Source organism: Pseudomonas nitroreducens (assembly GCF_010994165.1).
Lineage (GTDB): Bacteria > Pseudomonadota > Gammaproteobacteria > Pseudomonadales > Pseudomonadaceae > Pseudomonas > Pseudomonas nitroreducens.
Genome location: NZ_WMBX01000001.1, coordinates 166,555 through 280,186, shown reverse-complemented (window position 1 = coordinate 280,186; position 113,632 = coordinate 166,555). Strand labels below are relative to the sequence as shown.

The window sequence follows — 113,632 nt, the reverse complement described above, 5'->3', positions numbered from 1 at the left end:
TCCCGCCACCGGCGCGGATATCGACGCCACCTTCGCCGCCAATCAGCCACTGCTTGCCTGGCTGCGTCACGCCCCTGCCAGCGTGCAACTTGGCAGCCTGTGCAGCAGCGCTTTCCTGCTGGCCGAATCCGGCGCGCTGGATGGTCGTCGCGCTACCACGCATTGGGCGCTGGAGGCGGCTTTCCGGGAGCGTTATCCACAGGTGCGGCTGGACATCGACGCCCTGTGTACCGAGGACAACGGTCGGTTCTGTTCCGGCGGCGCCCAGGCCGGGCTGGACCTGTGTCTGTACCTGATCGAGTGCCATGCCGGCGCCGCCCTGGCGCGGCGCGCGGCGGCGACCCTGGTGTTCGAGCACGGGCGAGGCCGCCAACGACGCTTCACGCCGCTACTGCCCGATCCCTTGCCGGCCGGCTCACCGCTGGAGCCGCTGCTGGCCTGGCTGGAGGACAACTACGCACAACCCTTCGACCTCTCCGGCCTGGCGCAGCGCGTGCACTGCTCCACGCGCACGCTGTTGCGGCGCTTTCGCGAGCAGGTAGGGATGTCGCCGAACGACTATGTGCAGCGCCTGCGTATCGCTTCGGCACAGGAAGCGCTGGGCGATCCGGGGCGCTCGCTGGAACGCATCGCCAGTGATGTCGGCTACGCCGACCGAGCGAGCTTCGCGCGTCTGTTCAAGCAGGTGTGCGGGGAAACGCCGGGAGCTTTCCGGCAGAGGCTGCTGGGGAGGCAGGCATAAGCGGCGTTTGCCGTGGAAGTCAATTGTGATTCCGCGATCAGTGGAACCACTCCACCGCCGTACGCCAGACGCAGACACCAACGAAGTAAGCCGAAGCCGCGAACCAAAGGCCCAGCAACCAGGGTTGGTCGACCGGCTGCTGGAGGATCAGCAATGCGCTGCTGAGCATCCAGACGAAGGTCACGGCGATGTTCAACGGCATGAACTGGCGCACGCGGAAGGGGTGCAGGAACTTCATGCGGGTCAGGGTCAGCGCAGCCAGCACCAGCACGGTGACGAAGCTTACCCAGGGGTGCAGGTCGAGCACGAAGAAGTACACCGCCACCACGTTCCACGCGGCCGGGAAGCCGACGAAGTAGTTGTCCTTGCTCTTCATGTTGACGTTGCAGAAGCAGAACAGCGAGGACACCAGGATCACCCCCACCGCCAGCAGCTCGGTATGCACCGGCAGCGGCACGTAGCGGTAGATGAAGATCGCGGGGATGAAGACGTAGGTGAGGTAGTCGATCACCAGGTCCAGGGTCGAGCCATCGAAGTGTGGCAGCACCGCCTTGACGTCGAACTTGCGCGCCAGGGTGCCGTCCAGGCCATCCACCAGCAGCGCCACGCCCAGCCACAGCAGGCAGGCTTGCGGCCTGTTGTCGACCAGCGCCAGAAGCGCGAGCAGCGCTAGGATGACACCGCTGGAGGTCACCGCGTGGGCGCTCCAGGCCTTGGCTTTGCTGAGGTTCATTGGCGATAGGATCAGGTTCACGTCGGCTCTCTTCCTTTGGACGGCGGATGCAGGGGAGCTACCTCAAACGGTAGCCCATCCCTGACAAACCACTGCACATGGGAACACCGATGGGGAGCCGAGTTCAGCCGGCTTTTCGCGATGCCGCCGGTTTGCGCGGTGGAGTGGGCAGCATACGCCGTTGCGGCGTGCGCTTGCCATCGTGGGAGACGAGCGTGACGGGGTCGGTCCGGTAACACAGAGAAAGACGTCAAATCTTTGTAGGAGCGAGATTGCTCGCGAACCGCCCAGCACTGTCGCGGCCGGGAAACTCGTTCGCGAGCAAGCTCGCTCCTACAGAAAACGCTGTATCAGTGCAGGATCTGACTGAGGAACAGCTTGGTCCGATCCGACTGCGGGTTGTCGAAGAACTGATCCGGCGGCGCCTGCTCGACGATCTCGCCCTTGTCCATGAAGATCACCCGGTTCGCCACGGTGCGGGCAAAGCCCATCTCGTGGGTCACGCAGAGCATGGTCATGCCGCTCTGCGCCAGGCCGATCATGGTATCGAGCACTTCCTTGACCATTTCCGGGTCAAGCGCCGAGGTCGGTTCGTCGAACAGCATGATCTTCGGCTTCATGCACAGCGCGCGGGCGATCGCCACTCGCTGCTGCTGGCCGCCGGAGAGCTGGCCGGGGAACTTGTTCGCCTGCTCCGGGATGCGCACGCGCTCCAGGTAATGCATGGCGACTTCCTCGGCCTGGCGCTTGGGCATCTTGCGCACCCACATGGGTGCCAGGATGCAGTTCTGCAGCACGGTCAGATGCGGGAACAGGTTGAAGTGCTGGAACACCATGCCGACTTCGCTGCGGATCGCCTCGATCTGCTTGAGGTCGTTGGTCAGCTCGGTGCCGTCGACCACGATGCTGCCCTGCTGGTGTTCCTCCAGGCGGTTGATGCAGCGGATGGTGGTGGACTTGCCCGAACCGGACGGCCCGCAGAGCACGATGCGCTCGCCCTGCTTGACCTCCAGGTTGATGTCCTTGAGCACGTGGAACTGGCCGTACCACTTGTTCACGCCCTTCATGGTGATCATCACGTGATCGCCGATGGCCGGCTGTGCGGTCTTGTTGGTGGCTTCAGACATGATGAACTCCTAACGCTTGTGGCCGGTGTCCAGCTTGTGCTCCAGGTGCATGGAGTAGCGGGACATGCCGAAACAGAAAATCCAGTAGACGACTGCCGCGAAGACATAGCCTTCGGTGGCCATGCCCAGCCAGGCCGGGTCCGCGGTGGCGCGCTTGATGCTATTGAGGAAGTCGAACAGGCCGATGATGATCACCAGGCTGGTGTCCTTGAACAGCGCGATGAAGGTGTTGACGATGCCGGGGATCACCAGCTTCAGCGCCTGCGGCAGGATCACCAGGCCCATGGTCCGCCAGTAGCCCAGGCCCATGGCGGCCGCGGCTTCGTACTGCCCCTTGGGGATGGCCTGCATGCCGCCGCGCACCACCTCGGCGATGTAGGCAGCCTCGAACAGCACCACCATCACCATGGCGCGCAGCAACTTGTCGAGGTTCATGCCTTCGGGCAGGAACAGCGGCAGCATCACCGAGGACATGAACAGCACGGTGATCAGCGGCACACCACGCCAGAACTCGATGGTGGTGACGCAGATGACCTTGATCGCCGGCATCTTCGAACGCCGCCCCAGCGCCAGCAGGATGCCCAGCGGCATCGCCCCGCAGATACCGACCGCGGCGATCACCACGGTGAGCATCAGCCCGCCCCAGGCGCTGGTCGGCACGGTTTCCAGCCCCAGGAAGCCGCCGTGCAGTAGCCAGTAGGCCACGATCGGCAGCGCCACCAGGAAACACAGGCCGTACTTCACCTTGTACGCGAAGCGCTTGAGGAACAGCGGCGCCGCGCCGAACACCACGAACAGCACGGTGAGGTCCACGCGCCAGCGCAGTTCCTCGGGGTAGAAGCCGTACATGAACTGGCCGAAGCGCGAACCGATGAACACCCAGCAGGCGCCCTCGCGGGAGCAGTCGGCGCGGGTGCTGCCGGTCCAGTCGGCCTTGATGATCGCCCACTCCAGCAGCGGCGGCAGGATCAGGTAGACCAAGTAAATGCCGACCAGCGTCAGCAGGGTGTTGAACCAGCTGGAGAACAGGTTGGCGCGCAGCCAGGCGAGCACGCCCACGCTCATCGCTGGTGGCGGCAGGTCGGGCTTGAAGGTATGAGTTGTCATGGTCTGCTCCCTCTACCGCTCGACCAGCGCGATGCGCTTGTTGTACCAGTTCATCAGCAGCGAAATGCTGATGCTGATGGCCAGGTATACGCTCATGGTGATGGCCATGGTTTCGATGGCCTGGCCGGTCTGGTTGAGCACCGTGCCGGCGAACAGCGAAACCATGTCCGGATAGCCGATGGCGGCGGCCAGCGAGGAGTTCTTCGCCAGGTTCAGGTACTGGCTGGTCAGCGGCGGGATGATCACCCGCAGCGCCTGCGGGATGATCACCAGGCGCAGGGTCTGCCCCGGACGCAGGCCCAGGGAGCCGGCAGCTTCGGTCTGCCCATGGCTGACCGCCTGGATGCCGGCGCGCACCGTCTCGCCGATGAAGGCGGCGGTGTAGACCGACAGCGCGAGGACAATGGACACCAGCTCCGGGATCACCACCCAGCCGCCGCGGAAGTTGAAGCCCTGCAGCACTGGCACGTCCCAGTGGAACGGCGCTCCGGCGACCAGCGACACCAGGCCCGGCAGCACCACCAGCAGCGCCAGGCCGCTGAGGAACACCGGGAAGGCCTTGCCGGTGGCATGGCGACGGGCCTTGGCCCACTTCCAGATCACCACCCAGCCAACCAGCGCCAGGATCACCGCGACGATGAACGGGCCGAGGCCGTCGGCAGCGATCGGCGCGGGCATCTGCAGGCCGCGGTTGTTGACGAAGAACAGGTCGCCGAAGCTGATGCTCTGCCGCGGGCCAGGCAGCGGGCCGAGCACGGCGAAGTACCAGAAGAAGATCTGCAGCAACGGCGGGATATTGCGGAACGTCTCGATGTACAGGGTCGCCAGCTTGCGGATCAGCCAGTTCGGCGACAGCCGCGCCACACCGAGGATGAAGCCCAGGACGGTGGCAAAGAAGATGCCCACCACCGTGACCAGCAGGGTGTTCAGCAGGCCGACCATGAACACCCGTCCGTAGGTGTCACTTTCGCTGTAGTCGATCAGGTGCTGGGAGATGCCGAAGCCGGCGCTGTGGTCGAGGAAGCCGAAACCGGACTGAATGCCGCGATGGGCCAGGTTGGTCTGGGTGTTGTCGAAGAGAAACCAGCCGACCGCCACGACGAAGATGACGGCGATGATCTGAAATGCGCAGCCGCGCACGACGGGATCGTTGATCGATACCCCCCGCGGGCGCTGGGCCTTGACGGAATTCTGCATGTAAGCCCTCTCGGAAGGCCGCCGGGCGACCACGGGGCTACGCCCGTGGCCGCCCGGAAGGCTTCACGTCGTTCGAAACAGTCCGGCGCCCACACTCCGGGCGCCGGAACGGGTCAGGTCAGCGCACCGGCGGTGCGTACTGCAGACCACCCTTGTTCCACTGGGCGTTGAGGCCACGCTTGATCTTCAGCTCGCTGCCGTCGCCGACGTTGCGGTCGAAGATCTCGCCGTAGTTACCCACTTGCTTGACGATCTGCACCGCCCAGTCCTTGGGCAGCTTGAGGTCCTTGCCATAGTCACCCTCGCCGCCGAGCAGGCGCGCGACGTCCGGGTTCTTGGTGCTCTTGGCCTGCTCCTCGACGTTCTTCGAGTTGATGCCCAGCTCCTCGGCGTTGAGCATCGCGAAGAGCGTCCAGCGGGCGATGTCGAACCACTCCTCGTCACCCTGGCGCACGGCCGGGCCGAGGGGCTCCTTGGAGATCACTTCGGGCAGCACCACATAGTCATCCGGCGCGGCCAGCTTGATGCGCTGGGCATAGAGCTGCGACTGGTCGGAGGTCAGCACGTCGCAACGGCCGGACTCCAGCGACTTGGCGCTCTCGTCGGAAGTGTCGTAGGTGATGGGGGTGTACTTGAGGTTGTTGGAGCGGAAGTAGTCGGACAGGTTCAGCTCGGTGGTGGTACCTGCCTGAATGCACACGGTGGCGCCGTCGAGCTCCTTGGCGCTGGACACGCCCAGCTTCTTGTTCACCAGGAAGCCCTGGCCGTCGTAGTAGGTCACACCGACGAAGTTCAGGCCCATGGCGCTGTCGCGCGAGCTGGTCCAGGTGGTGTTGCGCGAGAGGATGTCGATCTCGCCGGACTGCAGCGCAGTGAAGCGCTCCTTGGCGGTCAGCGGGCTGTACTTGACCTTGGTCGCATCGCCGAACACGGCAGCCGCCACGGCGCGGCAGACGTCGACGTCGATACCCTTGTACTGGCCCTTGGCGTCGGCGTACGAGAAGCCCGGAAGACCGTCACTGATACCGCACTGCACGTAGCCTTTCTTCTTCACAGCATCCAGGGTGGCGCCGGCGTGGGCGAGCCCGCTGACACCGAATACGGCGGCGGTGGTCAGCACTGCCAGGGTGGATTTCACCATCTTCATCGATCTTCTCCGTTGCTTTTTTAGTGTTTTGGAGTCCCGGTTCCACCGCCGTACCCTCGTGAGGCACCAGCAAGACATCTAACGGGATGGAGACCTGAAAGTGAGTCTAGACGGCTCCTAAAAACCTATCGGAAGCCGCGAACACACCTTCGAGCGCGCAGGTGGTGCGCACTGGAACGGGTTATCAAGGGATCATTGCGTGTGAAGGCGAAGGCCCGTCGCACCGGCCGTTGACCGCGGCCGGTGCGACGGGCCCTGAAGCAGCCCAAGGCATTCGCGGCGCCACTTCCGGTACAGCTTTCCGGATGGGGTCGGTAGAGTGTTACCGGAAGTGGGGCCGCACAGCCTGGAAGCAGTGATAGCAAGTGGCGTACCAGCCCAGGAACCTTCCTTCGATTTCGTGCAGTCAAGTCCCACAAGTTATGGCCATGCGACATCTTCTTGCATCGCCTCTCCACCCTATTCCGAACGCGGCGCCCCATCCTAGAGCGCCTGCCCCATCCTGGAGCCTCCATGACCCAGCCACTGATCCTCGAACCCGCCCAAAGCGCCGACTCCTGCGTCATTTGGTTGCACGGCCTGGGCGCCGATCGTTACGACTTCGAACCGGTAGCACGGATGCTGCAGCGCAGCTTCACCTCGACGCGCGTCATCCTGCCCCAGGCGCCGACCCGCCCGGTCACTGTGTTCAACGGCATGCCCGCGCCGAGCTGGTACGACATCCTCGCCATGGCCCCGGCGCGCGCCATCGACGAAGCGCAGCTGGAGGCCTCGGCCGACAGCGTGATCGCGCTGATCCAGGGGCAGATCGAGCAGGGCATCGCGGCCAAGCGCATCATCCTCGCCGGCTTTTCCCAGGGTGGGGCCGTGGTGCTGCACACCGGCTACCTGCGCTGGAACGGCGAACTGGGCGGGGTCATGGCGCTCTCCACCTATGGCCCGACATTCAGCGAAGGCATAAGCCTGCCGGCTACAAAAAGACAACTGTCGGCGCTCTGCCTGCATGGCACTTTCGATGACGTGGTGCTGCCGGCCATGGGCCGCGCCGCCTACGACTTCCTGCAGGCCAACGAGGTGCCCGCCCAGTGGCGCACCTACCCGATGAGCCACGAAGTGAGCAACGAGGAACTCGGCGATATCGGCGCCTGGCTGCGGGAGCGCCTGTGATCCCCTGACCCTGCGGAGAACAAGAAGAAGCATGAACGCCCCGATCAGCAGCCTGCGTGATGTCCAAGCCCTGGAACAGGTCCCGCTGCAGGACCGCGACCTGCCGCCGAACACCTACGAACTGCTGCGCCGCTCGGCGCAGCAGTTCGGCCCATCCACCGCCCTGAGCTTCCTGCTGCAGGGTTCGGCGGCCGAGGAGCCGATCCAGGTCAGCTACGCCGAACTGTTCTCCCGCGTCACCCAGGCGGCCAACGCCTTCCATCGCCTGGGCGTGCGGCCGGGCACCTCGGTGTCGTTCCTGCTGCCCAACCTGCCGCAGACCCATTACGTGATCTGGGGCGGCGAAGCGGCGGGTATCGTCAACGCGATCAACCCGCTGCTCGATCCGGGGCACATCGCCGAGCTCGTGCGTGCCGCCGATTCCCGTGTACTGGTCACCCTGGCCCCCTTCCCCGGCACCGAGCTCTGGGACAAGGTGGCAGCGCTGCGCGACCACCTGCCCGAACTCAGCGCCATCGTCACCGTCGACCTCGCCAACCTGCTGCCGGAGCCGCAGCGCTCGGCGATCAAGGCCCAGCGCGGTAAGCTGCCCGACCGCGTGCTGGACTTCGACGAGCTGCTCGCTCAGTGCCCCGACGACCACCTGGAAAGCGGCCGGGTGATCGGCCCCGACGAGGTCGCCTCCTACTTCCACACCGGTGGCACCACTGGTACCCCCAAGCTCGCGCCGCACAGCCACTTCAACGAAGTGGCGATGGCCGAGATCATGGGCCTGAACTCCGATTACGACGGCAGCGACGTACTGCTCTGCGGCCTGCCGCTGTTCCACGTCAATGGCGTGATGGTCAGCGGTCTCGCGCCCTTCATGCGCGGCGGCCACGTCCTGCTGGCCGGCCCGCAGGGCTATCGCAACCCGACGCTGATTCAGGACTTCTGGAAGCTGGTGGAACGCTACAAGGTCACCAGCTTCAGCGGCGTACCGACCATCTACGCGGCCCTGCTGCAAGTGCCCAGTGAAGGGCACGACCTCTCCAGCCTGCGCTTCGCCCTCTGTGGCGCGGCGCCCATGCCGGTGGAGCTGATCCGTCAGTTCGAGGCGAAGACGGGCCTGGCGATCATCGAAGGCTACGGCATGACCGAGGGCACCTGCGGCACCAGCTGCAACCCGCGCGGCGGCGAGCGACGCCCCGGTTCCATCGGCCTGCGCCTGCCCTACTGCGAACTGAAGTCGGTGATCCTCGATGGCGACGGCCACTATCTGCGCGATGCCGAAGTGGACGAGATCGGCAACATCTGCCTGCGTGGGCCGACCGTCTTCAAGGGCTACCTGCAGGCCAGCAAGAACAAGGACATCTGGGTCGACGGCGACTGGTTCAACACCGGCGACCTGGGCCGCATCGACGCCGACGGCTACATCTGGCTCACCGGCCGCAGCAAGGACCTGATCATCCGCGGCGGGCACAACATCGACCCGCAGATGATCGAGGAAGCCCTGCACCGCCATCCCGCCGTGGCCATGGCCGCCGCCGTCGGCAAACCCTGCCTGAAGGCAGGCGAGCTGCCGGTGGTGTACATCCAGCTCAAGCCCGGTGCGCAGGTGAGCGAGGCGGAACTGCTGGAACACGCCGCCCAGCACGTGCCCGAGCGCGCAGCGGTGCCCAAGGACGTCTGGCTGCTGGACGTCATTCCCGTCACTGCGGTCGGCAAGACCTTCAAGCCCGCCCTGCGCCTGGACGCCATTCGTCGCGTGTTCGAGGACGAAACCCGCCACCTCGCACCGGCACCACGCATCGAGGTGGTCGCCGATGACCGCCTGGGTCATAAGGCTCGCTTGTTCGTCGGCGCCCTCGACCTAGACTCGCGCGCGGCACTGGCCGAGCGACTGGGAGGATACGCAGTGCATGTGGAGTGGCTGGAAAGCTGATGAAACACCCGGCCGACCGCCGGTCGGCCGGGGCTGCCTGCGAATTGCCAGTAGTCGAATCTGACTAATACTGATGGCTCAATGTGCGAAGAGGACTACAGGGAGAGTCAGTCGTGCACATCATCAGTCGCCATCCGACTTCCGCTGCGTCATGAAAGCCGCGCAGTGGAAAGAGGACATTCGCCAACTCCAGCACCTGCGCCTGTTCCAGAACGTGGCGGCGGCCAATCTGGAGCAGTTGCTCAAGGATTTCCGCGCCTGTGAACTGGAGCGCGGGGAAATTCTGCTGTCGCCTTTCAATCGCAACCACTTCCTTTATATGGTCCTCACCGGGCACCTGACGGTGTATCTGGGTTCGCTCGACAACCAGCCGGTCAGCACCCTGCATCCGGGCGACTGCGCCGGCGAAATCAGCTTCATCGACAGCGACCATCCCTCCGCCTACGTCGTCGCCAGCGAACCGACCACCGTGCTGCGCCTGCACCGCGAGGCGCTGATCGGCCTGTTCGAGCACTCCCCGCAGGTGATGCAGAACCTGCTCTCGGTACTCTGCGAACGGGTCCGCGAGGGCAACCGGATCATTCTCGACACCGAGCAGAACGCCAACATCGACACCCTCACCGGGCTGTTCAACCGCCGCTGGCTGGAGCACATCTACGACCGCGAGAGCACGCGCTGCGCGTTCAACGAACAGCCCATGTGCATGCTCATGCTCGATGTCGACCACTTCAAGAACTACAACGACGAGCACGGCCACCTGGCCGGCGACTATGCCCTCTGCCTGGTCGCCCACACCCTGCGCAGCCAGTTGCGACCCAAGGACAGCATGGCCCGCTATGGCGGCGAGGAGTTCGTCATCCTGCTGCCGGAAATCGCCATCGACGAAGCCCGGCGCATTGGCAACCGCCTGCGCCAAAGCCTCGAACAGGTCACTTCCTTCTATTCGCCGGTGGGCGTGCTGCCCGGCGTCACCGTGTCCCTGGGCCTGGCCGAGATGGACATCCAGGAAAACCTGCCGAGCCTGATCCTGCGCGCCGACGGCGCCCTCTACCAGGCCAAGCAGAAGGGCCGCAACTGCCTCTGCGGCTGATCTCCCACCGCACTGGCCCGTCTGTTAGATTCACCCAGCGAAAACACCAATAACAACAAAGCTGGGAAGCTGACATGCGCAAACTGCTGATCGTCCTGCTCATCCTGCTGGCCGTTGGCCTGGGGATCTTCTTCAACCTGCCGGGCTATATGGACCGGAAGATGAACACCGTGGCCAGCCCGCCGCCCTACCCCGCCTCGTCCGAGGCCCAGGCACTGCACCAGACGCTGTTCGTCGCCGACCTGCACGACGATGCCCTGCTCTGGGACCGCAACCTGCTCGACCGCCACGACCACGGCCACACCGACGTACCGCGCCTGCTCGAAGGCCATGTCGGCCTGCAGGTGTTCTCCACCGTCACCAAGACCCCGCGCGGCCTGAACTACGAGAGCAACAGCGCCGACAGCGACAACATCACCCCGCTGGTCATCGCCCAGCGCTGGCCGGCGCGCACCTGGAACAGCCTGCTCGAACGCGCCCTGTATCAGGGCGAACTCCTCGACAAGGCCGCCGCCGACAGCCAGGGCAAGCTCACCCTGATCCGCAGCCGCGACGACCTGACCCGCTACCTCGCTGCCTGGCAGAAGGACCCGAAGCGCCTCGCCGGCGTGCTCGCCACCGAAGGACTGCACCCGCTGGAAGGCAAGCTGGAGAACATCGACCGCATGTACGATGCGGGTTTCCGCATCATGGGCCTGACTCACTTCTTCGATAACGAGGTCGGCGGCTCCGCCCATGGCCTGAAGAAAGGCGGGCTGACCGAGTTCGGCCGCCAGGTCGTCCCGCGCCTGGAAGAAAAGAAAATGCTGATCGACCTGGCCCACGCCTCGCGTCCGCTGATCGACGACGTGCTGGCCATCGCCAAGCGCCCGGTGATCGTCTCCCACACCGGTGTCGCGGGCACCTGCCCCGGCCCGCGCAACCTGACCGACGCGCACCTGCGCGGCATCGCCAACACCGGCGGGGTGATCGGCATCGGCTACTGGGACGGCGCGGTCTGCGAGACATCCGTGGACGCCATCGTCAATGCGATGCGCTACGCGGCCGATAAAGTGGGCGTCGAGCACATCGCGCTGGGCTCCGATTTCGACGGTGCGGTGAACGCGCCCTTCGACACCACCGGCCTGGCACAGCTGACCCAGGGCCTGGCGAAGGCCGGTTTCAGCAACCAGGACATCGCCGCGATCATGGGCGGCAACGTGCGCCGGCTGCTGCTGGAGAGCCTTCCGTAGGCCAAGTCAATAGGCAGGATGCCCGTGGCACTTCGCCCTGCGGGCATCTTGCATTACACTGGCGGCCGTTCATTCCTTAACCAACACGAGACAGCCGTGCTTAAAGCACTCAAGAAAATCTTCAGCAAGGGCGACGGCGAGCAACCCGTGGCCACGCCAGCGGCCCCCGCTCCCGCCGCAGAAAAGCCCGCCCAGAGCGGTGAAAGACGTCCGCGCAAACCGCGCAACCCGCGCCCGGAAGGCGAATCCGCGGAGAAACCGGCCCGCGGCCCGAAGAGCGACAAACCCCGCGCCGAGCGTTCCGACAAAGGTGAACGTGGCGAAAAACGCGACCAGGCAGCCAAGGCCGAGCCCGCAAAGACCGAAGGCGCCGACAAGCCCCGCGAGCCCAGGGCCGACAAGCCGCGCCGCGAACGCAAGCCGCGCCCGCCGGTGGTCGACAACTGGAAGCTGGAAGACTTCGTCGTCGAGCCGGCCGAAGGCAAGACCCGTTTCCACGACTTCAACCTCGACCCGCGTCTGATGCATGCCATCCATGACCTGGGCTTCCCCTACTGCACGCCGATCCAGGCGCAGGTACTGGGCTTCACCCTGCGCGGCCAGGACGCCATCGGCCGTGCCCAGACCGGCACCGGCAAGACCGCCGCGTTCCTCATCTCGATCATCACCCAACTGCTGCAGACCCCGCCGCCCAAAGAGCGCTACATGGGCGAGCCGCGTGCGCTGATCATCGCGCCGACCCGCGAACTGGTGGTGCAGATCGCCAAGGATGCCGTCGGTCTGGCCAAGTACACCGGCCTGAACGTCATGAGTTTCGTCGGCGGCATGGACTTCGACAAACAGCTCAAGACCCTGGAATCGCGCTTCTGCGACATCCTCGTGGCAACCCCAGGCCGCCTGCTGGACTTCAACCAGCGCGGCGAGGTGCACCTGGACATGGTCGAGGTGATGGTACTGGACGAAGCCGACCGCATGCTCGACATGGGCTTCATCCCGCAGGTCCGCCAGATCATCCGCCAGACCCCTTACAAGGGCGAACGCCAGACCCTGCTGTTCTCCGCCACCTTCACCGACGACGTGATGAACCTGGCCAAGCAGTGGACCGTCGACCCGGCCATCGTCGAGATCGAGCCGGAGAACGTCGCCAGCGATACCGTCGAGCAGCACGTCTACGCCGTTGCCGGCAGCGACAAGTACAAGCTGCTGTACAACCTGATCGCGCAGAACGACTGGACCCGCGTAATGGTCTTCGCCAACCGCAAGGACGAAGTGCGGCGCATCGAGGAACGCCTGACCAAGGACGGCATCAGCGCCGCCCAGATGTCCGGCGACGTGCCGCAGCACAAGCGCATCAAGGTCCTGGAAGGCTTCCGCGAGGGCAAGATCCGCGTGCTGGTCGCCACCGACGTCGCCGGCCGCGGCATCCATGTCGACGGCATCAGCCACGTGATCAACTTCACCCTGCCCGAGGATCCGGACGACTACGTGCACCGCATCGGCCGTACCGGCCGCGCCGGCAGCACTGGTACGTCCATCAGCTTCGCCGGCGAGGACGATGCCTTCGCCCTGCCGCCGATCGAGGAACTGCTGGGCCGCAAGATCAACTGCGAGATGCCCCCCACCGAGTTGCTCAAGCCGGTTCCGCGCAAGCACTGATCCGCCGCTGCACCAGCTTTCTGCTCCAAAACAAGGCGAAGCCACCTGGCTTCGCCTTTTTTGTTTCCATCGACGTTACGTCCGGTGACGTCACCCCTCTCCTCCGCTGAAACACATGCCGGTCCCCGCGCCAGAGCCTCGGGTTTTTCCCGCCGGACCCGCTGGGACGACCGTGCGGGATTCCCCGCAAACAATGGCACCGCGCCATCCCTGTCACGAAATCAGCCCCGCCCCGGCCATTTCCGCTCAGTTTTATTTACAGACGTAAAAAAATTCGCACGCTTCTTGCAAAGCACGCGAGAACAATTCCAAGAACTCGTCGGAATCCTCCCATGCCCTTGCGCGCCAAACTTGCTCTGAGTTTCCTCTCGGTCGGCCTGATCCCCGTCCTGGTGATGGCCATCGTGGTCTATCTCCAGGCCAGCCGGGCCCTCGAAGAACAAAGCCTCAACGCCCTGGAGGCGGTCGCCAGCATCAAGCAGCGACAGCTGATGGACGCCTGGAAGGCCCGCAACGACCAGCTCAGCAGCCTCGCCACCAACCTGGGCAGCAACTACGCCGGGCTGGACAGCGAGTCCCTGGTCACCACAGCCAACTACGACCGCCCGGTGTTCGAGAACTTCATCAAGACCTTCGGTTACCGCGAACTGCGCCTGGTGGCCGGTGACGGCAAGGTGGTGTTCAGCCTCGGCCGCGGCGTCGACTACCAGCAGAACATCGGTGATCCGCAATGGCGCGACACCGCTTTCGGCACGTTCATCCGCACCGCGCTGGACAGCGGCAAGGCCAGCATCAGCGACCTGGAGCAGGCGCCCAACGACCAGCAGCCGGTGCAATGGCTGGCCGCGCCGATCAAGGACAACGGCAAGCTGCAACTGCTGCTGGTGCTCGAGCTGCCGCTGGCGGCGATCAACGAGGTGATGCAGAACCGCCAGGGCCTGGGTGAAGCCGGGGAAACCTATCTGGTAGGCGGCGACGGCAGCCTGCGCTCGGACTCGGTGCGCTTTGCCGACCACCACGTACGCCGCGACAAGGAGACACCCACCAGCCTGCCCGGCGAGGCCATCGCCAAAGCCCTGGCCGGCGAACAGGGCCGGCTCGCCGAGGTTGGCCTGAGCAACGAACCGGCACTGAAGTCCTTCGTCCCGCTGAACCTCGACGGTGTGCACTGGGCACTGGTGGCGGAAATGGACCAGGCCCAGGCCTTCGCCCCGGTGCGCAAGCTGATGTGGCAAATCCTCGTGCTCGGCGTCCTGACCCTGCTCGGCGTCGCAGCCGGCACCTGGCTGGTCAGCCGCAGCGTGATGCGCCCGCTGGGCGGCGAACCAGCGAGCATGGCGGCGCTGGCCCAGCGCCTGGCCAACGGCGAGTTGCGCCTGAGCGACGATGCCAGCGCCAGCAGCGGCCTGATGCAGGCCCTGCGCGAAATGACCACGGCCTGGCGCCAGGTGGTCGAGCGCCTGCGCCAGGCCAGCGAGGCCGTGGGCGATGCCAGCGGCGACATCCTCGACGCCGCCGGACGCACCAGCAACCACCTCGACCAGCAGCAGGAAGCGCTGGAAATGGTGGTCAGCGCCGTCGACCAGATGGCCGCCACCGTGCAGGAAATCGCCGGCAGCGCCAGCCGCAGTGCCGACGGCAGCGCCGCCGCGCGCCAGGCCTTCGTCGCCATGCAGGGTACCCTGCAGCACATGATCGGCCGCCAGGACCAGTTGCTGGTCGGCCTGCGCCAGGCCGACGGCGTCGTGCAGACCCTGGCTGGCGAAAGCCAGCAGATCGGCTCGGTGCTCGATGTGATCCGCTCCATCGCCGAGCAGACCAACCTGCTCGCCCTCAACGCCGCCATCGAAGCCGCCCGCGCCGGCGAGGCGGGCCGTGGTTTCGCCGTGGTCGCCGACGAGGTGCGCAGCCTCGCCCAGCGCACCCGCAGCGCCACCGACGAGATCGTCGCCATCGTCGGCAGCCTCGGCGACTCCTCCGTCCAGGCGCAGTCGAGCATGAGCGGCGCCAGCGAGCAGGCCCATACCCTGGAGCAGGACACCCAGGCGGTGATCGAAGCCCTCGGCGCACTGGACGAGTCCCTACAGGGCGTGCACGCCATGGCCTTCCAGATCGCCGCCGCCGCCGAACAGCAGGCCGCGACGACCCAGGAAGTGAACCAGCACATGCACCGGCTGAGCGACATGACCGTGGAAAACCGCAAGACCGCCGCGCATACCCGCGACTGTGGCGAACACCTGCGCCGCGTGGCAGGCAGCCAGGAAGAGCTGGTGGCGCAGTTCAAGCTGTAAACCCGAGCGTCTCACCTTTTAGGAGCGAGCAAGCTCGCTCCTAAAAGGTGCCCATCCGACCAGGCGCGCTTGTCGATAAAGACAATAGAGTCCAGAATGGAAAAATAAATCCACTTCTGGAGTCCCGCCATGTCCGCCGCCACGCCTTTCACCCTCAACCAGGCTGACGCCGAACGCCTGCTGGAACAGGTCGACGTGCTCCAGGCCATGCGCGACATGTTCGTCGAACTGGCCGCCGGCAGCGCCGTGCAACCCGCGCAGCAACTGGTGGAATTCCCCCACGGCGGCGGCGACTTCATCAACTACCTGGGCGTGCTGGCCTCGCAGAAGGTCTACGGCGTGAAGACCTCGCCGTACATCGTGCGCCAGCCCAAGTCGCTGGTGACCGCGTGGAGCCTGCTGATGTCCATGGAGAGCGGCCAGCCGCTGCTGCTGTGCGACGCCGGCAGCCTGACCACCGCGCGCACCGCCGCCACCACCGCCCTGGCGGTGCAGGAACTGGCCCGTCCGGACGCCAAGCGCCTGGCCATCGTCGGCAGCGGCCCGGTAGCCCGCGCACACCTGCGCTACGTCGCCGGCCTGCGGGACTGGCAGAGCATCCGCGTCTACTCGCCGAACCTGAACGCCGGCGTGCTGGCCCAGTTCGGCGCCATCGATTCCCGCGCAGAACCCGCCACCAGTGTCGAAGCCGCCGTGGCCGACGCCGATGTGGTGCTGCTGTGCACCTCGTCCGGCACCCCGGTGCTCGATCCGTCGATCCTGTCCAAGCCGGCGCTGATCACCTCCATCAGCACCAACGTCGCTCGCGCTCACGAAGTCCCGCCGCAGTCGCTGTCGCAGATGGACGTGTACTGCGACTACCGCGCCACCACCCCGGCCTCCGCCGGCGAAATGCGTCTGGCCCGCGAGGAGCACGGCTGGGATGGCAACATCCTCGGCGACCTGCCGGAGCTGGTCAGCGCTCGCGCCGCCAAGCCGGACTACCAGCGCCACGCCTTCTTCCGCTCCATCGGCCTGGGTCTGGAAGACGTCGCCCTGGCCAATGCGCTCTACCATCTGCAACGCAAGAACGCCTGAGCCGGAGACGAACATGATCGAAGTCGACTTCCTCATCATCGGCGGCGGCATTGCCGGCGCCTCCACCGGCTACTTCCTCTCCCGCCACGGCAAGGTCGCCGTGCTGGAGCGCGAGTCCCACGCCGGCTACCACTCCACCGGCCGCTCGGCAGCGCTCTATACCGTCGCCTACGGCACGCCGCAGGTACGTGCGCTGACCGCCGCCAGCCGTGCCTTCTTCGACAATCCGCCGGAAGGTTTCGTCGAACACCCGATCCTCACCCCGCGGGGCGAGATGACCGTGGACTTCGAAGGCAACCCGGAGGAACTCCAGCGCCAATATGAGAGTGCAAAGGCGAGCGTGCCGCAGATGCGCCTGCTCAGTGCCGATGAAGCCTGCGCCATCGTCCCGGTGCTGCGCCGCGAGAAAGTCCACGGCGCGATGCTCGACCCCAGCGCCGCCGACATCGACACCGATGGCCTGCTGCAGGGCTACCTGCGCGGCATCCGGCGCAACGGCGGCAGCGTGCAACTGGACAGCGAAGCCCTGGAAATCAACCGTATTGGCAACGCCTGGGAAGTACGCTGCGCGCAGCAGACCTACCGCGCGCCGGTGCTGGTCAACGCCGCCGGCGGCTGGTGCGACAGGATCGCCGAGTTGGCCGGCGCCGCCCCTCTGGGCCTGACACCCAAGCGCCGCGCCGCCTTCCTGTTCAGCCCGCCGGAAGGCGTGGACAGCCATGCCTGGCCGGTATTGGTCAGCCTGGACGAGTCCTTCTACTTCAAGCCCGACGCCGGCATGCTGCTCGGCTCGCCGGCCAACGCCGACCCGGTGGAACCCCACGACGTGCAGCCCGAAGAGCTGGACATCGCGATGGGCATCTACCAGATCGAGGAACACACCACGCTGAGCATCCGTCGCCCGAGCCACACCTGGGCCGGCCTGCGCTCGTTCTTCGCCGACGGCGACCTGGTGTCCGGCTACGACCTGGCCACGCCCGGCCTGTACTGGGTCGCCGGCCAGGGTGGCTATGGCATCCAGACTTCGGCCGCCATGGGCGAAGCCAGCGCCGCGCTGATCCGCCATGAAGCCCTGCCGGAGCACCTGGCCCGCCACGGCCTGAGCGCCGAGATGCTCTCCCCCGCACGCCTGCTGGCCAAGTGAGCCGTCGCCCGTGACAGCCCGCGGGCGCTTGCGGCACACTCGCCAGCGCCCGCTTCATCGCCTTCGAGAGCCTTGCCCATGACCGCCGCTGATCCGCTGGACAACTACAAGGCCATCGCCGACGCCATCGCCGCGCTGTTCTTCCCCCACGCCGAAGTGGTCATCCACGACCTGCGCAACCAGCGCGTGGCGTACCTGGCGAACAACATCTCCAAGCGCGAGATCGGCGACGATTCGGCGCTGGAAGACATGCTCGAAGGCGGCCACGACGAACGCAACATCGGCCCCTACGAGAAGCTCAACTGGGACGGCCAGAAGATCCGCTCCATCAGCACCGTGCTGCGCGACGCCAGGGGCGAACCGCTGGCAGTGCTGTGCATCAACCTCAACATCACCCTGTTCGAGACCGCCAAGGCGGCGCTCGACCTGTTCCTCTCCTCGAACAAGATTGTCCCGCAGCCGGACGCTCTATTCCGCGATGACTGGCAGGAGCGCATCAACACCTTCCTCCATGCCTGGTTACGGCAGCGCCAGCTGAGCCTCTCCACCCTCAGCCGTGATCACAAGCGCGAGCTGGTCCTGGCCCTTCACGCGGAGGGCGCGTTCAAGGGCAAGAGCGCGGCGAACTATGTGGCCAACGTGCTGAACATGGGCCGGGCGACGGTGTACAAACATCTGAAGGAGTTGAAGGAGGAGGTGTGAGCCGACTCTTTTCCACGCTTTTCGCTCCGGTTCGCGAGCAAGCTCGCTCCTACAAAGGCGCACCGTAAGTTCCGGCTACCTGTAGGAGCGAGCTTGCTCGCGAACCTCACGACACGTTGCGACACCAATCGCGGACGGAGTCCGCCCCCACGAGAGCCTGCTTCCAATCCAACTTTGGCTTTTAAAAGTCTTCCAGAGAAATATCCGCGCACGCCGATCGCCCCTTTCAGGAGGCCTCGTTGAAGCGGAGTTTCGGGGGTTGAGCGACATGGATGTCGCGAGAGCCACGATGGGCCAGGGATGGCCCGTCGTGGCGTGCCCCTGAAACTTCGGTTCAACGAGGGCATTTTTCGCCTAAGCGAAAAACCGGATGGAGGGGCAAGACCTTTGCCTACTTTGGGTCGTTTGCCAAAGGAGGTCGCCCGAGGGGGCGAAACCCAATACATCCGAGCAAACCGAAGCGGCGCAGAAACACGAAAGATTGGCGGATTTCGCCATAGGCGTTATCCGCCCTACCAGACCGGACACAGCTACGCCCAGCACGGACGTCGGGCCCAACGCATGGACAGCATGGGTATCGCTTCGCTCCACCCATCCTACGAAGAGCATTTCGGCGCAACGAAAAAGGCCGCCCGAAGGCGGCCTTAGCTGCAACTCAACGGGCAAATCAGTCCCCGTAGATATCACTCTTGAAATACTTGCCTTCGATTTCCTTGTACTTGCCGCTGGCGCGCAGTGCGTCGATGGCGGCGTTCAGTTGGCCGACCAGTTCGGTATTGCCCTTGCGCACCGCGATGCCGGCGCCTTCGCCGAAGTATTTCGGGTCCTTGAACTCCGGACCGATGAAGGCGAAGCCCTTGCCGCGCGGGGTTTCCAGGAAGCCGATTTCGAGCGGGATGGAGTCGGCGAAGGTGCCATCCAGGCGACCCGCCAGCAGGTCCAGGTAGATCTCGTCCTGGCTGGTGTAGCGCACCACGTTGGCGCCGGCCTTGCCCAGCACTTCAGTGGCGAAGCGGTCGGCGGTGGAGCCGCGCTGCACGCCGATGTTCTTGCCCTTGAGCTGGCTGAACTGCTCGTCCAGCTGCGAGCCTTCCTTCATCACCAGGCGGCCCGGGGTGAAGTAGTACTTGTGGGTGAAGTCCACCGAGTGCTTGCGCTCTTCGGTGATGGTGATGGAGGACAGCGCGGCGTCGATCTTGCGCACCTTCAGCGAGGGGATCAGGCCGTCATATTCCTGCTCGACCCACTGGCATTTGCGCTTCATCTCTTCGCACAGCGCATTGCCGATGTCGTAGTCGAAGCCGGCGATGCCGCCTTCAGGGGTCTTGTAGGCGAAGGGCGGGTACGCCGCCTCGATGCCGATGCGCAGCGGCTTGTCGTCGGCGTGGGAGAAGGTGGCGAAAGCGGCCAGCATCAGGCCGCCCAGCAGGGCTTTGCGATTCATCGATGAACTCCGTGGCATGTTCGGTGACAGGGCCGGGCGGCCGGCCGCTGCGTCTTGGCAGAGAAGTATCGGTGTCTTGTGATTCGTCCAGGGGCGCAACGTGGCGCGTTGCAGCGGCATTGCCTTGCCCTGACCCAGGCGACCAGCTTGTTATCGTTCGTCCACGCGCACTGGCGCGTAAACTTAAAATCCAATCTGGACTAAAAAGTACACAACGTCAATCGCCCTGCGACCGCACGGCACACTCCCTTTTGCGACCGCAGCCCTACTCCTTCGGAGGAATGTCGCGCGCTGGGCTACAGCCTTAGTCTGGGAAGCGTTCCAAGGCGATCCGAGGAGGATTCGAAACGATTCTTTCGCATGATTTACCGTAGCTTCCACGGTTATACCTTTGGCAGATGCCCAGAGCCCCCGCGATACGCTCATGTCGCAGGGGCTTTTCTTTTGTTTGGAGTAAAGCGCTGCGCTTGAAAACCTGGAGCAAGGGCCGCCCTCACCCCAACCCTCTCCCAAGGGGAGAGGGGGCTGATCGGCGTGGAGGCAGAGTTCAGCGTTAGCTGGCGATGGATGCAAGCAAGGCAAAGGGCGGGCGCAAGGCCCGCCAAGGGAGGTCTGTTTCAGCCGCCGCTGAGGTTCATGAAGCGCAGCACCTGCACGTCACCCACGGTGAATTCGTGGCGGGCCGGCTTGCGCTGCAGGGCGCCGCGCAGGGCCTCGAGAACGGGCTCGTCATGCAGCGGATGGCGGCGCAGCAGGCCGCGCAGGTCCAGGGAGTTTTCGTGGCCCAGGCACAGCAGCAGGCGACCTTCGGCGGTCAGTCGCAGGCGATTGCAGGTCGAGCAGAAGTTATGCGAATGCGGCGAGATGAAGCCGATACGCGTGCCCGGATGCTGGGCCAGGCGCACGTAGCGCGCGGGGCCGCCGCTGTGTTCGGCGCTGTCCAGCAGTTCGTGGTGTTCGGCGATCAGCGCGCGGACTTCATCGCTGGAGCAGAAGCTTTCCTCACGCTCGCGGCCCACCTGGCCCAGCGGCATTTCCTCGATGAAGCTGATGTCCAGCCCATGGGCGATGGCGTAGTCCACCAGCGCCGGTACCTCGTCGGCGTTGCGGCCTTTCATCACTACGCAGTTGAGCTTGATGCGCTCGAAGCCGGCCTGCTGGGCGGCGTCGATACCGCGCAATACCCGCTCCAGACGACCCGTGCGGGTGATGGCGGCGAAGCGCTGCGGATCGAGGGTATCGAGGCTGATGTTGAGGCGGGAAAGGCCGGCCGCCTTCAGATCGCCGGCCAAGCGGATGAGCTGCGAGCCGTTGCTGGTCAAGCACAGTTCGCGCAGGCCGGGCAGCGCAGCAAGGCGTTCGCAGAGGTGGACGATGCCGGGGCGCACCAGCGGTTCGCCGCCGGTAAGGCGCAGCTTCTTCACGCCGCGCTCGACGAAGAGCCGAGCTACCCGTTCGATCTCTTCCAGGGTCAGTACCTGCTGGCGCGGCAGGAAGCGCATGTTTTCCGACATGCAGTAGACGCAGCGGAAGTCGCAGCGGTCGGTCACGGACAGGCGCAGGTAGTCGATCTTGCGGCCTTGGCCGTCGATCCATTCGGACATGGTTTTAGCTCCTTGGACACCACTACCCCTCACCCCAGCCCTCTCCCAGAGGGAGAGGGGGCAGATCGAAGCAGCGGCGAGTACGACTCTCGCCTGACGTTGCAACAAAGGAAGTGCCGATGCGCACACCGATACGACCTCTCATAGGGCAGAGGACAGCCCCCTCTCCCTCCGGAGCGGGGCGCGTAGCCAGGGTTGGGGTGAGGGGGCTGCGTAACAGATCATTGCACCAGCGGCGACTCCGCCCCGTCGAAGACGAAACCATCAATCCGCGCCTCGCCGGCCAGCACGCTGATGTACTGGCTGACGGCGCGCTGCAGCACCTGGGCGCGAAGGTAGCCGGCGATACGCGGGCGCGCCTGCTGGAAGTCCAGCGGCTCTCCGCCTTCACGCTCTAGCAACTCGACCACGTGCAGGCCGTAGCGGCTTTCCAGCGGATGGCCGAGCAGGCCGGGTTGCTGTTGCAGCAGGCGCTTCTCGAACTCGGGAACGGTCTGTCCCGGTTCGATCCAGCCCAGCTCACCGCCCTCGTCTTTCGACGGGCAGTCGGAGAAGCGCATGGCTTTTTCGGCGAAGCGTTCGGGATGCTCGCGCAGTTCGGCGAGCAGTTCCTCGGCCTGTTCGCGGGACTTGGCGCGGCCTTCCAGGTCATCCGGCGCGCAGCCGAGCAGCACATGGCGCAGACGCATGCGCCAGGGCGAGGTCAGGCGAGTCGGGTTGGCTTCGTACCATTGCCGGCAGCTGGCTTCGTCGGCCTCGGGTACGCCGACTTCACGGTCGATCAGGGCGCGGATATTCGCCTCTTCGGCGGCCTCGCCCTCCTCGACCTGCCCCATCACGCCAAGCTCTGCGGCGCGTTGCACCAGCAGTTGGCGCACCACCAGGGCACGGCAGGCGGAGTACAGCGCCTCGGCGTGGCTGGCGGCAGGATGGTATTGCAGCTCGCGGGCCAGTTCGTCCTCGGCGATGGCGACGCCGTTGACAGAGATGGCAGGCAGCTCGACGTGTTCGACCTTGGCTTCGTAGTGGGAGCAACTCATTTCGATTACCTCCAGTAACCCTCTCCCCGACCCTCTAACTGGGCGTCCCCCCCATGAAGGGAGAGGGGGAAGAGCATCAGGTAGGGCGAATAACGCGCCAGCGTTATCCGCCGCTTCATCACACGGCGCGACGCTTGGTACGGACGACCTGGTAGCGGCGGCCGAAGTACCACACCGGAGCGCTGACGATGTGCACCAGGCGGGTGAAGGGGAACAGCACGAACAGGGTCAGGCCCAGGGTCACGTGCAGCTTGTAGACCAGCGATACCGGCGCGATGGCCTCGGCCGCGGCCAGCGGCTGGAAGGTGACGATGGACTGCGCCCAGTTGGCGAGCATGACCATCACCGAACCATCAAGGTGATGGGTGGAGGCGACGATGGTCGACAGACCGAGGATCAGCTGGACATAGAGCACCAGCAGGATCATCAGGTCCGACGCATTCCCCGTGGCGCGTACGCGCTCGTTGGTCAGGCGGCGCAGGATCAGGCCGGTCAGGCCGATGAAGCAGAGGATGCCGAAGAATCCGCCGGAAACCATCGCCAGCAGTTGCTTCTGCTCGGTGCTGATCAGGTGCTCGTAGACCGAGTGCGGGGTCAGCAGGCCGACGAAGTGGCCGGCGAGAATGAACAGCACACCCACATGGAACAGGTTGCTGTATACGCGCATGCCCTTCTTGCTCAGCATCTGGCTGGAGCCGGCTTTCCAGGTGTATTGCGAGAGGTCGAAGCGCGCCCAGCTGCCGATCAGGCAAATGGCGAGCGCGACGTAGGGGTAGATCCCGAACGCTAAAAGATCGAGGGACATGTTCAGACTCCTTCTCTGGCCGCCCGGTACTGCATCTGCGGCACCGGCTGGGCGACCCACTGCATGGGTTGTTCGGCGGACGTGGACACGCGGCGGGCGCTGGTGGACGGGCAACCGGCGGCGGGCTCGGTAAAGCTCACCGGGGTTTCCTCCCAGGCCTTGTCGATGGCTTCCAGGCTGTCGTCGCGCACTTCCTGCTCGCGGTCGCGCTTGAGCGCGCCGAGGTCCGGCTGCTCGCCGGACAGCTCCAGCAGGCTGTTGAAGATCGCCGCATAGGCGCTACCGCGCTCTTCCAGGCGCAGGGCGATCAGCGCGAGGATGTGCGCGACTTCGGCCAGGCCGACGCGGGCCGACTCGGCGTCCTGCAGGGCGAGAAACTCCAGGTACAGCGGCAGGTAGTCCGGCAGCTCGTTGACGTCGATAACCAGGCCCGCCTGGGTGTAGCGGTCCATCAGGTCGACCATCGCCTGGCCACGGTCACGACTTTCGCCGTGTACGTGTTCGAAGAGCAGCAGCGAGACCGAGCGACCGCGCTCGAACAGGCCGTCATAGCGGGCCTGGACGTCGAGGATGTCGCCCTTGCACAGCTCGTTGAGCAGCGCGGCGAGGCCGTCGCGCTGCTGTTCCGGCAGGTCGCAGGTTCGGATCAGCGCATGCAGCGCCAGGCTTTCCTCGCGCAGTTCGACGCGCGGGTAGTCGAGCATCAGCGCGCTGAGCTTGAGCAGTTGGCTGTGACTTTCCATTGAGATGGCCATGGTCGTCACTCCTGTATCTGCACGGTCTGGATGACGTTGCGCTGGTCCACGGCCTTGCCGCCGAACAGGTTGACGCCAGAATTGCTGCCAGAGCTGCTAGAGCAACCGTTACCGAAGCTGAAGCCGCAGCCCGAACGCTCGGCGAATGCATCCGACAGCGCCTCTTCGCGATGGGCAGTCGGGATGACGAAGCGGTCTTCGTAGTTGGCGATCGCCAGGTAGCGGTACATCTCTTCCACCTGGTTCACGCTGAGGCCAACCTTCTCCAGTACCGCCAGGTCCTGCTTGCCTTCGACGTGCTCGGAACGCTTGTAGGCGCGCATGGCCAGCAGGCGCTTGAGGGCCAGCAGCACCGGCGCGGTGTCGCCAGCGGTGAGCAGGTTGGCCAGGTATTGCACGGGAATGCGCAGGGACTCGACGTCCGGAATCACCCCGTCGCTGCCGATGTGGCCTTCGGAGGCGGCGTTCTGGATCGGCGACAGCGGCGGCACGTACCACACCATCGGCAGCGTGCGGTATTCCGGGTGCAGCGGCAGGGCCAGCTTCCAGTCCATGGCCAGCTTGTACACCGGCGACTTCTGCGCGGACTCGATGACGCTGTCCGGCACACCGTCCTTGCGCGCCTGCTCGATCACTTTCGGATCGAACGGGTCGAGGAAGATTTCCAGCTGCTTCTGGTAGAGCTCGCGCTCGTTCTCGCAGGTGGCTACTTCGTGGATGCGGTCGGCGTCATACAGCAGCACGCCGAGGTAGCGGATGCGGCCCACGCAGGTTTCCGAGCAGACAGTCGGCTGGCCGGCCTCGATGCGCGGGTAGCAGAAGATGCACTTCTCGGATTTGCCGCTCTTCCAGTTGAAGTAGATCTTCTTGTACGGGCAGCCGCTGATGCACATGCGCCAGCCGCGGCACTTGTCCTGGTCGATCAGGACGATGCCGTCCTCCTCGCGCTTGTAGATCGCACCGCTCGGGCACGACGCCACGCACGCCGGGTTCAGGCAGTGCTCGCACAGGCGCGGCAGGTACATCATGAAGGTGTTTTCGTACTCGCCGTAGATGTCCGCCTGGATCTGGTCGAAGTTCTTGTCCTTGCGGCGCTTGGCGAATTCGGTGCCGAGGATTTCCTCCCAGTTGGGGCCCCACTCGATCTTCTCCATGCGCTTGCCGGAGACCAGCGAGCGCGGGCGGGCCACCGGCTGGTGCTGGGCCTTGGGCGCGGTGTGCAGGTGCTGGTAGTCGAAGTCGAAGGGCTCGTAGTAATCATCGATTTCCGGCAGGTCCGGGTTGGCGAAGATGTTCGCCAGCACGCGGAACTTGCCGCCGATGCGCGGGACGATGGAGCCGTCGGCGTTACGCTTCCAGCCGCCCTTCCACTTCTCCTGGTTCTCCCACTCTTTCGGGTAACCGATGCCAGGCTTGGTTTCGACGTTGTTGAACCAGGCGTACTCGACACCTTCACGGCTGGTCCAGACGTTCTTGCAGGTGATGGAGCAGGTGTGGCAACCGATGCATTTGTCGAGGTTCAGCACCATGCCGACTTGCGAACGAATTTTCATGGCAGTAATCCTCAAATGTCCTGGGGCAGCGGTTGCGGCAGAGCGTCACCGCCCAGTCCGCCCTGCTCCGGCTCGTCGAGCCAGTCGACCTTGTTCATCTTGCGCACCACGACGAACTCATCGCGGTTGCAGCCGACCGTGCCGTAGTAGTTGAAGCCCCACGCCTGCTGGGCGTAGCCGCCGATCATGTGGGTAGGCTTGAGCACCACGCGGGTCACCGAGTTGTGGTGGCCGCCGCGAGTCTTGGTGGTCTCGCTGCCCGGCAGGTTCACGATGCGTTCCTGGGCGTGGTACATCATCACCATGCCGTCCTTCACGCGCTGGCTGACCACCGCGCGGCAGGTCGCGGCGCCGTTGGCGTTGAAGACTTCGACCCAGTCGTTGTCCTCGATGCCGGCGCGTTTCGCGTCGTGCTCGCTCATCCAGATGATCGGGCCACCGCGCGACAGGGTGAGCATCAGCAGGTTGTCGCTGTAGGTGGAGTGGATGCCCCACTTCTGGTGCGGGGTGATCCAGTTCAGGGTGATCTCGGTGTTGCCATTGGGCTTCTTGTTGAACAGCTTGTCGGTGCTGCGGGTGTTGACCGGCGGCCGGTAGCTGACGAAGCCCTCGCCGAAGGCCTGCATCCAGGGGTGATCCTGGTAGAACTGCTGGCGACCGGTGAGGGTGCGCCACGGGATCATCTCGTGGACGTTGGTGTAGCAGGCGTTGTAGCTCACATGTTCATCTTCCAGGCCCGACCAGGTGGGGCTGGAGATGATCTTGCGCGGCTGCGCCTGGACGTCGCGGAAGCGGATCTTCTCGTCTTCCTTGGGCAGCGCCAGGTGAGTGTGGTCGCGGCCGGTGAACTTCGACAGCGCTTCCCAGGCCTTCACGGCCACCTGGCCGTTGGTTTCCGGCGCCAGGGCGAGGATCACCTCGGCGGCGTCGATGGCGCTTTCGATGCGCGGGCGGCCTTGGCTGATACCAATCTCGGTGACCTTGTGGTTCAGCTCGCCGAGCAGCTTGATTTCCTTCTCGGTGTTCCAGCCGATGCCCTTGCCGCCGTTGCCCAGCTTGTCCAGCAGCGGGCCGAGGGAGGTGAACTTCTTGTAGGTGTTCGGGTAGTCACGCTCGACCACATGCAGGGTCGGCATGCTGCGGCCGGGGACGGGCTCGCACTCGCCCTTCTTCCAGTCGCTGCCGCCGAAGGGCTGCGCGAGTTCGTTGGCGGTGTCGTGCAGCAGCGGCACGGTGACCAGGTCTTTCTCCACGCCCAGGTGGCCGACGGAAACCTCGGAGAACTTCTTGGCGATGGCCTTGTAGATTTCCCAGTCGCTTTTCGCTTCCCACGCCGGGTCGGTAGCGGCCGACAGCGGGTGGATGAAGGGGTGCATGTCGGAGGTATTGAGGTCGTCCTTCTCGTACCAGGTGGCGGTCGGCAGCACGATGTCCGAGTACATGCAGGTGGAGGACATGCGGAAGTCCAGGGTGGTGACCAGGTCCAGCTTGCCTTCGGCGCCTTCGTCGACCCATTCCACTTCGCCCGGGCAGGGGCCGCCGGCCTTGCCGAGGTCGTCGTTCATCACGCCGTTCTTCGCGCCCAGCAGGTACTTGAGCATGTACTCGTGGCCCTTGCCCGAGGAGCCGAGCAGGTTGGAGCGCCAGATGAACAGGTTGCGCGGGAAGTTCTGCGGGTCGTCCGGCTGTTCGCTGGCCACGCGCAGATTGCCGGCCTTGAGCTCACGGACCACGTAGTCCTGCACCGGGATACCGGCCTTCTCGGCGTCGGCGAAGAGGTGCAACGGGTTGCGGTTGAGCTGAGGGGCGGACGGCAGCCAGCCCATGCGCTCGGCGCGAATGTTGTAGTCCAGCGCGTGTTCGGGGAACTGTTTGGGATCGGCCAGCGGCGAGAGCACCTCGTGCATCGAGATCTTCTCGTGGCGCCACTGCGAGCTGTGCAGGTAGAAGAAGCTGGTGCCGTTCATCTGCCGCGGCGGGCGGCTCCAGTCGGTGCCGAACGCCAGCGGGACCCAGCCGGTCTGCGGGCGGAGTTTTTCCTGGCCCACGTAGTGCGCCCAGCCACCACCGCTCTGGCCGATGCAGCCGCACATCATCAGCATGTTGATGACCGCGCGGTAGTTCATGTCCATGTGGTACCAGTGGTTCATCGCGGCGCCGATGATGACCATGGCCTTGCCGTGGGTCTTGTCGGCGCTGTCGGCGAACTCGCGGGCCACCTGGATGGCGCGGGCAGCCGGAACGCCGGTGATGCGGGCCTGCCAGGCCGGGGTGTAGGGCACGTCGGCGTCGGTATAGGAGGCGGCGACGTTGCGGCCACCCAGGCCACGGTCGACGCTGTAGTTGGCCATCTGCAGGTCGTACACGGTGGCGACGCGCAGGGTCTGACCCTCGGCGCCAGTGAACTCGCGGAACGGTACGCGGCGCACCAGCACCTCGTCGTTGTCCACGCCCTTGAAGTGCGGGTGTTCCTGCCCGGCAAAGTACGGGAAGCCGACGTCGCAGGCGTTTTCCGGGCCATCGATCAGGCTCAGCGCCAGGCGGGTTTCGCGTTGCGTGCCGCCCTCTTTCTCCTCGATGTTCCACTTGCCCGACTCACCCCAGCGGTAGCCGATGGCGCCGGTGGGCGAGACCAGTTCGCCGCTGATTTCGTCGAGGCCGATGGTCTTCCACTCGGGGTTGTTGTCCTGGCCGAGGTTGCCGGCGAGGTCCGCCGCGCGCAGGTAGCGGGTCGGCTTGAGCACGCCTTCGGTGTGCGGTTCGAGCAGCACCAGCATCGGCATGTCGGTGTACTGGCGGCAGTAGTCGACGAAGTAGGCGCTGGGTTTCTCGAGGTGGAATTCCTTGAGGATGACGTGACCGAAGGCCATGCCCAATGCGGCGTCGGTGCCCTGCTTGGGGTTGAGCCAGAGGTCGGTGAGCTTGGCCACTTCGGAGTAGTCCGGGGTGACGGCCACGGTCTTGGTGCCCTTGTAGCGGACTTCGGTGAAGAAGTGCGCATCGGGGGTACGGGTCTGCGGGACGTTGGAACCCCAGGCGATGATGTAGCTGGAGTTGTACCAGTCGGCCGACTCCGGCACGTCGGTCTGCTCGCCCCAGATCTGCGGCGAGGCGGGAGGAAGGTCGCAGTACCAGTCGTAGAAGCTCAGGCACACGCCGCCGATCAGCGACAGATAACGGGCGCCGGCGGCGTAGCTGACCATCGACATGGCCGGGATCGGCGAGAAGCCGATGACGCGGTCCGGGCCATAGGTCTTGGCGGTGTAGACGTTGGCGGCGGCAATGATCTCGGTGACTTCGCTCCAGCTGGAGCGGATGAAACCGCCCAGGCCGCGCTCGCTCTTGTAGCTCTTGGCCTTGGCGGAGTCTTCGACGATGCTGGCCCAGGCGTCCACCGGGTCGTTGTGGGCGGCGCGGGCTTCACGCCAGAGCTTGAGCAGCGGCTTGCGCACCTTGGGGTATTTCAGCCGGTTGGCGCTGTACATGTACCAGGAGTAGCTGGCGCCACGGGGGCAGCCGCGCGGCTCGTGGTTGGGCAGGTCCGGGCGGGTGCGCGGGTAGTCGGTCTGCTGGGTTTCCCAGGTGATCAGGCCGTTCTTCACGTAGATCTTCCAGGAGCACGAGCCGGTGCAGTTCACCCCGTGGGTAGAGCGAACGATCTTGTCGTGCTGCCAGCGCTGCCGGTAGCTATTTTCCCAGGCACGGCTTTCGTTGGAGACTTCGCCGTGACCATCGGCAAATTCACCCTGCTTCTTCTTGAAGAACTGCAGGCGGTCGAGCAGGTAACTCATCGGTATCTCCTCACCCGGTCTGCGCCGGGCGTTCAAACGCTAATCAAGCTCGCGAAACGGTTCGTGGCGCGGCCAGCGGGCCTGACCGCGCGGGGAAATCAGCAGGGGCTCTCGGCTCCCTTGCGCGCGTACCACCACCAGGTGGCGACGATGCAGGTCAGGTAGTAGGCGACGAAGACGTAGAGGGCGCCCTCGGCGCTGCCGGTCATGGCCAGCGAGGTGCCGAACGCCTTGGGAATGAAGAAGCCGCCGAAGGCGCCGATGGCGGCGGAGAAACCGATCACCGCGGCCGATTCCATGCTCGCGCCCTTGGCCGCCTGGGCTTCGGTGTAACCGCCCTGCTTCAGGCGCGCGGCCCACTCGTTGCGGAAGATCACCGGGATCATGCGGAAGGTGCTGCCGTTGCCGATGCCGGCGAAGAAGAACAGCGCGATGAAGGAGCCGAGGAAGCCGAAGAAGCTGCCTGCACCGTTGGCCCCGGGCAGGAAGCTGATCACCGCGAATACGCCGGCGATCATTGCCGCGTAGTTCCACAGGGTGATCCGTGCGCCGCCGAACTTGTCTGCCAGCCAGCCGCCCAGCGGCCGGCTCAGGGCGCCTACCAGCGGGCCGAGGAAGGCGTACTGCAGCGGGTTGATGTCCGGGAACTGGGTCTTGCTGAGCATGGCGAAGCCGGCGGAGAAGCCGATGAACGAGCCGAAGGTGGCCACGTACAGCCAGCACATCAGCCAGTTGTGCTTGCGCTTGAAGATCACCGACTGGTCGCGGAACGAGGCCTTGGCATCGGCGATGTCGTTCATGCCGAACCAGGCAGCCACGGAGACCACGGCAATGAACGGCACCCAGATCCAGCCAGCGTTCTGCAGCCACAGACGGGTGCCGTCGGAAAGTGTCTCCGGCTCACCACCGAAGGCGCCGAACAGCCCGCCGGCCACGGCCAGCGGCACGGCGAACTGCATCACCGACACACCGAGATTGCCCAGGCCGGCGTTCAGGCCCAGGGCGGTGCCCTGCTGGTTCTTCGGATAGAAGAAGCTGATGTTGGACATGCTGGAGGCGAAGTTGCCGCCGCCGAAGCCGCACAGCAGCGCGATGGTCGCGAACACCCAGTACGGCGTGGTCGGGTCCTGCACGGCGAAGCCCAGCCACAGGCAGGGGATCAGCAGCGAGGCGGTGGATAGCGCGGTCCAGCGGCGGCCGCCGAAGATCGGCACCATGAAGGAGTAGAAGATGCGCAGCGTGGCGCCGGAGATCGACGGCAGCGCGGCGAGCAGGAACAGCTGGTCGTTGCTGAAGCTGAATCCGGCGGCGTTCAGGCGCACGGTGACGGTGCTCCAGATCATCCACACGGCGAAGGCGAGCAGCAGTGCGGGAATCGAGATCCACAGGTTGCGCGCGGCGATGCGCTTGCCGGTACGGGCCCAGAACTCCGGGTCCTCCGGGCGCCAGTCGACCAGCAGCGGGCCTCTGGCGGCTTTGAGTTGGGGGTTGGCGATCATGCCCATGACGGCATTACCTCAGGAGTGGCTGGAAGGAATGGGAGAGGCGTCGACATCGGCCGCGCGGGGCTGGCCGTCGAGGCGCTGTTGCTGCTTGATCGCGTAGTGCATCCAGACCATGCACACCACGGTCAGGCCGAACAGCAACATGAAGCAGGAGGAGCGCACGCCGATGCGGTCGGCGGCGAAGCCGAACAGGATGGGCAGGCAGAAGCCGCCGAGGCCGCCGATGACCCCGACCATGCCGCCGACGGTGCCCATGTTCTGCGGGTAGTAGTCGTGGATGATCCGGTACACGCTGGCCTTGCCGAAGCCCTGGGCGATGCCGACGACGAACACCAGGAAGGTGAACAGCCAGACGTTCAGGCCGATGCCGAGGCTGACGTCACCCTTGATGCCGTGGATGGTCATGGTGGTCGGCGGGTAGGAGAGGAAGAACAGGCAGACCAGGCAGATCCAGAACACACCCCAGTTCACCGCACGGGCGCCGTAGTGGTCGCTGAACCAGCCGCCCAGGGCGCGGATCAGGCCCGACGGCAGGGTGAACAGCATGGTGATGAAGGAGGCGGTGCGCAGGTCCAGGCCGTACTCGGCGATGTAGTACTTGGGCAGCCACAGGGCCAGGGCGACGAAGCCGCCGAAGACGAAGAAGTAGTACAGGCCGAAGCGCCAGACGCGCAGCTCGCCCAGCGGCGCCAGCTGCTTGGCCAGGGTCGGCCGCGGGCGGCTCGGGTCGGCGTCGCCGCCCTTGGTGTGGGCCGGGTCGGTCCAGGTGCAGAACCAGAACAGCAGCGCGGTGACCAGCATGGCCACCGAGTAGATCTGCGGAACCATGCGCCAGCCGAAGGCGACGACGATCATCGGCGCCACCAGGTTGGTGATCGCCGCGCCCGCATTGCCGGCGCCGAAGATGCCCATGGCGGTGCCCTGGCGTTCCTTCTCGAACCACGAGGAGGTGTAGGCGATGCCCACGGCGAAGGAGCCGCCGGCCAGGCCGACGAACAGGCCCAGCACCAGGTAGTGCCAGTAGAGGGTGGCGAAGGCCAGCCCGTAGATCGGGATGGCCACCAGCAGCATGTGGATGAAGAACACGCGGCGCCCGCCGAAGCGGTCGGTGATCAAGCCCAGAGGCAAGCGCACCAGCGAACCGGTAAGGATCGGCAACGCGACCATCAGGCCGAACTGGGCTTCGGACAGCCCCAGCTCTTCCTTGATGCGGATACCGATGATCGAAAACATCGTCCAGACCGCGAAGTTCACGGCGAACGCCAGTGTGCTCATGCCGAGCACGGAGTACTGTTTCTGACGGTGGGACAACATGGCTAAGCTCACTTCCTGACAGCCTTTGCCCGCACGTTAGGTAAGGACTCGCGTCCTTCTCTTGATCGTCATCAATGAGCGAAAGGGCGATTCGTGAGCAGATGCGCGCCGCTACTCCTTAGTGGGTATTTCCGAAAAGAACATATAAGTTGTTGTTTTTAAAGGCATTTCATATGAACACGGCGTCCCGACCCGAGCCCTCCGCCAGCGACCGATTCTTTGTGGGTAGTCCGCCCGCCGGACGCCCTTCCCTGCGCAAATCCATCGTCGTGCGCTTCGGCTGCTACCTCACCCTGCTGGTATCCCTGGCCCTGGCCGGTATGTTCAGCGCACTGCTGTTCGCCGACTATTCGCACCAGGATGCGGCGGTGATCAACCAGGCCGGTTCGCTGCGCATGCTCACCTACCGCCTGGCGCTGGACCCCTCGCCGATCAATCGCCAGGCCCTGCAGGCAACCCTCGCCGCACGCCTGGACAACGACGAGATCACCCGCCTGCTGCGCCGCTCGGATGCCGACGCGCCGATCCGCCAGCAGCACGCGCAACTGCGCAAGGAGCTGCAGAACCTCGACCTTTCCGAAGCGCCGGCGCTGGCGACCCTCGACACCTTCGTCAGCCACATCGACGGCTTCGTCGGCACCCTGCAGAGCAATGCCGAATACCGCTCGCAGATGCTCAGCACGGTGCAGGGGCTGTGCCTGTTCCTCAGCCTGCTGGTGGTGTTCATCAGCCTCTATGACCTGAGCTACCACGTGGTCGGCCCACTGCGCGAACTCACCACGACCGCCCGCCGCCTGGGCGAAGGCGACCTCGATGCACGGGTCAGCAGCAGCGGCGAGGACGAGTTGAGCCAGTTGGGCGAGCGCTTCAACCAGATGGCCGAGGAACTCCAGGCCAGCTACCGCGAGCTGGAAGCACGGGTGGAAGAGAAGACCCGAGCCCTCACCAACAGCCACCAGCGCCTGGAGCTGCTCTACGACAGCGCCCGCCGCCTGGGCCAGGACCCGTATGACGAGCGCTCCCTGCAACCGCTGCTGAACCAGCTGGAGCGTGTGCTGCAGGCCGGCAAGGTGACCCTGTGCCTGAACAAGGACGGCGTCGAGCGCGCCTATTCCTCGCTGACCACCGACGGCATCACCGGCAGCTTCTGCCTGCAGGGCAACTGCGGCGACTGCCGCGCCCAGGCCGACCATTGCGGCGAGCCAAGCCAGGGCATCAATCCGCTGCTGATGCAGCCGCTATCCATCGGCGAACATCGCTTCGGCGAGTTGTTCATCGAAACCGCCAACGGCCAGTTGGAAGACTGGCAGCGGCAGTTCGTCGAAGGCTTCTGCGACAACATCGCGCGCACCTTCGCCCTGACCCTGCAGCAGGAACAGGAGAACCGCCTGGCGCTGTTCGCCGAGCGCGGCACCATCGCCCGCGAGCTGCACGACTCGCTGGCGCAGTCGCTGTCCTACCTGAAGATCCAGGTCAGCCGCCTGGCCACGCTGCTCAAGCGCGACGTGCCGCCACAGAAGATCGAGGAAACCCTCGACGAACTGCGCGAAGGCCTCAACAGCGCCTACCGCCAGCTGCGCGAACTGCTCACCACCTTCCGCCTGAGCCTGGAGCAGTCGAGCCTGGAAGCGGCGCTGGTGAAGACCGTGGAAGAGTTCGCCGAGCGCGGCAACCTGGGCATCGAACTGGACAACCGCCTGGCGCACATCCCGCTCAACCCCAACGAGGAAATCCACATCCTGCAGATCGTCCGCGAGGCGCTGTCAAACGTGGTTCGCCACGCCGGCGCCAGCCACGCGAAGGTGACCCTGGGCGAAGATGCGGATGAGCAGGTATGCATCACCGTGGACGATGACGGCGTCGGCTTTGACCCAGCGCAGAGCCGCAACGGGCACTACGGGCTTAGCATCATGCGTGAGCGCAGCCAGACCCTGGAAGCCAGCTTCAGCATCGCCCCGCGCGAGCCGCAGGGCACCCGCGTCAGCGTGCGCTTCACCCACAAACCCCTGTCGCAGTACCCGGAGACCCACCCATGACGGCCACCCCCACCGATGACCGCGCGCGCATCCTGCTTGTCGACGACCACCCGATGATGCGCAAGGGCGTGATCCAGTTGCTGGAGTTCGAGGACGACCTGCAAGTGGTGGGCGAAGCCGGCAGCGGCGAGGAAGCGTTGCGCATGGCGGCGGAGCTGGAACCGGACATGATCCTGCTCGACCTCAACATGAAGGGCATGACCGGCCTGGATACCCTGCGCGCCCTGCGCGAGAACGGCGAGGACGCGCGCATCGTGGTGTTCACCGTCTCCGATGACCGCAACGACGTGATCAACGTGCTGCGCGCCGGCGCCGACGGCTACCTGCTCAAGGACATGGAACCCGAGCGCCTGCTCGAACACATCCGCCAGGCTGCCACCGGCCAGCTCACCATCAGCCCGCAGTTGACCCAGGTACTGGCCCAGGCCCTGCGCGGCGATGACCGGCCCAAGGGCATCGAGGAGCTGACCGATCGCGAGCGGCAGATCCTGCGCCAACTCGCCCACGGCTACAGCAACAAGATGATCGCGCGCAAACTCGACATCACCGAAGGCACCGTGAAGGTCCACGTCAAGCGCGTGCTGCACAAGCTGGGCATGCGCTCACGGGTGGAAGCGGCGGTGTGGGCGGTGGAGAACCATCTGGTCTGACCTCGACGCCAAACGCAATTTGTAGGGCGCATAACGCCAACGGCGTTATCCGCCATCGGGTCTGACGGCGGATGAAGCGTTCCGCTTTATCCGCCCTACCTAACTGTCCGCTCGCCGACTTGATTCAGATCATGTCGCGCCAGCCCACGGCGGCAGGACACTGCGGGACTCACCCAGGAGGTCCCCATGCCGCCCTCGCCGAACCTGCCCCTCGTGTACTCCTGCTCCGGCTGCTCCAATCTTGCGCAATTGGCCAACGACCTCGCCCTGCGCCTGGACCGTGACGGCCTGGCGGAGATGTCCTGCATCGCCGGCGTGGGCGGCGACGTACCGGCGCTGGTGAAGAAAGCCTGCTCCGGCCGGCCGATCATCGCCGTGGACGGCTGTCACCTGCACTGCGTGCAGAATTGCCTGGCGCGCCATGGTGTGAAGGCCGCGCACGAGGTCACCCTGACCGAGTACGGCCTGAAGAAACGCTACGGCCAGGACGCGCCGGTGCAGGATTTCGAGATGCTCTACGAGGAACTGCAGTTCCTCGTACGCAGCCCGGCCTGAACCACCACTGCACAAGGCGAAAGAACAGACGCCGACGTAGGATGGGTGGAGCGAAGCGATACCCATCGATTGGCGTGTCAGGGCAGCATGGGTATCGCAAGCTCCACCCATCCTACGAAATGCCGGTCAGGCGTTTTCCTGTACGGCCCGGCTGGCGCGGCGCATGGCGCTCCACAGCCAGGACGGCAGGCTGTCCGGGTCGAGGCTGTCGATCAGGTTCTTCACCGCCAGCCCCAGCTCGGTATCGCCCTCGATCACCAGGCGACGGCGGAAGAACAGCGTGTCCGGATCCTCCTGGCGGCCCGCCAGCAGCAGGAAGTCACGCCAACTGCCGCGAATGGTCACGCTGGGCACGCAGGCATCGGCGAAACGCAGGCCCTTGCGGTCGTGGGTGAAACTCCAGGCCAGGCCGAGATCGCTCACTTCCAGCCGCAGCCAGTGACCGTCGAGGATATCGAAGGCACCGTCGGCCAGCGCCTCGGCGAACAGGCGATTGGCGGCACGCTGCAGCGCCGCGCGCTGCAATCCCGACGGGACGCGCGCGGCCAGCGGCAGGAGTCGGTCGGCGGCGCGCAGGGCACCGGTTTCCAGAGTCAGCACAGGTTCACCTCATCACTGCGCAGCATGCCCGGTCGGCCATGCCAGTATCCGTTGCAACCCTCCACCGCCAGCGGCGGCGTGGCGCCCTTGCGCACGCGGTCGAAGGCCTGCACGACGTCCACCATGCCTTCCGCGCGCGGGCTCAGGCGCAGCAGGTCGGCGCCGCAATCACGCAGCGAGGCGTAGTCCGCCAGCAGGTTGCTGGACTCGCCGGACAGGGTCTGGATGCCGTTGAGGGTGAACAAAGGGAAACCCTCCTGGCTGAGCATCGACATCCCTTCCGGGTAGTTCAGGCAACAGAACTGGCAATCGTCCTTGGGCCGGTTCTCCGCTCGCGCGGTGAAGCAGCGCGCCGAGTAGGCCAGCGGCAGATGGCCGTAGGCGAACACCTCGGTCTCCACATCATTGATGCCCAGCTCGCGCGCCTGCTCGATCACCGCGTGGATCTGCTCGCCGGAGCACTCCACCGGCGGCACCCAGCGGCGCAGGCCAGCGGCATGCAGCTCCGCCAGCGTATGGCCGTTGTAGACATTCAACGCCGGCCCGCCGACGAACTCGACACCCAGGCCGGAGAGAATCTGCACCGCGCCCATGTCGTTGGCCTCGACCCGCAGCTCGCCGTTGGCGCACAGACGGCGCAGCGCGGACAGCTCCGAAGCCGCCTCGATCAGCGCCAGCCCCGCGATGAGAATCTGCGCCCCGCTCTGCTGCTGCAGCTCGCGTCCCAGTCCGAGCCAATCGTCCAGCGACAGCGCCCGGCGTTTGGAGCAGACGGTCTCGCCGATAGTGATGGCGTCCAGCGGCTGCTCCGCCATCTGCGCATAGAAATCCAGGAGTGTCCGGCGGTCCCAGTAGAACAGCACCGGTCCCAGGCTGAGTTTCATCTCGATGTCCTCACTGCCAGGAGCGATGGTAGGCGCCCAGGGTCGTCTGGTGGCCTTCGGAAAGCTTGTCCAGGGCATCCTGCCACTGCGTCAGCGCACGGTAGTTCTCCGGTGCGCGTTGCCACGCATCCAGCGCCTGGCGCCAGACGCGGGTGACCTGCTCGACATAGGCCGGGCTGCGCTGCCGGCCCTCGATCTTCACCGCCGCCACACCGATCTCCGCCAACTGCGGGATCAGGTCGATGGTGTTCAGGCTGGTGGGTTCTTCCAGCGCGTGGAAGCGCTCGCCGTTGACCACGAAGCGGCCCTTGCACAACGTCGGGTAGCCGGCCGGCTCATCCGGCGCGTAGCGGTCGATCAGCACGTCGTTGAGGCGCGAGGTCAGGCCTTCGGGCTCCTCGCTCCAGCGCACCGCCTTGGCCGGCGAACAGACGCCGCAGAGATTGGGCGACTCGCCGGTGACATAGGACGACAGGTGGCATCGTCCCTCGGCCATGATGCACAGGCTGCCGAAAGCGAAGACTTCGATGGGCACCGGGCTGTTCGCCGCCACCTGGCGCACCTGCGCCAGCGACAGTACGCGCGGCAGCACGGCGCGGCGGATGCCGTAGCGCTCGTGGTAGAACGCCAGCGCCGCCACATTGGTGGCCGAGCCCTGCACCGAAAGGTGCAGCGCGAGGTTCGGATGGCGCCTGGCGGCATAGCCGAGCACCGCGCAGTCGGCGGCGATCAGCGCATCCACGCCCAGGTCGGCGGCGTGGTCCACGGCGCGTTGCCAGCGGGCCCAGCCCGCCGCGCCGGGATAGGTGTTGACCGCCACGTACATCTGCTTGCCGGCGTCGTGGATCAGGTCCACGCCCTGGCGCAGTTGGCGATCATCGAGGTTGAGGCCGGCGAAGTGCCGGGCGTTGGTGTCATCGCGAAAGCCGACGTAGATGGCGTCGGCGCCTTCGCGCAGGGCCGATTTCAAGGCGGGCAGACTTCCCGCCGGGCAGACCAGTTGCATGTTTCCCCCTGGCACTACGGAGGCCGCCGGCCCCCGCCGGCAGCCGGGAACGGCGTCAGGCGCCGAGTTCGCTGAAAGACAGGAACGGCAGCGGCTCGCCGGCCTGCAGGGTGCGCCCGGCCTCCACCACCGCCAGGCCATCGGCCCAGCTCGCCGCGCGCAGCATGGCCGAGCCTTGCTGCGGGTGCAGGCAGATGCGCGCCACGCCGCCCTCGAGCTCCAAGCGCGCGCGCAGGTACTGGCGGCGCGAGTTGGCGGCGGGCCAGTCGAAGCCTGCCGGCAACGTCACCGGCAGCGTCTGCACGTCACTGCGTCCCTGGGCGCGCCAGAGGAACGGCCGCGCGACGACCAGCGCGGTGACCAGGGCCGCGGCAGGGTTGCCCGGCAGACCGATCCACGGTTTGCCCGAAACACTGCCAAAAGCCAGTGGCTTGCCCGGCTGCATTTTCAACTTCCATAGGTGCAGCTCGCCCAGTTCGCGGATCGCCTGCTTGAGGTAATCGCGGTCCCCCACGGAGACACCGCCGCTGGTGATCAGCACGTCCCATTCGGACGCAGCGAGGCTCAGCGCAGCGCGGCTGGCCGCCAGGGTGTCGGCGAGCACGCCGTAGTCATGCACTTCGATGCCCCAGCCGCGCAGCAGTGCGCCGATGCTGAAGCGGTTGGCGTTGTAGATCTGCCCAGGCGCCAGCGTCTCGCCGGGCTCGCGCAGCTCGTCGCCGCTGCTCAGCAGGCAGACCCGCAACGGCCGGTAAACCGCGACGCGATCCAGCCCGACGCTGGCCAGCAGGCCGATGTCCTGAGCGCGCAGTTTCTGTCCGGCACTGAGCAGGGCCTCACCGCTGCGGAGCTCTTCACCACGCCGGCGCACATGGCTGCCGAGGGCTACCTGGGGAACCAGCAAACGTTCGCCCTCGACCTCGCAGTCCTCCTGGGCGATCACGCTGTCGGCACCCGCTGGAAGCGGCGCGCCGGTGAAGATGCGCATGGCCTGGCCCGGTCGCAGCGCAACGTCGGCGGCATCGCCCGCGGCGATGTAGCCGGCGATCTTCAGCCGCGCGCCGGCCTCTCCCGTGTCGTCGCTGCGCAGGGCGTAGCCGTCCATCGCGCTGTTGTCCCACAGGGGCAGGTCGATGGGCGAGCGGATGTCCTGCGCGAGGACGCGACCCAGGGCGCTTTCCAGGTCGACGTGTACGGTCGGCGGCGCCACGGGAGCGAAATCCATCAGCGCGGCGATGGCCTCGTCCACCGGGCGCAGGCCGGCGCCGGAACAGCTGCAGCCGCTCACGAGCGGGTACCGCAGGCCAGCACCGGGCGCTCGGGCAGGCGCTTGAGATGAGGAACGAAATTGCAGGGCTTGGTGCGGCTGTCCAACTGCTGGACGAGGATCTTTTCCCAGGCCGTCAGGCAGGCGCCGGTGGAGCCGGGCAGGCAGCAGATCAGCGTGCCGTTGGTGATGCCGGCGATGGCGCGGGACTGGATGGTGGAAGTGCCGATCTCTTCGCGGGAAATCTGCCGGAACAGTTCACCGAAGCCGTCCACGGTGCGCTCCAGCAGGGGAGCCACGGCCTGCGGGGTATTGTCACGCAGGGTGAAGCCGGTGCCGCCGGTGATCAGGCCGACCTGGACCTTGGGATCGGCGATCCAGGCCGAGACCACAGCGCGAATCTGGTAGATGTCGTCGATCACCAGCCGACGCTCGGCGAGGGCATGGCCGGCACGCTGCAGGGAGGTGACCAGGGCCTGGCCGGAGGTATCGTTGTGCAGGCTGCGGGTATCGCTGACGGTGAGGACAGCGATCTCCAGCGGCTGGAATTCCGGGGTGCTGAGATGGCTCATGAGGGGCTCTCCGATTCGGAGCAAAAAGGGCTGGCGCCAGCCTGCGCCCCTTCTCCCCTGCCGCCCATTCCTCCTCGGAGGTACTGCCCCGGCGCGTGCGGGGCATCGCCGCTCAGCAGAGACGGCGGATAAAGCGTTCCGCTTTATCCGCCCTACGTTGAGCGCTTTCGTAGCTTCCGGACAAACCCTAGGGCGGATAACGCCTACGGCGTTATCCGCCAACCGTCGCCGCGGGGATAACGGCTCAGCCCTTCCAGCGGTCGGCGGCAGCCTGATCGCTGCAACGGCCTTCGACCCACCGCGGGCCGTCGCTGGTGTCTTCCTTCTTCCAGAACGGCGCGCGGGTCTTGAGGTAGTCCATGACGAAGTTGCAGGCATCGAACGCTGCCTGCCGGTGGGCACTGGCCGCGCCGACGAAGACGATGGGCTCGCCCGGTTCCAGACGGCCGATGCGGTGGAGGATTTCCAGGCGCAACAGCGGCCAGCGCTGGTTGGCTTCCACTTCGATCTTCTCCAGCGCCTTCTCGGTCATGCCGGCGTAGTGTTCGAGGAACATGCCGCCCACTTCGCGCCCTTCGTTGAAATCGCGCACGTAGCCGACGAAGCCGACCACCGCGCCCACGCCGACGTTGGCGGCGTGCATCGCGTTGAGTTCGGCGCCCGGATCGAACGCCGCGGGCTGGACGCGGATCGCCATGGGCTCAGCCTCCGGTAACGGTGGGGAAGAACGCCACCTCGTCGCCATCGGCGAGGGGCTCATCCAGGGAGCACAGCTCCTGGTTGCGTGCGCACATCAGGTTCTGCTCGCCGAGTACGTCCCAGGCGCCGCCGCGCTCCAGCAGCAGGCGCCGCAGGTCGTCGAGGCTGGCCAGGGAAGCGCTCCAGTTCAGTTGCTCGCCATCGAGACCGAGGGCTTCGCGGTAACGGGCGAAGTACTGCACGCGAATCATGGGGTGTCTCCTGCGGAACTGTCTGTCGCCACGTAATGGCCGCTCTTGCCGCCGAGCTTCTCCAGCACCCGCACGCTGTCGATGGTCATGCCGCGGTCGACGGCCTTGCACATGTCGTAGATGGTCAGCGCAGCGACGCTGGCGGCGGTCAGCGCTTCCATCTCCACGCCGGTCTGCCCGGCCAGCTTGCAGCGGGCGACTATGTGCACGGTGTCTTCACCCTCGGCGGCCAGTTCGACCTTGACGCTGGTAAGCAGCAGCGGGTGGCACAGCGGAATCAGTTCATGGGTTTTCTTGGCTGCCTGGATGCCGGCGATGCGCGCCACGGCGAACACATCGCCCTTGGGGTGGCCGCCGTCCTGGATCAGTTGCAGGGTCGCCGGGAGCATGCGCACCCGGGCTTCGGCCACGGCTTCACGGGACGTCACGGCTTTTTCGGTGACATCGACCATGTTGGCGCGGCCCTGGGAATCGAGATGGGTCAGCACGGGTGGGCACTCTCCGGAGAATCAGGGGAACAGTTTAACCCCGGCGCGCGGGGCTGGCAGACCGGCGAGCGGCGCGTTGGGGGGAGGATTGTATACAAGAAGAGGTATGCGCGGGCTACCGCCGGCGTCGCCAGGGTTCGCGAGCAAGCTCGCTCCTACAAGAGCATGTCGCGCCGGACCTTGGGGAGCGAGCGTGCTCGCGAACAACCTGGAAGCAGGAATAAAGAGGCCCGCCAGATGGCGGGCCCTGTTGAGTGGGTGGAAGTGGCCTACATGTGCGCTTCGGCGAATTCTGCCAGCACCGAGCGCGGCACCCCTTGCAGGGTCACGTGCACGCCGTGGGGGAAGTCCTTGAAGCGTTCGGTCAGGTAGGTCAGGCCGGAGCTGGTGGCCGACAGGTAGGGGGTGTCGATCTGCGCCAGGTTGCCCAGGCAGATCACCTTCGAACCGTTGCCCGCCCGGGTGATGATGGTTTTCATCTGGTGCGGGGTGAGGTTCTGGCACTCGTCGATCAGGATCAGGCTCTGCTGGAAGCTGCGGCCGCGGATGTAGTTCAGCGATTTGAACTGCAGCGGCACCTTGCTGAGGATGTAGTCGACGCTGCCGTGGGTGCATTCGTCATCCGAATGCAGGGCCTCGAGGTTGTCGGTGATCGCGCCGAGCCAGGGCTCCATCTTCTCCGCCTCGGTGCCGGGCAGGAAGCCGATGTCCTCGTCCAGGCCCTGCACGCTGCGAGTCGCGATGATGCGCTTGTAGCGTTTGGTGACCATGGTCTGCTCGATGGCGGCGGCCAGCGCGAGGATGGTCTTGCCCGAGCCGGCGGCGCCGGACAGGTTGACCAGGTGGATGTCCGGGTCCAGCAGCGCGTACAGCGCCAGCGACTGGTACACATCGCGCGGTCTCAGGCCCCAGGCTTCCTGGTGCAGCAGCGGCTCCTGGTGCAGGTCGAGGATGGTCAGCTCGTCCTGGTCGATCCCCTTGATCCAGCCAACGAACCCCTGCTCATCGACGATGAACTCGTTGATGTGGACCGCCGGCAGGTTGTCGGTGAGTTGCACACGGTGCCAGGTGCGCCCGCGGTCCTGGCGGGTCTCCACCTTGCTGACGCGGTCCCAGAACGATCCGCTCAGCGAGTGGTAGCCACGCGACAGCAGGTTGATGTCATCGACCAGCTGGTCGGTGTGGTAGTCCTCGGCAAATACCCCACAGGCACGCGCCTTCAGGCGCATGTTGATGTCCTTGGTGACCAGCACCACGCGCTTGCTGCTATGGCGACTCTTCAGCTCCACCAGCTGGTTGATGATCTTGTTGTCGTTCAGGTGCTCGGGCAGCCAGGTGATCGGCTCGGCGCGCTTGCTCATGAGGATCGACAGGCTGCCGCAGGGGCCGCTCTTGCCGCGCTGGATGGGCACGCCATCCTCTACCTGCTCGGGCGAGGCTTCGCCCAGTACCGAGTCGATCAGACGGATCGCCTGGCGACATTCCGCGGCCACGGTGTGTTTGCCGGTCTTGAGCTTGTCCAGTTCCTCCAGCACCGTCATCGGGATGGCGACGTGGTGCTCCTGGAAATTCAGCAAGGCGTTGGGATCGTGGATCAGGACGTTGGTGTCGAGGACGTACAGGGTGGGCTGGGTGGGGCGGGAGCGTCCGTGGTCATCCATACGCGGGTCACCTCTTGTGGGGGCGTTCGACGGAATGCCGCTACAGCGCTCCGCCGTGCTGCGAACCACCTGCTCTCGAAGCCTGGGATCAGGGCAGGAATCGAGAGAACTGCAAGAAGAGGACGGGCCGGGCCGGGGCCGCCACCTGTCTGCAGGGTTCGGCGGTCTACGTCTCAACAAATACAGGAAAAAACATGACGATAAAAAGTCTTTTTCCTTCCTAAGGAAGTTTTTTTCGTCGTACGACGAAATACCTTGGCGAGGGCCTCGGACAGCGCTAGTTTTAGGGGTCCCACCTCCCGCGTTTCCCTGCCTTTTCCTCGACGGATCAGTCCCTTAGCCCTTCGCCACGGCAACTTGCGCCGCGCCAGGCCCAGCCTCTGCGCCCTGCGCCTTCCTATATAGAGAGGCTAATCGTCCCCATAGGTGGAGCCAACGCCCGCGACTCCTTACAATCGCCGCTCGCTTGTAGGAGACCGCACGATGCTGATGGTGATTTCCCCCGCCAAGACCCTGGACTACGACACCGCGCCGGTGACGCAGCGCTTCACCCTGCCCGAGCACCTGGACGACGCGCAGGAGCTGATCGGCATCCTGCGGGAACTGGCCCCGGCACAGATCGCCGAACTGATGCACCTGTCGGACAAGCTGGCCGGCCTGAATGCCGCGCGCTTCGGCAGTTGGCACCCGGAGTTCACCCAGGCCAATGCCAAGCAGGCGCTGCTGGCCTTCAAGGGCGACGTCTACACCGGCATGCAGGCCGAGGACTTCAGCGAAGACGACTTCGATTTCGCCCAGCAGCACTTGCGCATGCTTTCCGGCCTTTACGGCGTGCTGCGGCCGCTGGACCTGATGCAGCCCTACCGCCTGGAGATGGGCACCAAGCTGGCCAACGCCCGCGGCAAGGACCTCTACGCCTTCTGGGGCGAGCGCATCAGCGGCTGGCTGAACGAGTCCCTGGCCGAACAGGGCGACGATGTGCTGCTCAACCTGGCCTCCAACGAGTATTTCGGCGCGGTGAAGCGCAAGGCGCTGAACGCGCGGGTGATCGACACCGAGTTCAAGGACCTGAAGAACGGCCAGTACAAGATCATCAGCTTCTACGCCAAGAAGGCCCGCGGGATGATGGCGCGCTACGTGATCAAGGAGCGCCTGAGCAACCCCGAAGGCCTGAAGGACTTCAACTACGCGGGTTACGCCTACAGTGCCGAGCACTCCAAGGCGGACCAGCTGGTGTTCCTGCGCGACCACGCCGACGACTGAGCTGCCCACCTGCTGCACCGAACGGGAGCCCTGAGGCTCCCGTTTTCGTTTCGATCCCCCCTTCCTGTCGGGCGCGCGAGCTTCGGTGGGGCGCCTCGATGGTGCGGTGACGCCGGTTACTGAGCCCGCACGCCCCGCAAAAACCTGCCTGATATCAAGTGGCCTGTAAGCCATTGACCATGGAACTGCGCGGTCACGGGGGCCTGAACTGTACGTTTACTGCTCAAAACACCCCCTAATGCCCACACGGTGAAAATGGTCAAAATGACCGTTCGTCTGCTTCGGGATTAATCGTGAGAAATTTTTTCCGCCATCCGAACCGACCGGATGGATGGAAATCGTCCCGATTCGCTCCTGCCCTTGTAATCCATTGGCCATTAACAGCCCTTGGCCATGACATGCATTTCACGATTGCACTTTGCAAGAGAGAAAGCTGAACGGCAGCTGAACGAATGTCTTAACGACGATACACGGTCGTTTTTAACGAAAAATTCAATGGAACTTTTCCCGACCATGCACTTTGCACTGGAAAGGCCAAGTCGCGAATGGCCATTAATCCAGCATCAAGTGATATCAATTGGATATTTCAAATCATTTCCGAGGCGGGATGAGCGGAAGGAACTAACCGCATTTGAGATAAATCCTATTTGCGCAACGATCATCGATGGCGACCAGAAAGTGCCTCGGTGAGAAATTGGAGATTAGGTTCCAAGGTTATTTCGATTGGCAATCAGCGATTGAACTAAGCACCTAACCCAATGAAAAAACTGAACTTTTCAGATGACGAGGCAATCATCTAACCAGACTTGAGCACGCCAGGACGGAGAGCGCACCAACTTTGCAATCCGCCTGAAACATAACAGGGCAACTATTAAAAGTTCGCCCCAAGACTGTGCTCGAAAGTTTAGCACTCGATTCCCATGCCTGCCTGGAAGGAAGTACGGAAGAACTCGAAAGAGCATCTTCCGAGGGTTCTTGCACCCTTTTAAAAACGCCCACGGGGCAACTTAAACAGTTCGACCATTGAAGAGGTGAATGCGATGCGTATCAGCATCTTTGGTCTTGGGTATGTTGGCGCAGTATGTGCCGGCTGCCTGTCCGCACGAGGCCATGAAGTCGTTGGGGTGGATGTCTCCACCACCAAGATCGATCTGATCAACAACGGGAAGTCGCCCATCGTCGAACCGGGCCTGGAGCCTCTGCTGGAGCAAGGCATCCGCACCGGTCGCCTGTCGGGCACCACCGACTTCAAGAAGGCCGTACTGGACACCGACGTGTCGTTCATCTGCGTCGGCACCCCGAGCAAGAAGAACGGCGACCTCGACCTTGGCTACATCGAGTCCGTGTGCCGCGAGATCGGCTACGCCATCCGCGAGAAGAAAGCGCGCCACACCGTGGTCGTGCGCAGCACCGTGCTGCCGGGCACCGTGAACAACGTGGTGATCCCGATCATCGAGGACTGCTCGGGCAAGAAAGCCGGCGCCGACTTCGGCGTAGGCACCAACCCGGAGTTCCTGCGCGAATCCACCGCGATCAAGGACTACGACTTCCCGCCCATGACCGTCATCGGTGAGCTGGACGCCCAGACCGGCGACCTGCTGGAAGAAATCTACCGCGAACTGGACGCGCCGATCATCCGCAAGACCATCGAGGTCGCGGAGATGATCAAGTACACCTGCAACGTCTGGCACGCCGCCAAGGTCACCTTCGCCAACGAGATCGGCAACATCGCCAAGGCAGTCGGCGTCGACGGCCGCGAGGTGATGGACGTGATCTGCCAGGACCGCAAGCTGAACCTCTCGCGCTACTACATGAAGCCCGGCTTCGCCTTCGGCGGCTCCTGCCTGCCCAAGGACGTCCGCGCCCTCACCTACCGCGCCAGCCAGCTGGACATCGAACACCCGATGCTCGGCTCGATCATGCGCAGCAACCAGCACCAGGTGCAGAAGGCCTTCGACATCATCGCCGCCCACGGCAGCCGCAAGGTCGGTCTGCTCGGCCTGTCGTTCAAGTCCGGCACCGACGACCTGCGCGAAAGCCCGCTGGTGGAGCTGGCCGAGATGCTCATCGGCAAGGGCTACGAGCTGCAGATCTTCGACCGCAACGTCGAGTACGCCCGCGTCCATGGCGCGAACAAGGAGTACATCGAATCGAAGATCCCGCACGTTTCCTCGCTGCTGGTCTCGGACCTGGACGCGGTCGTGAAGTCCTCCGACGTGCTGGTGCTGGGCAACGGCGACGAGCTGTTCGTCGACGTCGTCAAGCAGGCGCCCGAGGGCAAGAAGGTCGTCGACCTGATCGGCTTCATGCCGAGCGTCACAGACGACCGCGCCGAAGGCATCTGCTGGTAATTGGGTTTCGATTGGCTGCGCGTCGGCCCGGTGTCGTTGGAGAGGAACTCGGAAATGCTCATTCACTTCAGTGAACTCCGCTTCCTCGTCCCTCTCCGCCTAACCGGACTCTAGCTCGCTCAATCGAGTCCATGCCTTCAGAAACCCAAAGCGCCGGTTACCGGCCCGCCCAGGCGGACCGGTAACCAAGCCCCACCAGACGGATAGACGACGATGGAAACCTACAAACGAGTGATCGGTGAAGCCACGGGCTGGCTGGTCTTTCTCAGCCTGCTGATGCTGCTGGCGCTGCTGGTGCCACCGACCGTATTCGACGCCGAGTCCAAGGACTTCCTGCTGCTGATCGGCGCGGTCGGTATCTGGCGCTATTCCATGGGTGGCCTGCACTTCCTGCGCGGCATGCTGTTCCTCTACCTGGTCTACCCGCACTACCGGCGCAAGGTCCGCAAGCTCGGCGACGCGGCCGACCCGTCGCACGTTTACCTGATGGTCACCAGTTTCCGCATCGACGCGCTGACCACCTCCATGGTCTATCGCTCGGTCATCGAAGAAGCCATTGCCTGCGGCTACCCCACCACCGTGGTGTGCTCCATCGTCGAGATGTCCGACGAGGTGCTGATCAAGCAGCAGTGGCAGAAGCTCAATCCGCCGGACCACGTCAAGCTCGACTTCGTGCGTATCCCCGGCACCGGCAAGCGCGACGGCCTGGCCCATGGCTTCCGTGCCATCTCCCGCCACCTGCCGGATGAGCACGCGGTGGTCGCGGTGATCGATGGCGACACCGTGCTCGAACCCGGCGTGGTGAAGAAGACCGTGCCCTGGTTCAAGCTCTTCCCCAACGTCGGCGGCCTGACCACCAACGAATTCTGCGAAGTGCGCGGCAGCTACGTGATGAGCGAGTGGCACAAGCTGCGCTTCGCCCAGCGCCACATCAACATGTGCTCCATGGCCCTGTCCAAGCGCGTGCTGACCATGACCGGACGCATGTCGGTATTCCGTGCTGCCGTGGTCACCGACCCGGACTTCATCACCGATGTCGAAAGCGACCACCTCGACCACTGGCGCCTGGGCCGCTTCCAGTTCCTCACCGGCGACGACAAGTCCAGCTGGTACAGCCTGATGCGCCTGGGCTACGACACCTTCTACGTGCCGGACGCGGCGATCAACACGGTCGAGCACCCGCCGGAGAAGAGCTTCATCAAGGCCAGCCGCAAGCTGATGTTCCGCTGGTACGGCAACAACCTGCGGCAGAACTCCCGCGCCCTGGCCCTGGGCCCGCAACGCCTGGGCTGGTTCACCAGCGTGGTGCTGTTCGACCAGCGCCTGTCGATGTGGACCTGCCTGCTGGGCCTGGTCGCCGCGATCATCGCCAGCATCAAGTACAGCATCGCCTTCCTGCTCATCTACCTGCTGTGGATCGGCATCACCCGCTTCGTGCTGACCCTGCTGCTGTCGCTGTCGGGCCACCACATCGGGCCGGCCTACCCGGCGATTCTCTATTACAACCAGATCGTCGGCGCCCTGGTGAAGATCTACGTGTTCTTCCGCCTCGACCAGCAGTCCTGGACCCGCCAGAACACCAAGCTCGACCGTGGCCTGGCCAGCTTCCAGCGCTGGTTCAACACCTGGTCCTCGCGCGCCATGACCTTTTCCGCGGCCAGCGTTTTCGTCGCCGTACTGCTGACCATCGTCTGAAGGCTCCCTTTAGCCACGCCCCTTTTAGCTACGAACAGGACTCGACCCCATGAATACCGCCGTCAACGTCAATGTCGTGCATGAATCCGAAGCCCAGCGCCAGCACGCACGGGTCAAGCTGCCCGCGCGCATCCGCTACATCGGTGGCAACCGCGAGGGCGTCGATGCGCGCCTGCTGGACCTGTCCGCCGGCGGTTTCGCCTTCAGCTCGGCGAACAACACCCCGGTCCAGGTCGGCGACCTGCACAAGGGCAAGCTGCTGTTCCAGATCGACAGCATCAGCTTCTCCCTGGAAGTGGAATTCCAGGTGCGCTCCTACGACCGCGACAGCGGCCGCGTGGGGTGTGAATTCCAGCACCTGAAGCCGCGCGAGATCGCTGCCCTGCGCTACCTGATCACCTCCTACCTGGCAGGTGAAGTGATCAGCGTGGGCGACATGCTCAACACCCTGCAGCGCGAGAACTTCACCAAGGCCCGCAAGCACGGCGCAGGTTCGGGTGGCATGGGCTTCTTCGGGCGCTTCCGCGCGGTCACCGTGAGCACCGCGATCTTCGTGGTCGGCGTCGGCGCCTTCGCGGTGATCCTCAACCAGATCTACAACCTGTACTTCGTCACCCATGCCGATTCGGGCGTGGTCAGCGTGGCCAACCAGCAGATCACCATGCCCCGCGAAGGCACCGTGGAAAGCCTGGTCGAACCCGGTGCTGAAGTCGCCAAGGGCGCGCCGATCGCCTCCTTCTCCGCCAACCTGCTGGACCTGCTCAAGGGCAACCTGACCGAAGAACAGCTCAACCCGAGCAACATCGAGAAGCTCTTCGGCCACCAGATGAAAGGCACCCTGACCAGCCCGTGCGATTGCCGCGTGGTCGAGCAGCGCGTCGCCAACGGCCAGTTCGCCAACAAGGGCGACGTGATCTTCACCCTGACCCCGCGCGACAGCACCGCCACCGTCGAGGCGCGCTTCCCCTACCGCAACGCCGCCGAGCTGTCCCCTGGCACCCACGTGAACTTCCAGGTCGCCGGCGACAGCGAAGTACGCGGCGGCCGCATCCTGCGCACCGCACCGGTGGACGGTGACCTGTCCTCGGAAATCCGCGTGCAGATCACCCCCGACCAGCCGCTCGACAGCCAGATGGCTGGCCGCCCAACTGAAGTCAGCATCGGCGGCCTGCCGGGCCGCACCCTGCTGAACAAGGCGATGGCCCTGGCCACCGCTCGCTAAGAGGACCGCCCGCATGAATCGACCTGTCTTGCGACACGCCCCGGACCTGGCCCGACACCTTGGATTGGCGCTGGCCATCGCCGCAGCCGCCGGTTGCGCCGGCCTGCCCGACCAGCGACTGGCCCAGGAAGCCCTGGAGCGCGGCGACATCGCCACCGCCCAGGCCAACTTCCAGGCCCTGGCGACCATGGGTTACGCCGACGCACAGGTCGGACTGGCCGACATGCAGGCCGCCACCGGCGACCCCGACGAGCAGGCCCGCGCCGAAAAGCTCTACCGCGAAGCCGCCGAGAGCTCGCCGCGCGCCCGCGCCCGTCTGGGCAAGTGGCTGGCAGCCAAGCCCGGCGGCACCGACGCCGAGCACCGCGAAGCCGAGCAACTGCTGACCCGTGCCTTCGACGAAGGCGAGGACAGCGCCTTGGTGCCGCTGGTGGTCCTCTACCTGCAGTACTCGCAGGCCTGGCCGAACGTGAACCCGCAGCAGCGCATCGACCAGTGGCGCGCCCAGGGACTGCCGCAGGCGGACCTGGCGCAGATCATCCTGTACCGCACCCAGGGCACCTACGACCAGCACCTCACCGAAGTCGAGCAGGTCTGCCAGCGCTGGCTGAACCGCATGGACGTGTGCTGGATGGAACTGGCCACCGTGTACCAGAAGCAGGGCAACGCGGATAAGCAGAAGGCCCACATCGAAGCACTCAAGGCAGGCTGGAAGGCCGGCCGCGTGCCGTCCGAGCGCGTCGAGTCGGTGGCCGGCGTGCTGGCCGATCCGAACATCGGTACCGCCGACCCGCAGGCCGCGCAGGCGCTGCTCACCGAGATCGCGCCGACCTACCCGGCCGCCTGGGTCAGCCTCGCCAAGCTGCAGTACGACAACCCCGACCTGGGCGACCTCGACCAGATGCTCGACTACCTGAAGAAAGCCCAGGACGCCGCCCAGCCCCGCGCCGAGCTGCTGCTCGGGCGCCTCTACTACGACGGCAAGTGGGCCCCGCAGGAGCCGCAGAAAGCCGAGCAGCACCTGCTCAAGGCCGCCGCCAGCGAACCCCAGGCGCACTACTACCTGGGCCAGATCTACCGCCGCGGCTTCCTCGGCCAGGTCTACCCGCAGAAGGCCGTGGATCACCTGCTGATCGCCGCCCGCGCCGGTCAGGCCAGCGCCGACATGGCCCTCGCCCAGCTGTATTCGCAGGGCCGTGGCGTGCGCCCGAACCTGGTCAACGCCTACGTCTTCGGCGAACTCGCCCAGCGCCAGCAGGTGCCCACCGCCAGCGACCTGATGGCGCAGCTCGAACCGCAGATCCAGCCGGCCGACCGCAGCGCCGCGCAGCAACTGCTCAAGCGTGAAGAACAGGCTCGCGGCGCCAACTGGCAAGCCACCGTCAGCCTTCTGCAGAACAACCAGGAACAAGAAAACCTATGAAGCGCATCGACCCGATGACCACCCCGCCGTTTGCTCTTATCGAAGGGATTAAGCCGCGAGCTCTGGCTACCGCTGTTCGCCGCGCCCGCCTGTTCCCTGCCATGTTCGGCGTCGGCCTGAGCCTGGCTGGCACCCTGTTCGGCAGCCTCGCCCATGCGGCAGAAGAGCCGCCGAAGAACGTCGGCATCGACATCAAGGTCACCGCCGAATCCGAGGATGATCGCGACCTGGGTACCGCCCACGGCGGCGACCTCAACGGCATCGGCCTGGACCTGCGCCCCTGGGCCTTCGGCCAGTGGGGCAACTGGAGCGCCTATGTGATGGGCCAGGCAGTTGCCGCCACCGACACCATTCAGACCGACACCCTGCAGAACGACGACGTCAACAACGACAGCAGCGGTCGCAGCGACAACAAGCGCGAGCCGGACGACGCCTACCTCGCCCTGCGCGAATTCTGGGTGGACTACGCCGGCCTCACCCAGTACCCCGGCGAGCACCTGCGCTTCGGTCGCCAGCGCCTGCGCGAAGACAGCGGCATGTGGCAGGACACCAACATCGAGGCCCTGAACTGGACCTTCGACACCACCCTGCTGCGCGCCCACCTTGGCGCCGCCCAGCGCTTCTCCGACTACCGTACCGACATCACTGACCTGGCGCCGGACGACAAGGACCGCACTCACGTGTTCGGCGACATCTCCACGCAGTGGATGCCCCAGCACTGGGTCGGCCTGCGCGTGCACCACGCCGACGACAGCGGCAGCCTGCCGGACCCGGGTGAAACCGTCGACTCGCTGGACAAGCGCTCCACCGGCGACCTCACCTGGGTTGGCATCGAGGCCAACGGCGACGGCTACAACTGGCGCTCGCAGATGCCCATCAACTATTGGGCCAGCGCCACCTGGCTCACCGGTAACCGCGACCGCCTGACCACCGTCCCGGTAAACGGCGAGCGTGTCGCCGCCGGCAAGCAGAGTGGCGATGTGGATGCCTACGGCGCGGACCTGGGCCTGCGCTGGAACATCGACGAGCAGTGGCGCGTCGGTGGCGCCTACGCCCGTGGCAGCGGCGGCGGCAAGAACGGCGAAGACCAGTTCGAACAGACGGGCCTGGAGAGCAACCGCTCCAACTTCACCGGCACCCGGGCCCGCGCGCACCGCTTCGGCGAAGCCTTCCGCGGCGAGCTGTCGAACCTTGAGGCCGCCACGCTGTTCGGCTCCTGGCAGCTGCGCGACGACTATGACGCCAGCGTCATCTACAACAAGTTCCGCCGCGTGGACAGCGATTCGGACATCGGCAACAGCGGCATCACCGCGCCGCTGGTCAATGACTCCAAGGACATCGGCCAGGAAGTCGACCTGGTCGTCACCAAGTACTTCAAGCAGGGCCTGCTGCCGGCCTCGATGAGCCAGGCGATCGACGAGCCGTCGGCGCTGATCCGCTTCCGCGGCGGCGTGTTCAAGCCCGGCGATGCCTACGGCAGCCATGTCGACTCGACCATGCACCACGCCTTCGTCGATGTGATCTGGCGCTTCTGAGGACTGTAGCGATGAACATCCGTCAGCTACCCGCACTCGCACTCCGCCGCTCCCGGCGCGTAGCCGGGTGCCTGGCGGATGACCGCGCGCAAGGAGACATGGCCATGAACCGCCACCCGTTACACGCCCTGCCGCTGACCGCGCTGCTGCTCGGCGGCCTGCTCAGCGCCGGCGCACCGGTCTGGGCGGCGCAGCCCGCGGCCAAGGCCGAGAGCAGTGCCAAGGCCGCCGCGAAAGGCAGCGAAGAGAAAACCGCCGAGGAACATCCCGGCGCCGAGCCCGGCAAGACCCAGACGCTGAAGGAGTCCGGCAACTACACCGTGACCGCCGCGCCCAGCGAACCGCTGCACCTGGAACCGCCCAAGCTGCCCGACCTCAGCGGCTACACCGCCGAAGCGGTGGAGAACAAGATCGAGCGCAAGAAGCCCGGCCGGGCCCACATCGAGCGAATGGTCCAGCAGCAGCCGCTGAAGGAATTCACCGGCGGCAAGAACCGTCTCGCCGAATGGGTGAAACGCCAGCGCCAGATGCCCCAGGCAATCTTCATCGACGGCGGCTACGTCAACCTGGCAGACCTCGTCGGCAAACTGCCGAAGACCGCGCTGGAACAGACCGAGCCGGGCGTCTACATCGCCCGCCTGCCCATCGTCGTCAGCCAGGGCGCGACCCTGGAAGTCGACGGCAAGGTCAAGGAACTGCGGCTGTCCCAGGACCGCGGATCGTTCCTGGTCAACGACGGCAAGCTGTTCGTGCGCGACACCAAGGTCACCGCCTGGAACGAGGCGAAAAACGAACCGGCCTGGTTCAAGACGCCCAACGAGTTCCGCCCCTTCCTGATCTCCTGGGGCGGCGCCGAGGCCTACCTGGTGAACAGCCATTTCACCAGCTTCGGCTACAACGCCTCGAAGGCCTACGGCATCTCCATCTCGCAGTACAGCCCGGGCATGGACAAGACCATGAAGCGTCCGCGCCCGCAGGGCTGGGTGCTCGACTCGACCTTCGAGGACGCCTGGTACGGCTTCTACTGCTACGAGGCGGACGATCTGGTGGTGCGCGGCAACACCTACAAGAACAACATCGTCTACGGCATCGACCCGCATGACCGCTCGCACCGTCTGATCATCGCCGAGAACACCGTCTACGGGACGAAGAAGAAGCACGGCATCATCGTTTCCCGTGAGGTCAACGACAGCTGGATCATCCACAACAAGACCTACGACAACCACCTTTCCGGGATCGTCCTCGACCGTAATTCCGAGCGCAACCTGGTGGCCTACAACGAGGTGTACCGCAACCACTCCGACGGCATCACGCTCTACGAGTCCGGCGACAACCTCATCTACGGCAATCAGGTGCTGGCCAACCTGCGCCACGGCATCCGCATCCGTAACAGCGTGAACATCCGCCTGTACGAGAACCTCGCGGCCGGCAACAAGCTGATCGGCGTCTACGGCCACATCAAGGACCTGACCGACACCGACCGCAACATCGACCTCGACCCCTTCGACACCAAGGTCTCGCTGATCGTGGTCGGCGGCAAGCTGGCCGGCAATGGCTCGGGCCCGCTGTCGGTGGATTCGCCGCTGTCGCTGGAGCTCTACAAGGTGGCCATGCTCGGCCCGACCAAATCTTCCGGCATCAGCTTCAACGGCGTGCTCGGCGAGAAGCAGGACCAGATCCTGGACCTGCTGGTGCGCCAGCAACGCGCGGTGCTGATCGACCCCGTCGAAAGCCAGGCCGAACTGCAGAACTGAGGACCGACCATGAAACGTATGACCGTCAATTTCCTGCGCCTGTCGGGCCTCACCGCCGGCCTGCTGCTCGCCCACCACACCCTGGCCGCCGACGCGCCGAGCTACACCGCTCAACCGGCCGCCGGCCTGTGCCCCACCGCGTCCAACGACGCGGCGTACAACACCAAGTACCTGGGCTTCTTCACGCACCTGGTGCCGGCCCAGGAAGACTGGCTGTTCCGTACCACCTACGACCTGCGCACCGACTTCGGCACCAGCGCCGAAGGCTGGCGCGAGCTCAAGCAGTTGCGCGACGAACTCAAGCGCAAGGGCATCGACCTGGTCGTCGTCTACCAGCCCACCCGTGGCCTGGTGAACCGCGAGAAGCTCAACCCGCAGGAGAAGGCCAGCTTCAACTACGACCTGGCGAAAAAGAACTACCAGGCGGCCATCGCCCAGTTCCGCAAGGCCGGTATCTACACCCCGGACTTCTCGCCGCTGTTCGACGAGAAGCAGGAGCACCCCTACTACTTCAAGGGCGACCACCACTGGACGCCATATGGCGCGATGCGCAGCGCGAAGATCGTCGCCGAAACCCTGAAGGAAATCCCCGCCTACAACGACATCCCGAAGAAGGAATTCGAGAGCAAGCGCGTGGGCCTGCTGTCCAAGCTGGGTACCTTCCACAAGGCCGCCGCGCAGCTGTGCGGCAGCAGCTACGCACCGCAGTACGTCGACCGCTTCGAGACCGAGCCGGTGGGCGATTCGGGCGGCGGCGACCTGTTCGGTGAGGGCGGCGATGCCCAGGTTGCGCTGGTGGGTACGTCCAACAGCGGCCCGGCCTACAACTTCGCCGGCTTCCTGGAGCAGTACGGCAAGGTCGACATCCTCAACAACGCCGTGTCCGGCGGCGGCTTCGACAGCTCCCTGCTGGCCTACATGACCAGCAAGGAATTCCACGACAAGCCGCCGAAGATCCTCATCTGGGAATTCGCCACCCACTACGACATGGCGCAGAAGAGCTTCTACCGCCAGGCCATGCCGCTGGTGGACAACGGCTGCGCCGACGGCAAGCCGGCCATCAGCCGCAAGGTCAAGCTGCACGCGGGCAGCAACGAGGTGCTGCTCAACAGCGGCGCCCTGCCGATCCGCTCGGGCAGCTACACCGCCGACGTCACCTATTCCGACCCCGGCGTGCACGAACTCAAGAACACCATCTGGTACATGAACGGTCGTCGCGAGCAGCTGAAGATCGAGCAGTCCAAGGCCGTGGATACCGGCGGACGCTACGTCTTCGAACTGCGCAACGACGAAGACTGGTCGAACCAGCAGTTCCTCTCCCTGGAGATCGAGGCGCCGGATGACATGCCGGCGGGCCTGGAAGTCGAGGCCAAGCTCTGTCAGACGCCCAAAGCCAAGTCGGCCGACGTGGCCGCCAACTGAAGCGAGGGACGAGAACCATGCCCAGCCTCCACAAGATCAAGACACCCGTTGTCGCCCGCATCGGCCTCACCATCGCGGTGCTCGGCGCGCTGTTCGGCGAGAGCACCACCTACGCCGCCGACCTGATGCCGCCGCCGGGCTACTTCTCCGCCGTCGGCGACAAGGGCAGCAAGAAGGACGCGGACAGTTGCCCCACCGCCCCGACGCCCTACACCGGCAGCCTGCAGTTCACCAGCAAGTACAAGGGCTCGGACTCGGCACGCTCGACGCTGAACGTGGATGCGGAGAAAGAGTTCCGCAGCCAGATCAAGGACATCACCGACATGGAGCGCGGCGCAACCAAGCTCATCACCCAGTACATGCGCAGCGGCAACAAGGGCGACCTGGACTGCGCGATGAGCTGGCTCGATAGCTGGGCCAAGGCCGGTGCGCTGGAAAGCAGCGACTACAACCACACCGGCAAGTCCATGCGCAAATGGGCACTGGGCAGCCTGTCGTCGTCCTATATGCGCCTGAAGTTCTCCAGCAGCCGGCCGCTGGCCGCCTATGGCGAGCAGTCGAAGGAGATCGAGAACTGGTTCAGCACCCTGGGCAGCCAGGTGGTGCGCGACTGGAGCGACCTGCCGCTGAAGAAGATCAACAACCACTCCTACTGGGCCGCCTGGTCGGTGATGTCCACCGCCGTGGTGACCAACCGCCGCGACCTGTTCGACTGGTCGGTGCAGGAGTTCAAGGTCGCCGCCAACCAGGTGGACAACGACGGCTACCTGCCCAACGAACTCAAGCGCCGCCAGCGTGCGCTGTCGTACCACAACTACTCGCTGCCGCCGCTGACCATGATCGCCGCCTTCGCCCAGGTGAACGGCGTCGACCTGCGCCAGGAAAACAACGGCGCCCTGCAGCGCCTGGCCAACCGCGTGATGCAAGGCGTGGATGACCAGGACGCATTCGACGAGAAGACCGGCAACGACCAGGACATGGGCGACCTGAAGGAGAACAGCAAGTTCGCCTGGCTGGAGCCCTACTGCGCGCTCTACAGCTGCGCACCGAAGACCCAGGACTGGAAGAAGAAGATGGAGCCGTTCAACAGCTTCCGCCTGGGGGGTGAAGTGACCAAGGTTTTCAACCGTCAGGGGACGGGGAGCTGAAGCAGCGCCCGCCTCCTTGAGGAGGCCAGAGACCCTCACCCTGACCCTCTCCCGGAGGGAGAGGGGACCGTCCGAGCATTCGGGCAGCACTGAGCCAGCCGGCGAGCGCGAAAACAACCGCCGCACGGATACCCCCTCTCCCTTCGGAGCGGGGCGCGCAGCCAGGGCTGGGGTGAGGGCAAACCCTCGCTCCGAAGCAACAGCAACACCACCCGACCCACGCAATAAAGACGTGAGCGGGCGCAACAGATTGAGCACCACATGGGGAGGAATTGGCGGGTTGCCCCGGCCTTTCCTCAAGGCGTCGAGAAGACGCCGGAAGGTCCGGAGCCACTCAAGGTTTGAAGCTCCAGAGAGAGACGCGGAATGGTCTTTTCTTCCAACGTGTTCCTGTTCCTGTTCCTGCCGGTCTTCCTCGGCCTGTACTACCTGAGCGGGAACCGTTACCGGAACCTTCTGTTGCTGGTCGCCAGCTACATCTTCTACGCCTGGTGGCGGGTGGACTTCCTCCTGCTGTTCGCCGGCGTCACCGTATTCAACTACTGGATCGGCCTGCGCATCGGCGCCGCCGGCGTACGCACCAAGGCCGCCCAGCGCTGGCTGCTGCTCGGCGTGGTGGTCGACCTCTGCGTGCTGGGCTACTTCAAGTACGCCAACTTCGGCGTGGACAGCCTCAACGAGATCATCACCTCGTTCGGCATGCAGCCCTTCGTGCTGACCCACATCCTGCTGCCCATTGGCATCAGCTTCTACACCTTCGAATCGATCAGCTACATCATCGATGTGTACCGCGGCGATACCCCGGCCACGCACAACCTGATCGACTTCGCGGCCTTCGTGGCGATCTTCCCGCACCTGATCGCCGGCCCGGTGCTGCGCTTCAAGGACCTGGTCGACCAGTTCAACCACCGCACCCACACCGTCGACAAGTTCGCCGAAGGCTGCACCCGCTTCATGCAGGGCTTCGTCAAGAAGGTGTTCATCGCCGACACCCTGGCCGCGGTGGCCGACCACTGCTTCGCCCTGCAGAACCCCACCACGGGTGACGCCTGGCTCGGCGCGCTGGCCTACACCGCGCAGCTGTACTTCGACTTCTCCGGCTACAGCGACATGGCCATCGGCCTGGGTCTGATGATGGGCTTCCGCTTCATGGAGAACTTCAACCAGCCCTACATCAGCCAGTCGATCACCGAGTTCTGGCGGCGCTGGCACATCAGCCTCTCCACCTGGCTGCGCGACTACCTGTACATCAGCCTGGGCGGCAACCGCGGCACCACCTTCCAGACCTACCGCAACCTGATCCTCACCATGCTGCTGGGCGGCCTGTGGCACGGCGCCAACGTCACCTACATCATCTGGGGCGCCTGGCACGGCGTGTGGCTGGCCATCGAACGCGCCCTGGGGGTGAACGCCGCGCCGCGCGTGCTCAACCCGCTGAAGTGGGCCTTCACCTTCCTGCTGGTGATCGTCGGCTGGGTGATCTTTCGCGCCGAGAACCTGCACGTGGCCTGGCGCATGTACGAAGCCATGTTCAGCTTCGGCGACTGGAAGCTCTCCGAGCTCAACCGCGCCAGCCTCACCGGCCTGCAGGTCGGCACCCTGGTGATCGCCTACCTCGTGCTGGCCTTCTTCGGCATCCGCCAGTTCTACAACCAGCCGATGCAGGACAAGGCACCCAAGGCCGCCGCGAAGACTGAACAGGTCGACGCCGACGGCCCGGCCAGCGCCCAGCCGCGTACCCCGGCCATGGCCCGGCAGGACCCGGCCGCCATCGCCTATTCGCCCAGCGGCGCCGCCGTCTACCAGCCGCACTGGATGTCCCAGCTGCCGGTACTGGCCACCCGACTCGCCCTGCTCCTGCTGTTCGCCGCTTCGGTGCTCAAGCTTTCGGCGCAGAGCTACTCGCCGTTCCTCTACTTCCAGTTCTGAGCGAGGCCGGATCATGCAATCGACCACTCAACCCAAGATCAGCAAACCCCTGCAGTACGCCTACATCGCCGCCTTCGGCGGCATGCTGCTGGGCCTGGCCGGCTGGTCGCTGAAGGCTTTCCCGAGCTTCTCCGCCGCCGAAGGCACCACCGTGCTCAACGGCAAGCTGGCCCACGCCTTCGAAGGCCACTACGACGACGAATTCCCCATCAAGCGCCTGGGCACCAACCTCTGGGCCGCGCTGGACTACACCGTCTTCGACGAGGGCCGCCCCGGCGTGGTGATCGGCAAGGACGGCTGGCTGTTCACCGATGAAGAGTTCAAGCCCGCGCCGACCCAGCAGCAGCTGGACGACAACTGGGCGCTGGTGCGCGGCGTGCAGCAGGAGCTGGAACGCCGCGGCGTGAAGCTGGTGCTGGCGATCATCCCGGCCAAGACCCGCCTGTATCCCGAGTTCGTCGGCAAGGAACAACCCGCCGCCCTGCACGCCTCGCTCTACAGCGACTTCCTGCAACGCGCCCGCCAGGCCGGCATGGCCGCGCCCGAGCTGCTCGGGACGCTGGAAAAAGCCAAGGACAACGGCCAGGTGTTCCTGCGCACCGACACCCACTGGACTCCGCTGGGCGCCGAGGCCGTGGCGCAGCGCCTGGGCGAAAGCATCCGCCAGGGCCAGGGTGCCGACCTGCCGACCCAGACCTTCGTCACCGAGGCCGGCAAGAGCGGCGCGCACAAGGGCGATCTGCTCACCTTCCTGCCGCTGGACCCGCTGTTCACCGAGCTGCTGCCGCCCGAAGACCAGCTGGAACAGCGCCAGACCCATCCGGCCGACGACGCCACGGCGGCATCCGAAGGTGGCGGCGACCTGTTCGGCGACAGCGCCCAGCCGCAGATCGCCCTGGTCGGCACCAGCTACAGCGCCAACCCGCGCTGGAACTTCGCTGGCGCGCTGAAGCAGGCGCTGTCGGCAGACGTCATCAACTACGCCAAGGAGGGCAAGGGCCCCCTGGAACCGATGCTCGAACTGCTGCAGGACGAAGGCTTCAAGAAAGCCCCGGCCAAGCTGCTGGTCTGGGAATTCCCCGAACGCTACCTGCCGATGCACAGCGACCTCAGCCAGTTCAACCAGGACTGGCTGGCGCAACTGCGTGCGGACGGTAACCGCGACGAACGCCTGGCTTCCAACCAGGCCGCTCACTGACCCGAACACCCACGGCGCACCAAGCGCTGGAACTGGGCACCTCTTGTGCCCCCCAAGAGAGAAAGACGGAGGTACACCCCATGAACCGACTGAGCATTCGCACCCTGAAGTCGTCCGCCCTCGCCCTCGCCCTGGGCGCCGCTTCCTTCGGCGCCTTCGCCGGCGGTGAAGGCGCGCTCTACGGCCCGCAGGCACCCAAGGGCTCCACCTTCGTGCGGGCTTACAACGCCGGCAGCTCGGAGCTGTCCGTCAGCGTCGGCAACGCCACCCTGAACGACATCTCGCCGCTGGGCTCCAGCGACTTCAAGTTCCTCCCGCCGGGCAACTACACCGCCAAGGTCGGCTCCCAGAGCCTGCCGGTGAAGCTTGACCCGGACGCCTACTACACCCTCGTCAGCCAGCCCGGCGGCCAGCCGCGCCTGGTGCCCGAGCCGCCGTTCAAGAACAAGCAGAAGGCCCTGGTCCGCGTGCAGAACCTCAGCGGCAAGGCCCTCACCCTGAAGACCGCCGACGGCAAGACCGAAGTGGTCAGCAACGTCGCCCCGCAAAGCCACGGCGACCGCGAGATCAACCCGGTGAAAGTCAACCTCGCCCTGTTCGACGGCGCGAAGAAAGTCAGCGACCTCAAGCCCGTCACCCTCGAGCGCGGCGAAGTGGTCTGCCTCTACGTCACCGGTGACAGCAAGCTGAACCCGGTGTGGGTCAAGCGCCCGGTGAAGGCGGACTGATCCATGCGCCGGCGGATGCTGCATGGCCACTCCCAACCGGAGTGCGCGCGAGGCGCCACACCTCCCGCCGGCACGAACTGCCTGCCCTCCCCTCGGCGAGGGTCCTGGGGCGCGCGAGCAATTGACGCGCCCCGCTCCACCCAGAACAACAAGACCGGCCCAGCACCGGCAGAAGAACCCGTGCGCCGCAGCGACGGCAAGCACTGGAGAGGTCACCCAAACCGCAGGCCGGTCCGCACGACGCGGCTCGGCAGACAGAACGCAAACGCTTAAGGAGAAACCCGATGATCCCAGTAATTCTTTCCGGTGGCAGCGGCTCGCGACTCTGGCCTCTTTCGCGCAAACAGTATCCCAAGCAGTTCCTGGCCCTGACCGGCGACCACACCCTGTTCCAGCAGACGCTGGAACGCCTGGTGTTCGAAGGCATGGAGCCGCCCGTCGTGGTGAGCAACCAGGAACACCGTTTCATCGTCCAGGAGCAGCTCGAAGCGCTGAACCTGAAGACCCAGTCCATCCTCCTCGAACCCTTCGGCCGCAACACCGCCCCAGCGGTCGCCATCGCCGCCATGAAGCTGCTCGCCGAAGGCCGCGACGAACTGCTGCTGATCCTCCCGGCCGACCATGTGATCGACGACCAGCGCGCCTTCCAGCGTGCCCTGGCGCTGGCCACCAACGCCGCCGAGAAGGGCGAGATGGTGCTCTTCGGCATCCCTGCCAACCGCCCGGAAACCGGCTACGGCTACATCAAGGCCGGCGACGAGCGCGGCCTGCCGGACGGCGTCATCCGCGTCGAGCGCTTCATCGAGAAACCCGACGAAGCCCGAGCCCAGCAGTTCGTCGAGGACGGCGGCTACTTCTGGAACAGCGGCATGTTCCTGTTCCGCGCCAGCCGCTTCCTCGAGGAACTGAAGAAGCACGACGCCGACATCTACGACACCTGCCTGCTGGCCCTGGAGCGCAGCCAGCACGATGGCGACCTGATCAGCATCGACGCCGCCACCTTCGAGTGCTGCCCGGACAACTCCATCGACTACGCGGTGATGGAAAAGACCCGCCGCGCCTGCGTGGTGCCGCTGTCCGCCGGCTGGAACGACGTCGGCAGCTGGTCGTCGATCTGGGAAGTGCACGACAAGGACGATGACGGCAACGTCACCATGGGCGACGTGATGGTCCACGACAGCCACAACTGCCTGGTGCACGGCAACGGCAAGCTGGTCTCGGTGATCGGCCTGGAGGATATCGTGGTCGTCGAGACCAAGGACGCCATGATGATCGCCCACAAGGACCGCGTGCAGGACGTCAAGAAGGTGGTCAACCAGCTCGACGCCGCCGGCCGCAGCGAGACCCAGAACCACTGCCAGGTCTATCGTCCGTGGGGTTCCTACGACTCGGTGGACATGGGCGGCCGCTTCCAGGTCAAGCACATCTCGGTCAAGCCGGGCGCGCGCCTGTCACTGCAGATGCACCACCACCGCGCCGAGCACTGGATCGTCGTCTCCGGCACCGCGCAGGTGACCTGTGACGACAAGACCTTCCTGCTCACCGAAAACCAGTCCACCTACATCCCGATCGCCTCGGTCCATCGCCTGGCCAACCCCGGCAAGATCCCGCTGGAAATCATCGAGGTGCAATCGGGCAGCTACCTGGGCGAAGACGACATCGAGCGTCTGGAGGACGTCTACGGCCGCACCACGGAGAACGTGGAACTCCAGGCTGTAGTTCGCTAAGCCCCGGGACCCGGCGCTTCCCCCCATCGGCGCCAATGCCCTCGCACCATTCGGTGCGGGGGCTTTTTTATGGGCTGGCGCTTTGCCGGCGCCACATCAACCCACCGCCGCGAAGCTCCTGCTAAGGTATCCACACATCCCCCGCGGAGCGCTCCATGCTGTACGGCATCCTGCTGATCGTCACCTGGATCATCCTGCTGATCCGCTACCCCTCCCGCGCCCTGCCGATCTCCGGTGCCGGACTGGTCGGGCTGGCCTGTGTGATCGCCATCGCCATCTGGCAGGACAACAGTGACGCACGCCAACTCGAGCACCTGGAACTGCGCATCGCCTACCAGCCCGAGCAGTGCCAGCCCGGCCGCCCGCTGGCCGTCAGCCTGAAGAACGGCTCTTCCCGCCCGCTGCTGGAACTGCGCTGGAAGGTCGCCGCCTACCGCCCTGGCGATACCACCGATCTCGCCGAAAACCTCTACGAAGCCCCGCGCTACCGCGGCCCCGGCGCGCTGCTCGCCGGCGACAGCTGGAGCGACTGCCTCCCCTTGCCGCCGCTGCGGCCCGGCTACCGCGCCAGCACCCTGGAATTCCGCGCCGAGCGGGTGAACGGCCGTTTTGGTAACTGATTCACCTGCCCCGCACAATCCGGTACGGTAGTCCCGCCCACAGACACGGACTACCAGACCATGCCCCAGCCCGTCGCCCTCATCACCGGATGCTCCAGCGGCATCGGCCGCGCTCTAGCCGAAGCCTTCCAGACCGCCGGGTACCAGGTCTGGGCCACCGCCCGCCGCGATGAAGACGTCGCCGCACTCGGCCAGGCCGGCCTTCGCGGCGTGCTGCTGGACGTCAATGACGAGCCCGCCGTCGAACGTCTCGCCGAGCAGTTGCAGCGTGAAGCCGGCGGGCTCGACGTGCTCATCAACAACGCCGGCTACGGCGCCATGGGGCCGTTGCTCGATGGCGGCAGCCAGGCGATCCGCCGGCAGTTCGAAACCAATGTGTTCGCCGTGGTCGGCGTCACCCGCGCGCTGTTCCCGGCGCTGCGCGCACGTCGCGGGCTGGTGGTGAACATCGGCAGCGTGTCCGGTGTGCTGGTCACGCCTTTTGCCGGCGCCTACTGCGCGTCAAAGGCTGCTGTGCACGCACTGAACGACGCCTTGCGCCTGGAACTGGCGCCTTTCGGCATCGAGGTGATGGAGGTGCAGCCCGGCGCCATCGCCTCCAACTTCGGCGCCAACGCCAGCCGCGAGATGGCTGCGTTGGTCGGCGAGGACTCCGCCTGGTGGCCGCTGCGCCGATTCATCCAGGCGCGCGCCGCCGCCTCCCAGGACAAGCCCACCCCAACCAGCGACTTCGCGCAGAAGCTGCTGGCCGCCGCGCAGAAGTCCCCGCGTCCGCGCCTGGTGCGCATCGGCAACGGCAGCCGCGCCCTGCCACTGCTCTCGCGCTGGCTGCCCACCGGCCTGCTGGATAAGGTGCTGAAGAAGCGCTTCGGCCTCGATGGACAACTCTGATGACATACCAGGTCCGCTACCTCGCCCTTGCCGGTATCCTCGCCGCCTTCTTCCTCAATGTGGTAGCGCGCGGGTTGCTGCGGGTCGGTGGCGTGCCGGCGACCCTGCTGGTGGCGGCGGTGATCGCCGCCGCGATGGCCTTCTGGTTCGCCCGCCGGCACAAGCGCCTGGCGGAAACCGGTGAACGCTGGCGGCTGACTGCGCTGTACGGCGGCGGCCTGGCCCTGCTCTACACCCTCCTGGTGGGCATGGCGGCGTGGAAGAACACGCCCAGCCCGGCAGCACTGCTGCTCTACTTCCTCAATTACCTGTGCTACCCGCTGTGCGTCTGGTGGTTCTTCCGCCCCGGCGTGCTGCTGCGCTTCCTGCCAGCCGACAGGCGCTGAGCGGACTTCACGCTTTCTTCACCTGCATTTCATCCCGGCACGACCCGACCCCGCCTAAGGTGACGCAGACCTTGGAGGAGTCCCCATGTCCCTGCCCCGTTCCCTTCGCGGCGCCATCGCCGCTGCCCTGCTGACCTTCGGCCCACTCGCCCTGGCCGCCGGCGAGAGTCCGTCCGACTGGGCCAGGCCGGTGGACCCATCGTTCAACCTCTACCAGATGTCGCCCACGCTCTACCGCAGCGCACTGCCCGGCAGTGCCGACCTGCCCGAACTGCAGCGCATGCAGGTGAAGACCGTGGTGAGCTTCATCAAGGACGACGACCGCGAATGGATCGGCCAGCAGAACATCGAGGCAGTGAGCTTCCCGACCCACGCCGACCGCGTCGATGACGCCGACGTGCTGAAGGTCCTGCGTATCCTGCAGAGCGCCGAGCAGAACGGCCCGGTGTTGATGCACTGCAAGCACGGGCGTGATCGCACCGGCCTGTTCGCCGCCATGTACCGTACCGTGATCCAGGGCTGGAGCAAGGAAGACGCGCTCAAGGAAATGACCCAGGGCGGCTTCGGCACCGAGGATGACATGCAGGATGCCATCGCCTATGTGCAGAAGGCCGACATCGGCCAGCTGCAACAGGCCCTGGCCAGCGGCGAATGCAGCACCTCGGCCTTCGCCGGCTGCCAGCTCAAGGGCTGGTTGGCGGACACCTTCGGCGAGGAACGGTCGCCGCACCCGGCGCACTGATCGGCGACCTGTCACACCGAATCGGCAAGAGTGCGGTAGCTTATCCGCACCCTCACCGTTTCACAGGCTCGCCATGACCGCTTCCCGCTTCAGCGCCGTTACCCACACCCGCTATATCGACCACGCCGGCCTGGATGCCTTCTGCGCCGACTACGACGGCTTCCTGCTCGATCTCTGGGGCGTACTGATCGACGGCGTCGACGTCTTCCCCGGCGCCCTCGCCTGGCTCGCCCGCCGCGCCGCCGAAGGCAAGCCGGTGTGGTTCCTCAGCAACGCCTCGCGCAGCGTCCCGGAGATGGCCGACACCCTGGTGCGGCTGGGCGTCTCCCGCGAGCTGTTCGCCGGTATCACCACCTCCGGCCAACTGGCCATCGACGCCTTCACCCATGAACGCGAATTCCAGCGCGGCGGCATCTATACCGTCGGTGTGGGCGATGCGCTGACCACCTGGCCGGCAGACATCCGCGAGCGCTTCTGCGATGACATCCACGCTGCATCGCTGATTCTGGGCGTCGGCAGCTTCCCGCAGGACGAACTGGAAGAGCGCTTCGCCCCGCTGCGCGGCGCCACCGAAAAACCCTTCCTGTGCGCGAACCCGGACCGCGTGGTGGTCTCCGGTGGGCAAACGGTGTTCGGCGCCGGTCGCCTCGCCGAAGCCTTCGCCGAAGAAGGCGGCAAGGTGCACTGGTACGGCAAACCCGATCCTTCCGCGTTCCGCATCGCCCATCGGCAGTTGGAAGCGCGCGGCGCGAAGCACATCCTGTTCGTCGGCGATTCGCTGGTGACCGACGTCCCCGGCGCGCTGGCCGCGCGCATCGACACCTTGTGGCTGGCATCCACCGGCATCCATCGCCAGGCGCTGGGCGTGCCCTTCAACGGCGGGCTGGACCCGGAAAGGACGAACGCTCTGCTCGATGGCTATCCAATTCGTCCGCACTTTGCCGCGCCGGGGCTGGTCTGAGTTCAGGACAAACGCCTGAGCTTGCCCCCATGAACGAACTGATCGACCTGCTGCAATGGCCGGCCATGCTGGTCACCGTCCTCGCCGCCTGGCTGGTGGGTTCCCGCGACCGAAAGCGGCGCAAGGTGGGCTTCTGGGTATTCATCGCCAGCAACGCGCTGTGGATCGCCTGGGGCCTGCCCGCCCACGCTTACGCGCTGGTGATCCTGCAGCTGTGCCTGGCGGCGATGAACATCCGCGGCAGCTACAAGAACCGCAAGCGCGAGCATGCCGAGGGTTGAGCCGCTTTCGTAGGAGCGAGCTTGCTCGCGAACCGCATGGCACCGGAGCTGGGCTGTTCGCGAGCAAGCTCGCTCCTACGAAGAGCCCCTGGGCTCCGCTCCGCCCTACGCGACTTGCATGCCGCCGTAAGAGCGCCGCGATCTGGCCGCCAACGAAAACGGGAGCCGAAGCTCCCGTTGTCATTCATTGAATCAGATCACTGCGCCGTCGCAGCTGCGCCGTCGGAATGCTCCGCGTTGCGGCTCTGCGGATTGACGATCACGGTGGCGGTGATGCCCGCCGCCAGCAGCACGCCGTCCGGTACCTCGTCGATATGGATGCGCACCGGCACGCGCTGGGCCAGGCGCACCCAGTTGAAGGTCGGGTTGACGTCGGCCACCAGCTCCCGGCTTTCCGGGTTATCGCGATCGTAGATGGCGCGGGCGACGCTTTCGACGTGGCCCTTCAGGCGCTCGCCGCTCATCAGTTGCAGCTCCGCCGGGTCGCCGACGCGGATGTGCGGCAGCTTGGTCTCTTCGAAATAGCCGTAGATCCAGTAGGAGTTCTCGTCGACCACGGCCATCTTCGCCTCGCCGACGCGGGCGTAGTCGCCACGGTGCACGTTGAGGTTGGTCACGTAGCCATCCACCGAGGCGCGCACCTGGGTGCGTTCCAGGTTCAGCTTGGCGGCGTCCAGCGCGGCCAGGGCCTGCTGGTAGTCGGCCTCGGAGGCGGCGGCGGTGTTGCTGGCATCGTCCAGGCTCTCGCGGGAGACCACTTCTTCATCCATGGCGCGGCGGCGCTTGGCGTTGAGCTGGCGCATCTGCAGGGTGGCCTTGCGCGAAGCGACCAGGGCTTCGGCCTGCTTCACGGCGATCTGGTAGTGGTCCGGGTCGATCTGCATCAAGAGATCGCCTTTCTTCACCTGCTGGTTGTCGCGCACCGGTACGTCGACCACCACGCCGGAGACGTCGGCGGCGACGTTGATGATATCGGCTCGTACCCGGCCGTCGCGGGTCCAGGGCGTATCCATGTAGTTCACCCAGAGGGCGCGGCCGATCAACGCGGCGACCGCCAGGATGATCAGGGTCGCCAGCAGGCTGATGATGGATTTGAGAGTCATGGGTGCACGCTCGTTACTTATAGACAGTGAGGGACAGCCCGCCGAACAGGCAGGCGAACAGGCACACGCGGAACAGCGCCGGGTGCCAGGTGTAGCGGTACAGGCCGACCGAAGCGAGGATGCGGTCGATGCCCCAGCAGATCACCGCGGCGACGAGGAACATCAGGGTCAGGGTCGGCATGTAGACCCCGTGGAACGCGATCTCGCGGGGCAGGTCAGGCAACATGGGTCGATCTTCCAGAAGAGGTTTCGCCATCGCGCAGCGGCGACTGCGGGTCGAGCAGGCTGCTGCGGATGAAGTGCAGGTAGCTGAGCACGCGGCGCAGCGGCGAGCTTTCGAAGTCCGGCGCGCGCGGCTCGTCAGTGGTCTTCACGCAATCGATGGCCTGCTCCACTGCGACCAGGGCGCGCTCAAGGTTGGCTTCGCAGGGCTTGACGAACAGGCGGATCAGCGCACGGCCCATGGCGCGGATCGACTGCCGCCAGGGCGACGATTGCGCATAGCAGGGCTCGCTCGGCAGGTTCTCCTGCTCGACACGCAGTTCGATGATCGAATGTCCGATTTCCAGAACCACGAAGGTCCAGCGCAGCAGGCGGCGTTGCATCTGCGGGCTGCGCGCGGCCACACCGTAGGCCTGGTTGAGCAGGTCGCGGGTGCCGCTCTCGAACGACGAGACAAGGCCGTCGAGCTTGCCGCTGATGGCTTCCACCACGCGCAGGCGCAGGTCCTTCTCCAGGCGGCGCCAGAGCCAGGCGCTGGTGGGCGGCATGATCACCGCGGCGACCACCGCGGCCAGGCTTTGCGACAGCACCAGGGCGATGTACTCGTTGAGCATGCGGCCCGGATCGTAGACGGTGAGGTTCGCCGGGATCGCGCCGAAGCTGAAGAACACCAGCAGGCCCAGGCCGTAGCCGGCGTATTTGGGCTTGATCGAGAAGAACGCGCCCACCGCGAACACCGGCGCCAGGGCGAAGGCCAGCAGGGCGAAGCCGTCCAGGTGCGGGAACACGAAGAAGGTTTCCGAGAAGCCGAGGATCGCCGCGAAGAAGGTGCCCACGGCCATCTGCATGGCCATCTTCGCCGGGTCAGGCGCGGCCGAGACCAGCGCGGCGACGGCGGCGGCGTTGAGCACGAAGGTGCTGCCGCTGGGCCAGGCGGTCTCGATCCAGAACAGGCCGAACACCAGCACCATCAGCGCGGTACGCCCGCCCGCCACCAGCGAGGCGACCAGGTTGGCCTTGGGCGAGAAGCCGTGCTTCCAGTTCTCCCGCTCGTGCTTGTGCGCGGCCAGGGAGGCGTGGGTCAGGGCGTAGTTGTAGAGGTCGTCGGCCAGGCGGTAGAGCAGCTCGCCGGCGGTGTTGTAGTCCAGCAGCGCGGAGGGCTCGTCCTGCTCCGCGAGCAACTGCGCGCGGCCGGAACGGATGCACTGCATCATCCGCGTGCGGTGGCTTTCCAGCTGCGCAGCGAGGCGTTCGGCGTCACGGTCGGTGACCGACTGGCCGCGCCACGGGGCGAGCACCTGAGTCAGTTCATCCAGGCACGGTTGCAACGCGCGCAGCACCGCCTCGGCCTCCTGCGCACGCAGGCGCGAGAGCAACTGGTGCAGCGCGTGGTAACGGGTGGTGAGGACCATGAACTCGTTGTTCAGGCGCGACAGGCGACCCGAACGCAGGCGCATGTGCGGGTCTTCGAAGCGGGTAACGCTGCGCAGCGCCTCCAGGCCCACGGCCTGGGAAGCGAAGGCGACGTTGGATGCCTCGAACCTGCGCCGATCACCGCCGCCGAGGTTGTCCAGGACGAAGCCGGCGAAGGCGCCGAAACGCTGGTACAGCGCGCTGCGCATGGCCGTGCTGGAGGTCTGCGGGAACAGCGTGGCGCTGACCACCATGGAGCAGAGAATCCCCAGGCTGATTTCCAGCACGCGCCAGATGGCCGACATGAACGCGGCTTCCGGGTGCAGGGTGGCGGGCAGGCCGATCAGCGTGGCGGTGTAGCCGGCGAGCACGCAGGCGTAGGAGCGGAAGTCGCGGTAGCGCGCGGCGCCGACGGTGCACAGGCCGATCCACAGCGCCGAGACCAGCAGGAACAGCTCGCGCTGCTGGGCGAAGATGGCAATCAGCGCAACCATCACGGAGAGCCCGACGAGGCTGCCGAGAATCCGGTAGAAACTCTTGGCGAACACCTGGCCGCTCTGCGGCTGCATGACGATGAACACGGTGATGGTCGCCGTGCTTGGCTGCGGCAGCTCCAGGCGCATCGCCAGCCACAGGGTCAGCAGCGCGGCGAGCAGCACCTTGGCGATATAGATCCAGGTGATGCCGTCGCTGCGGCCCCATTCCAGCAGCGCGCGACGCAGGGCGTCCAGCGGCGCCGGGTGGGCGCTGAAGTCGTTCGCCGCCATATCAGCGTCCGGCGCCCTGTGCCGCACGCACGTCGACTGTCTCCGGGACCATCTTTTGCTCCCGCGGGCCTTCCTGCTTGTCCATCAGGCCGCCGCCGAGGGCAACGACGAGGCCGGCATGGGTCGCCAGGCGCGCGGCACGTACCTGCTGCTCCACCAGTTGCTGCTGAAACAGGCGGGTCTGCGCGTTGAGCACGTTGAGGTAGTCGGTCAGGCCGCCACGGTACGCCTTGGTGGCGATGTCGTAGGTGCGCTGGGCCGAGGCCACGGACTTGGCGGCGAAGCCTTGCTGCAGCTCCATGGAGTGCATGCGGATCAGGTGATCGGAGATGCCCTTGAGCGCGTTGATCAGCGTCTGGTTGTACTGCGCCACGGCGGCGTCGTAGCCCGCCGCTTCCTGGCTCAGCTGCGAGCGGCGACGACCGCCGTCGAAGATCGGCAGGGAGATGGCCGGGCCGACGCCGTAGGTGAATTTCTCGGCATTGAGGAACTCCAGCATGCCGCCGCCGACCGCGCTGTAGCCGATGCTCGCGACCAGGTCGACGTTGGGGTAGAACTCGGCGCGGGCGACGTCCACGCCCTTGGCCTGGGCGGCGACTTTCCAGCGGCTGGCGACCACGTCCGGGCGGTGCCCGAGCAACTCCATCGGCAGCTTGCTGGGCAGGCCGGGGCCTTCGGCGAGCTTGAGGCTCGGGCGCTGGATCGAGGCGCCGGCGCCGGGGCCTTTGCCGGCCAGGGCGGCGATCTGGTTGCGGGTCAGCTGGATTTCCTCGTCCACCGCTTCGATCTTGCGTTCGGTCTCCGGCAGCGGGACTTCCGCCTGGCTGACTTCGAAATGCGTGCCGATGCCGCCGGCCAGGCGACGCTGGGCCAGCGCGAGGATGCCCTGTTGCTGAGCCAGCATGGCCTTGCCGATGTCCAGCTCGGCGTATTGCAGCGACAGCTGGATGTAGGCGCGGACGATGTTGCTCTCCAGCTCCAGCTGGGCGACCCGTGCCTCGGCGGCGGTCATCTTGGCGATGTCGAGGTAGCGCTCGGTGTTGCTGCGCTCGCGGCCCCAGAGGTCGAGCGAATAGCTCAGGCCCAGGGCGGCGTTGTTGTTCCAGGTGGTGGTATCGGCCAGGTCGCCCGGGCCATAGAAATAGTCGGTCGGCCAGCGGTGGCGGGTCAGCGAGGCATCGCCGCTGATCTGCGGCGACTCGGCGGACTCGGCGACGCCAGCCATGGCCATGGCCATGCGCACCCGCGCCTCGGCCTGGGCCAGGGTCGGGCTGCCGTCCAGCGCAGTCTGCACCCAGCTATTCAACTGCGGATCGCCATAGGCACGCCACCACTGCTCGGCCGGCCAGCCAGCTTCCTGGTTGGCGTGCGCGATGGCGGCGTCGGTGGCCAGCTCGGTGTCGCCCATGCGCTGTTCCTGCGGGGCGATGCCGTTGGTGCTGATACATCCGGCGATTGTTGAAAAAATGACAAAGGAGCCGACGAACGTCAGTCCTTTCACGAGGTGACGCGACACGGTGGAGGTCCTGGAAGTGGTCTAGCTTTTCAGCGTGGGGCTTTTAAGCGTGGAGAGCCGGCAAAGCCAGTTGCGGCGATTGAATTCTAGGGACGGGAAAGGGAACGGATAAGCCGGCTGTTTTGTGATTGTTTATTACCGATAATGAAACAATGTGTGTCGTCATCCATGTGACAATAGGCCGCCCGCGCTCTGCTCCGCGCATTGCCACCCATCAAGGACATGCCGGCGACGGCGACGTATCGCTGCATCGACGTCGCCACCCGGGACAGACGCCCCACTGACGAGGCTCCAATGGACACACTGCAGACCATGCGTGCGTTCGCCTGTGTCGCGGAAACCGGCAGTTTCACCGCCGCCGCGCAGCAGCTGAACACCACCACCGCCTACGTATCCCGCGCGGTCGCCAATCTGGAGTCCCACCTGCGGACCCGCCTGCTCAACCGCACCACCCGGCGCATCGCCCTGACCGAGGCCGGCCAGCGCTACCTGCTGCGCTGCGAGCAGATCCTCGCCTATGTCGAGGAGGCCGAGGCCGAGGCCAGCGATGCCCACGCCCGCCCTGCCGGCCGCCTGCGCGTGCACTCGATGACCGGCATCGGCCAGCACTACGTGATCCGCGCCATCGCCAACTATCGCCAGTTGCATCCGGACGTGACCTTCGAGCTGACCATGGCCAACCGCGTGCCGGACCTGCTCGACGAAGGCTTCGACGTGGCCATCGTGGTCGCCTCGGAACTGCCCGATTCGGGCCTGGTGTCCCAGCGCATCGGCGAGACCTACAGCATCCTCTGCGCCTCGCCCGACTACCTGGCCCGACGCGGCACGCCGAAGACACCCACCGAACTGATGGAGCACGACTGCCTGCGCCTGATCAGCCCGGTGCTGCCGCTGGACAAATGGCTGTTCGACGGTCCCAACGGCCAGGAAATGATCACCCTCGGCCCCTCGCCCTTCCAGGTGAATGTCGGTGACGCCATGACCGAGGCCATCGGCTCCGGCATGGGCATCAGCGCCTTGCCGGTCTACTCGGCGATCGACGGCCTGCGCGATGGCTCGCTGGTGCGCGTGCTGCCGCATTACAAGCTGCAGATCCTCAACGTCTACGCGCTGTACCCGTCGCGGCAGTACCTGGACGCGAAGATCAAGACCTGGGTAGCCTACCTGCGCGAGAACCTCCCCGGCGTGCTCCAGGCCGATGGCGCCGGCCTCGCCGATGTGGGACCCTGACCACCCTTTTCGTCGTGTTTCGCGGGCAAGCTCACTGTGTAACTCCCTACCCCGGTGTTCAGTGAGCTTGCCCGCGACCCACTTTTCCCCGCACCACCCGGGGTGTTCGTCGTTCGATAACCGCCCAGCGCACACGTAAGCCTTGTGCCGCTCTAGCCCGGCAGTGGTAGGGTTAAGCCCCTCCCGCCTCCCTGCCGTCCGAGAGCCATGAAAAAGAACGTCTTTGTCTTCAGCCGCCTTGCCGCGGCACACCTCGACCGCCTGCGCGCCCAGTTCAACGTCACCGTGCTCGACCCCAAGCAGGGCGACGTCGACGCGCAGCTTGCCGCGGCCCTGCCGGAAACCCACGGCATGATCGGCGTCGGTCGGCCGCTGGGCGAGAAGCAACTGGCCCAGGCCACGCAGCTGGAAGTCATCTCCAGCGTCTCGGTGGGCTATGACAACTACGACCTGGATTACCTGAACCAGCGCGGCATCCCGCTGACCAACACCCCGGACGTGCTCACGGAAACCACTGCGGACCTCGGCTTCGCCCTGATGATGGCCGCCGCCCGGCGCACCGCCGAGCTGGATGCCTGGACCAAGGCCGGCCAGTGGAAGCGCACCGTGGACGCCCAGCAGTTCGGCGTCGACGTGCACGGCAAGAAGCTCGGCATCCTCGGCCTGGGCCGCATCGGCGCCGCCATCGCCCGCCGCGGCCACTTCGGTTTCAACATGGACATCCTCTACCACGGCAACAGCCGCAAGCCGGAGCTGGAACAGGAACTGGGCGCGCGTTTCTGCGGCTTCGATGAACTGTTGGGCGAGGCGGATTTCGTCTGCGTAGTGGTACCGCTGTCGGACAAGACCCGCAAGCTGATCGGCAAGCGCGAGCTGGAACTGATGAAGCCCACCGGCATCCTGGTGAACATCGCCCGAGGCCAGGTGATCGACGAAGCCGCGCTGGTGGAAGCGCTGCAGGAGAAGCGCATCCTCGCCGCCGGCCTGGACGTCTACGAGAAGGAACCGCTGGCCGAGTCGCCGCTGTTCGCCCTGCCCAACGCCGTGACCCTGCCGCACATCGGCTCGGCGACCCACGAAACCCGCCAGGCCATGGCCGAGTGCGCGCTGGACAACTTCGAGGCGGCGCTGCGTGGCGAGCGACCGAAGAACCTGGTCAACCCGCAGTCGTGGAAGGCCTGATGCGCTTTTCGTAGGGCGCATAACCTGGAACAGGTTATCCGCCGGCACCTCGGCGGCGGATAACGCTGGCGCGTTATTCGCCCTACGAAGCTGATGTCCCAGCGCTGAAGCCAGGATATCCATGTAGGAGCGAGCTCGCTCGCGAACCAGCCCCGCAGTGAGGCTGTTCGCGAGCAAGCTCGCTCCTACAGGTTCACGCCCGTGCCGGCTGCAGCACCGGCCTGGGCTTGCGGAACACCAGGACGTTGCCGGCCATCACCAGCCCCAGCCCGGCCAACGCCGGCAGGCTCCACTGGTAACCTTCGGCGAAGGCCGAGACGTTCAGCGCCACCACCGGGAACAGCACGGTGCAATAGGCCGCGCGCTCCGGGCCCATGCGCCCGACCAGTGTCAGGTAGGCGGTAAAGCCGATCACCGAACCGGGAATCGCCAGGTACAGCAGCGACCAGACGTACTGCGGGCTGCTGTCGAAGGTCAGCGGGACGCCCCGCACCAGGCAGATGCCCAGCAGGATCAGCGAGCCGTAGAGCATGCCCCAGGCATTGGTCGACAGCGGCCGCAGCCCGGCCTTCTGCTGCAGGCTCGACAACAGGTTGCCCGCCGAGAAACACAAGGTGCCGAGCAGCGCCAGGCCCAGGCCGTAGAAGGTCTCCCGCGTCGCCTGGTGCCCTGACAGCTCCGGCCAGAACAGCAGCGCCAGCCCTGCAAGGCCGAATGCGCCGCCGCCCAGCACGTTGGGCGCAATGCGCTGGCCGAAGAAAATCCGCGCATTCAGCGCATTCCACAGCGTGGCGGTGGAAAACACCACGGCGACCAGCCCGCTGGGGATCCATTGGCTCGCGGTGTAGAAGCACAGGAAGTTCACGCAGAACAGGCACAACCCCTGGGCGAAGCAGATCGCCTGCCCGCGCCGGCCCAGCGGTTGCAGCCGCCGCGACACCAGCAGCAGGACGAACAGCACCAGCGCCGCCAGGCTGAAGCGGTAGGCGATGGACAACGGAATGGCGACGGCGCCGACCTGCAGCTTGATGGCGATCCAGGTGGTGCCCCAGATGAGCACCGTGAGCAGGTAGAGCGAGAGATTCATGGCGATCTCCGGATGACTGGAGAAACAGTCTCCCGCCCAGGCCCGGGACCGGCTTGCAGATTCTTGCGCTTATTGCGACAGCCGGGCTGGCGAGGCGCGCCCGCGCGGGTAGAGTGAAGGCAGCAGAGGAACGCCCATGTCAGCCATTTCGCAGCTAGAAGTCTTCCAGTCGATGAACGCCTCGCCCAACGCCCGCCTGGAGCGCTGCGCGGAGCTGGGCGACGGGCTGTCCGCGGCGATCTGGAGCAACAGCCACGATGCCCGCGACTACCACGCGCCCAGCCACCACACGCTGTCCTGCTACCTGAACGACGGCACCGGCACCTTTCGCCGCGGCGCGCCGGGCAGCAAGGGTGCACCAGACAAACTCTGTGTGATGCCGGCCGGCGCCGAGTCGGCCTGGATCGTCAACGGCGACATCCGCCTGGCGCACCTCTATATCGGCCAGGAACAGTTCTCCCTCGGCTGCATCCGCCTGCTCGACCGCGAGCCGCGCGAACTGCAACTGCACGAACGCACCTTCCTCGATGACCCGCAGCAGGCTGCGCGATTCCGCCAACTGGTGAAGCTGGACTGGCACGAGCCGGGCGAACGCATCCGCACCAGTACCCTGGCCCATGACCTGATCGATCATCTGTTGCTCAATCAGGTCGGCCTGCGGGAAGGGTTGAAGCTCAAGGGCGGATTGGCACCGGTGATGCGCCGGCGGATTGCCGAGTACATCGAGCAGCGCCTGGACCAGCCATTGTCGCTGGGCGAGCTGGCGATGCAGACGGCGCTGTCGGAATACCACTTCGCGCGGATGTTCCGCGAAAGCTTCGGCATGCCGCCGCACCAGTACGTGCTGGCCCGCCGCGTGGCCCTGGCGCAGCGCCTGCTGCGCGATACGCGCCAACCGTTGAGCCAGGTGGCGCTGGCGTGCGGGTTCTCCAGCGCCAGTCATTTCGCCAACCGTTTCAGGTCGGTGGTGGGTGGCACACCGGGGGAATATCGGCAGGCGTTCGAGGAGTAGGCCGCTGGCCGATCCTGCGCGAACACCCGACCTATAGGAGCGAGCTTGCTCGCTCCTATAAAAAGCTTGAAGCGTCAGCCGAGTACGGCCAACACACCACCAATCACCGGCATCGCCGCCGCCGTCGGCAGCGCCCAGCGCGGCCGCCAGGCCAGCAGCAGGACCAGCACAGCCCCCGCGATCATCAACAGGCACGCCCAATAGACGATGCCCAGTTCCATGCCGATGACGTGGATCGCGTAGGCCAGCGCCAGCGCGCCATCCACCAGCGCCACGATACGCAGCAGACGCACACGGGACTCGGAGGGCGCATTACCGAACAGATCGCGGTGATGGCGCGACAGCGACAGGCAGCCCGCCGCCAGCGCCAGCAGATTGAGACCGAACACCAGCAGCATCAGGCGAACTCCTCGTTACGGGCACGACCTGCGCGGGCGGGCTCGGCGCGCTCCTGGCCCAGTCGCCAGCCAAGAAAGGCGCAGAGGCTGCCGACCAGCAGCAGACCAAGATCGATACCGACCATCGTCCAGTCGCCATTGGCGAAGTGGGTCGTGATCCGTCCCGGCTCGGGGCCGAACAGACTCAGCACCGGCAGTAATAACGCCAGCGCTGCCAGGGTGACGAACTGCTCGCGGGCCATGGCCCGGCTCCCCCGGCGCAGCAGCGCATGGAGCAGCGCCAGCAGCCAGATCACCACGAAGGCGGTGGCCTCCCAGCGAGTGCGCTGGAGCAGGTCGGCCGGCAACAGTCGCGAAGCCGCGAGCAGGCCGAGCGAGGCGACCGGGAGGCCGCCGCACACCGCGCCGTTGAGCGTGCGTACCAGCGCCACGCCCCGGTGGCCACGGGTTTCACGCTTGCTCACCCAGACTTGCAGGCCGCCGAACACCATCACGCAGCCCACCAGGCCGAGGGCGAAATACATCACCCGCAGCAGGTCGTTGCCGAACTGCGCCATGTGCAGGCCGGTCAACCAGGCGTAGGTCTTGTAGCCCGGCTTGTAGGGCTTCTGCACGTGCAGCAGCGCGCCGCTGCCGGAGTCGAAGGACACGGTGCGCTGGTCGTTGACCATGCCCTTGTCCACCGCCTTGCGGATCTGCACCATCGCGCCGGCGTCCCCCGGGTTCTCGATATTGATCCAGCCGACCTGGCTGTCGTCGCCCCAGGCTTCACGGGCCTTGAGGATCATGTTGTCGATGGACTTGGTCGCCTTCGCCGGCTTGCCCAGCGCTTCACGGTCGAAGGCGCCCTGCACGTCATGGAAGAAATGCTCCATGTCGTTCTTGTAGGCCACCTTGATGCCGGCGGTCATATAGAAGGTGATGAAGATCGCCAGCCCCGTGTACGCCATCAGCAGATGGAACGGCAGGCCGAGCACGCCCAGCACGTTGTGCGCATCCAGCCAGGCGCGCTGCTTCGCCGCCTTCGGACGCAGGGTGAAGAAGTCCTTGAAGATGCGCCGGTGGACGATCACCCCGCTGACCAGCGCCACCAGCATGAACACACCGGCCACGCCGACCATGTAGAGGCCGATCATCCCGCCATGCAGCTCGTAGTGCAGTTCGAGGAAGAAGTTGCCGCCGACGGTCCTGGGCAATACCTCGCCGCTCTGGGCGTCCACCAGGAACGACTGGAACTCGCTGAAGTCCGCCGGCTCCCAGCCAGCCGTCCAGTACGGCATGCGTTCGGTGGGCGGGTGCATCCAGTAGCCGTGGGCCTTGGGCGCACGCTCGACGATCAGCTCACGCACCTGGTCGGCACCGACTTTCACTTCGTCCAGCGTGTGCAACTGCGGCGTCATCCAGCGGGTGAGCTCCTTGTCGAACACCGCGACGGTGCCGGAGAACAGCACGACAAAGAGAATCCAGCTGACCAGCAGCCCGCTCCAGGTGTGCAGGCCGGACATGGATTGGCGCAGGCTCATGGGCGCACCCCGTAGGCGGTCGGCAGGAAGGCGGCCAGGCCCAGCACGACGCTCAGCGCCACCGGCACCCACACCGCGCGCCACGGGCTTTTCGCGCCGAAGGCGTAGAGGATCGCCGCGACCCAGACGATGAAGCAGGCCAGGCTGGCCAGCGACACGCGATCCGAGCGCGACATCGGCAGGTAGACGCTGAAGAAGGCAGTGGCGGTGTAGGCCAGGGCATAGCCGCCGACCACGGCGCTGAGGATGCGGGCAGCGATGACGCCGGCCTGGGTTGCGCTCATGGTTGGGTGCTCGAACGGTTCAGGCGCGGTGAGACGCACATCGAGGTGAATCCTGCGAGGCGGCCCGGGCACAGCCCAGGCGCGTGATTGAAAAGCGGAATTATATGATATTGCTTCTCAATTAAAAGAACTCAGCAGCGCCGTTTGTGAGTATCTGTGTCGGAAATTCGCTGAACGGCATAGGCCGCGGTCACATCCATGGCGCGCAACAGACTGTTCATCATCAGGTCGGCCTCGGCCGTGACACGCAGGGGCGGCGGCCCCGGCAGTATCCGGGAAGCACCGGGTGTCAGTTCGACGGCGGCCACCACCGTGCCTTTGCCGAACAGGTATTCGTAGATCAGCAGATAGTCCGTGTCCGGTAGGTCCTTGTACTCAGCGATTCTGCGCAGCACGTTGATCGCACCGATGATCCAGTCGCGCCTTTCGGTGAACTCCAGCACGCCCAGGCTCCAGGTCTGGGTCGCATCGTCGTAGTGGTTCCAGGCCGGCGAGCGCAGGTGCCGGCTCCAGCCCGCGACCCAGGCCGCCGCGGTGGTGCCCTGCCCCAGTTCGCAGAGTTCGCTCCAGGTGAGGCCGCCTCGCCGGTGGTGATCGCCATCCAGCCATCGCTCGAGATCGCCAAAACACGCGGCGGAACCCGCCTCCTGGGAAAGAAAGGCCTCAAACCTGAAGCGGCTGATGGCAACCTTCAGGTACAACTGGCACGGCTCGGCCATGGGGTGTCCTCTTTTTCTGATCCAACGATTCACCTCGGGATGCTCAGTGCGCCCCGAACTGCTGAATCGATAATCCTAGAGCTTCGCTCCTGCTGGCAGTTCACCCACCCGTTCGACCGTGAAGTGGTATTTTTCAGATTCCCTTGTACAACTGTTCAATTTTCCGCAGCCGTTTCGGTCGATACAGGAGTTATCGCCTTTACGGGCGATTCGCCACCTGCCCCATGGCCCGCTCCAGCCCCTCGAACACACGAGGCGACAGGCACTGCGCGACGTTGAAGCGCAGGTAACCGGTGGCGCTCTGGCTCAGGCTGAAAACGTTGCCCGGCGCCAGCACCAGGTTGTCCGCCAGGGCCGCGCGCGAGACTTCGGCGGCGTCCAGCCCTCCCGGCAGGCAGGCCCAGACGAACACCCCGCCGCGCGGCTCCAGCCAGGGCTGGATATCCAGCGCGCGCAAGCGCAACAGCGTCTCGCCCATGGCGTCGGCCAGGCGCCCGCGCAGGCTGTCCAGGTGGCGGCGGTAGCTGCCCTTGCGCAGCAGCTCGAAGAGCATCTCGGCACTGAAGGGGCTGTTGCCGAAGCTGGTCGCCAGCTTCAGGTCCACCAGGCGCTCGCACCATTCCGGCTGGGTGGCGATGTAGCCGCAGCGCACCGAAGCCGACAGCGTCTTGGAGAAGCTGCCGACCTGGATCACCCGCTCCAGCCCGTCGAAGGCCGACAGGCGCGGCGCACTTTCGTGCTCGAAGTCGCCGAAGATATCGTCCTCGACGATCAGCAGGTCATGGGCCTCGGCCAGCTTCAGCAAGCGATGGGCGACCAGCGGCGAGAGCACCGCGCCGGTGGGGTTATGGAAGGCCGAGTTGGTGATGTACAGGCGCGGGCGGTGCTGCTCCAGCAGGCCAGCCATGGCGGCGACGTCCGGCCCGGTCGGCGTATAGGGCACACCGACGACCTGCACCCGATGGGCACGCAACAGTGCCTGGAAGTTGAAGTAGCCCGGGTCGTCCACCAGCACGCAGTCACCGGGCTCCAGCAGAAAGCGGCAGATCAGGTCGATGGCCTGGGTGCCGTTGTCGGTCAGCACTATCTGCTGCGGGCCCACCGGCACGCCGTAATCGCCCAGCCGCCGCGCCAGCTGTTCGCGCAGGCCGGAGTGGCCGTAGGGGCGACCATATTCCAGCAGGCTGGAGTGCGGCGCGCGGGCAATCTGCCGCAACGCGCGGCGCAGCTCCTCTTCCGGCAGCCAGGACGGCGGCAGCCAGCCGCAACCGGGCTTGAGCGAGGTATCCGCGGCTTCCAGGGATTGCCGGGAAATCCACAGCGGGTCGATGCTGCGGTCCAGCGTCGGGCCGACGTCCGCCAGGGACAGCGGCGGCGCATGGCCGGCCACATAGAAACCGGAGCCACGCCGCGCAGCGATCACACCGTCGGCGGCCAGCCGGTCGTAGGCCTCCACGACGGTGGTCTTGGACACCTCCAGCTGCTCGGCCAGCTGGCGAATCGACGGCAGCCGTTCCCCCGGCACCAGCGCCCGCGCCGCCAGGCGCTCGCGCACATGCTGCATTACCGAATCGACCCGTGTGCTCTTTGGCCTGCCCATGCCGCCCTCGCCTGCCCCTGGATTTTGTACCGGGATAATTTACGGACAGTTTGCGCAAATTGTACCTTTCTGTCACTGGCCGCCCGGCGGCTCTGCGCGCATCCTCCAGGCTCGCTCTCCTGCCGGATGCTACCCATGAACAACTCCCACACCCTCGCCTCGAACAGCCACCTCAGCGGCTGGCTCAGTGGCTTTCTCGGCGTGCTCATCTTCAGCGGCTCGCTCCCGGCAACGCGGGTAGCGGTAGCCCACTTCGATCCGACCTTCCTCACCCTGGCCCGCGCCAGCATCGCCGGCCTGCTGGCGGCGGCGATCCTCATCCTGCTGCGGCAGAAGCTGCCGGCGCGCAAGGACCTGATTCCCCTGCTGGTGGTGGCCGGCGGCGTGGTGGTGGGTTTCCCGCTGCTCACCGCGCTCGCGCTCAAGCACGTCAACTCTGCCCACGCCATCGTCTTCGTCGGCCTGCTGCCCCTGGCTACCGCGCTGTTCGGCGTGATCCGCGCCGGCGAGCAGCCGCGCCCGGCGTTCTGGATCTGCTCGCTGCTGGGCAGCGCCGTGGTGGCCGGCTTCGCCCTGTCGCAGAGCGGCGCGGGCAACTTCACCGGCGACCTGCTGATGCTGGCCGCCGTCGTCGTCTGCGGCCTGGGCTACGCCGAGGGTGGCCGCATCGCCCGTCACCTGGGCAGCTGGCAGGTGATCTGCTGGGTGCTGGTGCTGTCCCTGCCGCTGATGCTGCCGCTGGCCTGGTACACCCAGCCGCAGACCTTCAGCGGCGCCAGTTGGCCGGCCTGGCTGAGCCTGGGCTACGTGTCGCTGTTCAGCATGCTGATCGGCTTCTTCTTCTGGTACCACGGCCTGGCCACCGGCGGCATCGCCGCGGTCGGCCAGCTGCAGCTGTTGCAGCCGTTCTTCGGCCTGGCGCTGGCCGGCCTGCTGCTGCACGAGCAGATCAGCCCGCTGATGGCCGGTGCCACCGTCGCCGTGGTGCTGTGCGTCGCCGGGGCGAAACGCTTCGCCCGCTGACCGCCGGTTTCCTTCCGCGTCCCGCCCGAGAAAAATCGCGGTATCATCGGGCGTTTGCGTACTCGGCTGGACTGCCGGAAGGACACTCGGATGAAGCCACCCGCCGAATCTCCATTGCCTGCCGTGGAGCGCGACGAACTCGCGCCCCGGCCACGGCTGACCCTGGGCAGCCACGTGCACAGCGGCTTCGACCTGCGCAGCGGGCGCATGCAGAACATCTCCCGGCACCGCGCCGCGCTGGCCTTCCTGTATGGCGACATGCCGGTCTCGGGCAGCGTCACCCCGCGCTCGGGCCGCGAGATCCGGGTATTCCGCGATGACCAGATCGTCCGTGTCAGCCGCGAACTGGAACTGGAGCAGGCCTGGCGCCTGGACCTGCGTGAACTCGGCTTCAAGCCGGCGATGCGCCGCAGCGATGCCCTGGAAGACAGCGCCGGGGAAATGTTCGAACTGCCCGACGACAGCGCCTGGCAGGAGTTCATGCGCGAAGGCCTGCCGCGGCTGCGCGAGCAGGGCTGGGAAATCGACATCCGCCCCGAATTCGTCTTCGACCTCACGCCGGTGGAGAACTGGTACGCCGAGATCGAGGAAACCGACGACCGCCAGTGGTTCGACCTGGAACTGGGCATCGAGGTGGAAGGCCGGCGCATCAGCCTGCTGCCGGCGCTGATCGAACTGATCCGGCGCATGCCCGCGCTGCTCGACCCGGTCGCCCTCGCCCGCCATGCCGACGATGAACAACTGGTGCTGCGCCTGGATGCCGGGCGCAACCCGATCCACACCTGGCAGACCGCTTCCGACCGACCGCTGCGCGTCTCGCTGCCCTTCGGCAAGCTCAAGCCGATGCTCGGCACGCTGTCCGAGTTCTATCTTGGCGAACAACTGCCGGTACGCCGCCTGCGCATGGGCGCGCCGGACGCCGCGCGCCTGACCGAACTGGAAGAACTGCCGCTGACCTGGCAGGGCGGCGAGCAATTGCGCGAAATAGCGCATCGCCTACGCGACTACCGCGCGCAACCGGCGCAGATCCCCGCCGGCCTCCACGCCGAGCTGCGCGCCTACCAGCACGAGGGCCTGAGCTGGATGCAAACGCTGCGCGAAGTTGGCGCCAGCGGCATCCTCGCCGACGACATGGGCCTGGGCAAGACGCTGCAGTCCCTCGCCCACGTGCTGCTGGAAAAGCAGGCCGGGCGCCTGACCAGCCCGGCGCTGGTGATCATGCCCACCAGCCTGATCCCCAACTGGCTCGACGAAGCCGAGCGCTTCACTCCGCAGCTGCGCGTGCTCGCATTGCACGGAGCCGGCCGGCGCAAGGCGTTCGCGAAGATCGCCGAACACGACCTGATCCTCACCACCTATGCCCTGCTGCCGCGCGATGCCGAGAAGCTCGGGCAGCACGAGTATCACCTGCTGATCCTCGACGAGGCGCAGAACATCAAGAACGCCACCACCAAGGCGGCCCAGGCCGCGCGCCACCTGCGCGCTCGCAATCGCCTGTGCCTGACCGGGACGCCGCTGGAGAATCACCTGGGCGAGCTGTGGTCGCTGTTCCACTTCCTGCTGCCGGGCTGGCTGGGCGACGCCCGGCAGTTCGCCGTGGACTACCGCACGCCCATCGAGCGCCACGGCGACCAGGGCCGCCTGGCGCACCTGGCCGCGCGCATCCGCCCGTTCCTGCTGCGCCGCACCAAGGAACAGGTCGCCTCGGAGCTGCCGCCCAAGAGCGAGTTCATCCAGCACATCGAACTCAGCGAGGCGCAACGCGACCTCTACGAAACCGTGCGCCTGGCGCTGGACCGCAAAGTGCGCGACGAGATCGCCCGCCGAGGCCTGGCGCGCAGCCGCATCATCATCCTCGAGGCGCTGCTCAAGCTGCGCCAGGTCTGCTGCGACATCCGCCTGGTGAACAAGGAAGCGCCGCCGCCCACCGGCAAATCCGCCCGCGCGGTGACCTCGGGCAAGCTGGTCTACCTGCTGGACATGCTCGAAGAGCTGCTCGCCGAAGGCCGCCGCGTACTGGTGTTCTCGCAGTTCACCTCGATGCTCGCGTTGATCGGCGAGGCGCTGGCCGAACGCAACCTGGAATACGCCCTGCTCACCGGCGACACCCGCGACCGCCGCGCGCCGGTGAAGGATTTCCAGGAAGGCCGCGTGCCGCTGTTCCTCATCAGCCTGAAGGCCGGTGGTGTAGGCCTGAACCTCACCGCCGCCGATACCGTGATCCACTACGACCCCTGGTGGAACCCGGCCGCGGAAAACCAGGCCAGCGACCGTGCCTACCGCATCGGCCAGGACAAGCCGGTATTCGTCTACAAGCTGATCGCCCGCGGCACGGTGGAAGAGAAGATCCAGCGGCTGCAGCGCGACAAGGCCGCGCTGGCCGCCGGCATCCTCGAAGGTACCGGCGCCGACTGGCAACTGGACGACGCGGATATCGACGCACTCTTCGCACCGCTGCCCAAGGCGGTGTGATTGCCAGCGGAGCGTTGCGCAAACGAACAGGCTCGCCTCGGGAGCCTTGGACATTGGCCTCAGGCCAACGGCACCAGCGTCACCCACCAGCGCGTACGGTACTGCGCGCGCACTGGCAGGCCGCGTTGCAGCGCGGCAATGGCCTGCTCGGGCTGGTCCAGGGGGAACACGCCGGAAATGGCCAGGTTGGCGACCGCCGGATCGCAGCGCAGCACGCCGGGGCGATAGCGCGCCAGTTCGGCACACAGGCGGCCGAGCGTCCACTGCCGCGCCACCAGGCAGCCCTCGCTCCACACCAGTGAATCGGCCTCCAGCGTCGTTTCGCCATACAGGCCCTTGCGATCGAAACGGTCCTGGCGGCCGGCCTCGATGACACCGGCCGACTCATGGCGCAGCGCCGGCATGACCGCCACCGCACCCTCCTGCACCGAAAGCCGCACATCGCTGCCGTCCAGGCGTACGGCGAATCGCGTGCCCAGCGCCTGCAGGCGCCCCAGCGACGTATCGACCCAGAAGGCACGGCCGGCGCTGTCCGGAGCGGTCTGTACCAGCAGCTCGCCGGCGTACAGGCGCACGCGTCGAGTGTGGCCGTCGTAGGCTATATCCACGGCGCTGTCGGTGTTGAGTTGCAGCCAGCCACCATCAGGCAGGGCGATGCGTTGGCGCTCTCCCACCGAGGTGCGCTGCTGCGCCAGCCAGGGCGAGTCGCGCAGACCCAGGCTGCCACTGCCCACCACCGCCGCGGTACCGGCGAGCAGCAGCAGGCTTTTCATATTGAATACGAAATATTATTGTTTGAAAACGATGCGCCATGGCGGCCCCGCCACGGCAAGCACCATGTGTGTCGTGACGATCATCGGCAGGGACGGAAGTGCCATTTGTCGCCACCGGGGACGACGAGCCAGCGGCAATCGCCCGACGGCAAATCGGACGTGCCAGCCGATGGGGAATTGCCTGACAGACCGAACGGTAAACCCACTACATCGCTCGGCCCCGATCCAGGGGAATCTACTACTGCGCCGAATCAATCAGCCCCGCCCCGGAACAGGCAGAAATTCCAGGAGAACCGGAGCGCTTGCCGGCGCAGATGTTGTTCCCAAGCCCTGGCTCGCCTGTCGATTGAGCCGGGGCTTTTTTCTGGCGCTACGCCTGCACTTCAGCGCATCCCCCAGCCATGGCTGACCAGCACCGACTGCCCGGTGAGCGCCGCCGAGGGGAAGCTGGCCAGGAACAGCACCGTCTGCGCCACATCCTCCACGGTGGTGAACTCGCCATCCACGGTGCCGCCGAGCATCACCTGCTTGACCACCGCTTCCTCGCTGATGCCCAGTTCCTTCGCCTGCTCGGGGATCTGCTTCTCCACCAGCGGCGTGCGCACGAAGCCGGGGCAGACCACATGGGAGCGCACGCCCTGCGGCCCGCCCTCCTTGGCCAGGGTGCGAGCCAGCCCGAGCAGGCCGTGCTTGGCGGTGACGTAGGCGGACTTCAGCGGCGAAGCTTCATGGGAATGCACCGAGCCCATGTAGATCACCACACCACCGCGCCTGGCCGGGTACATATGGCGCAGCACGGCGCGGGTGGTGAGGAAGGCGCCGTCCAGGTGGATGGCGAGCATCTTCTTCCAGTCAGCGAAGGCGAAGTCCTGGATCGGGTTGACGATCTGGATGCCGGCGTTGGAGACCAGGATGTCGATGCCGCCGAAAGTGGCGGCCACCTGATCGATGCCATTGTCCACCGCCTGCTCGTCGGTGACGTCCATGACCACCGCCAGGGCCTTTCCGCCGGCTGCCCCGATCTCATCCACCACACGCTGGGCGGCGCCCTGCTGCAGGTCGGCGATGGCCACGGCCGCGCCCGCCTGCGCCAGCGTCAGCGCGATCTGCCTGCCGATGCCGCTGGCCGCGCCGGTGACCACCGCAACCTTGCCATTCAATGGATTCATCACAGAGCTCCCGCAGAGGTAGGAACTCTCACTCTAGACGGATCAGTCGCGCGTCAGCTCGATATTGCCGTCGCGCTGTTGGCGATAGACCGTATACGGCAGTGCCAGGGTATCGGTAGCGGCACTGAGCACGCCGTCGAACAGGGGGCAGAACGAAAGTGGCCGCCTACCAGCCCTTGAGCTGGTCCCAGCGCCAGTTGCGGTACTGGTAGACCAGAGTACCCAGTAAACCGTAAGCCGCCGCCATGGCGAACAGGATGAGAATCCTGTCGGCAACGGCAGAGAGCGGCAGGTTCATCTGGTTCATTTCCACCACCGCGCGAATCGCCCAGGTGGACGGTATCGCGTCGGCCAGCAGTTGCACCCACTGCGGCATGGCCTGGGGCGGCCAGGTGAAGCCGGCCATGTAGAACAGTGGCAGGGTGATGAAGGTCATGGTCAGGTAGACCGCCTCTTCCGAGGGCAGCACCTCGGCGATGAATTCGCTCATGGCGATCACCGCCAGCAGGAACGGCAACACCAGCCCCATCAGCATGAAGAACGACGCGGTCTGCCGGTAACCCATCATCCACGGCCAGATCACATAGAAGAGCATCGCCAGCACCGTCCAGATCGACAGCTGGGCGGCGTACCGGCCAAAGCGCGTGGACGCCGGCTGGCGCAGCGAACGCGGCGTGCCGCCGCGCAGGTTGAGATTCACCCGCGTGCAGGAAAGCAACAGGCTGTGCTGCAGGATCAGCGTCACCAGCCCCGGCAGCACAATGGCCGCGAAGCTGGTGCCAGGGTTGAACAGGTCGGTGAGCTGGCCGATGGTCGGTTGCAGCAGGACGTTCGACTGCTGCTCGGAGAAGCCCCCGCGCATCAGCCGTTCGCGGTTGTAGCGCAGCGACAGTTCGGTGTAGGTGGCACTGATATCCTGCTGGATCTGCCCATTGGCCATGCGGTTGGTGGCATCGCCGAAGATCGGCACGGTGACCGCCTCGCCACGCAGCACGCGCTTCTCGAAGTCCACGGGAATCACCACGATCCCGAACAGCTCGCGCCAGGCGAGATCGCGTTGGGCTTCAGGCAATTGGTCGTAGGCACGCACGGCGATCTTCGGCGCGGCGTCGAGCTGGCGGATCAGCTCGCGGGACACCGAGCTGTGATCCATGTCGATCACCGCCACCGGCAGGTCGTCCATGGTGCGATGGGCGTATGGCAGGGTGGTCAGCGTCACCGACAACACCATCAACAGCCACAGCGGCTTGCCGAGCATGTTGCCCAGGGACTGGCGGAAGACGGTCCAGAAGTTCTGCATGGCGGTACCTTACGCCGGGCTCAGGTCGAGGCGCCGGCGCAGGCGCATCTTGGCGATCATGTAGGCGATCAGCGGGTAGAGCAGCAGCTTGCAGCAGGTATAGAGCCCGGACTCGGCCGGCGCCCTGCGCAGGAACTGGTCGAACAGGCCGTGCAGGGTATGGGTCAGCGGCTCGGCCTCGGAGATGATGCGGGCGATCTGCGGCATCGCCAGCTCCGGCAGCAACACGCCGGAATAGGTCTGCGCCACACCGATCAGCAGGCCGATCAGCGAATAGGCGCTGAAGCGGTTGGCAGTAAAGATGAACAGCATCAGCCCCACGCTCTGCGCCGCTGCCACATAGCAGACGGTGATCGCCAGCATCCACCACGGATTGCCATTGATCCGCGCGCCATTGATCTCCACCAGCAGGAACAGCTCGACCATCAGCAACGTACTGAACAGCAACGTGTAGGGCGCCATCTTGCCCAGTAGACGAGCCCCAAGGGCCTTGGCCCGCAGGATGTGTGGCGAGGACGCACGCAGCTCCGGTGCCTCCCGGGCCAGCACATGCACCGTGGCAACGATCACGAACAGCTGCAGCAGATGCACGATGGCGGCGAACTGCTGGAAGTAGATGTAGTTGCCGCTGGCATTGAACAGGCTTTCATAGGACACGCTGATACTGGCCAGCGCCGGCATGCTGCGATCCATACCCACGGCCAAGCGTGGGCGCAACTCGGCGTTGACCGAGCTCATCAGGCCGCTGAAATCCTGGGTCGAGTAGAAGCCGGCGGAATAGAACAGCGAGTTGTAGTAGAGCTCGGCAACCGGCTGGCGACCCGACAGCGCATCCGCCTCGAAGTCGCGGGGGATATATAGCAGCGCATAGTCGTCGGCCATGCGCAGGCGGCGCAGGCCTTCCTGCAGGCCGCCGCCGAGCACCTCGACCTTGGCGTGGGAGCCGGCATCCAGCTCACGAACGATGCGTCGCGACAGGCTGCTGTGGTCGGCATCGACCACCGCCACCGGCATGTCCAGCAACGTGCCCGCCTGGTACACGCCGCTGATCACCACGAACAGCAGCAACGGCCAGAGCCAGCCGAGCCAGTGGATGGTCCAGCTGCGCAGGGCGACCCGCGTCTCGCTACCGAAGGCCTGGGCGAAGCGCCGCAGGTTGCTTCTTACTGCTTCCACTGCCACAGCGCGCTCATCCCGGGTCGCAGGCCTGGCACCGGTTGCTCCGGATAAAGGCGGACCTCGAAGGTCTTCAGGTCGAAGTCACCGGTGGCACGGGTGGCACGCTTGGTCGCGAAGTCGCCCAAAGGTGCGATATAGCTGACCTTGGCCTTCACCTCGGCGCCCTTCAATGCCGGAACCTGGATGGCCACTTCATCGCCTTTCTTCACATCCGCGAGGATGTCTTCCCGCAGGTTGAAGACGAAATAACTGTCGGACAGGCGCACCAGCGTGAGCAGCGGGCTGTAGGCATTGACCAGTTCGCCCTGCTCCGCCGGGATCGGCCCGACCTCGCCGTCCACCGGTGCCACCACGTTGAGGTCGTCGGTCTGGGCCTGCAGTTCGAGGATCTGCGCATCGGCCCGGCGCACGGCAGCTTCCAGCGCCTGCCGGCGCTCCTCACGGTCGCCCTGGTTGCCCTGGTCGAGATTGGCCTGGGCCTCGGCGACGCGGTTGCGCGCCACGTCGCGGCCGCGCCGGGAAAGGTCCATCTGCGCCTGGGAAACGAAGCCGCGCCCGGCCAGTTCTTCATTGCGCTGGTACTCCAGCTCGGCATTGCGCAGCTCGGCCTGGGCCTGGGACAGGCTGGCCTGCAGGGCACGCAGGGTTTCCTCGCGGGTGCCATGGAGAGATTCGTCGAGATTGGCCTGCACCTGGTTGCGCGCAGCGCGCAGGGAATCCAGCTGGGCCTCTAGCTCCGGACTGCTGAGGGAAATCAGCACCTGGCCCTGCTTCACGTCGTCGCCACGCCGCACATGCAGCACTTCGACCCGCCCCTTGGCCTTGGAGGCGACAATCACGTTGGTGGCGTCCGCTTCACCCTGCAGCAACAGCGGCTGGGTATGCAGGCGCAGGTAAAGGGTGATGGCGATGATCACCAGGATCAGCAGGGGTGCGAACAGCTTCCATCCCTTCATGGAGTGGTCTTCTCAGGCGGCGGATGCACCGATGGTAGTGCATCCGCCGCCCGAGCGGCGGCTCTGGATCAAGCCGGCGGGCGATCAGCGCTCGTCGTCGCTGATCAGATCGCGCTCACCGCCACCCCGTTGCGTGGAACTCGGCGAGGGAAAGCGCGAGGAGGCGTAACGCACCACGAGGATCGCCAGCGCCAGCAGCAGCAATGCCACCGAAACCAGGATGATGCCGTCGTCGGGCACGTGGTTGTGCTGGATGTCGGCGATCATCAGGCGGGTCAGCGCGGTCATCGCCACGTAGATCAGGAAGCGCACCGGCATGTGGTTGGTCTTGAAGTAGATGCCGACCATCGCACCCAGTTCGAGGTAGATGAACAGCAGCAGGATGTCGTCGATGCTCGCATGGCCCTTGCCGACCATCTCGCCGAAGGCCACCGCCGCCGACCAGAACACCGTGCCCCCGATGGCGAACAGCGCCAGGTAGTGGAAGCCCTCCACCAGCAGATTGCCCAGGGATTCGGCACAGCCGTGCATCCGTTCGCTCAGGCGCTCGGCCCAGTTCTGTTTCATTCGTCGGTTCTCCGCAATACAAGGCTTGGTTGGCGTGAAGCCTGCAAGTGCTACGCCATTGATCTTGCGCAGTCATGGCACAGATCGACTGCGCGAATATGACTGCGAACTTTTTCGGCTGCGCCCCGGTCCATCCAGAGGCACGCCCCACAACAGGCAGGAACGAGTGATGGATAGTCCCTTTCAGACGCTGACCGACGCCTTTCAGGACCAATACCGCGTCAACTTCAGCGTTGAACGGCCCGACGGCAGCATCGTCCTTACCCTCTCCACCGAAGAGGGTGTGATCGCGCGCCGCCTGATCCGCAATCCCCAGCTGCAGGACCCGGAGCAACTCCAGCGCTTTATCCAGAGCATCCGGTTCGGCATCGCCATCGAGCAAGGCGGCACAGCGCCGCAGCTGCTGGCTGCCATGACGCGCGGCGATAAAGGCCTGCCGATCGCGTCCTGACGTTCCCCTCTGCAAGAATTGCTTCCCTCAGAGCCATCTGACTGACGATTCATTGCGCCAGTCACCTGGCTCGCTGGCGCGCGCCCACAGGGCGTGCGCACCGCTTTGGGCCGCCCACCGATGGTGGCCAGATACAGGCACTTCCCCTTCCTGCGTCTACGCTGCTGACAACGATTCGCACACCAGCAGTAGCATTGCGCAATCAATTTACTGTATAAACAACCAGTAAATTTGCTCCCCCCAATCAAAGAGAAGGCACAGAGGTGATGAATGGCCGTCGAAGTGGTGTACCGCAGCAGCCGCGATCCGGAGCGCCTGTTCATGGATAAGGCAGAAGCCGACCGGCACGACAAGATGCTGGAACTGGCGGAAACGCTGGCCGAGGTACTGGAGAAGGCGGTGCCTTCGCTCAAGGAAGATCAGCTCGAGGAGATCGGCATCTTCATGGCCAAGAATCGCGACGCCTTCGCCCGGGCCTTCAAGAACCAGCCCGATGCGCTCAACGACATCTTCAGCGAGGGCGCCGCCGAGGAGTGACGTACGGCGGCACGAAGCTCAGTGCCCCGAATATTCCCCGTAGAGAATCCGCTCAGCCAGCTTGTCGGCTACCCGGGCCGGCGACAGATGATCGGCCTGTGCGTGGGCATAGACTTCGGTCAGGCGCTCGGCGATACGAGACAGGTGCGCGGTAATGGTCGGCAGTGACTCGCCCTGGTGCTGCAGGGCCACGTAGATCAAGCCACCGGAGTTGATCACGTAGTCCGGCGCGTAGAGGATGCCCCTGCCCTCCAGTTCATCCGACACCTCAGGGTGCGCCAGCTGATTATTGGCCGCCCCGGCGACGGCAGCGCAGCGCAGGTGGCCGACCACCTGCGACGTCAGCACACCGCCCAACCCACAGGGCGCAAGGATGTCGCATGGCGTGGTGAGCAGCGCTTCGTTGGGCACCGGCCGTGCGCCCAGTTGTTGCACGGCCAATTGGACCTTGCCTGCGTCGATGTCGCTGACCAGCAGTTCCGCCCCTGCGGCCGACAGATGTTCGGCCAGCGCATAGCCCACGTTCCCCAGCCCCTGAATCGCTACACGCAGCCCATCGAGATCATCACTGCCCAGGCGCGCCTGGGCGCTGGCACGAATGCCGGCGAAAACGCCCAGTGCGGTATGCGGGGAAGGATCGCCACCGCTGGTGGTGCTGGTGACATGACGGGTGAACTGGGCAATGCAGTCCATATCGGCGCTGGAGGTGCCACTGTCCACCGCCGTGATGTAGGCGCCGCCGAGGGTGTCGATCATGCGGCCGAAAGCCTCGAAGAGTTCGCCACGGTTGTTGACGTGAGGCGCGCGCAGTATCACCGCCTTGCCGCCCCCCTGGCGCAGGCCGGCCAGCGCCGCCTTGTAGCTCATGCCCTGGGCCAGGCGTGCGGCGTCGCGCAGTGCGGCATCCTGACTCGGATAGGGCAGGTAGCGACAGCCCCCCAGGGCCGGCCCGAGCCGGGAGTTGTGGATGGCGATGATGGCCTTGAGTCCCGTGGCCGGGTCCTGGAAGAGATGCAGCGACTCGAGCCGGGTGGCTTCCATCATGTCGAACATGGCGGCGCTCCCTTGCTGTGGGTGGACAACGGTCCGTCGAAGGACCCTCCTGAGTATAGGCAGCGCCTGTCACATCACCTTCACGGGCGACGACCGCACCACTGGACGAGTGCCCATTGCTCCGGTTACAACCGCAAAGTCAGCCGGAGAACGCCATGGACCCGCGTCAAGCCTGCCTTGCCTGCCTTGCCCAGGACCCGCCCGCCCTGTTCGAAGCCGCTCTGTGGATCGCCACCGAGCACGAGCCGCACCTGCCGCCGGAGCATGCGCTGCGGCTCTTCGACTCGCTTGCGCACCAGGTCGCAGTGGCGCTGCCGCAGGGTACCGGCGATGCGGAGCGCGCGCAGTTCCTGCTGCGCCGGTTGAGCGAACTGGGCTTTGCCGAGGATGACGAGTACCCCTTGCACCCGCGCGCCGCCCTGCTCCCACAGGTCTTGCAACGCCGCCACGGCCAACCGCTGTCATTGGCGCTGATCGCCCTGGAGATGGCGCGCCGCAACGGCATCACCCTGGTCGGCGTGAATTTCCCTGGCCGCTTCCTCCTGCGGGTGCCCGGTGCCGACCACCTGCTCGACCCGACCACCGGCCGCCGTCTTTATACCCGCGACTGCCGCGACCTGCTGGCGCGCCAGATGGGAACCAACGTCGAGCTGTCCGCCGAGCACCTGCGGACGGCCAGCGCCACCGACATGCTCCAGCGCCTGTCACGCAATCTGCGTCAACTGCACCTCGCCGCCGGGGAACCGCTGGCGGCATTGAAAGATGCCCAGCGCGTGCTGGAACTGGGGCCGCCCAGCGCCAGCGACCATCTCGCGCGCGCCGACCTCTACCACGTGCTGGACTGCCCGCAGGCGGAACGCTACGACCTCGAACGGGCCATGCTGCTCAGCGACGACGCCGCCGAGCAGATGCGCCTGGCCCAGCGCCTGGCCGACATCAGCGTGCCGCCCAAGGCACTGCACTGACGCCTCAGACCTTCAACAACCCCAATTCCTTCGCCCGCGCCACCGCCTGGGTGCGTCGCTCCACGCCGAGCTTGCCGTTGATCCGGCGCGCATGGGTCTTCACCGTGTGCAGGGAGATGTACAGCCGCTCGCCGATTTCCAGGTTCGAACACCCTCGGGCGATCAATTCCAGCACCGACAGCTCACGCAGGCTCAGCAGGTTGTGCGGGGCCATCTCGCCGGCATGCGGGCGCAGACCGAACAGGCCCGGCTGCCTGCGCTGGGTGTCGCGCAGGGTGGAGACCAGGCCGAAACGCTGGGCCAGAGCAACGCCCTCGTCCAGCGCGCTGCGCGCCTCGTCCAGGCTACCGGCGATGAAATGTGCTTCGGCCAGCGCCAGCCAGACGTCGCAGGCCAGGGTGTTGCGTCCCTGACGCAGCAGGTCAGGCAACATTGCCAGCAGCCTCTGCTGCGCGGCATCCACGTCGCCGTCGTAGAGCTCGGCCAGCGCCAGATGGTGCTCGACCCGCAGGATCTGGTCCGGCGCCGCCGCCGGCGGGCAGAGAGAGTCGCTACGGTAGCGCGCAGCCACGCGTTGCAGGACCTCCCGCGCCGGCCCCGCCCGGTTCTGCCGCAGGTTCAACGCGCCGCTGGCGAGCAGCAGCGGCCCACGGTAGATGGGTTCCGGGACATGCTGCAGCTGCATCAGCCGCTCGACCTCGAGCAGGCGACTGAAGGCGCCGTCGGTGTCGCCGTCCAGCGCATCCAGCCAGGCCATACCGGTGAAGCCATAGATCGAGCTCGGGTCGTGGCTGCGGCGGGTTTCGTTCAACCCGGCAATGAACAGTTCGCGGGCCTCGTCGTCACGCCCCTGGCGAAGGCACAGCCAGCCGCGGCGCAGAGCAACACGGCCGGCCATGGCATTGCAGGTGATGCGCATCTCATCAAGGTATTCCTGCACCCGCGCCAGCAGCGCATCGGCCCGCTGCAGTTCGCCGCGCTGCTCCAGCCACTGGGCACGATCCAGTTCCAGCAGCGCTTCGAATGTGGTGCTGCCTTGCAGGCGCGCTCGCCGCAGCGCCTCGCGGTTGATCAGCCGTGCCTCGGCCAGGCGCCCTTCGGCCTGGGCCTGCTGGGTCAGCGCGGACAGGCAGATCAGGGTCTGCGCCCAGGCCTCCTCCGGCAGGTACGCCAATGCCTCGCGCAGTTGCTCGCGGGAGCCACGCAGGCCACGGGCATGGGTAAGCATGCCGTTGAGCCCTTGCCACTGAGCGATCAGCGCACGCTGGCGGTGCTCGCCGGGCATCGGCAGGAAACGATCGAAGCCGGCCAGCAGCGCTTCCACGTCATCCAGGCGACCGACGAACAACAGGGTCCAGGCGTTGAGGATGAGCAGGCGCGGAGTGCTGCACAGCAACTCCTCGGGCAGCGATTCGCGCAGTTGCAGCACACGCTCGACATTGCGACCGTGCAAGAGCTGCTCTTCGGTCAGGCGTTGCAGCAGGCTGGCAGAAACATCCGGCTGCTCGGCGTACAGAGAATGCTCGAAAGCCGAGTGGATCTCACCGCACTGGGTGAACCACTGGCAGGCGCGCCGATGCAGGGTCGCCGCCGGCCAGCGTGACAGGCTGGCCAGCGCCGTCGCGAGCATGGGTGCCACCTGGAACCAGTGCTGGGTGTTGTCCACCGCTTCGATCAGCACTCCCCAGGCTTGCAAGCCGTCCAGGCCAAGACCGGGCTCATCGAACAGGTAATCGCAGAGCTCGCGGTTGAAGCGGGCAATCTGCGCGAGGCCGCAAAGCGTCTCCGCCAGCTCTGCCGGCAGGCTCGCCAGGACTTCGCGTTGCAGGTAATCCTGCAGCAGGCCGTTGCCGGTCTCGGCGACCAGTGTAGCGCAGGGCGCGATGGGCTCATTGCCCAGGCTGAGCAGGCGAAGGCGCACGCCGGCGAACCAGCCATGGGTCGCGTCCTGCAGCGCCTGGCGCTGGGCCTGGGGCCACTCCAGGCCGGCGGTCTGCAGGTAGGCGTCCAGCTCGCCCTGGGTCAGGGCCAGGCTGCTGGCACCCAGCTCCAGCAGCTCGCCTTCGAGCAGCAGGCGGGTCAGGTTGCAGGCCGGGCGACGACGGCTGGCCAGCCACCAGCCGATCAGCGGAGAAGCGACGGCAAGCAGGCGGTCGAAGCAGTCGTCGAGAGCGGGATCGGGCGCGCGGGGATAGTCATCGAGCATCAGCCAGACCGGCTCGCTGGCGTTCTCCAGCCAGCTCGCCAGTGCCGCCTCGCCGGCCCAGGGCACGCCCAGCGCCTCGCCCAGGCGCTCGCAGAACTGCTCCGGCTGCAACGCCCTCCCTCCCAGCCCCAGCCAGACCACGCGAGTTCCGGTCGGTACCAGGCGCGCGCATTCGCTCATCAGCACCGTCTTGCCGCAACCGGGCGGCGCCACCAGCAGGCGCAAGCGGCACTCGGTGGCACTCAGGCTGGCGTGCAGCCGTTCGCGGGGCAGGTGCTGGCGGGGCAGGCGAGGCAGCGCCGCGCTGTGCTGGGCGATTGTCGACATGGGCTTCTTCCGGCCATTTGCAGGCCAGACTATGCCCGTGGGCAGAGCGGGCAAAGGACCATCAGCCAGACTCATGGGACGGTATAGCGCAGACTGCGCCCAGGCCCGAAGTAGAGGGCGCGCCGCTTGGCCGCAGCGCAAAAAAAGAAACCCGGCATCCACCTGGAATGCCGGGGCCAAGGAGCGGACTGCGGGATCAGCGAACGCCGGCGTTACGCAGCGCTGCGGGGGTGAAGTCGGCCATGCTGGCCTTCTGGCCGAACTGATAGCCGCGCTTCTCTTCGTTGTTCAGGCCGAACGTCACGTAGCGGCCGGCGAGGATGTCGTAGAGCGACTCAGCGGCGTAGCCGGTGGCGAGTTCGGTGTAGAAGGTCATCTCGTGGCCTTCACCGACGCGCCATAGCTGGCCGCGGCCGTCATACAGCTCGGACACGGCGATCTGCCAGCTGTCCTCGTCGAGGTAGAAATGCCGCTGGCCGTAGATGTTGCGCTCGCCGGACTTCAGGGTGCCGACCACTTCCCACACGCGGTGCAGTTCGTAACGGGTCAGGTCCTGGTTGATGTGACCCGGCTTGACGATGTCGTCGTACTTGAGGTCCGGCGAGTTCAGACGGTAGCTGTTGTACGGGATGTACATCTCGCGCTTGCCGACCAGTTTCCAGTCGTAACGATCCGGCGCGCCGGAGAACATGTCGTAGTTGTCCGAGGTGCGCATGCCATCGGAGGCGGTACCCGGACCGTCGTAGGCCACCTGCGGTGCACGGCGAACACGGCGCTGGCCGGCGTTGTAGATCCACGCCAGGCGAGGTTCCTTCACCTGGTCCAGGGTCTCGTGCACCAGCAGGACGTTACCGGCCAGGCGTGCCGGCGCCGTTACCTGCTGCTTGAAGTAGGTGAGGATGTTGCCGGTCTTGCCGGCGTCCTGGTCAGTCATGCTCTGCGGCACCGCGATCGATTCTTCGAAGCGGATCGGCGTGTAGCTGCCGTTGGTCTGCGGCACCACCTGTACTACCGTGCGGGAAATGTTACCGCCGTGGTAACGGGTCAGATGGTTCCACAGCGCTTGCACGCCGTTCTGCGGCAACGGGAAGGCGTAGTAGCGGCTCTTCTCGAAGTTCTCCAGGCCGTTGCCATCGTTGATCGGCTGGACGAACTCGGCGCTGCGCTTGATGGCGGCGTAGATGTCGTCGGGCAGCGCGAAGGTGCGGTGGGTCTTGTACACCGGGATCTTGTAGGTATCCGGGTAGCGCTTGAACATCGCCAACTGGCCGGCGGAGAGCTTGTCCTTGTACTGATCGGCGTTCTGCGCGGTGATGGTGAACAGCGGCTTCTCGTCGGCGAAGGGGTTGGAAAGGAAGCCCTTGCCGTCGAGTTTGCCGGCGGTGCGGGAGATGCCCCCGGTCCAGGCCGGGATGCTGCCGTCGGCGTTGCCTTCCTTCTGCGAGCCCATGGGCGTCAGGGTCGTACCCAGCTTGGCCACTTCGTCGGCGGACACCGCCGCCATCACGCCACCGGACAGCAGGCTCAGGGCCAGCGCGCCGCATTGGAGGATTCTTGTCGTTCTCATGTCGATTCCTTGAGCAGGCAGGTCAGAAGTTCACGCCGAAGCTGAGCGACAGGAAGTCCCGGTCGACGATGGTGTTGTAATCGCCGCCGAAGAAGTTCGTGTAGTTCAGACTCGCGGTGTAGGTGTTCTGGTAGTCCGCATCGATGCCGACGCTGGCCGCCTTGCTGCCTTCGTTGAAGACCGGGCCGTAACCGTGCACGTCGTGGGACCAGGCGATGTTCGGCTTGAGGTTCACCCCGGCGAAGACGTTGTTGTAGTCCCAGATGGCGCGGGCGCGATAACCCCAGGAGGACGAGGTGTAGAAGCCGCCGCTGCCATACTCGTTACGCGCGGTGGCGTTCTCCGGGACGCCGTAGACGGAGTCGCGGCCGTAGCGCTCGCCGACCTCATTGGTCATGCCACCCACGTAGGTCATGCCGACTTCGCCCACCAGGGTGAGGCGGTCCGCGCCCATGGTCTGGTCGAAGAAGTGGGTGAAGGTGGTCTGCGCCTGGGTCACTTCCTTGCGCACATAGCCGTGACTGACGCGGCCGGCCTGGGCCAGCGCGCCGGCAGCACCACCGCTGGTGAAACCGCCGACCACGGTAGTGGCGAGCAATGGCGTCATGTCGGTGGTGTTGAGCTGCAGGGGCATGTTCGGCCGGTAGCTGATCTCGCCGTTCCACGCGGTGCCGGTGGGCAGGGTGGTGGAGAAGCTCAGGCCGTAGAGGCGGATGTCTTCCGGGTACTCGAGGAAGTAATTGCCGCGACCGAGCAGCAGCGGTTGTGCGAGTGCTGCACCACCCGGTACGGACAGCGCGCGGAGCACGTTGCCGATGTCGGCGGTGCCGGCGTTCTTCATGCTCACGATGGGCGTGCGGCTGTGGTAGTTCATGGCGTAGGCGCCGTATTCCACATCGCTGCCCAGCCAGCGCAGGGCCAGGCCCCACTGGCCCGAATCACGTGCGTCGCGGTCGGCGCCGCGCGGCACCATCAGGCCTTCGGGTGTGACGGTGACGCCCAGGGAATTGAGCAGCGCCTTGGTCGCCGGGGCGTTCAGCGAGTTGACCGTGGCCGGGTCGAGGATGTTGTAGTTGGTCTTGCAGCCGTCGGCCGCTACGTCGGTGGTGGAGAAGAAGGTGCCGCAGTTGTCGAGCACCGTCTGGTCCCACTCCAGCTGGTAGAAACCTTCGACGGACAGGCTGTCGGTCAGGCTCTGCGACAGGTAGAGCATGTTCACCGGGATCAGGCCTTCCTTGATTTCCGAACCAGGACGACGGAAGGCGGAGACATCGATGGGGTTGATGGTGTTGATGCTGTTGCCGATGAAGGTACTCTCCCCCCAGCTCACCACCTGCTTGCCCAGGCGCACGGTGCCGGGCATGTCGGCAATCGCGTAGTTGTAGTAGCCGAAGGCATCGAGCAACTGGGCGCCGGAAGCCTTGGCGCCTTCCTTGCGGCCGTCGTCCGAAAGGTCTTTGAAGGCTACGCCTTCATCCTTCAGACGGAAGTCATACCAGTACTTGCCCCGGGTGAAGACGCCGAAGTCCCCGTACTTCAGCTCCAGGTCGTGGATGCCCTTGAAGATCTTCGAGAAGGTATGGCCCTTGCGGAAGTTCTGACGGCCATCGTCGTTGGTCTGGGTCATGCCGTGGCCGCCGTTGGCGGCCCCGATCAGGTCCTCTTTCGGACTCTGGGTACTCCAGCTGGCCCCCACGGACAGACTGGAATCGAACTGACCTTCGATCTCCCCGATATTGAAGTTGATTGCCTGAGCCTGGGTGGCGCATCCCAGGGCGACAGCAGTGGCGAGAAGTTGCGGTTGGAAGAATCCGCGCCTTGTTTTTGTTGTCATGCGGCTCTCCTGACGGTGTCTAGGTGGCCTTACCCTACTGAGCGACCTGACGGGGAGTAAGCGCTCCAAGGTGGTATTTGGCGTGTCGCCCGAAAGAGTGAATCCCCCCTCTGCCATGGGCTCTGGCGGGCGATATTGGCGCAAGCGATGACGGATCATCGAGACGATGGATAGTGCCTTGCGCCCGGCAGGTGCTTTTCCACTACCCGAGAAGCGCTGTCTGGGGCATCCTTAGCCCCCTATGCATGCCATCGACCAACGCCCGACCGACAGCCACCTGACCGAGCAGACCCGCGAGGTGGTGCTGCGCTACCATCAGTACTGGAAGCATCGCGACCTCGAAGCGGTGCTCACGCTGTATCACGCGCAGGTGCAGTACAACGACTTCTTCCAGAACCGCACCCTGGGCTACACCGACCTGCGCGACTACGTGCAGGCCACCATGCCCAGCCGCCCGGAAGAGTTCCTCGACCACATCGACCGCATCCGCGTGGACGGCGACACCGCCTTCATCCAGTACCGCATCGCGGTCACCTTGAGCGGCCGCCTGGCGACCTTCCACTCCAGCGAAGCGATCACCGTGCGCGACGGCCTGATCTGGCGCATCAACGAATATGCTTCGGTCGTGCGCGAAGGCGGCGAAAGCCGTCCACAGGCCATCGACCCGCGTCCGGCCACCAGCCGCCTGGGCCTCTCGCCGCGCCAGCTCAGCCAGTTGGCCAGCGACCTGGAGGACTACTTCAGCAAGAGCCAGCCGTACCTGGCGCCGGACCTGGACCTGACCCAGGTGGCCACTGCCACCGGCTACACGCGCAACCAGATTTCCTACCTGCTCAACCAGGTGATGGGCCTGAGCTTCTACCAGTACGTCAACCAGACCCGCCTGACCCACCTGCTCAGCCAGCTGCGCCCGCCGCTGCCTTCGCGCATCGACGAACTGGCCTTTTCCGCCGGCTTCAACTCGCTCTCGGCCTTCTATCGCTGCTTCCGCCAGCAGACCGGCCAGTCTCCCCGCGAGTATCTGAAACGCCTGCGCGAGGAACAGGCAGAGGCCTGATGCGCCCCTGCCGGCGGGTACGCGAGCAATCCTCGCGTACCCGCGCGCACGACAGAACCCCGCGCCAAATCTAGGCTTGCCGACATTCCCCCTTCTTCCTTTTGGAGTCGTCTATGTCGGCATGGCGTCATATCAGTCTGTGGATGAACCAGCTGGACGATGATCTCGTCCCGCGGCCATCCCTGCAGGGCACCCTGGACGTCGATGTGGCCATCGCCGGCGCCGGCTACACCGGTTTGTGGACTGCCTATTACCTGAAGCTGCGCGCGCCGCAGCTGAAGATCGCCATCGTCGAGGCCGAGACCGCCGGCTTCGGCGCATCCGGTCGCAACGGCGGCTGGCTGATGGGCAACATGCTCGGCGAAGACCGTCTGCTCGCCGGCCTGTCGCCCGAGCAGCGCCGCGCGTCCTACGACCTGCTGCACGACATTCCCGATGAAGTGGCCCGCGTCCTCGACCGCGAAGGCATCGACTGCGACTACCGCAAGGCTGGCGTGCTCTACACCGCCGCGCGCTACCCGGAGCAGGAAACCCGTCTGCGCGACTACCTCAGGCATCTGCACAGCGAAGGCCTGACCGAGGACGACTACCGCTGGCTGAGCAAGAGCGAGCTGGCCGAACAGCTGCGCATTCCCAGCGCACTGGGCGCCATCCACACTCCGCACTGCGCCACCATCGACCCGGCCAAGCTGGTGCGTGGCCTGGCCCGGGCGGTTGAACGCCAGGGTACGCAGATTTTCGAGAAGAGCCGCGTCACGCATTGGGCACCCGGCCTGCTGCGCACCGAGCAGGGTGAACTGAAAGCACAATGGGTGGTGCCGGCCATCGAAGGCTACGCCGCCGACCTGCCCCCGCTGGGCAACTACCAGCTACCGGTGCAGAGCCTGCTGGTGGCCACCGAGCCGCTGCCCGAATCGGTCTGGGCGGAGATCGGCCTCGACAAGGGCCAGGCCTTCAGCGAATTCAGCCGCCAGGTCACCTACGGCCAGCGCACCCCGGACAACCGCCTGGCCTTTGGCGCGCGCGGCGGCTACCGCTTCGGCGGCAAGCTGCGCAACGACTTCAGCCTGACCAATGATGAAGTGGAGCTGCGCCGCTACCTGTTCAGCGAACTGTTCCCGCAATTGAAGGACGTGCGCATCACCCACACCTGGGGCGGCAACCTGGGCATGTCGCGGCGCTTCCACCCGCACATGCTGGTCGACCGCCGCAACGGCATCGCCCTCGCCGGCGGCTACGGCGGTGAAGGCGTCGGCGCCACCAACCTGGGCGGCCGCACGCTGGCCGACCTGATCCTCGGCCAGGACAGCGCCCTCACCCGCCAGCCCTGGGTCATCAACGACCGCAGCGTGCAGGACGGCCTGCGCGGCTGGGAGCCGGAACCCTGCCGCTGGATCGGCTACAACGCCATCATCCGCAGCTTCGTGCACGAGGACGATGTATTGGCCAACCCGAACAGCGCGCCCTGGCGTCGCCGGCTGGCGGAGAAGGTCGCCGCCAGCATGGAAAACCTGATGACCTGGAAGGTCGGCTGATTCGCCGACCTCTTCTGAATAGCCAGTCCCCGAATAGAAAGCCCACTGGAGCCCCGTATGAAACTGACCCACCTGAAAGACACCCTGCACGCTCAACTCGGTGAGGCGAACCCGGTCGCCGTGCCCCTGGGCGAGCCGATTTCCGAGACCCGCGTGGAATCCGTTGAGCGTCCGGACGGCGTGGAAACCGGCATCTGGGAATGCACCCCCGGTCGCTGGCGCCGCCAGATCGTCGAGCAGGAGTTCTGCCACTTCATCTCCGGCCGCGGCACCTTCACCCCGGACGGCGGCGAGCCGATCGCCTTCCAGGCCGGCGACGCCTTCCTGCTGCCGCAGAACAGCCTCGGTATCTGGGACATCCAGGAAACCACGCGCAAGACCTACGTGATCATCGAGCGCGATTGATCGGCCTGTTGGTGTGATGGGAGAGTCCGGCGCGCGGGCGTCTCCCTCTCCCTAACCCTCTCCCTGAAGGGAGAGGGGACTGAAAAGCGTCAAGCGAAACGCCAAGTGAGCCGGCAACTCCGAACGGCTCCCTCTCCCTTCAGGGAGAGGGCTGGGGAGAGGGTGCCCTTAGTCGCGCCACTTCCCCCATCAGAACTCCCCATGCCGTCCTGCCCCGCCAGCGAAGCGTTTAGCCCCGTCCACCGTCTCGCCGCTTTCGATCACCGCCATTCCACCCTGGAATTCGTTGGCCAGCGCCACGTCGAACGACAGCTCCCATTGCGCGAACACGCTCGCCCGGTCGGCCAGCATGCAGCTCTGCGGAAAATCGGCGATCTCCCGCGCCAGCTCTTCCGCCGCCTCCAGTGCCGTGCCGCTGGCCACCACACGGTTGGCCAGGCCCATGGCGAAGGCTTCCTGTGCGCCCACCGGGCGGCCGGTGAGAATCAGGTCCAGCGCCCGGCCCTGGCCGACGATCCGTGGCAAACGCACAGTGCCGCCATCGATCAAGGGCACGCCGAAGCGTCTACAGAAAACCCCACAGACCGCGTCCTCGGCCATCACCCGCAGGTCCGCCAGCAGCGCCAGCTCCAGGCCGCCCGCCACGGCGTAGCCCTCGATGGCGGCGATCAACGGCTTGGACAACTGCATCCGGCTCGGCCCCATGGGGGCATCACCTTCGGTTTCCAGTCGGTTGCGTCGCTCACCGCCCTCCGCCAATGCCCCCAGGTCAGCGCCGGCACAGAAGTTCCCGCCGGCACCGGTGAGCACGGCGACGCGGGCTTCGTCGTCCTGTTCGAACTCGCGCAGGGCATCGGCCAACGCCTGGGCAGTGGGCAGGTCCACAGCGTTACGCACCGCAGGGCGGGCGATGACCAGGGTAGTCACCGGGCCGTTCTTCTGGATTATCACGCTCATGGCGAACTCCTCGAGCCTGGAAGCGGAAAAGCGAAGGGCCGGCATTCAGCCGGCCCTTTCACCTTACTGCGTTCACCGCCCCGGAACAGCCCCGCTGGCGGTTCCGCCGGTCAGGCTGACCGGATCAGCTGACGTATTTCTGCAGGTTCGCCATCATTTCGCGCAGCGCCTCGACGTTGTCCTTCGGATGCGCGGCATTCTCGAAGTCGCAGATCTGCGCGAAGTTGGCCGCCACGTCCTCGACGCTGAAGCCCTTGCGCGGGTCGAAGCCCACGCCCAGGCTGCGCTCCCAACGCACCTTGCCGATCCAGCCGCCACCCACTTCGAACAGGCCGGAGGTTTCCTGGCAGGCCTCGCTGCCCAGGTACACCACCAGCGGGCTGACCAGCTCGGGCTTGAGCTGCTCGAATACCTGCGGCGGGATCAGGCCTTCGGTCATGCGGGTGCCGCCGGTGGGGGCGATGGCGTTGACGAAGATGTTGTTCTTGCGGCCTTCGATGGCCAGGTTGCGGGTCAGGCCGTAGAGGCCGAGCTTGGCCATGCCGTAGTTGCTCTGGCCGAAGTTGCCGTAGATGCCGGAGGTGGACGAGGTGAAGATCACGCGGCCATAGCCCTGCTCGCGCATGAACGGCCAGGCGGCACGGGTCACCTTGTAGGCGCCCTCGACATGGACCTTGTAGACCAGGTCCCAGTCGGCGTCTTCCATCTTGTGGAAGGTCTTGTCGCGCAGGATGCCCGCGTTGTTCACCACCACGTCGATGCGGCCGAATTCCTCGACGGCCTGGCGCACGATCTTCTCGCCATCGGTCACCGAGTCGTGGTTGGCGATGGCGATGCCACCGGCTTCGCGGATTTCGGCGACCACGCGGTCGGCGGCCGAGGCATTGGCGCCTTCGCCATGGGTGCTGCCGCCCAGGTCGTTCACCACCACCTTGGCGCCGTACTTGGCGAACAGCAGGGCGTGGGCACGGCCGATGCCGCCACCGGCTCCGGTAACGATCACGACTTTTCCGTCGAAGTGCAGGGCATCACTCATGATTGGGGCTCCAGACAGGATGGTTTTTCATCAAGTGTCCGGCAGTCACGATCCGGTCACAACCAAGACGACCGCGGCTGAATGGTGCCCGATAAGGCCAGGGGATGATCCGTCAACGCATGGGCATGTTCAGGTTGCCGCGCGGGCCGAGCTTGAACAGCCACCAGTCGTACTCGCTCCAGAACAGCACCAGCCCCACCGCCGCAAGCATCGCCAACGCAGCGCCAGCGGCAGGCGCCCAGTGCTGCAGGAGCCAGGCGTAGTAACAACCGGCCGCGCTGGCCGCCAGCAGCAGCAACAGCAGCGGAATGGCGATCCAGACGAAGTCCTGGCGCATGTGCAGCAACACCCGGTAGCGCAGCGAGCCTTGCGGCTGGCGGACGGGAATGACGGATCTGAGTGGCATGGTAGCGGCCTCCGGCGGAACAAAGCAGGGGAAGCTACCGCTGCCACTCAGAGTGTGCCTATCAGCCAGTTCCTAATCTACGGGCGGATCAGTCCGTACCTGCTCGGCACGCTCCTGTCGAAAGGCCAGATAATGCCGCAGTACCTGCTCCGGCGCCTCGACCTGCGGGTAATGGCCGATCCCGGGCAACTCCACCGTATCGGGATGCGGTATCAGTTCGCGATAGCGCACCACCATGTGCGCGCCGGAGATCGGGTCCTCCGGTCCGTCGATCAGCCGCAGCGGCACGTCGGTGCGCTGCATCGCCCCGACCCAACGCTCACGGTGCCCGCGACGGTCGAGGATGTAGTGGATGAGCCGGTGCATGACCTTCGGCCCGTCGTTGTGGCGGATCAGTTCCCAGAAGGTATCCAGTTCCGCTTCGGACGGTTGCGTACCAGGGCCGAACACCTTGGCGAAGTTCTGCGCCAGTCGCCGGCGATCGAAGAGTTTGCCGAAGAAACCACCCAGCGGGCTGAGCAGGAGTTTCTGCGACAGCACGGCGCGATGAGTCTCCGGAAACAGCCCGCCATTGAGGAAGGCCAGCGAAGCCAGCTTGAAAGCTCCCTCTTCGTGCCGCGCCAGCAGCTCCTGGCCGACGCTGTTGCCGTAGTCGTGCACCAGCAGGTGCACCGGTTCCTGCACACCCAGGTGCTCCAGCAGCGCCTGCTGCAGATCGGCCTGTTCGAGGATGCGGTAGTCGTGCCCCGCGGGTTTGGCGGAGTCGCCGAAGCCGAGCATGTCGCAGGCGATAACCCGGTAGCGCTCGGCCAGTGGCTGCCAGAGAAAATGCCAGTCCCAGGATGCCGTGGGAAATCCGTGGATCAACAGCAGCGGAGCGCCGCTGCCGGCGCTCCAGTACCTGATCGGGTGGCCACGGAAGGTGAAGTCGCAGCCCTGCGCGCGCCAGTCGCGCAGGGTGATGCCGGCCAGCGCCATCAGTCGCGGTAGCCGGGGTTCTGCAGGTCGAGCTTGCGCAGCAGTGCCGGCCAGGCCAGCGCGCCGCCCATGCCCTGCTTGCTCTTGGTAACGACTGCGGCCATGGCGCGGGCGCCATCGAGGATCTGCTGCGGAATCATGATCAACTCGGCGCCGCCGCCCTGAGCCAGCACCTGGATCTCGCAGGCGCGCTGCAGGGTGAACATCATCAGGAAGGTGTCGGCGATGGTCGCGGAGCAGGTCAGCAGGCCATGGTTGGGCAGGATCATGAAGTTGGCTTCGCCCAGGTCGGCCTGCAGCCGCGCCTTCTCGTCATGGTTCAGCGCCACACCTTCATAGCCGTGGTAGGCCAGGCTGGAGAGGACGAACAGCGACTGCTGGGAAATCGGCAGCAGGCCCTGCTTCTGCGCGGAAACGGCGATGCCGGCGGCAGTGTGGGTGTGCAGCACGCAGGCGACGTCGTGGCGTACATCATGGATGGCGCTGTGGATGGTGTAGCCGGCCGGGTTGATGTCGTAGGGGCTGTCCATCAGCTTCTTGCCCGAGGCATCCACCTTCACCAGGCTCGACGCGGTGATCTCGTGGAACATCATGCCGTAGGGGTTGATCAGGAAGTCCTCGGTGCCGGGGACCTTGGCCGAGATATGGGTGAAGATCAGGTCGTCCCAGCCCTGCAGGGCGATCAGGCGGTAGCAGGCGGCGAGGTCCACGCGGGTCTGCCATTCGGCGGCGGAGACCTGGTCCTTGACGTTCACGGTGGGCAGCGGATGAGCGGCGTGCATGGTCGGTAGCCTCTTCGTTGTTGTTGTTCGATGGCGCAGTCTAGTCAGCAGCGCGGCGAAGCGACTGTCACGGAACTGACAGTTGCCTCTGTCACTGTCTGGCGAATGTTCCCCCATAAGCGCGGACCGATGAGCCGCCTTGCGCGGCGAGTCTCACCACCTATAGTGGGCGAAGTTGCACTGAGTGGCGCCAGCGGGACCCGGCGCGCCGGCAACTCCTTCCAAAGGCGCTATCCAGACAGTGCGGCAGCCAGATCGCAGGTCCGGGCTGGCGGAAGCGTGCTCGTTTGCCGCCCTGCCCCCGACGCCTGATCCGGCGCTTTCGATCCACCTGGAAACATTTCGCAATATCTTTGGCAACATTCCGCAGCAGTACCTGGGAGTCGGGAGGAGACTCCAGTTCGGCCAACGAGGCAGCCGACGTGAAACGAACCGCCATCATGCAGCCCTACTTCTTTCCTTACCTGGGCTACTTCAGCCTGATCAAGCACACCGACCTGTTCGTCCTGTTCGATACCGTGCAGTACATCCATCACGGCTGGATCGAGCGCAACCGCATCCTCAAGCAGCAGGACGGCTGGCTGTACATCCGCGTGCCGCGGATCAAGCACCACCGCGAAACACTGATCAAGGACGTGCGCCTGGACAACAGCCAGGACTGGCGGCGCAGCCTGTTCTCGCAGCTGGACGTGTACCGCAAGGTGGCCCCTTACTACCGCGATGTGCGGGAGATGATCGCCGCCTCCCTGGACCATCCGTTCGAAGACATCGTCTCGCTGAACAAGACCACCCTGGAGGCAACCTGCGCCTACCTGGGATTCCCCCGGCAGATGCCGGTGCTTTCGCGCATGGACCTGCCGATGGAGCGCCCGAAAGCGCCGGACGAATGGGCGCTGAACATCTGCAAGGCACTGGGCAGCGTGGAGGAATACTGGAACCCGCCAGGCGGCCAGAGCTTCTTCGACCGCCGCAAGTACGACGCTGCCGGGCTGACGCTGCGCTTCCAGGAGCCCAAGCTGGTGCCCTACGAGCAGAAGCGGCCGACCTTCGAGGCCGGCCTGTCGATCATCGATGTGATGATGTTCAACTCCCCCGCCGACACCTCGCGCATGCTCGATGCCTACGAGCTCAGCTGAGCCTTACAGGCACCAGGCCAGGACCGGGGCCATCAGCAGATTGAACAGCCCGGTCAGCACCATCAGCAGCCCCGCCGCCGAACCTTCCTCACCGCCGAACTCGTAAGCCCGACTGGTACCCGCGCCGTGGGCGCCAACGCCCAGCAGCGCGCCACGGGCCAGGGCGGAGCGCAGGTGCAGCATTTTCATCAGCACGCCGCCGATCAATGCGCCAAATACCCCGGTGATCATCACGAAAGCTGCCGTGAGCGCCGGCACGCCGCCCAGATCGTGGGACATCTCCATGGCAAAGGGCGTGGTGATCGAGCGCGGAATCAGCGACAGGGTCACCTGGCCATCCAGCGCCAGCGCGTGGGCCAGGGCCCAGGAACTGCCGATGGCCATGGTCGAGCCGGCCAGCATGCCGGTCAGCAGCGCCGGCCAGTGGCGCGCAAGCAAGGCGCGCTGCTGCCAGATCGGAATGGCGAACGCCACGGTGGCCGGGCCGAGCAGCGCCACCAGCCAGCTGGTGTCGCGGGCGTAGTCGGCGTAGCGGGCCTGCATCGGGATCGCCAGGGCGAACAGCAGCACCGGCACGAAGACGATGGGCGACAACCAGTACTGCTGGAAACGGCGGTAGAGGGTACGGCTGAGCAGATAGCCGCCCAGGGTCACGGCCAACCAGAACAGCGCTTGCTTATCGAGGCTCATGGCGCGAACTCCTGTTGCACATCCATTCCACCGCCAGGGCGGTGGAGAGCATCACCATCACGGTACTGGCGGTGATCACCAGCAGAATCTTCCAGCCTTCGCTGCGCAGCAGCGGGCCGTAGTCCAGCAGGCTCATCAGGGCGGGGATGAAGAACAGCAGCATCTCCGCCAGCAACAGGCCAGCGCCACCCTGCAACAGCGCCGGGCGGATCGCCCCGCAGGCGAACAGCACCAGCAGCAGCGCCAGGCCGATCACCCCGCCGGGCAGCGGCAGCCCGGTGAGCGTGGCAACCCAGCCGCCGATCCACCAGAAGGCGACCAGGACGGCGAGTTCGAAAATCAGGCGGGCGGCGCGGCGAAACATGGCGGCGATCTCGATGCGTTGAGTGGGTGAATAAATCGGTTGGGAATGGCGCAAAGCCTACTCCCGCGCTTATCATCCCCAAAGCGAATAGATCGAATCGGAGCCATTCCAGAATGGAATTCAAGCAGCTGCGCACCTTCGCCGAAGTGGTGCGCCACGGCAGTTTCACCCAGGCGGCGGTGAACCTGAACGCCAGCCAGTCGGCGGTGAGCAAGCAGGTCGCGCAGCTGGAGCAGAGCCTGCGCGTACAACTGCTGGAGCGCAGCGGCCCGCACATCCGTCTGACGGCCGCCGGCGAAGTGGTACTGCGCCGCGCCGAGGACATGTTGCGTCTGCGCCGCGAGCTGCATACCGAACTGGACGACCTCACCCACCTGCACCGCGGCGAACTGCGCCTTGGGTTACCGCTGCTGGGCGCCGACGCGCTGTTTGCCGGGCGCTTCGCCGAGTACCGGCGGCGCTACCCGAACATCGACGTGCACCTGATCGAGGGCGGCAGCAAGACCATGGAGGAAATGGTCCGCAGCGGCGAACTGGAACTGGGCGGCGGCCTCACGCCGGACGAGCCCGGCTTCGACTGGCAGCCATTCTGCAACGAGCCGCTGGACGTTCTGTTGCCGGCCGATCATCCGCTGGCATCGCGGGAAAGCCTGGAACTGGTGGAACTGTCCGACACGCCCTTCCTGCTCTACCAGCAGAGCTTCACCCTCAACGACCGCCTGCTGCGCGCCTGCCGCGAAGCCGGCTTCGAGCCCAAGGAAGGCGGGCGCAGCGGCCAGGCGGACTTCCTCGGCGCGCTGGTCGCTGCCGGCCAGGGCGCGGTACTGCTACCCCGCGTGGTAGCGAAGGACCTGGAGCGGCCGGGCCTGGTGCGCGTACTGCTGAGCCAACCGGACCTGCGCTGGGACATCAGTTTCATCTGGCGGCGCGACGCCTACCTGTCGAATGCGGCGAAGGCCTGGTTGGCGTTGATGATCGAGATGCCGTTGCATCCTTAGTGAAGCGGGTTCAGAGCAGCTCGGGAAACTCGCCGGCCAGCTTCGGCCAATCCCGTAGCGCCTGCTCATCATCGGCAAGCAACTGGAACCCGGCGAACTCGAATGCCGGCGACACGGTACACCCCACCAGCACGTAGTCTCCCAGGCAGCGCGCCGCCTGCCAGGCATGGGCGGGCACGGCGCGTTGCGGCAGGCTGCCCTCGCCCACCGGGCCGAGGGTTTCGATGCGCACGACAGACTCCGGAGCGTCGGCGATCAGCAACTCCAGCGGCGAGCCCTCGTGGAAGTGCCAGAGCTCGTCGGCATCCACGCGGTGCCAGCGGCTGACGGTTCCCGCCGGCAGGAGGAACAGGATGGCCGACGATTGCGGCCGGCCATCGGCGCCCTTCAGCCGCGACTCGAACACACGTCGGTAGAAGCCGCCCTCGGGGTGCGGGGCGAGTTGCAGTGTGTCGATCAGCTGGCGGGCGCGGGGATGCATCAGGCCTTCAGCGCAGCGATGAATTCGCCCAGCCATGGCTCGGAGTCGGTCTCCTGGTCCACCGTCTCGCTGCCGTCCAGGCGCAGCATCGGCACCACTTCCCGTACGCCCAGCTCGGCGAACAGTTCACGCACCTGCTCCCCACCACCGCAGTAGGTGTCGCCATAGCTGGAGTCGCCCAGCGCCAGCACGCCGCCGGGGCAACCGCGCCATTGCGCGGGCAGGCGATCACGGATGGCATGGAACAGGGGCTGGAAGCTGTCCGGCAGATCGCCCATGCCAGTGGTGGAAGTCACCACCAGGAAGGCTTCGGGAGAAAAATCGAGCACCGCATCCAGGGTGGCGCGCGGGTCGAACCAGGCCTCGAAGCCGGCGGCCTCGAGCAGGCGCTTGGCGTGACGGGCGACTTCTTCGGCGGTGCCGTAGACCGATCCGGACAGGATGGCGACTTTCATGTTCACTCCCACAAGGCAAGACAAGGCCGCCCATTATGCCCCATCCGTGCCGCACCGCGCCGGGGCTGGTATAGTTTTGCCCTACCCGGCCGCTCGGACATTGTCCATCGCGGCGCTTCCCCTGTGGATTTTCGCGAGGCGTGCATGGGCCAGACCCCAGCCCCCATCCTGATCACCGGCGCCAGCCAGCGCATCGGCCTGCATTGCGCGAAACGCCTGCTGCAAGACGGCCAGCCGGTCATCGCGACCTATCGCCAGGAAAAACCCGGCATCGACGAGCTGCGCGAACTGGGCGCCACCTGCCTGCACGCCGAACTGGCCGACGAGGCCAGCGTCCAGGCCTTCATCGACGAGCTGAAATCCCGCACCGACCGGCTGCGTGCGATCATCCACAACGCCTCGGCGTGGATCGCCGAGCAGCCCGGCGAAGAGGCGCAGGCCTTCGAGTCGCTGTTCCGCGTGCACATGCTCGCGCCCTACCTGATCAACCTGCGTTGCGCCGAACTGCTCGAGCGCGACGCCGCCGGGCGCGGCGCCCCGGCCGACATCATTCACCTCAGCGACGACGTCGCCCGCAAGGGCAGCGCCAACCGCATCGCCTACTGCGCCAGCAAGGCCGGCCTGGACAACCTCACCCTGTCCTTCGCCGCCAGCCTCGCACCGCGCATCAAGGTCAACGGCATCGCGCCGGCACTGATCATGTTCAATCCCGGCGACGACGCCGAGTACCGCGCCCGCACCCTGGCGAAATCCGCCATGGGCATCGAGCCCGGCCCGGATGTGATCTACCAGAGCGTGCGCTACCTGCTCGACAGCCCCTACGTGACCGGCACCACCCTGACCGTCAACGGCGGCCGGCACCTCAAATGACCCGCCCGGTGCGGGCGCGAGGAACTCCCACCATGATTGAAGACCTGTCTCACCACTACCGTGAGATTCTCAAGGGGCTCGGCGAAGACCCGACCCGCGAGGGCCTGCTGGACACCCCCAAGCGCGCTGCAAAGGCCATGCAGTACCTCTGCCACGGCTACGCACAGACGCTGGGCGAGATCGTCAACGGCGCGCTGTTCGCCTCGGACAATGACGAAATGGTCATCGTCAAGGACATCGAGCTCTACTCGCTGTGCGAACATCACCTGCTGCCCTTCATCGGCAAGGCCCATGTGGCGTACATTCCCACCGGCAAGGTGCTGGGCCTGTCGAAAGTGGCGCGCATCGTCGACATGTTCGCGCGTCGCCTGCAGATCCAGGAAAGCCTGACCCGGCAGATCGCCGAGGCCGTCCAGCAGGTCACCAGCGCCGCTGGCGTGGCGGTGGTGATCGAGGCGCAGCACATGTGCATGATGATGCGCGGGGTGGAGAAGCAGAACTCGGTGATGAACACCTCGGTGATGCTCGGCGCCTTCCGCGAATCGACCAACACCCGCCAGGAATTCCTGCAACTGATCGGACGGAGCAAGTGAAATGACGCAACTGCAGCCGGGCATGGCGCGGATCCGGGTCAAGGACCTGCGCGTACGCACCTACATCGGCATCAAGGAAGAGGAAATCCTCAACAAGCAGGATGTGCTGATCAACCTCACCATCCTCTATCCGGCCGGCGACGCGGTGCAGGTCAACGACATCGACCACGCGCTGAACTACCGCACCATCACCAAGGCGATCATCGCCCACGTCGAGGAAAACCGCTTCGCCCTGCTGGAGCGCCTGACCCAGGAGCTGCTCGACCTGGTCATGGCCAACCCGGCGGTACGCTATGCCGAGGTGGAAGTGGACAAGCCCCACGCCCTGCGCTTCGCCGAATCGGTGTCGATCGCCCTCGCCGCCCAGCGCTGACACCTTTGTTGCATCCCTGCACGCCCGTGCCAGTCGGCCAACGGGCGTTGCTGGCAGATCGCCCGCCTCTTAGAATCTCGCCAGCCCCGCCATGCGCCTCCGATGCGCCCTTGTTGAGAGACCTGCCATGACCGAGCCGATGACCCTGACCGACGAGCAGCGCACCGAACTGGAAGCCGCCGCGTTCCGCACCCTGGTGCAGCACCTGCGTACCCGCAAGGATGTGCAGAACATCGATCTGATGAATCTTGCCGGGTTCTGCCGCAACTGCCTGTCCAAGTGGTACAAGGCCGCGGCGGACGATATGGGCCTGCCTGTCAGCCCGGATCAGGCCCGCGAAGAGATCTACGGCATGCCTTACGCCGAATGGAAGGCCAAGTACCAGACGGAAGCGACCCCTGCCCAGCAGACGGCCTTCGACAACGCGAAGAAACACTAAGAGTTTGCCTTGATGACCCTCACCGATTTTCGCGTGCGCCTGCGCAGCGAGCAGCACCTGTTCACCGACACCCTGGCGTACATCGCCGAGCACTACAGCTATAGCCCCAGCGCCTTCACCAACGGCAGCGTGGAAAACCCCGCCGGGCAGAACGAGGGCTCCTGCAAGACCCTGGGCTTCGCCATTCTCGAAGGCCTGAGCCAGGAAGAGAGCCTGCTGGCGTTCGGCGAGCACTACCGCGCCGTGCGCGAGCACCCCGAAGGCACCGATCACGCCAATATCCGCGCCCTCCAGGTGACTGGACTGGCCGGCGTCAACTTCGAGCGCCAGCCGCTGTCGCGCCGCGGCTGAGGCTACTCGCTCGATGCAAAAGCCCCGCCGATGCGGGGCTTTTTCTTGGGCGATCCAAATGCCCAACGGCGCGAAACCCGGTTGTGGGAGCGAGCTTGCTCACGAAGCCGCAAAGCATCGTGCCAAGCGGTCCGCGAGCAAGCACGCTGCGCGAAAAGCGCCCCCTAGCCAGGCAGAAAAAGGCCCCGCAAAGCGGGGCCTCTTCCTGCACGCCGGCTCTTCGGGCCGTTACAGGGAATCCAGGTAGCGCTCGACGTCCAGCGCGGCCATGCAGCCGGCGCCGGCGGACGTGATCGCCTGGCGGTAGACATGGTCGGCCACGTCGCCGGCGGCGAACACGCCGGCGATGCTGGTCGCCGTGGCATTGCCTTCGCGGCCGCCGTTGACCACCAGGTAGCCGTCCTTCAGCTCAAGCTGACCTTCGAACAACGAGGTGTTCGGCGTGTGGCCGATGGCGACGAACAGGCCGTCCACCTTCAGTTCCGAAGCCTCGCCATCGTTATGGCGCAGGCGCACGCCGGTGACGCCCATGGCATCGCCCAGCACTTCTTCCACCTGAGCATTCAGGCGCAGTTCGATCTTGCCCTCGGCGACGCGGGCACGCAGCTTGTCCTGCAGGATCTTCTCGGAACGGAAGCTGTCGCGGCGGTGCACCAGGGTCACCTTGCTGGCGATATTGGCCAGGTACAGCGCCTCTTCCACGGCGGTATTGCCGCCGCCCACCACCGCCACTTCGCGGTTGCGGTAGAAGAAGCCGTCGCAGGTGGCGCAGGCGGACACACCCTTGCCCATGAACGCCTCTTCCGACGGCAGGCCGAGATAACGCGCACTGGCGCCGGTGGCGATGATCAGGGCATCCGCGGTGTAGGTGCCGCTGTCGCCCTTGAGCACGAAGGGCTTGCCGGCCAGGTCGACGCCATGGATATGGTCGAAGACGATCTCGGTCTCGAAGCGCTCGGCGTGTTCCTGCATGCGCTGCATCAGCGCCGGACCGGTCAGGCCATGGGGGTCGCCCGGCCAGTTGTCGACTTCGGTGGTGGTGGTCAGTTGGCCGCCGGCCTGCATGCCGGTGATCAGCAGCGGCTTGAGGTTGGCGCGGGCGGCGTAGACCGCAGCGCTGTAACCCGCAGGCCCCGAACCCAGAATGATGACGCGCGCGTGACGATCGGACATGACAGCCTCCAGTGCTCGGGTGAAGA

103 protein-coding genes (1 of these 103 cut by a window edge) are annotated in these 113,632 nt (G+C 65.7%); 50 read left to right on the top strand and 53 right to left on the bottom strand.

All coding sequences use genetic code 11. The features are described 5' to 3' along the window. Positions 1 to 742 carry the 3' portion of a GlxA family transcriptional regulator gene (locus tag GJV37_RS01325; protein ID WP_038803580.1) on the top strand. It extends 215 nt beyond the left edge of the window, so the window shows 742 of its 957 coding nt (coding positions 216–957); its start codon lies beyond the left edge, outside the window; the stop codon is at positions 740 to 742. Between the two features lie 37 nt (positions 743 to 779). On the opposite strand, the gene pcsA is transcribed toward GJV37_RS01325, so the two are convergent. The 5 genes from pcsA to GJV37_RS01300 all read right to left on the bottom strand — a co-directional run bounded on the left by pcsA (position 780) and on the right by GJV37_RS01300 (position 6,053). Beyond that, complete coding sequence (gene pcsA, locus GJV37_RS01320; protein ID WP_089285729.1) at positions 780 to 1,475, bottom strand: phosphatidylcholine synthase; 696 nt, start codon at positions 1,473 to 1,475, stop codon at positions 780 to 782. A gap of 350 nt (positions 1,476 to 1,825) precedes the next feature. Continuing rightward, the gene (locus GJV37_RS01315) at positions 1,826 to 2,602 is read right to left on the bottom strand and encodes an amino acid ABC transporter ATP-binding protein (protein ID WP_024767156.1); all 777 of its coding nucleotides are present in this window, start codon (positions 2,600 to 2,602) and stop codon (positions 1,826 to 1,828) included. 9 nt (positions 2,603 to 2,611) lie between these two features. Beyond that, positions 2,612 to 3,709, bottom strand: a complete 1,098-nt coding sequence (locus GJV37_RS01310) for an amino acid ABC transporter permease (protein WP_024767155.1) — start codon at positions 3,707 to 3,709, stop codon at positions 2,612 to 2,614. A 12-nt stretch (positions 3,710 to 3,721) separates the two neighbouring features. After that, positions 3,722 to 4,906 (bottom strand): amino acid ABC transporter permease, encoded by a 1,185-nt coding sequence (locus GJV37_RS01305; protein WP_170860119.1) that lies wholly within the window; start codon positions 4,904 to 4,906, stop codon positions 3,722 to 3,724. A gap of 118 nt (positions 4,907 to 5,024) precedes the next feature. Continuing rightward, complete coding sequence (locus tag GJV37_RS01300; protein WP_024767153.1) at positions 5,025 to 6,053, bottom strand: amino acid ABC transporter substrate-binding protein; 1,029 nt, start codon at positions 6,051 to 6,053, stop codon at positions 5,025 to 5,027. 513 nt (positions 6,054 to 6,566) lie between these two features. Between GJV37_RS01300 and GJV37_RS01295 the strand changes: the two genes are divergently transcribed. The 9 genes from GJV37_RS01295 to GJV37_RS01255 all read left to right on the top strand — a co-directional run bounded on the left by GJV37_RS01295 (position 6,567) and on the right by GJV37_RS01255 (position 18,336). After that, positions 6,567 to 7,220, top strand: coding sequence for an alpha/beta hydrolase (locus GJV37_RS01295; RefSeq protein WP_065084189.1), 654 nt, complete (start codon positions 6,567 to 6,569; stop codon positions 7,218 to 7,220). Positions 7,221 to 7,251: 31 nt separating this feature from the next. After that, entirely contained in the window at positions 7,252 to 9,144 is a 1,893-nt protein-coding gene (locus tag GJV37_RS01290) for an acyl-CoA synthetase (RefSeq protein ID WP_170860120.1), read from the top strand. Between the two features lie 151 nt (positions 9,145 to 9,295). Further along, a complete protein-coding gene (locus GJV37_RS01285) occupies positions 9,296 to 10,234 on the top strand; it encodes a GGDEF domain-containing protein (protein ID WP_024767150.1) in 939 nt (312 codons plus the stop codon). Positions 10,235 to 10,308: 74 nt separating this feature from the next. Then, positions 10,309 to 11,466, top strand: a complete 1,158-nt coding sequence (locus GJV37_RS01280) for a dipeptidase (RefSeq protein ID WP_170860121.1) — start codon at positions 10,309 to 10,311, stop codon at positions 11,464 to 11,466. A gap of 96 nt (positions 11,467 to 11,562) precedes the next feature. Beyond that, positions 11,563 to 13,122 (top strand): ATP-dependent RNA helicase RhlB, encoded by a 1,560-nt coding sequence (gene rhlB, locus GJV37_RS01275; RefSeq protein WP_037007867.1) that lies wholly within the window; start codon positions 11,563 to 11,565, stop codon positions 13,120 to 13,122. Positions 13,123 to 13,454: 332 nt separating this feature from the next. Continuing rightward, positions 13,455 to 15,413 carry a methyl-accepting chemotaxis protein gene (locus tag GJV37_RS01270; RefSeq protein WP_038803579.1) on the top strand — a complete coding sequence of 653 codons (1,959 nt, stop codon included), beginning with the start codon at positions 13,455 to 13,457 and terminating at the stop codon, positions 15,411 to 15,413. 129 nt (positions 15,414 to 15,542) lie between these two features. After that, positions 15,543 to 16,490 (top strand): ornithine cyclodeaminase family protein, encoded by a 948-nt coding sequence (locus GJV37_RS01265; RefSeq protein ID WP_193452099.1) that lies wholly within the window; start codon positions 15,543 to 15,545, stop codon positions 16,488 to 16,490. A gap of 13 nt (positions 16,491 to 16,503) precedes the next feature. Further along, positions 16,504 to 17,634, top strand: a complete 1,131-nt coding sequence (locus GJV37_RS01260) for an NAD(P)/FAD-dependent oxidoreductase (RefSeq protein ID WP_193452098.1) — start codon at positions 16,504 to 16,506, stop codon at positions 17,632 to 17,634. A 78-nt stretch (positions 17,635 to 17,712) separates the two neighbouring features. After that, entirely contained in the window at positions 17,713 to 18,336 is a 624-nt protein-coding gene (locus tag GJV37_RS01255) for a helix-turn-helix transcriptional regulator (RefSeq protein ID WP_065086693.1), read from the top strand. A 667-nt stretch (positions 18,337 to 19,003) separates the two neighbouring features. Here GJV37_RS01255 and GJV37_RS01250 read toward each other — a convergent pair. The 9 genes from GJV37_RS01250 to GJV37_RS01210 form a co-directional block, all read right to left on the bottom strand. Next, positions 19,004 to 19,798, bottom strand: a complete 795-nt coding sequence (locus GJV37_RS01250; protein ID WP_169891277.1) for an ABC transporter substrate-binding protein — start codon at positions 19,796 to 19,798, stop codon at positions 19,004 to 19,006. Between the two features lie 599 nt (positions 19,799 to 20,397). Beyond that, entirely contained in the window at positions 20,398 to 21,384 is a 987-nt protein-coding gene (moaA, locus tag GJV37_RS01245) for a GTP 3',8-cyclase MoaA (protein ID WP_170860124.1), read from the bottom strand. A gap of 221 nt (positions 21,385 to 21,605) precedes the next feature. Beyond that, entirely contained in the window at positions 21,606 to 22,424 is an 819-nt protein-coding gene (locus tag GJV37_RS01240) for a peptidylprolyl isomerase (protein ID WP_084359855.1), read from the bottom strand. 118 nt (positions 22,425 to 22,542) lie between these two features. Beyond that, entirely contained in the window at positions 22,543 to 23,229 is a 687-nt protein-coding gene (gene narI, locus GJV37_RS01235; RefSeq protein WP_170860125.1) for a respiratory nitrate reductase subunit gamma, read from the bottom strand. Positions 23,230 to 23,231: 2 nt separating this feature from the next. Continuing rightward, positions 23,232 to 23,972: a nitrate reductase molybdenum cofactor assembly chaperone gene (gene narJ, locus GJV37_RS01230; RefSeq protein WP_170860133.1), complete on the bottom strand. Its 741-nt coding sequence runs from the start codon at positions 23,970 to 23,972 to the stop codon at positions 23,232 to 23,234. A gap of 17 nt (positions 23,973 to 23,989) precedes the next feature. Next, a complete protein-coding gene (gene narH, locus GJV37_RS01225; protein WP_193452097.1) occupies positions 23,990 to 25,537 on the bottom strand; it encodes a nitrate reductase subunit beta in 1,548 nt (515 codons plus the stop codon). Positions 25,538 to 25,548: 11 nt separating this feature from the next. Then, positions 25,549 to 29,328, bottom strand: a complete 3,780-nt coding sequence (locus GJV37_RS01220) for a nitrate reductase subunit alpha (protein ID WP_170860126.1) — start codon at positions 29,326 to 29,328, stop codon at positions 25,549 to 25,551. Positions 29,329 to 29,426: 98 nt separating this feature from the next. Continuing rightward, on the bottom strand, positions 29,427 to 30,833 hold the full coding sequence (locus GJV37_RS01215) for a NarK family nitrate/nitrite MFS transporter (protein WP_065086687.1): 1,407 nt from the start codon (positions 30,831 to 30,833) through the stop codon (positions 29,427 to 29,429). A 12-nt stretch (positions 30,834 to 30,845) separates the two neighbouring features. After that, a complete protein-coding gene (locus GJV37_RS01210; RefSeq protein WP_038803578.1) occupies positions 30,846 to 32,147 on the bottom strand; it encodes a nitrate/nitrite transporter in 1,302 nt (433 codons plus the stop codon). Between the two features lie 173 nt (positions 32,148 to 32,320). Here GJV37_RS01210 and GJV37_RS01205 point away from each other — a divergent pair, with 173 nt between their 5' ends. The 3 genes from GJV37_RS01205 (at position 32,321) to GJV37_RS01195 (ending at position 35,388) form a co-directional block, all read left to right on the top strand. Beyond that, positions 32,321 to 34,183 carry a histidine kinase gene (locus GJV37_RS01205; protein WP_024765828.1) on the top strand — a complete coding sequence of 621 codons (1,863 nt, stop codon included), beginning with the start codon at positions 32,321 to 32,323 and terminating at the stop codon, positions 34,181 to 34,183. Beyond that, positions 34,180 to 34,833 (top strand): two-component system response regulator NarL, encoded by a 654-nt coding sequence (narL, locus tag GJV37_RS01200; RefSeq protein WP_024765829.1) that lies wholly within the window; start codon positions 34,180 to 34,182, stop codon positions 34,831 to 34,833. Before GJV37_RS01205 ends, narL begins: the two co-directional genes overlap by 4 nt. Positions 34,834 to 35,019: 186 nt before the next feature. Next, on the top strand, positions 35,020 to 35,388 hold the full coding sequence (locus GJV37_RS01195; protein ID WP_170860127.1) for a putative zinc-binding protein: 369 nt from the start codon (positions 35,020 to 35,022) through the stop codon (positions 35,386 to 35,388). A gap of 126 nt (positions 35,389 to 35,514) precedes the next feature. Here the strand turns inward: GJV37_RS01195 and ubiT are convergent, their stop codons facing one another. From ubiT to GJV37_RS01150, 9 genes are all read right to left on the bottom strand, one after another. Beyond that, the gene (gene ubiT, locus GJV37_RS01190; protein ID WP_170860128.1) at positions 35,515 to 35,988 is read right to left on the bottom strand and encodes a ubiquinone anaerobic biosynthesis accessory factor UbiT; all 474 of its coding nucleotides are present in this window, start codon (positions 35,986 to 35,988) and stop codon (positions 35,515 to 35,517) included. Further along, a complete protein-coding gene (locus GJV37_RS01185) occupies positions 35,982 to 36,872 on the bottom strand; it encodes a U32 family peptidase (RefSeq protein WP_024765832.1) in 891 nt (296 codons plus the stop codon). The genes ubiT and GJV37_RS01185 overlap by 7 nt, the downstream gene beginning before the upstream one ends. Before the next feature lie 10 nt (positions 36,873 to 36,882). After that, the gene (gene ubiU / locus GJV37_RS01180) at positions 36,883 to 37,878 is read right to left on the bottom strand and encodes a ubiquinone anaerobic biosynthesis protein UbiU (protein WP_170860130.1); all 996 of its coding nucleotides are present in this window, start codon (positions 37,876 to 37,878) and stop codon (positions 36,883 to 36,885) included. A gap of 55 nt (positions 37,879 to 37,933) precedes the next feature. Beyond that, a complete protein-coding gene (locus tag GJV37_RS01175) occupies positions 37,934 to 39,166 on the bottom strand; it encodes a molybdopterin molybdotransferase MoeA (protein ID WP_193452096.1) in 1,233 nt (410 codons plus the stop codon). After that, positions 39,163 to 39,717, bottom strand: coding sequence for a molybdenum cofactor biosynthesis protein B (gene moaB, locus GJV37_RS01170; RefSeq protein WP_037015987.1), 555 nt, complete (start codon positions 39,715 to 39,717; stop codon positions 39,163 to 39,165). The genes GJV37_RS01175 and moaB overlap by 4 nt, the downstream gene beginning before the upstream one ends. Before the next feature lie 244 nt (positions 39,718 to 39,961). Next, positions 39,962 to 40,414, bottom strand: coding sequence for a molybdopterin synthase catalytic subunit MoaE (gene moaE, locus GJV37_RS01165; protein WP_170860132.1), 453 nt, complete (start codon positions 40,412 to 40,414; stop codon positions 39,962 to 39,964). Positions 40,415 to 40,418: 4 nt separating this feature from the next. Next, complete coding sequence (locus tag GJV37_RS01160) at positions 40,419 to 40,667, bottom strand: MoaD/ThiS family protein (RefSeq protein ID WP_024765836.1); 249 nt, start codon at positions 40,665 to 40,667, stop codon at positions 40,419 to 40,421. Beyond that, positions 40,664 to 41,155: a cyclic pyranopterin monophosphate synthase MoaC gene (moaC, locus tag GJV37_RS01155; protein WP_024765837.1), complete on the bottom strand. Its 492-nt coding sequence runs from the start codon at positions 41,153 to 41,155 to the stop codon at positions 40,664 to 40,666. Before moaC ends, GJV37_RS01160 begins: the two co-directional genes overlap by 4 nt. A gap of 269 nt (positions 41,156 to 41,424) precedes the next feature. Continuing rightward, positions 41,425 to 42,816, bottom strand: a complete 1,392-nt coding sequence (locus tag GJV37_RS01150; protein ID WP_024765838.1) for a PhoH family protein — start codon at positions 42,814 to 42,816, stop codon at positions 41,425 to 41,427. Positions 42,817 to 43,299: 483 nt separating this feature from the next. On the opposite strand from GJV37_RS01150, the gene yaaA reads away from it, so the two are divergent. From yaaA to GJV37_RS01055, 19 genes are all read left to right on the top strand, one after another. Beyond that, complete coding sequence (gene yaaA / locus GJV37_RS01145) at positions 43,300 to 44,079, top strand: peroxide stress protein YaaA (protein ID WP_024765839.1); 780 nt, start codon at positions 43,300 to 43,302, stop codon at positions 44,077 to 44,079. A 1,040-nt stretch (positions 44,080 to 45,119) separates the two neighbouring features. Then, positions 45,120 to 46,430, top strand: coding sequence for a GDP-mannose 6-dehydrogenase (gene algD / locus GJV37_RS01140; RefSeq protein ID WP_024765840.1), 1,311 nt, complete (start codon positions 45,120 to 45,122; stop codon positions 46,428 to 46,430). Between the two features lie 213 nt (positions 46,431 to 46,643). Continuing rightward, positions 46,644 to 48,125, top strand: a complete 1,482-nt coding sequence (alg8, locus tag GJV37_RS01135) for a mannuronan synthase (RefSeq protein ID WP_037015978.1) — start codon at positions 46,644 to 46,646, stop codon at positions 48,123 to 48,125. Positions 48,126 to 48,174: 49 nt separating this feature from the next. Further along, positions 48,175 to 49,347 carry an alginate biosynthesis protein Alg44 gene (locus tag GJV37_RS01130; RefSeq protein WP_054910083.1) on the top strand — a complete coding sequence of 391 codons (1,173 nt, stop codon included), beginning with the start codon at positions 48,175 to 48,177 and terminating at the stop codon, positions 49,345 to 49,347. Positions 49,348 to 49,360: 13 nt separating this feature from the next. Further along, complete coding sequence (gene algK / locus GJV37_RS01125) at positions 49,361 to 50,770, top strand: alginate biosynthesis TPR repeat lipoprotein AlgK (protein ID WP_193452095.1); 1,410 nt, start codon at positions 49,361 to 49,363, stop codon at positions 50,768 to 50,770. Between the two features lie 101 nt (positions 50,771 to 50,871). Then, entirely contained in the window at positions 50,872 to 52,305 is a 1,434-nt protein-coding gene (locus GJV37_RS01120) for an alginate export family protein (RefSeq protein ID WP_065086699.1), read from the top strand. A 104-nt stretch (positions 52,306 to 52,409) separates the two neighbouring features. Further along, complete coding sequence (algG, locus tag GJV37_RS01115; protein ID WP_414602901.1) at positions 52,410 to 54,059, top strand: mannuronan 5-epimerase AlgG; 1,650 nt, start codon at positions 52,410 to 52,412, stop codon at positions 54,057 to 54,059. Between the two features lie 9 nt (positions 54,060 to 54,068). After that, the gene (locus tag GJV37_RS01110; protein ID WP_037015972.1) at positions 54,069 to 55,481 is read left to right on the top strand and encodes an alginate O-acetyltransferase; all 1,413 of its coding nucleotides are present in this window, start codon (positions 54,069 to 54,071) and stop codon (positions 55,479 to 55,481) included. A 35-nt stretch (positions 55,482 to 55,516) separates the two neighbouring features. Then, entirely contained in the window at positions 55,517 to 56,629 is a 1,113-nt protein-coding gene (locus tag GJV37_RS01105) for a mannuronate-specific alginate lyase (protein WP_193452301.1), read from the top strand. Positions 56,630 to 56,995: 366 nt separating this feature from the next. Then, positions 56,996 to 58,558 carry an MBOAT family O-acyltransferase gene (locus GJV37_RS01100; RefSeq protein ID WP_170860166.1) on the top strand — a complete coding sequence of 521 codons (1,563 nt, stop codon included), beginning with the start codon at positions 56,996 to 56,998 and terminating at the stop codon, positions 58,556 to 58,558. Positions 58,559 to 58,571: 13 nt separating this feature from the next. Next, positions 58,572 to 59,756 carry an alginate O-acetyltransferase gene (locus GJV37_RS01095; protein WP_051445682.1) on the top strand — a complete coding sequence of 395 codons (1,185 nt, stop codon included), beginning with the start codon at positions 58,572 to 58,574 and terminating at the stop codon, positions 59,754 to 59,756. Between the two features lie 80 nt (positions 59,757 to 59,836). Then, complete coding sequence (locus GJV37_RS01090) at positions 59,837 to 60,484, top strand: alginate O-acetyltransferase AlgF (RefSeq protein WP_024765849.1); 648 nt, start codon at positions 59,837 to 59,839, stop codon at positions 60,482 to 60,484. Between the two features lie 284 nt (positions 60,485 to 60,768). Further along, the gene (locus GJV37_RS01085; RefSeq protein ID WP_065086676.1) at positions 60,769 to 62,211 is read left to right on the top strand and encodes a mannose-1-phosphate guanylyltransferase/mannose-6-phosphate isomerase; all 1,443 of its coding nucleotides are present in this window, start codon (positions 60,769 to 60,771) and stop codon (positions 62,209 to 62,211) included. A gap of 155 nt (positions 62,212 to 62,366) precedes the next feature. Continuing rightward, a complete protein-coding gene (locus GJV37_RS01080; RefSeq protein ID WP_084358691.1) occupies positions 62,367 to 62,831 on the top strand; it encodes a multidrug transporter in 465 nt (154 codons plus the stop codon). A 60-nt stretch (positions 62,832 to 62,891) separates the two neighbouring features. Then, a complete protein-coding gene (locus GJV37_RS01075; protein WP_065086674.1) occupies positions 62,892 to 63,722 on the top strand; it encodes an SDR family oxidoreductase in 831 nt (276 codons plus the stop codon). Further along, positions 63,722 to 64,108, top strand: coding sequence for a hypothetical protein (locus tag GJV37_RS01070; RefSeq protein WP_024765853.1), 387 nt, complete (start codon positions 63,722 to 63,724; stop codon positions 64,106 to 64,108). Before GJV37_RS01075 ends, GJV37_RS01070 begins: the two co-directional genes overlap by 1 nt. Positions 64,109 to 64,193: 85 nt before the next feature. After that, a complete protein-coding gene (locus GJV37_RS01065; protein ID WP_084358692.1) occupies positions 64,194 to 64,850 on the top strand; it encodes a dual specificity protein phosphatase family protein in 657 nt (218 codons plus the stop codon). 73 nt (positions 64,851 to 64,923) lie between these two features. Beyond that, positions 64,924 to 65,811 carry a TIGR01459 family HAD-type hydrolase gene (locus tag GJV37_RS01060; protein ID WP_084358693.1) on the top strand — a complete coding sequence of 296 codons (888 nt, stop codon included), beginning with the start codon at positions 64,924 to 64,926 and terminating at the stop codon, positions 65,809 to 65,811. Between the two features lie 29 nt (positions 65,812 to 65,840). Further along, positions 65,841 to 66,092 (top strand): hypothetical protein, encoded by a 252-nt coding sequence (locus GJV37_RS01055; protein ID WP_024765856.1) that lies wholly within the window; start codon positions 65,841 to 65,843, stop codon positions 66,090 to 66,092. Between the two features lie 197 nt (positions 66,093 to 66,289). Here the strand turns inward: GJV37_RS01055 and GJV37_RS01050 are convergent, their stop codons facing one another. Genes GJV37_RS01050 through GJV37_RS01035 form a run of 4 tightly spaced genes read right to left on the bottom strand, consistent with a single transcriptional unit; the run spans position 66,290 to position 71,113 of the window. Continuing rightward, positions 66,290 to 67,195, bottom strand: coding sequence for an efflux RND transporter periplasmic adaptor subunit (locus tag GJV37_RS01050; protein WP_024765857.1), 906 nt, complete (start codon positions 67,193 to 67,195; stop codon positions 66,290 to 66,292). A gap of 13 nt (positions 67,196 to 67,208) precedes the next feature. Next, positions 67,209 to 67,409, bottom strand: a complete 201-nt coding sequence (locus tag GJV37_RS01045; RefSeq protein ID WP_024765858.1) for a DUF1656 domain-containing protein — start codon at positions 67,407 to 67,409, stop codon at positions 67,209 to 67,211. Between the two features lies 1 nt (position 67,410). Beyond that, complete coding sequence (locus GJV37_RS01040) at positions 67,411 to 69,597, bottom strand: FUSC family protein (protein WP_084358694.1); 2,187 nt, start codon at positions 69,595 to 69,597, stop codon at positions 67,411 to 67,413. Between the two features lies 1 nt (position 69,598). Further along, entirely contained in the window at positions 69,599 to 71,113 is a 1,515-nt protein-coding gene (locus GJV37_RS01035; RefSeq protein ID WP_081754044.1) for an efflux transporter outer membrane subunit, read from the bottom strand. Between the two features lie 294 nt (positions 71,114 to 71,407). On the opposite strand from GJV37_RS01035, the gene GJV37_RS01030 reads away from it, so the two are divergent. Further along, positions 71,408 to 72,343: a LysR family transcriptional regulator gene (locus GJV37_RS01030; protein WP_017519048.1), complete on the top strand. Its 936-nt coding sequence runs from the start codon at positions 71,408 to 71,410 to the stop codon at positions 72,341 to 72,343. A 207-nt stretch (positions 72,344 to 72,550) separates the two neighbouring features. Next, on the top strand, positions 72,551 to 73,525 hold the full coding sequence (locus tag GJV37_RS01025) for a 2-hydroxyacid dehydrogenase (protein ID WP_024762727.1): 975 nt from the start codon (positions 72,551 to 72,553) through the stop codon (positions 73,523 to 73,525). 193 nt (positions 73,526 to 73,718) lie between these two features. Here the strand turns inward: GJV37_RS01025 and GJV37_RS01020 are convergent, their stop codons facing one another. Continuing rightward, a complete protein-coding gene (locus GJV37_RS01020; RefSeq protein ID WP_024762726.1) occupies positions 73,719 to 74,612 on the bottom strand; it encodes a DMT family transporter in 894 nt (297 codons plus the stop codon). Between the two features lie 136 nt (positions 74,613 to 74,748). Between GJV37_RS01020 and GJV37_RS01015 the strand changes: the two genes are divergently transcribed. Continuing rightward, on the top strand, positions 74,749 to 75,624 hold the full coding sequence (locus tag GJV37_RS01015; RefSeq protein ID WP_084358696.1) for a helix-turn-helix domain-containing protein: 876 nt from the start codon (positions 74,749 to 74,751) through the stop codon (positions 75,622 to 75,624). Between the two features lie 74 nt (positions 75,625 to 75,698). On the opposite strand, the gene GJV37_RS01010 is transcribed toward GJV37_RS01015, so the two are convergent. From GJV37_RS01010 to GJV37_RS00990, 5 genes are all read right to left on the bottom strand, one after another. Further along, positions 75,699 to 76,022: a DUF3325 domain-containing protein gene (locus GJV37_RS01010; protein WP_024762724.1), complete on the bottom strand. Its 324-nt coding sequence runs from the start codon at positions 76,020 to 76,022 to the stop codon at positions 75,699 to 75,701. Next, on the bottom strand, positions 76,022 to 77,545 hold the full coding sequence (locus GJV37_RS01005) for a PepSY-associated TM helix domain-containing protein (protein ID WP_084358697.1): 1,524 nt from the start codon (positions 77,543 to 77,545) through the stop codon (positions 76,022 to 76,024). Before GJV37_RS01005 ends, GJV37_RS01010 begins: the two co-directional genes overlap by 1 nt. Beyond that, complete coding sequence (locus tag GJV37_RS01000; RefSeq protein ID WP_065086696.1) at positions 77,542 to 77,829, bottom strand: DUF3649 domain-containing protein; 288 nt, start codon at positions 77,827 to 77,829, stop codon at positions 77,542 to 77,544. Before GJV37_RS01000 ends, GJV37_RS01005 begins: the two co-directional genes overlap by 4 nt. 131 nt (positions 77,830 to 77,960) lie before the next feature. Continuing rightward, the gene (locus GJV37_RS00995; protein WP_024762721.1) at positions 77,961 to 78,548 is read right to left on the bottom strand and encodes a hypothetical protein; all 588 of its coding nucleotides are present in this window, start codon (positions 78,546 to 78,548) and stop codon (positions 77,961 to 77,963) included. A 199-nt stretch (positions 78,549 to 78,747) separates the two neighbouring features. Further along, the gene (locus GJV37_RS00990; protein ID WP_037006574.1) at positions 78,748 to 80,148 is read right to left on the bottom strand and encodes an aminotransferase-like domain-containing protein; all 1,401 of its coding nucleotides are present in this window, start codon (positions 80,146 to 80,148) and stop codon (positions 78,748 to 78,750) included. A gap of 135 nt (positions 80,149 to 80,283) precedes the next feature. On the opposite strand from GJV37_RS00990, the gene GJV37_RS00985 reads away from it, so the two are divergent. Next, positions 80,284 to 81,171: a DMT family transporter gene (locus tag GJV37_RS00985; RefSeq protein ID WP_084358699.1), complete on the top strand. Its 888-nt coding sequence runs from the start codon at positions 80,284 to 80,286 to the stop codon at positions 81,169 to 81,171. A gap of 90 nt (positions 81,172 to 81,261) precedes the next feature. Continuing rightward, positions 81,262 to 83,643 (top strand): DEAD/DEAH box helicase, encoded by a 2,382-nt coding sequence (locus GJV37_RS00980; protein ID WP_483407261.1) that lies wholly within the window; start codon positions 81,262 to 81,264, stop codon positions 83,641 to 83,643. Positions 83,644 to 83,702: 59 nt separating this feature from the next. On the opposite strand, the gene GJV37_RS00975 is transcribed toward GJV37_RS00980, so the two are convergent. The 6 genes from GJV37_RS00975 to GJV37_RS00945 all read right to left on the bottom strand — a co-directional run bounded on the left by GJV37_RS00975 (position 83,703) and on the right by GJV37_RS00945 (position 89,587). After that, positions 83,703 to 84,416: a FecR domain-containing protein gene (locus GJV37_RS00975; RefSeq protein ID WP_084358701.1), complete on the bottom strand. Its 714-nt coding sequence runs from the start codon at positions 84,414 to 84,416 to the stop codon at positions 83,703 to 83,705. 383 nt (positions 84,417 to 84,799) lie between these two features. Next, complete coding sequence (locus tag GJV37_RS00970; RefSeq protein ID WP_084358702.1) at positions 84,800 to 85,585, bottom strand: 3-hydroxybutyrate dehydrogenase; 786 nt, start codon at positions 85,583 to 85,585, stop codon at positions 84,800 to 84,802. Positions 85,586 to 85,751: 166 nt separating this feature from the next. Continuing rightward, positions 85,752 to 86,885: an ABC transporter permease gene (locus tag GJV37_RS00960; protein ID WP_024762716.1), complete on the bottom strand. Its 1,134-nt coding sequence runs from the start codon at positions 86,883 to 86,885 to the stop codon at positions 85,752 to 85,754. 9 nt (positions 86,886 to 86,894) lie between these two features. Next, positions 86,895 to 88,067: an ABC transporter permease gene (locus GJV37_RS00955; RefSeq protein ID WP_024762715.1), complete on the bottom strand. Its 1,173-nt coding sequence runs from the start codon at positions 88,065 to 88,067 to the stop codon at positions 86,895 to 86,897. After that, a complete protein-coding gene (locus GJV37_RS00950; RefSeq protein WP_065086658.1) occupies positions 88,049 to 89,020 on the bottom strand; it encodes an HlyD family secretion protein in 972 nt (323 codons plus the stop codon). The genes GJV37_RS00955 and GJV37_RS00950 overlap by 19 nt, the downstream gene beginning before the upstream one ends. A gap of 84 nt (positions 89,021 to 89,104) precedes the next feature. Next, positions 89,105 to 89,587 carry a phosphate-starvation-inducible protein PsiE gene (locus tag GJV37_RS00945; RefSeq protein WP_084358703.1) on the bottom strand — a complete coding sequence of 161 codons (483 nt, stop codon included), beginning with the start codon at positions 89,585 to 89,587 and terminating at the stop codon, positions 89,105 to 89,107. Positions 89,588 to 89,756: 169 nt separating this feature from the next. On the opposite strand from GJV37_RS00945, the gene GJV37_RS00940 reads away from it, so the two are divergent. Both GJV37_RS00940 and GJV37_RS00935 read left to right on the top strand, forming a co-directional pair. Beyond that, on the top strand, positions 89,757 to 90,038 hold the full coding sequence (locus GJV37_RS00940; RefSeq protein WP_084358704.1) for a DUF3509 domain-containing protein: 282 nt from the start codon (positions 89,757 to 89,759) through the stop codon (positions 90,036 to 90,038). A gap of 270 nt (positions 90,039 to 90,308) precedes the next feature. Then, on the top strand, positions 90,309 to 90,575 hold the full coding sequence (locus GJV37_RS00935) for a YebG family protein (RefSeq protein WP_024762711.1): 267 nt from the start codon (positions 90,309 to 90,311) through the stop codon (positions 90,573 to 90,575). 18 nt (positions 90,576 to 90,593) lie between these two features. Here the strand turns inward: GJV37_RS00935 and GJV37_RS00930 are convergent, their stop codons facing one another. Then, the gene (locus GJV37_RS00930; RefSeq protein WP_024762710.1) at positions 90,594 to 91,628 is read right to left on the bottom strand and encodes a Glu/Leu/Phe/Val dehydrogenase family protein; all 1,035 of its coding nucleotides are present in this window, start codon (positions 91,626 to 91,628) and stop codon (positions 90,594 to 90,596) included. Between the two features lie 155 nt (positions 91,629 to 91,783). Here GJV37_RS00930 and GJV37_RS00925 point away from each other — a divergent pair, with 155 nt between their 5' ends. Next, entirely contained in the window at positions 91,784 to 92,593 is an 810-nt protein-coding gene (locus tag GJV37_RS00925; protein WP_065086657.1) for a SirB1 family protein, read from the top strand. Positions 92,594 to 92,597: 4 nt separating this feature from the next. Here GJV37_RS00925 and GJV37_RS00920 read toward each other — a convergent pair whose 3' ends face one another. The 3 genes from GJV37_RS00920 to GJV37_RS00910 all read right to left on the bottom strand — a co-directional run bounded on the left by GJV37_RS00920 (position 92,598) and on the right by GJV37_RS00910 (position 98,527). Beyond that, the gene (locus tag GJV37_RS00920) at positions 92,598 to 95,126 is read right to left on the bottom strand and encodes a LuxR C-terminal-related transcriptional regulator (protein ID WP_024762708.1); all 2,529 of its coding nucleotides are present in this window, start codon (positions 95,124 to 95,126) and stop codon (positions 92,598 to 92,600) included. A gap of 196 nt (positions 95,127 to 95,322) precedes the next feature. Then, the gene (locus GJV37_RS00915; RefSeq protein ID WP_084358705.1) at positions 95,323 to 96,693 is read right to left on the bottom strand and encodes a DUF1329 domain-containing protein; all 1,371 of its coding nucleotides are present in this window, start codon (positions 96,691 to 96,693) and stop codon (positions 95,323 to 95,325) included. A gap of 22 nt (positions 96,694 to 96,715) precedes the next feature. Then, positions 96,716 to 98,527, bottom strand: a complete 1,812-nt coding sequence (locus tag GJV37_RS00910; protein WP_024762706.1) for a DUF1302 domain-containing protein — start codon at positions 98,525 to 98,527, stop codon at positions 96,716 to 96,718. 241 nt (positions 98,528 to 98,768) lie between these two features. Here GJV37_RS00910 and GJV37_RS00905 point away from each other — a divergent pair, with 241 nt between their 5' ends. The 3 genes from GJV37_RS00905 to GJV37_RS00895 all read left to right on the top strand — a co-directional run bounded on the left by GJV37_RS00905 (position 98,769) and on the right by GJV37_RS00895 (position 101,524). Beyond that, entirely contained in the window at positions 98,769 to 99,584 is an 816-nt protein-coding gene (locus GJV37_RS00905; RefSeq protein WP_037006572.1) for an AraC family transcriptional regulator, read from the top strand. Positions 99,585 to 99,697: 113 nt separating this feature from the next. Next, positions 99,698 to 101,119 carry an NAD(P)/FAD-dependent oxidoreductase gene (locus GJV37_RS00900; RefSeq protein WP_065085004.1) on the top strand — a complete coding sequence of 474 codons (1,422 nt, stop codon included), beginning with the start codon at positions 99,698 to 99,700 and terminating at the stop codon, positions 101,117 to 101,119. A gap of 57 nt (positions 101,120 to 101,176) precedes the next feature. Continuing rightward, complete coding sequence (locus tag GJV37_RS00895) at positions 101,177 to 101,524, top strand: cupin domain-containing protein (RefSeq protein WP_038803573.1); 348 nt, start codon at positions 101,177 to 101,179, stop codon at positions 101,522 to 101,524. 189 nt (positions 101,525 to 101,713) lie between these two features. Here GJV37_RS00895 and GJV37_RS00890 read toward each other — a convergent pair whose 3' ends face one another. From GJV37_RS00890 to GJV37_RS00870, 5 genes are all read right to left on the bottom strand, one after another. Next, entirely contained in the window at positions 101,714 to 102,481 is a 768-nt protein-coding gene (locus GJV37_RS00890; RefSeq protein WP_170859747.1) for a crotonase/enoyl-CoA hydratase family protein, read from the bottom strand. A 124-nt stretch (positions 102,482 to 102,605) separates the two neighbouring features. Beyond that, on the bottom strand, positions 102,606 to 103,517 hold the full coding sequence (locus tag GJV37_RS00885; RefSeq protein WP_024762702.1) for an SDR family oxidoreductase: 912 nt from the start codon (positions 103,515 to 103,517) through the stop codon (positions 102,606 to 102,608). 112 nt (positions 103,518 to 103,629) lie between these two features. Further along, positions 103,630 to 103,923 (bottom strand): hypothetical protein, encoded by a 294-nt coding sequence (locus GJV37_RS00880; RefSeq protein ID WP_024762701.1) that lies wholly within the window; start codon positions 103,921 to 103,923, stop codon positions 103,630 to 103,632. A gap of 72 nt (positions 103,924 to 103,995) precedes the next feature. Then, positions 103,996 to 104,901: an alpha/beta fold hydrolase gene (locus tag GJV37_RS00875; protein ID WP_170859748.1), complete on the bottom strand. Its 906-nt coding sequence runs from the start codon at positions 104,899 to 104,901 to the stop codon at positions 103,996 to 103,998. Further along, a complete protein-coding gene (locus GJV37_RS00870; protein ID WP_170859749.1) occupies positions 104,901 to 105,683 on the bottom strand; it encodes a class II aldolase/adducin family protein in 783 nt (260 codons plus the stop codon). Before GJV37_RS00870 ends, GJV37_RS00875 begins: the two co-directional genes overlap by 1 nt. A 422-nt stretch (positions 105,684 to 106,105) precedes the next feature. On the opposite strand from GJV37_RS00870, the gene GJV37_RS00865 reads away from it, so the two are divergent. Then, positions 106,106 to 106,819 carry a WbqC family protein gene (locus GJV37_RS00865; RefSeq protein WP_024762698.1) on the top strand — a complete coding sequence of 238 codons (714 nt, stop codon included), beginning with the start codon at positions 106,106 to 106,108 and terminating at the stop codon, positions 106,817 to 106,819. A gap of 3 nt (positions 106,820 to 106,822) precedes the next feature. On the opposite strand, the gene GJV37_RS00860 is transcribed toward GJV37_RS00865, so the two are convergent. Together GJV37_RS00860 and GJV37_RS00855 are read right to left on the bottom strand one after the other, a co-directional pair. Next, positions 106,823 to 107,509 carry an LrgB family protein gene (locus GJV37_RS00860; RefSeq protein WP_064979867.1) on the bottom strand — a complete coding sequence of 229 codons (687 nt, stop codon included), beginning with the start codon at positions 107,507 to 107,509 and terminating at the stop codon, positions 106,823 to 106,825. Beyond that, positions 107,496 to 107,873 carry a CidA/LrgA family protein gene (locus GJV37_RS00855; protein WP_024762696.1) on the bottom strand — a complete coding sequence of 126 codons (378 nt, stop codon included), beginning with the start codon at positions 107,871 to 107,873 and terminating at the stop codon, positions 107,496 to 107,498. The genes GJV37_RS00860 and GJV37_RS00855 overlap by 14 nt, the downstream gene beginning before the upstream one ends. 113 nt (positions 107,874 to 107,986) lie before the next feature. On the opposite strand from GJV37_RS00855, the gene GJV37_RS00850 reads away from it, so the two are divergent. Further along, positions 107,987 to 108,871 (top strand): LysR family transcriptional regulator, encoded by an 885-nt coding sequence (locus GJV37_RS00850; RefSeq protein ID WP_193452094.1) that lies wholly within the window; start codon positions 107,987 to 107,989, stop codon positions 108,869 to 108,871. Between the two features lie 10 nt (positions 108,872 to 108,881). Here the strand turns inward: GJV37_RS00850 and GJV37_RS00845 are convergent, their stop codons facing one another. Together GJV37_RS00845 and GJV37_RS00840 are read right to left on the bottom strand one after the other, a co-directional pair. Next, complete coding sequence (locus GJV37_RS00845) at positions 108,882 to 109,352, bottom strand: cupin domain-containing protein (RefSeq protein WP_038803572.1); 471 nt, start codon at positions 109,350 to 109,352, stop codon at positions 108,882 to 108,884. After that, positions 109,352 to 109,807, bottom strand: a complete 456-nt coding sequence (locus GJV37_RS00840; protein ID WP_065084521.1) for a flavodoxin — start codon at positions 109,805 to 109,807, stop codon at positions 109,352 to 109,354. The genes GJV37_RS00845 and GJV37_RS00840 overlap by 1 nt, the downstream gene beginning before the upstream one ends. Before the next feature lie 144 nt (positions 109,808 to 109,951). On the opposite strand from GJV37_RS00840, the gene folM reads away from it, so the two are divergent. The 5 genes from folM (at position 109,952) to GJV37_RS00815 (ending at position 112,433) form a co-directional block, all read left to right on the top strand. Then, positions 109,952 to 110,677 carry a dihydromonapterin reductase gene (gene folM / locus GJV37_RS00835; protein WP_170859751.1) on the top strand — a complete coding sequence of 242 codons (726 nt, stop codon included), beginning with the start codon at positions 109,952 to 109,954 and terminating at the stop codon, positions 110,675 to 110,677. 32 nt (positions 110,678 to 110,709) lie between these two features. Continuing rightward, on the top strand, positions 110,710 to 111,270 hold the full coding sequence (folE, locus tag GJV37_RS00830) for a GTP cyclohydrolase I FolE (RefSeq protein ID WP_170859752.1): 561 nt from the start codon (positions 110,710 to 110,712) through the stop codon (positions 111,268 to 111,270). 1 nt (position 111,271) lies between these two features. Then, positions 111,272 to 111,643, top strand: coding sequence for a dihydroneopterin triphosphate 2'-epimerase (folX, locus tag GJV37_RS00825; protein ID WP_017519088.1), 372 nt, complete (start codon positions 111,272 to 111,274; stop codon positions 111,641 to 111,643). A 139-nt stretch (positions 111,644 to 111,782) separates the two neighbouring features. Further along, complete coding sequence (locus tag GJV37_RS00820) at positions 111,783 to 112,082, top strand: DUF1244 domain-containing protein (protein WP_169889002.1); 300 nt, start codon at positions 111,783 to 111,785, stop codon at positions 112,080 to 112,082. Between the two features lie 12 nt (positions 112,083 to 112,094). Further along, complete coding sequence (locus tag GJV37_RS00815; protein ID WP_024762690.1) at positions 112,095 to 112,433, top strand: HopJ type III effector protein; 339 nt, start codon at positions 112,095 to 112,097, stop codon at positions 112,431 to 112,433. A gap of 228 nt (positions 112,434 to 112,661) precedes the next feature. Here GJV37_RS00815 and trxB read toward each other — a convergent pair whose 3' ends face one another. Next, positions 112,662 to 113,606: a thioredoxin-disulfide reductase gene (gene trxB, locus GJV37_RS00810; protein ID WP_170859753.1), complete on the bottom strand. Its 945-nt coding sequence runs from the start codon at positions 113,604 to 113,606 to the stop codon at positions 112,662 to 112,664. Between the last annotated feature and the right edge of the window lie 26 nt (positions 113,607 to 113,632).

Coding starts and splice junctions, on each gene's coding strand:
- GJV37_RS01265 (WP_193452099.1), top strand. CDS start 15,543: ATGTCCGCCGCCACGCCTTTCACCCTCAACCAGGCTGACGCCGAACGC.
- GJV37_RS00950 (WP_065086658.1), bottom strand. CDS start 89,020: ATGAAGGGATGGAAGCTGTTCGCACCCCTGCTGATCCTGGTGATCATC.
- GJV37_RS01295 (WP_065084189.1), top strand. CDS start 6,567: ATGACCCAGCCACTGATCCTCGAACCCGCCCAAAGCGCCGACTCCTGC.
- GJV37_RS01285 (WP_024767150.1), top strand. CDS start 9,296: ATGAAAGCCGCGCAGTGGAAAGAGGACATTCGCCAACTCCAGCACCTG.
- moaB (WP_037015987.1), bottom strand. CDS start 39,717: ATGAGCCATCTCAGCACCCCGGAATTCCAGCCGCTGGAGATCGCTGTC.
- narI (WP_170860125.1), bottom strand. CDS start 23,229: ATGTCCCTCGATCTTTTAGCGTTCGGGATCTACCCCTACGTCGCGCTC.
- moaA (WP_170860124.1), bottom strand. CDS start 21,384: ATGTCCGAATGGATCGACGGCCAAGGCCGCAAGATCGACTACCTGCGC.
- narH (WP_193452097.1), bottom strand. CDS start 25,537: ATGAAAATTCGTTCGCAAGTCGGCATGGTGCTGAACCTCGACAAATGC.
- GJV37_RS01015 (WP_084358696.1), top strand. CDS start 74,749: ATGTCAGCCATTTCGCAGCTAGAAGTCTTCCAGTCGATGAACGCCTCG.
- GJV37_RS01010 (WP_024762724.1), bottom strand. CDS start 76,022: ATGCTGCTGGTGTTCGGTCTCAATCTGCTGGCGCTGGCGGCGGGCTGC.
- GJV37_RS01130 (WP_054910083.1), top strand. CDS start 48,175: ATGAATACCGCCGTCAACGTCAATGTCGTGCATGAATCCGAAGCCCAG.
- GJV37_RS01250 (WP_169891277.1), bottom strand. CDS start 19,798: ATGCCACGGAGTTCATCGATGAATCGCAAAGCCCTGCTGGGCGGCCTG.
- GJV37_RS00895 (WP_038803573.1), top strand. CDS start 101,177: ATGAAACTGACCCACCTGAAAGACACCCTGCACGCTCAACTCGGTGAG.
- GJV37_RS01260 (WP_193452098.1), top strand. CDS start 16,504: ATGATCGAAGTCGACTTCCTCATCATCGGCGGCGGCATTGCCGGCGCC.
- GJV37_RS01220 (WP_170860126.1), bottom strand. CDS start 29,328: ATGAGTTACCTGCTCGACCGCCTGCAGTTCTTCAAGAAGAAGCAGGGT.
- GJV37_RS01210 (WP_038803578.1), bottom strand. CDS start 32,147: ATGTTGTCCCACCGTCAGAAACAGTACTCCGTGCTCGGCATGAGCACA.
- narJ (WP_170860133.1), bottom strand. CDS start 23,972: ATGGAAAGTCACAGCCAACTGCTCAAGCTCAGCGCGCTGATGCTCGAC.
- algD (WP_024765840.1), top strand. CDS start 45,120: ATGCGTATCAGCATCTTTGGTCTTGGGTATGTTGGCGCAGTATGTGCC.
- GJV37_RS01005 (WP_084358697.1), bottom strand. CDS start 77,545: ATGAGCCTGCGCCAATCCATGTCCGGCCTGCACACCTGGAGCGGGCTG.
- GJV37_RS01305 (WP_170860119.1), bottom strand. CDS start 4,906: ATGCAGAATTCCGTCAAGGCCCAGCGCCCGCGGGGGGTATCGATCAAC.
- GJV37_RS00995 (WP_024762721.1), bottom strand. CDS start 78,548: ATGGCCGAGCCGTGCCAGTTGTACCTGAAGGTTGCCATCAGCCGCTTC.
- GJV37_RS01080 (WP_084358691.1), top strand. CDS start 62,367: ATGCTGTACGGCATCCTGCTGATCGTCACCTGGATCATCCTGCTGATC.
- GJV37_RS01120 (WP_065086699.1), top strand. CDS start 50,872: ATGTTCGGCGTCGGCCTGAGCCTGGCTGGCACCCTGTTCGGCAGCCTC.
- GJV37_RS00900 (WP_065085004.1), top strand. CDS start 99,698: ATGTCGGCATGGCGTCATATCAGTCTGTGGATGAACCAGCTGGACGAT.
- GJV37_RS01315 (WP_024767156.1), bottom strand. CDS start 2,602: ATGTCTGAAGCCACCAACAAGACCGCACAGCCGGCCATCGGCGATCAC.
- GJV37_RS01310 (WP_024767155.1), bottom strand. CDS start 3,709: ATGACAACTCATACCTTCAAGCCCGACCTGCCGCCACCAGCGATGAGC.
- GJV37_RS00980 (WP_483407261.1), top strand. CDS start 81,262: ATGAAGCCACCCGCCGAATCTCCATTGCCTGCCGTGGAGCGCGACGAA.
- GJV37_RS00990 (WP_037006574.1), bottom strand. CDS start 80,148: ATGGGCAGGCCAAAGAGCACACGGGTCGATTCGGTAATGCAGCATGTG.
- GJV37_RS00905 (WP_037006572.1), top strand. CDS start 98,769: ATGCATGCCATCGACCAACGCCCGACCGACAGCCACCTGACCGAGCAG.
- algK (WP_193452095.1), top strand. CDS start 49,361: ATGAATCGACCTGTCTTGCGACACGCCCCGGACCTGGCCCGACACCTT.
- pcsA (WP_089285729.1), bottom strand. CDS start 1,475: ATGAACCTCAGCAAAGCCAAGGCCTGGAGCGCCCACGCGGTGACCTCC.
- GJV37_RS01100 (WP_170860166.1), top strand. CDS start 56,996: ATGGTCTTTTCTTCCAACGTGTTCCTGTTCCTGTTCCTGCCGGTCTTC.
- GJV37_RS01255 (WP_065086693.1), top strand. CDS start 17,713: ATGACCGCCGCTGATCCGCTGGACAACTACAAGGCCATCGCCGACGCC.
- GJV37_RS01095 (WP_051445682.1), top strand. CDS start 58,572: ATGCAATCGACCACTCAACCCAAGATCAGCAAACCCCTGCAGTACGCC.
- GJV37_RS01025 (WP_024762727.1), top strand. CDS start 72,551: ATGAAAAAGAACGTCTTTGTCTTCAGCCGCCTTGCCGCGGCACACCTC.
- GJV37_RS01090 (WP_024765849.1), top strand. CDS start 59,837: ATGAACCGACTGAGCATTCGCACCCTGAAGTCGTCCGCCCTCGCCCTC.
- GJV37_RS00815 (WP_024762690.1), top strand. CDS start 112,095: ATGACCCTCACCGATTTTCGCGTGCGCCTGCGCAGCGAGCAGCACCTG.
- GJV37_RS01195 (WP_170860127.1), top strand. CDS start 35,020: ATGCCGCCCTCGCCGAACCTGCCCCTCGTGTACTCCTGCTCCGGCTGC.
- GJV37_RS01240 (WP_084359855.1), bottom strand. CDS start 22,424: ATGAGTTGCTCCCACTACGAAGCCAAGGTCGAACACGTCGAGCTGCCT.
- GJV37_RS00935 (WP_024762711.1), top strand. CDS start 90,309: ATGGCCGTCGAAGTGGTGTACCGCAGCAGCCGCGATCCGGAGCGCCTG.
- GJV37_RS00985 (WP_084358699.1), top strand. CDS start 80,284: ATGAACAACTCCCACACCCTCGCCTCGAACAGCCACCTCAGCGGCTGG.
- GJV37_RS01150 (WP_024765838.1), bottom strand. CDS start 42,816: ATGGATGACCACGGACGCTCCCGCCCCACCCAGCCCACCCTGTACGTC.
- GJV37_RS00875 (WP_170859748.1), bottom strand. CDS start 104,901: ATGGCGCTGGCCGGCATCACCCTGCGCGACTGGCGCGCGCAGGGCTGC.
- GJV37_RS00910 (WP_024762706.1), bottom strand. CDS start 98,527: ATGACAACAAAAACAAGGCGCGGATTCTTCCAACCGCAACTTCTCGCC.
- ubiU (WP_170860130.1), bottom strand. CDS start 37,878: ATGCAACTGGTCTGCCCGGCGGGAAGTCTGCCCGCCTTGAAATCGGCC.
- GJV37_RS00945 (WP_084358703.1), bottom strand. CDS start 89,587: ATGAAACAGAACTGGGCCGAGCGCCTGAGCGAACGGATGCACGGCTGT.
- GJV37_RS01205 (WP_024765828.1), top strand. CDS start 32,321: ATGAACACGGCGTCCCGACCCGAGCCCTCCGCCAGCGACCGATTCTTT.
- folM (WP_170859751.1), top strand. CDS start 109,952: ATGGGCCAGACCCCAGCCCCCATCCTGATCACCGGCGCCAGCCAGCGC.
- GJV37_RS01050 (WP_024765857.1), bottom strand. CDS start 67,195: ATGACTCTCAAATCCATCATCAGCCTGCTGGCGACCCTGATCATCCTG.
- GJV37_RS00920 (WP_024762708.1), bottom strand. CDS start 95,126: ATGTCGACAATCGCCCAGCACAGCGCGGCGCTGCCTCGCCTGCCCCGC.
- GJV37_RS01020 (WP_024762726.1), bottom strand. CDS start 74,612: ATGAATCTCTCGCTCTACCTGCTCACGGTGCTCATCTGGGGCACCACC.
- GJV37_RS01060 (WP_084358693.1), top strand. CDS start 64,924: ATGACCGCTTCCCGCTTCAGCGCCGTTACCCACACCCGCTATATCGAC.
- GJV37_RS00840 (WP_065084521.1), bottom strand. CDS start 109,807: ATGAAAGTCGCCATCCTGTCCGGATCGGTCTACGGCACCGCCGAAGAA.
- GJV37_RS00845 (WP_038803572.1), bottom strand. CDS start 109,352: ATGCATCCCCGCGCCCGCCAGCTGATCGACACACTGCAACTCGCCCCG.
- GJV37_RS00880 (WP_024762701.1), bottom strand. CDS start 103,923: ATGCCACTCAGATCCGTCATTCCCGTCCGCCAGCCGCAAGGCTCGCTG.
- GJV37_RS00820 (WP_169889002.1), top strand. CDS start 111,783: ATGACCCTGACCGACGAGCAGCGCACCGAACTGGAAGCCGCCGCGTTC.
- alg8 (WP_037015978.1), top strand. CDS start 46,644: ATGGAAACCTACAAACGAGTGATCGGTGAAGCCACGGGCTGGCTGGTC.
- yaaA (WP_024765839.1), top strand. CDS start 43,300: ATGCTGATGGTGATTTCCCCCGCCAAGACCCTGGACTACGACACCGCG.
- GJV37_RS01280 (WP_170860121.1), top strand. CDS start 10,309: ATGCGCAAACTGCTGATCGTCCTGCTCATCCTGCTGGCCGTTGGCCTG.
- GJV37_RS00940 (WP_084358704.1), top strand. CDS start 89,757: ATGGATAGTCCCTTTCAGACGCTGACCGACGCCTTTCAGGACCAATAC.
- GJV37_RS00925 (WP_065086657.1), top strand. CDS start 91,784: ATGGACCCGCGTCAAGCCTGCCTTGCCTGCCTTGCCCAGGACCCGCCC.
- GJV37_RS01110 (WP_037015972.1), top strand. CDS start 54,069: ATGAAACGTATGACCGTCAATTTCCTGCGCCTGTCGGGCCTCACCGCC.
- folX (WP_017519088.1), top strand. CDS start 111,272: ATGACGCAACTGCAGCCGGGCATGGCGCGGATCCGGGTCAAGGACCTG.
- GJV37_RS00975 (WP_084358701.1), bottom strand. CDS start 84,416: ATGAAAAGCCTGCTGCTGCTCGCCGGTACCGCGGCGGTGGTGGGCAGT.
- GJV37_RS01215 (WP_065086687.1), bottom strand. CDS start 30,833: ATGGGCATGATCGCCAACCCCCAACTCAAAGCCGCCAGAGGCCCGCTG.
- GJV37_RS00855 (WP_024762696.1), bottom strand. CDS start 107,873: ATGTTTCGCCGCGCCGCCCGCCTGATTTTCGAACTCGCCGTCCTGGTC.
- GJV37_RS01185 (WP_024765832.1), bottom strand. CDS start 36,872: ATGAAACTCAGCCTGGGACCGGTGCTGTTCTACTGGGACCGCCGGACA.
- GJV37_RS01290 (WP_170860120.1), top strand. CDS start 7,252: ATGAACGCCCCGATCAGCAGCCTGCGTGATGTCCAAGCCCTGGAACAG.
- moaE (WP_170860132.1), bottom strand. CDS start 40,414: ATGGCGATCCGCGTCCAGCCCGCGGCGTTCGATCCGGGCGCCGAACTC.
- GJV37_RS00860 (WP_064979867.1), bottom strand. CDS start 107,509: ATGAGCCTCGATAAGCAAGCGCTGTTCTGGTTGGCCGTGACCCTGGGC.
- GJV37_RS01160 (WP_024765836.1), bottom strand. CDS start 40,667: ATGATTCGCGTGCAGTACTTCGCCCGTTACCGCGAAGCCCTCGGTCTC.
- GJV37_RS01040 (WP_084358694.1), bottom strand. CDS start 69,597: ATGGCGGCGAACGACTTCAGCGCCCACCCGGCGCCGCTGGACGCCCTG.
- GJV37_RS01270 (WP_038803579.1), top strand. CDS start 13,455: ATGCCCTTGCGCGCCAAACTTGCTCTGAGTTTCCTCTCGGTCGGCCTG.
- narL (WP_024765829.1), top strand. CDS start 34,180: ATGACGGCCACCCCCACCGATGACCGCGCGCGCATCCTGCTTGTCGAC.
- GJV37_RS01070 (WP_024765853.1), top strand. CDS start 63,722: ATGACATACCAGGTCCGCTACCTCGCCCTTGCCGGTATCCTCGCCGCC.
- GJV37_RS00850 (WP_193452094.1), top strand. CDS start 107,987: ATGGAATTCAAGCAGCTGCGCACCTTCGCCGAAGTGGTGCGCCACGGC.
- GJV37_RS01000 (WP_065086696.1), bottom strand. CDS start 77,829: ATGAGCGCAACCCAGGCCGGCGTCATCGCTGCCCGCATCCTCAGCGCC.
- GJV37_RS00970 (WP_084358702.1), bottom strand. CDS start 85,585: ATGAATCCATTGAATGGCAAGGTTGCGGTGGTCACCGGCGCGGCCAGC.
- GJV37_RS00890 (WP_170859747.1), bottom strand. CDS start 102,481: ATGAGCGTGATAATCCAGAAGAACGGCCCGGTGACTACCCTGGTCATC.
- GJV37_RS00930 (WP_024762710.1), bottom strand. CDS start 91,628: ATGTTCGACATGATGGAAGCCACCCGGCTCGAGTCGCTGCATCTCTTC.
- GJV37_RS00960 (WP_024762716.1), bottom strand. CDS start 86,885: ATGCAGAACTTCTGGACCGTCTTCCGCCAGTCCCTGGGCAACATGCTC.
- GJV37_RS00885 (WP_024762702.1), bottom strand. CDS start 103,517: ATGAGTGATGCCCTGCACTTCGACGGAAAAGTCGTGATCGTTACCGGA.
- algG (WP_414602901.1), top strand. CDS start 52,410: ATGAACCGCCACCCGTTACACGCCCTGCCGCTGACCGCGCTGCTGCTC.
- folE (WP_170859752.1), top strand. CDS start 110,710: ATGATTGAAGACCTGTCTCACCACTACCGTGAGATTCTCAAGGGGCTC.
- GJV37_RS00870 (WP_170859749.1), bottom strand. CDS start 105,683: ATGCACGCCGCTCATCCGCTGCCCACCGTGAACGTCAAGGACCAGGTC.
- trxB (WP_170859753.1), bottom strand. CDS start 113,606: ATGTCCGATCGTCACGCGCGCGTCATCATTCTGGGTTCGGGGCCTGCG.
- GJV37_RS01055 (WP_024765856.1), top strand. CDS start 65,841: ATGAACGAACTGATCGACCTGCTGCAATGGCCGGCCATGCTGGTCACC.
- GJV37_RS01300 (WP_024767153.1), bottom strand. CDS start 6,053: ATGAAGATGGTGAAATCCACCCTGGCAGTGCTGACCACCGCCGCCGTA.
- GJV37_RS01085 (WP_065086676.1), top strand. CDS start 60,769: ATGATCCCAGTAATTCTTTCCGGTGGCAGCGGCTCGCGACTCTGGCCT.
- GJV37_RS01075 (WP_065086674.1), top strand. CDS start 62,892: ATGCCCCAGCCCGTCGCCCTCATCACCGGATGCTCCAGCGGCATCGGC.
- GJV37_RS00915 (WP_084358705.1), bottom strand. CDS start 96,693: ATGAGAACGACAAGAATCCTCCAATGCGGCGCGCTGGCCCTGAGCCTG.
- GJV37_RS01065 (WP_084358692.1), top strand. CDS start 64,194: ATGTCCCTGCCCCGTTCCCTTCGCGGCGCCATCGCCGCTGCCCTGCTG.
- GJV37_RS01030 (WP_017519048.1), top strand. CDS start 71,408: ATGGACACACTGCAGACCATGCGTGCGTTCGCCTGTGTCGCGGAAACC.